This is a genomic window from Pseudomonas sp. CP4, assembly GCF_047758505.1.
In the GTDB taxonomy this organism is placed as follows: domain Bacteria; phylum Pseudomonadota; class Gammaproteobacteria; order Pseudomonadales; family Pseudomonadaceae; genus Aquipseudomonas; species Aquipseudomonas fluorescens_AO.
On record NZ_CP180489.1, the window covers coordinates 4,881,219 to 4,994,078 of the forward strand.

General features: G+C 60.5%; 104 protein-coding genes, 8 tRNA genes and 1 pseudogene (2 of these 113 running past the window's edge). 72 read left to right on the forward strand and 41 right to left on the reverse strand.

All coding sequences use genetic code 11. The annotated features are described in order from the left end of the window. From ACMYUN_RS21935 to ACMYUN_RS21955, 5 genes are all read left to right on the forward strand, one after another. Positions 1-305 carry the final stretch of an aspartate kinase gene (locus ACMYUN_RS21935; RefSeq protein ID WP_016773595.1) on the forward strand. The gene continues 937 nt to the left of window position 1, outside the view, so 305 of the gene's 1,242 nt are visible here — the last part of the coding sequence; its start codon lies off the left edge, out of view; it ends in the stop codon at positions 303-305. A 187-nt stretch (positions 306-492) separates the two neighbouring features. Beyond that, positions 493-681, forward strand: coding sequence for a carbon storage regulator CsrA (gene csrA / locus ACMYUN_RS21940; RefSeq protein ID WP_002554426.1), 189 nt, complete (start codon positions 493-495; stop codon positions 679-681). Positions 682-743: 62 nt separating this feature from the next. Next, positions 744-834 (forward strand) — tRNA-Ser (locus ACMYUN_RS21945). A 107-nt stretch (positions 835-941) separates the two neighbouring features. Further along, positions 942-1,018 (forward strand) — tRNA-Arg (locus ACMYUN_RS21950). Between the two features lie 72 nt (positions 1,019-1,090). After that, positions 1,091-1,167 (forward strand) — tRNA-Arg (locus ACMYUN_RS21955). 19 nt (positions 1,168-1,186) lie between these two features. Here ACMYUN_RS21955 and ACMYUN_RS21960 read toward each other — a convergent pair. Continuing rightward, positions 1,187-1,699, reverse strand: a complete 513-nt coding sequence (locus tag ACMYUN_RS21960) for a cell envelope protein SmpA (protein ID WP_415761762.1) — start codon at positions 1,697-1,699, stop codon at positions 1,187-1,189. Between the two features lie 321 nt (positions 1,700-2,020). On the opposite strand from ACMYUN_RS21960, the gene mgtE reads away from it, so the two are divergent. Next, positions 2,021-3,463: a magnesium transporter gene (gene mgtE, locus ACMYUN_RS21965; protein ID WP_016773597.1), complete on the forward strand. Its 1,443-nt coding sequence runs from the start codon at positions 2,021-2,023 to the stop codon at positions 3,461-3,463. Between the two features lie 117 nt (positions 3,464-3,580). Here the strand turns inward: mgtE and ACMYUN_RS21970 are convergent, their stop codons facing one another. Continuing rightward, on the reverse strand, positions 3,581-3,907 hold the full coding sequence (locus tag ACMYUN_RS21970) for an Arc family DNA-binding protein (RefSeq protein ID WP_003178899.1): 327 nt from the start codon (positions 3,905-3,907) through the stop codon (positions 3,581-3,583). A gap of 388 nt (positions 3,908-4,295) precedes the next feature. On the opposite strand from ACMYUN_RS21970, the gene phnN reads away from it, so the two are divergent. After that, positions 4,296-4,865, forward strand: coding sequence for a phosphonate metabolism protein/1,5-bisphosphokinase (PRPP-forming) PhnN (phnN, locus tag ACMYUN_RS21975; RefSeq protein WP_415761763.1), 570 nt, complete (start codon positions 4,296-4,298; stop codon positions 4,863-4,865). Here phnN and ACMYUN_RS21980 read toward each other — a convergent pair. Both ACMYUN_RS21980 and ACMYUN_RS21985 read right to left on the reverse strand, forming a co-directional pair. Beyond that, positions 4,840-5,019: a PA3371 family protein gene (locus ACMYUN_RS21980; RefSeq protein ID WP_016773599.1), complete on the reverse strand. Its 180-nt coding sequence runs from the start codon at positions 5,017-5,019 to the stop codon at positions 4,840-4,842. The genes phnN and ACMYUN_RS21980 overlap by 26 nt on opposite strands. 20 nt (positions 5,020-5,039) lie before the next feature. Further along, complete coding sequence (locus ACMYUN_RS21985) at positions 5,040-5,273, reverse strand: hypothetical protein (RefSeq protein ID WP_415761764.1); 234 nt, start codon at positions 5,271-5,273, stop codon at positions 5,040-5,042. Positions 5,274-5,579: 306 nt separating this feature from the next. Between ACMYUN_RS21985 and ACMYUN_RS21990 the strand changes: the two genes are divergently transcribed. Next, positions 5,580-5,656: transfer RNA gene (locus ACMYUN_RS21990), tRNA-Arg, on the forward strand. A 136-nt stretch (positions 5,657-5,792) separates the two neighbouring features. Next, entirely contained in the window at positions 5,793-6,332 is a 540-nt protein-coding gene (locus ACMYUN_RS21995) for a hypothetical protein (protein ID WP_415763993.1), read from the forward strand. A 6-nt stretch (positions 6,333-6,338) separates the two neighbouring features. Here ACMYUN_RS21995 and ACMYUN_RS22000 read toward each other — a convergent pair whose 3' ends face one another. Beyond that, positions 6,339-10,475 (reverse strand): CheR family methyltransferase, encoded by a 4,137-nt coding sequence (locus tag ACMYUN_RS22000; RefSeq protein WP_415761765.1) that lies wholly within the window; start codon positions 10,473-10,475, stop codon positions 6,339-6,341. Positions 10,476-10,660: 185 nt separating this feature from the next. After that, positions 10,661-12,016 (reverse strand): lysozyme inhibitor LprI family protein, encoded by a 1,356-nt coding sequence (locus tag ACMYUN_RS22005; protein ID WP_415761766.1) that lies wholly within the window; start codon positions 12,014-12,016, stop codon positions 10,661-10,663. A gap of 217 nt (positions 12,017-12,233) precedes the next feature. Between ACMYUN_RS22005 and ACMYUN_RS22010 the strand changes: the two genes are divergently transcribed. The 4 genes from ACMYUN_RS22010 to ACMYUN_RS22025 all read left to right on the forward strand — a co-directional run bounded on the left by ACMYUN_RS22010 (position 12,234) and on the right by ACMYUN_RS22025 (position 17,420). Continuing rightward, on the forward strand, positions 12,234-13,838 hold the full coding sequence (locus ACMYUN_RS22010) for a tetratricopeptide repeat-containing response regulator (protein ID WP_016773603.1): 1,605 nt from the start codon (positions 12,234-12,236) through the stop codon (positions 13,836-13,838). Next, positions 13,835-14,527, forward strand: a complete 693-nt coding sequence (locus tag ACMYUN_RS22015; protein WP_039757863.1) for a sensor histidine kinase — start codon at positions 13,835-13,837, stop codon at positions 14,525-14,527. The genes ACMYUN_RS22010 and ACMYUN_RS22015 overlap by 4 nt, the downstream gene beginning before the upstream one ends. A 199-nt stretch (positions 14,528-14,726) precedes the next feature. Beyond that, a complete protein-coding gene (locus ACMYUN_RS22020; RefSeq protein WP_415763994.1) occupies positions 14,727-15,968 on the forward strand; it encodes a glutamine synthetase family protein in 1,242 nt (413 codons plus the stop codon). A gap of 69 nt (positions 15,969-16,037) precedes the next feature. Further along, positions 16,038-17,420 (forward strand): MFS transporter, encoded by a 1,383-nt coding sequence (locus ACMYUN_RS22025; RefSeq protein WP_310405432.1) that lies wholly within the window; start codon positions 16,038-16,040, stop codon positions 17,418-17,420. 73 nt (positions 17,421-17,493) lie between these two features. Here the strand turns inward: ACMYUN_RS22025 and ACMYUN_RS22030 are convergent, their stop codons facing one another. From ACMYUN_RS22030 to flgA, 4 genes are all read right to left on the reverse strand, one after another. Beyond that, positions 17,494-18,240 (reverse strand): flagellar brake protein, encoded by a 747-nt coding sequence (locus ACMYUN_RS22030; RefSeq protein ID WP_039757860.1) that lies wholly within the window; start codon positions 18,238-18,240, stop codon positions 17,494-17,496. A 92-nt stretch (positions 18,241-18,332) separates the two neighbouring features. Next, positions 18,333-18,800, reverse strand: a complete 468-nt coding sequence (locus ACMYUN_RS22035; RefSeq protein WP_039757859.1) for a flagella synthesis protein FlgN — start codon at positions 18,798-18,800, stop codon at positions 18,333-18,335. Between the two features lie 48 nt (positions 18,801-18,848). Beyond that, positions 18,849-19,175 (reverse strand): flagellar biosynthesis anti-sigma factor FlgM, encoded by a 327-nt coding sequence (gene flgM, locus ACMYUN_RS22040; protein ID WP_039757858.1) that lies wholly within the window; start codon positions 19,173-19,175, stop codon positions 18,849-18,851. 162 nt (positions 19,176-19,337) lie between these two features. Beyond that, complete coding sequence (gene flgA / locus ACMYUN_RS22045; RefSeq protein WP_415763995.1) at positions 19,338-20,099, reverse strand: flagellar basal body P-ring formation chaperone FlgA; 762 nt, start codon at positions 20,097-20,099, stop codon at positions 19,338-19,340. An 82-nt stretch (positions 20,100-20,181) separates the two neighbouring features. On the opposite strand from flgA, the gene ACMYUN_RS22050 reads away from it, so the two are divergent. The 6 genes from ACMYUN_RS22050 (at position 20,182) to flgE (ending at position 25,314) form a co-directional block, all read left to right on the forward strand. Continuing rightward, entirely contained in the window at positions 20,182-21,114 is a 933-nt protein-coding gene (locus ACMYUN_RS22050; RefSeq protein WP_016773611.1) for a chemotaxis protein CheV, read from the forward strand. Between the two features lie 46 nt (positions 21,115-21,160). Further along, a complete protein-coding gene (cheR, locus tag ACMYUN_RS22055; protein ID WP_016773612.1) occupies positions 21,161-21,988 on the forward strand; it encodes a protein-glutamate O-methyltransferase CheR in 828 nt (275 codons plus the stop codon). 367 nt (positions 21,989-22,355) lie between these two features. Then, positions 22,356-22,766: a flagellar basal body rod protein FlgB gene (flgB, locus tag ACMYUN_RS22060; RefSeq protein WP_016773613.1), complete on the forward strand. Its 411-nt coding sequence runs from the start codon at positions 22,356-22,358 to the stop codon at positions 22,764-22,766. A 3-nt stretch (positions 22,767-22,769) separates the two neighbouring features. Continuing rightward, entirely contained in the window at positions 22,770-23,213 is a 444-nt protein-coding gene (gene flgC / locus ACMYUN_RS22065; protein WP_039757856.1) for a flagellar basal body rod protein FlgC, read from the forward strand. A gap of 15 nt (positions 23,214-23,228) precedes the next feature. Next, positions 23,229-23,954 carry a flagellar hook assembly protein FlgD gene (gene flgD / locus ACMYUN_RS22070; RefSeq protein WP_129997429.1) on the forward strand — a complete coding sequence of 242 codons (726 nt, stop codon included), beginning with the start codon at positions 23,229-23,231 and terminating at the stop codon, positions 23,952-23,954. 31 nt (positions 23,955-23,985) lie between these two features. Then, positions 23,986-25,314, forward strand: a complete 1,329-nt coding sequence (gene flgE / locus ACMYUN_RS22075) for a flagellar hook protein FlgE (RefSeq protein ID WP_016773616.1) — start codon at positions 23,986-23,988, stop codon at positions 25,312-25,314. A gap of 894 nt (positions 25,315-26,208) precedes the next feature. On the opposite strand, the gene ACMYUN_RS22080 is transcribed toward flgE, so the two are convergent. Further along, complete coding sequence (locus ACMYUN_RS22080; RefSeq protein WP_024013986.1) at positions 26,209-29,103, reverse strand: ribonucleoside-diphosphate reductase subunit alpha; 2,895 nt, start codon at positions 29,101-29,103, stop codon at positions 26,209-26,211. Positions 29,104-29,962: 859 nt separating this feature from the next. Between ACMYUN_RS22080 and ACMYUN_RS22085 the strand changes: the two genes are divergently transcribed. Then, positions 29,963-30,685 (forward strand): response regulator, encoded by a 723-nt coding sequence (locus ACMYUN_RS22085; RefSeq protein WP_415761767.1) that lies wholly within the window; start codon positions 29,963-29,965, stop codon positions 30,683-30,685. Then, on the forward strand, positions 30,682-32,292 hold the full coding sequence (locus tag ACMYUN_RS22090; RefSeq protein WP_415761768.1) for an ATP-binding protein: 1,611 nt from the start codon (positions 30,682-30,684) through the stop codon (positions 32,290-32,292). The genes ACMYUN_RS22085 and ACMYUN_RS22090 overlap by 4 nt, the downstream gene beginning before the upstream one ends. 107 nt (positions 32,293-32,399) lie before the next feature. Here the strand turns inward: ACMYUN_RS22090 and ACMYUN_RS22095 are convergent, their stop codons facing one another. Continuing rightward, positions 32,400-33,125: a 4'-phosphopantetheinyl transferase family protein gene (locus ACMYUN_RS22095; RefSeq protein WP_415761769.1), complete on the reverse strand. Its 726-nt coding sequence runs from the start codon at positions 33,123-33,125 to the stop codon at positions 32,400-32,402. A gap of 152 nt (positions 33,126-33,277) precedes the next feature. Continuing rightward, positions 33,278-34,069, reverse strand: a complete 792-nt coding sequence (locus ACMYUN_RS22100) for a dienelactone hydrolase family protein (RefSeq protein WP_415761770.1) — start codon at positions 34,067-34,069, stop codon at positions 33,278-33,280. 143 nt (positions 34,070-34,212) lie between these two features. Here ACMYUN_RS22100 and ACMYUN_RS22105 point away from each other — a divergent pair, with 143 nt between their 5' ends. From ACMYUN_RS22105 to ACMYUN_RS22115, 3 genes are all read left to right on the forward strand, one after another. After that, complete coding sequence (locus ACMYUN_RS22105; RefSeq protein ID WP_039757849.1) at positions 34,213-34,818, forward strand: membrane protein; 606 nt, start codon at positions 34,213-34,215, stop codon at positions 34,816-34,818. Positions 34,819-34,966: 148 nt separating this feature from the next. Beyond that, positions 34,967-35,644, forward strand: coding sequence for a response regulator transcription factor (locus ACMYUN_RS22110; RefSeq protein WP_016773623.1), 678 nt, complete (start codon positions 34,967-34,969; stop codon positions 35,642-35,644). Further along, positions 35,641-36,987, forward strand: coding sequence for an ATP-binding protein (locus ACMYUN_RS22115; protein WP_415761771.1), 1,347 nt, complete (start codon positions 35,641-35,643; stop codon positions 36,985-36,987). Before ACMYUN_RS22110 ends, ACMYUN_RS22115 begins: the two co-directional genes overlap by 4 nt. Before the next feature lie 95 nt (positions 36,988-37,082). Here ACMYUN_RS22115 and ACMYUN_RS22120 read toward each other — a convergent pair whose 3' ends face one another. Next, positions 37,083-38,081, reverse strand: a complete 999-nt coding sequence (locus tag ACMYUN_RS22120) for an AraC family transcriptional regulator (RefSeq protein ID WP_415761772.1) — start codon at positions 38,079-38,081, stop codon at positions 37,083-37,085. A 347-nt stretch (positions 38,082-38,428) separates the two neighbouring features. Between ACMYUN_RS22120 and ACMYUN_RS22125 the strand changes: the two genes are divergently transcribed. Both ACMYUN_RS22125 and ACMYUN_RS22130 read left to right on the forward strand, forming a co-directional pair. Further along, the gene (locus tag ACMYUN_RS22125) at positions 38,429-39,763 is read left to right on the forward strand and encodes a dicarboxylate/amino acid:cation symporter (protein WP_039757846.1); all 1,335 of its coding nucleotides are present in this window, start codon (positions 38,429-38,431) and stop codon (positions 39,761-39,763) included. 144 nt (positions 39,764-39,907) lie between these two features. Next, a complete protein-coding gene (locus tag ACMYUN_RS22130) occupies positions 39,908-41,089 on the forward strand; it encodes a CaiB/BaiF CoA transferase family protein (protein ID WP_415761773.1) in 1,182 nt (393 codons plus the stop codon). A gap of 107 nt (positions 41,090-41,196) precedes the next feature. Here ACMYUN_RS22130 and ACMYUN_RS22135 read toward each other — a convergent pair whose 3' ends face one another. After that, complete coding sequence (locus tag ACMYUN_RS22135) at positions 41,197-41,691, reverse strand: SprT family zinc-dependent metalloprotease (protein ID WP_024013976.1); 495 nt, start codon at positions 41,689-41,691, stop codon at positions 41,197-41,199. Positions 41,692-41,838: 147 nt separating this feature from the next. Then, the gene (locus ACMYUN_RS22140) at positions 41,839-42,441 is read right to left on the reverse strand and encodes a Yip1 family protein (RefSeq protein ID WP_016773629.1); all 603 of its coding nucleotides are present in this window, start codon (positions 42,439-42,441) and stop codon (positions 41,839-41,841) included. A 425-nt stretch (positions 42,442-42,866) separates the two neighbouring features. Between ACMYUN_RS22140 and ttcA the strand changes: the two genes are divergently transcribed. Both ttcA and ACMYUN_RS22150 read left to right on the forward strand, forming a co-directional pair. Further along, positions 42,867-43,691 (forward strand): tRNA 2-thiocytidine(32) synthetase TtcA, encoded by an 825-nt coding sequence (gene ttcA, locus ACMYUN_RS22145; protein WP_039757843.1) that lies wholly within the window; start codon positions 42,867-42,869, stop codon positions 43,689-43,691. Between the two features lie 81 nt (positions 43,692-43,772). Continuing rightward, positions 43,773-44,447, forward strand: a complete 675-nt coding sequence (locus ACMYUN_RS22150) for a DNA-3-methyladenine glycosylase I (protein ID WP_016773632.1) — start codon at positions 43,773-43,775, stop codon at positions 44,445-44,447. A gap of 146 nt (positions 44,448-44,593) precedes the next feature. Here the strand turns inward: ACMYUN_RS22150 and ACMYUN_RS22155 are convergent, their stop codons facing one another. From ACMYUN_RS22155 to arsC, 3 genes are read right to left on the reverse strand one after another with little or no spacing between them, the layout of a single operon-like run. Continuing rightward, a complete protein-coding gene (locus ACMYUN_RS22155) occupies positions 44,594-45,019 on the reverse strand; it encodes a DUF2069 domain-containing protein (RefSeq protein WP_129997422.1) in 426 nt (141 codons plus the stop codon). Next, complete coding sequence (wrbA, locus tag ACMYUN_RS22160; RefSeq protein ID WP_039757841.1) at positions 45,019-45,615, reverse strand: NAD(P)H:quinone oxidoreductase; 597 nt, start codon at positions 45,613-45,615, stop codon at positions 45,019-45,021. The genes ACMYUN_RS22155 and wrbA overlap by 1 nt, the downstream gene beginning before the upstream one ends. Continuing rightward, positions 45,612-45,965: an arsenate reductase (glutaredoxin) gene (gene arsC / locus ACMYUN_RS22165; RefSeq protein ID WP_415761774.1), complete on the reverse strand. Its 354-nt coding sequence runs from the start codon at positions 45,963-45,965 to the stop codon at positions 45,612-45,614. Before arsC ends, wrbA begins: the two co-directional genes overlap by 4 nt. A 113-nt stretch (positions 45,966-46,078) precedes the next feature. Here arsC and ACMYUN_RS22170 point away from each other — a divergent pair, with 113 nt between their 5' ends. Then, complete coding sequence (locus tag ACMYUN_RS22170) at positions 46,079-46,543, forward strand: TlpA disulfide reductase family protein (protein WP_415761775.1); 465 nt, start codon at positions 46,079-46,081, stop codon at positions 46,541-46,543. A 138-nt stretch (positions 46,544-46,681) separates the two neighbouring features. Here ACMYUN_RS22170 and ACMYUN_RS22175 read toward each other — a convergent pair whose 3' ends face one another. Further along, on the reverse strand, positions 46,682-47,086 hold the full coding sequence (locus ACMYUN_RS22175) for an META domain-containing protein (protein ID WP_310405470.1): 405 nt from the start codon (positions 47,084-47,086) through the stop codon (positions 46,682-46,684). Next, positions 47,086-47,520: a hypothetical protein gene (locus ACMYUN_RS22180; protein WP_039757838.1), complete on the reverse strand. Its 435-nt coding sequence runs from the start codon at positions 47,518-47,520 to the stop codon at positions 47,086-47,088. The genes ACMYUN_RS22175 and ACMYUN_RS22180 overlap by 1 nt, the downstream gene beginning before the upstream one ends. A gap of 134 nt (positions 47,521-47,654) precedes the next feature. On the opposite strand from ACMYUN_RS22180, the gene ACMYUN_RS22185 reads away from it, so the two are divergent. Continuing rightward, positions 47,655-48,113: a hypothetical protein gene (locus ACMYUN_RS22185; protein ID WP_129997418.1), complete on the forward strand. Its 459-nt coding sequence runs from the start codon at positions 47,655-47,657 to the stop codon at positions 48,111-48,113. Between the two features lie 5 nt (positions 48,114-48,118). Here the strand turns inward: ACMYUN_RS22185 and ACMYUN_RS22190 are convergent, their stop codons facing one another. Beyond that, positions 48,119-49,108, reverse strand: a complete 990-nt coding sequence (locus ACMYUN_RS22190) for a 2-hydroxyacid dehydrogenase (RefSeq protein ID WP_415761776.1) — start codon at positions 49,106-49,108, stop codon at positions 48,119-48,121. An 81-nt stretch (positions 49,109-49,189) separates the two neighbouring features. After that, on the reverse strand, positions 49,190-51,943 hold the full coding sequence (locus tag ACMYUN_RS22195) for a response regulator (RefSeq protein WP_415761777.1): 2,754 nt from the start codon (positions 51,941-51,943) through the stop codon (positions 49,190-49,192). A 207-nt stretch (positions 51,944-52,150) separates the two neighbouring features. Between ACMYUN_RS22195 and ACMYUN_RS22200 the strand changes: the two genes are divergently transcribed. From ACMYUN_RS22200 to ACMYUN_RS22230, 7 genes are all read left to right on the forward strand, one after another. After that, positions 52,151-52,873 carry a response regulator transcription factor gene (locus ACMYUN_RS22200; RefSeq protein ID WP_129997415.1) on the forward strand — a complete coding sequence of 241 codons (723 nt, stop codon included), beginning with the start codon at positions 52,151-52,153 and terminating at the stop codon, positions 52,871-52,873. Beyond that, positions 52,860-54,284 (forward strand): histidine kinase sensor domain-containing protein, encoded by a 1,425-nt coding sequence (locus ACMYUN_RS22205; RefSeq protein ID WP_415761778.1) that lies wholly within the window; start codon positions 52,860-52,862, stop codon positions 54,282-54,284. The genes ACMYUN_RS22200 and ACMYUN_RS22205 overlap by 14 nt, the downstream gene beginning before the upstream one ends. Positions 54,285-54,518: 234 nt before the next feature. Continuing rightward, on the forward strand, positions 54,519-55,421 hold the full coding sequence (gene cysM, locus ACMYUN_RS22210; protein WP_039757833.1) for a cysteine synthase CysM: 903 nt from the start codon (positions 54,519-54,521) through the stop codon (positions 55,419-55,421). Further along, positions 55,421-56,797 (forward strand): 23S rRNA (uracil(1939)-C(5))-methyltransferase RlmD, encoded by a 1,377-nt coding sequence (gene rlmD / locus ACMYUN_RS22215; protein ID WP_415761779.1) that lies wholly within the window; start codon positions 55,421-55,423, stop codon positions 56,795-56,797. The genes cysM and rlmD overlap by 1 nt, the downstream gene beginning before the upstream one ends. Positions 56,798-56,898: 101 nt before the next feature. Continuing rightward, positions 56,899-59,142, forward strand: coding sequence for a GTP diphosphokinase (gene relA / locus ACMYUN_RS22220; RefSeq protein ID WP_129997412.1), 2,244 nt, complete (start codon positions 56,899-56,901; stop codon positions 59,140-59,142). 135 nt (positions 59,143-59,277) lie between these two features. Further along, positions 59,278-60,111 (forward strand): nucleoside triphosphate pyrophosphohydrolase, encoded by an 834-nt coding sequence (gene mazG, locus ACMYUN_RS22225; protein WP_415761780.1) that lies wholly within the window; start codon positions 59,278-59,280, stop codon positions 60,109-60,111. Between the two features lie 26 nt (positions 60,112-60,137). Next, positions 60,138-60,680, forward strand: a complete 543-nt coding sequence (locus ACMYUN_RS22230; RefSeq protein ID WP_016773645.1) for a DUF2058 domain-containing protein — start codon at positions 60,138-60,140, stop codon at positions 60,678-60,680. A gap of 68 nt (positions 60,681-60,748) precedes the next feature. Here the strand turns inward: ACMYUN_RS22230 and ACMYUN_RS22235 are convergent, their stop codons facing one another. The 6 genes from ACMYUN_RS22235 to ACMYUN_RS22260 form a co-directional block, all read right to left on the reverse strand. Beyond that, entirely contained in the window at positions 60,749-60,937 is a 189-nt protein-coding gene (locus ACMYUN_RS22235; RefSeq protein ID WP_415761781.1) for a hypothetical protein, read from the reverse strand. A gap of 443 nt (positions 60,938-61,380) precedes the next feature. Beyond that, positions 61,381-62,601 (reverse strand): beta-ketoacyl-ACP synthase I, encoded by a 1,221-nt coding sequence (gene fabB / locus ACMYUN_RS22240; RefSeq protein WP_415761783.1) that lies wholly within the window; start codon positions 62,599-62,601, stop codon positions 61,381-61,383. Positions 62,602-62,612: 11 nt separating this feature from the next. Next, entirely contained in the window at positions 62,613-63,128 is a 516-nt protein-coding gene (gene fabA, locus ACMYUN_RS22245) for a 3-hydroxyacyl-[acyl-carrier-protein] dehydratase FabA (protein WP_024013962.1), read from the reverse strand. Positions 63,129-63,375: 247 nt separating this feature from the next. Then, complete coding sequence (locus ACMYUN_RS22250; protein WP_415761784.1) at positions 63,376-65,280, reverse strand: ATP-binding protein; 1,905 nt, start codon at positions 65,278-65,280, stop codon at positions 63,376-63,378. Continuing rightward, positions 65,277-66,209 carry an ABC transporter substrate-binding protein gene (locus ACMYUN_RS22255; protein WP_415761785.1) on the reverse strand — a complete coding sequence of 311 codons (933 nt, stop codon included), beginning with the start codon at positions 66,207-66,209 and terminating at the stop codon, positions 65,277-65,279. The genes ACMYUN_RS22250 and ACMYUN_RS22255 overlap by 4 nt, the downstream gene beginning before the upstream one ends. A gap of 1 nt (position 66,210) precedes the next feature. Next, on the reverse strand, positions 66,211-68,334 hold the full coding sequence (locus ACMYUN_RS22260) for a TonB-dependent receptor plug domain-containing protein (protein WP_039758468.1): 2,124 nt from the start codon (positions 68,332-68,334) through the stop codon (positions 66,211-66,213). Between the two features lie 197 nt (positions 68,335-68,531). On the opposite strand from ACMYUN_RS22260, the gene ACMYUN_RS22265 reads away from it, so the two are divergent. From ACMYUN_RS22265 to ACMYUN_RS22305, 9 genes are all read left to right on the forward strand, one after another. Beyond that, entirely contained in the window at positions 68,532-69,557 is a 1,026-nt protein-coding gene (locus tag ACMYUN_RS22265; RefSeq protein ID WP_415761786.1) for an NAD(P)H-dependent glycerol-3-phosphate dehydrogenase, read from the forward strand. A gap of 30 nt (positions 69,558-69,587) precedes the next feature. Next, entirely contained in the window at positions 69,588-69,935 is a 348-nt protein-coding gene (locus ACMYUN_RS22270; RefSeq protein ID WP_016773653.1) for a DUF4389 domain-containing protein, read from the forward strand. Beyond that, positions 69,932-70,384 (forward strand): phosphohistidine phosphatase SixA, encoded by a 453-nt coding sequence (sixA, locus tag ACMYUN_RS22275; RefSeq protein WP_415761787.1) that lies wholly within the window; start codon positions 69,932-69,934, stop codon positions 70,382-70,384. Before ACMYUN_RS22270 ends, sixA begins: the two co-directional genes overlap by 4 nt. 202 nt (positions 70,385-70,586) lie before the next feature. Then, positions 70,587-72,242 (forward strand): AMP-binding protein, encoded by a 1,656-nt coding sequence (locus tag ACMYUN_RS22280; protein WP_415761788.1) that lies wholly within the window; start codon positions 70,587-70,589, stop codon positions 72,240-72,242. Positions 72,243-72,273: 31 nt separating this feature from the next. Continuing rightward, positions 72,274-72,717: a hotdog fold thioesterase gene (locus ACMYUN_RS22285; RefSeq protein WP_016773655.1), complete on the forward strand. Its 444-nt coding sequence runs from the start codon at positions 72,274-72,276 to the stop codon at positions 72,715-72,717. 151 nt (positions 72,718-72,868) lie between these two features. Then, positions 72,869-73,675, forward strand: a complete 807-nt coding sequence (locus ACMYUN_RS22290; protein WP_415761789.1) for an alpha/beta fold hydrolase — start codon at positions 72,869-72,871, stop codon at positions 73,673-73,675. After that, positions 73,672-74,526: an alpha/beta hydrolase gene (locus tag ACMYUN_RS22295; protein WP_415761790.1), complete on the forward strand. Its 855-nt coding sequence runs from the start codon at positions 73,672-73,674 to the stop codon at positions 74,524-74,526. Before ACMYUN_RS22290 ends, ACMYUN_RS22295 begins: the two co-directional genes overlap by 4 nt. Positions 74,527-74,641: 115 nt before the next feature. Beyond that, positions 74,642-75,448, forward strand: a complete 807-nt coding sequence (locus ACMYUN_RS22300; RefSeq protein WP_039757820.1) for a DUF4892 domain-containing protein — start codon at positions 74,642-74,644, stop codon at positions 75,446-75,448. A 69-nt stretch (positions 75,449-75,517) separates the two neighbouring features. Beyond that, positions 75,518-76,558: an AI-2E family transporter gene (locus ACMYUN_RS22305; RefSeq protein WP_415761791.1), complete on the forward strand. Its 1,041-nt coding sequence runs from the start codon at positions 75,518-75,520 to the stop codon at positions 76,556-76,558. A 658-nt stretch (positions 76,559-77,216) separates the two neighbouring features. Here the strand turns inward: ACMYUN_RS22305 and ACMYUN_RS22310 are convergent. Together ACMYUN_RS22310 and ACMYUN_RS22315 are read right to left on the reverse strand one after the other, a co-directional pair. After that, positions 77,217-78,266 (reverse strand): sensor histidine kinase, encoded by a 1,050-nt coding sequence (locus ACMYUN_RS22310; protein ID WP_415761792.1) that lies wholly within the window; start codon positions 78,264-78,266, stop codon positions 77,217-77,219. Next, positions 78,266-79,015, reverse strand: a complete 750-nt coding sequence (locus ACMYUN_RS22315; RefSeq protein WP_129997404.1) for a response regulator — start codon at positions 79,013-79,015, stop codon at positions 78,266-78,268. The genes ACMYUN_RS22310 and ACMYUN_RS22315 overlap by 1 nt, the downstream gene beginning before the upstream one ends. 261 nt (positions 79,016-79,276) lie before the next feature. On the opposite strand from ACMYUN_RS22315, the gene pyrF reads away from it, so the two are divergent. Next, complete coding sequence (gene pyrF / locus ACMYUN_RS22320) at positions 79,277-79,975, forward strand: orotidine-5'-phosphate decarboxylase (protein ID WP_415761793.1); 699 nt, start codon at positions 79,277-79,279, stop codon at positions 79,973-79,975. Between the two features lie 125 nt (positions 79,976-80,100). Here pyrF and ACMYUN_RS22325 read toward each other — a convergent pair whose 3' ends face one another. Then, positions 80,101-81,105, reverse strand: coding sequence for an NADP-dependent oxidoreductase (locus tag ACMYUN_RS22325; protein WP_039764166.1), 1,005 nt, complete (start codon positions 81,103-81,105; stop codon positions 80,101-80,103). Between the two features lie 233 nt (positions 81,106-81,338). Here ACMYUN_RS22325 and ACMYUN_RS22330 point away from each other — a divergent pair, with 233 nt between their 5' ends. The 4 genes and pseudogenes from ACMYUN_RS22330 to ACMYUN_RS22345 all read left to right on the forward strand — a co-directional run bounded on the left by ACMYUN_RS22330 (position 81,339) and on the right by ACMYUN_RS22345 (position 85,767). Continuing rightward, complete coding sequence (locus ACMYUN_RS22330; RefSeq protein WP_039764164.1) at positions 81,339-82,100, forward strand: SDR family oxidoreductase; 762 nt, start codon at positions 81,339-81,341, stop codon at positions 82,098-82,100. Between the two features lie 190 nt (positions 82,101-82,290). Then, entirely contained in the window at positions 82,291-83,691 is a 1,401-nt protein-coding gene (locus tag ACMYUN_RS22335) for a PLP-dependent aminotransferase family protein (RefSeq protein ID WP_039764163.1), read from the forward strand. 990 nt (positions 83,692-84,681) lie between these two features. Beyond that, positions 84,682-84,858 (forward strand): annotated as a pseudogene (locus ACMYUN_RS22340) (HAMP domain-containing protein); the annotation flags it as partial. Positions 84,859-85,062: 204 nt separating this feature from the next. Then, a complete protein-coding gene (locus tag ACMYUN_RS22345) occupies positions 85,063-85,767 on the forward strand; it encodes a methyl-accepting chemotaxis protein (RefSeq protein ID WP_415763996.1) in 705 nt (234 codons plus the stop codon). A gap of 255 nt (positions 85,768-86,022) precedes the next feature. On the opposite strand, the gene ACMYUN_RS22350 is transcribed toward ACMYUN_RS22345, so the two are convergent. Continuing rightward, positions 86,023-86,781, reverse strand: coding sequence for a hypothetical protein (locus ACMYUN_RS22350; protein ID WP_039764159.1), 759 nt, complete (start codon positions 86,779-86,781; stop codon positions 86,023-86,025). Between the two features lie 383 nt (positions 86,782-87,164). On the opposite strand from ACMYUN_RS22350, the gene ACMYUN_RS22355 reads away from it, so the two are divergent. The 4 genes from ACMYUN_RS22355 (at position 87,165) to ACMYUN_RS22370 (ending at position 87,577) form a co-directional block, all read left to right on the forward strand. Then, positions 87,165-87,240: transfer RNA gene (locus ACMYUN_RS22355), tRNA-Glu, on the forward strand. 2 nt (positions 87,241-87,242) lie between these two features. After that, positions 87,243-87,318, forward strand: a tRNA-Gly gene (locus ACMYUN_RS22360). A gap of 104 nt (positions 87,319-87,422) precedes the next feature. After that, a tRNA-Glu gene (locus tag ACMYUN_RS22365) sits at positions 87,423-87,498 on the forward strand. A 3-nt stretch (positions 87,499-87,501) separates the two neighbouring features. Continuing rightward, a tRNA-Gly gene (locus ACMYUN_RS22370) sits at positions 87,502-87,577 on the forward strand. 136 nt (positions 87,578-87,713) lie between these two features. On the opposite strand, the gene ACMYUN_RS22375 is transcribed toward ACMYUN_RS22370, so the two are convergent. From ACMYUN_RS22375 to ACMYUN_RS22390, 4 genes are all read right to left on the reverse strand, one after another. Then, entirely contained in the window at positions 87,714-89,453 is a 1,740-nt protein-coding gene (locus ACMYUN_RS22375; protein ID WP_415761794.1) for a dipeptidase, read from the reverse strand. A 185-nt stretch (positions 89,454-89,638) separates the two neighbouring features. Continuing rightward, a complete protein-coding gene (locus ACMYUN_RS22380) occupies positions 89,639-90,277 on the reverse strand; it encodes a LysE family translocator (RefSeq protein WP_415761795.1) in 639 nt (212 codons plus the stop codon). A 1-nt stretch (position 90,278) separates the two neighbouring features. Next, entirely contained in the window at positions 90,279-91,049 is a 771-nt protein-coding gene (locus ACMYUN_RS22385; RefSeq protein WP_076563824.1) for a 2OG-Fe(II) oxygenase, read from the reverse strand. Positions 91,050-91,139: 90 nt separating this feature from the next. After that, positions 91,140-91,766 (reverse strand): serine-tRNA(Ala) deacylase AlaX, encoded by a 627-nt coding sequence (locus ACMYUN_RS22390; protein ID WP_039764153.1) that lies wholly within the window; start codon positions 91,764-91,766, stop codon positions 91,140-91,142. A gap of 89 nt (positions 91,767-91,855) precedes the next feature. On the opposite strand from ACMYUN_RS22390, the gene ACMYUN_RS22395 reads away from it, so the two are divergent. Then, complete coding sequence (locus ACMYUN_RS22395) at positions 91,856-92,854, forward strand: LysR family transcriptional regulator (protein WP_039764152.1); 999 nt, start codon at positions 91,856-91,858, stop codon at positions 92,852-92,854. A gap of 613 nt (positions 92,855-93,467) precedes the next feature. Here the strand turns inward: ACMYUN_RS22395 and ACMYUN_RS22400 are convergent. Both ACMYUN_RS22400 and ACMYUN_RS22405 read right to left on the reverse strand, forming a co-directional pair. Continuing rightward, positions 93,468-93,875, reverse strand: coding sequence for a PA2817 family protein (locus tag ACMYUN_RS22400; RefSeq protein ID WP_039760212.1), 408 nt, complete (start codon positions 93,873-93,875; stop codon positions 93,468-93,470). A gap of 73 nt (positions 93,876-93,948) precedes the next feature. Continuing rightward, positions 93,949-96,396, reverse strand: a complete 2,448-nt coding sequence (locus tag ACMYUN_RS22405; protein ID WP_415761797.1) for an acyl-CoA dehydrogenase — start codon at positions 96,394-96,396, stop codon at positions 93,949-93,951. A gap of 247 nt (positions 96,397-96,643) precedes the next feature. Here ACMYUN_RS22405 and ACMYUN_RS22410 point away from each other — a divergent pair, with 247 nt between their 5' ends. The 4 genes from ACMYUN_RS22410 (at position 96,644) to ACMYUN_RS22425 (ending at position 99,812) form a co-directional block, all read left to right on the forward strand. Further along, positions 96,644-97,303, forward strand: a complete 660-nt coding sequence (locus ACMYUN_RS22410; RefSeq protein WP_415761798.1) for a transglutaminase-like domain-containing protein — start codon at positions 96,644-96,646, stop codon at positions 97,301-97,303. Positions 97,304-97,346: 43 nt separating this feature from the next. Further along, on the forward strand, positions 97,347-97,970 hold the full coding sequence (locus ACMYUN_RS22415) for a glutathione S-transferase family protein (protein ID WP_123443610.1): 624 nt from the start codon (positions 97,347-97,349) through the stop codon (positions 97,968-97,970). Between the two features lie 133 nt (positions 97,971-98,103). After that, positions 98,104-99,036: an ABC transporter ATP-binding protein gene (locus tag ACMYUN_RS22420; RefSeq protein WP_095181611.1), complete on the forward strand. Its 933-nt coding sequence runs from the start codon at positions 98,104-98,106 to the stop codon at positions 99,034-99,036. Beyond that, positions 99,033-99,812 (forward strand): ABC transporter permease, encoded by a 780-nt coding sequence (locus ACMYUN_RS22425; RefSeq protein ID WP_039760202.1) that lies wholly within the window; start codon positions 99,033-99,035, stop codon positions 99,810-99,812. The genes ACMYUN_RS22420 and ACMYUN_RS22425 overlap by 4 nt, the downstream gene beginning before the upstream one ends. A 139-nt stretch (positions 99,813-99,951) precedes the next feature. On the opposite strand, the gene ACMYUN_RS22430 is transcribed toward ACMYUN_RS22425, so the two are convergent. Then, positions 99,952-100,470 (reverse strand): DUF2062 domain-containing protein, encoded by a 519-nt coding sequence (locus tag ACMYUN_RS22430; protein WP_039760200.1) that lies wholly within the window; start codon positions 100,468-100,470, stop codon positions 99,952-99,954. A gap of 136 nt (positions 100,471-100,606) precedes the next feature. Between ACMYUN_RS22430 and ACMYUN_RS22435 the strand changes: the two genes are divergently transcribed. From ACMYUN_RS22435 to ACMYUN_RS22490, 12 genes are all read left to right on the forward strand, one after another. Then, positions 100,607-102,841, forward strand: coding sequence for a DNA internalization-related competence protein ComEC/Rec2 (locus tag ACMYUN_RS22435; RefSeq protein ID WP_415761799.1), 2,235 nt, complete (start codon positions 100,607-100,609; stop codon positions 102,839-102,841). A 101-nt stretch (positions 102,842-102,942) separates the two neighbouring features. Beyond that, the gene (locus ACMYUN_RS22440) at positions 102,943-103,578 is read left to right on the forward strand and encodes a MotA/TolQ/ExbB proton channel family protein (protein WP_016771007.1); all 636 of its coding nucleotides are present in this window, start codon (positions 102,943-102,945) and stop codon (positions 103,576-103,578) included. Continuing rightward, positions 103,575-104,003: an ExbD/TolR family protein gene (locus ACMYUN_RS22445; RefSeq protein WP_039760196.1), complete on the forward strand. Its 429-nt coding sequence runs from the start codon at positions 103,575-103,577 to the stop codon at positions 104,001-104,003. Before ACMYUN_RS22440 ends, ACMYUN_RS22445 begins: the two co-directional genes overlap by 4 nt. Further along, complete coding sequence (gene lpxK, locus ACMYUN_RS22450; RefSeq protein ID WP_415761800.1) at positions 104,003-105,013, forward strand: tetraacyldisaccharide 4'-kinase; 1,011 nt, start codon at positions 104,003-104,005, stop codon at positions 105,011-105,013. Before ACMYUN_RS22445 ends, lpxK begins: the two co-directional genes overlap by 1 nt. Positions 105,014-105,036: 23 nt before the next feature. Continuing rightward, the gene (locus ACMYUN_RS22455; protein ID WP_003179363.1) at positions 105,037-105,222 is read left to right on the forward strand and encodes a Trm112 family protein; all 186 of its coding nucleotides are present in this window, start codon (positions 105,037-105,039) and stop codon (positions 105,220-105,222) included. Continuing rightward, a complete protein-coding gene (gene kdsB, locus ACMYUN_RS22460) occupies positions 105,219-105,983 on the forward strand; it encodes a 3-deoxy-manno-octulosonate cytidylyltransferase (protein WP_095181614.1) in 765 nt (254 codons plus the stop codon). The genes ACMYUN_RS22455 and kdsB overlap by 4 nt, the downstream gene beginning before the upstream one ends. After that, positions 105,983-106,447, forward strand: a complete 465-nt coding sequence (locus ACMYUN_RS22465) for a low molecular weight protein-tyrosine-phosphatase (protein ID WP_133339565.1) — start codon at positions 105,983-105,985, stop codon at positions 106,445-106,447. Before kdsB ends, ACMYUN_RS22465 begins: the two co-directional genes overlap by 1 nt. Next, a complete protein-coding gene (murB, locus tag ACMYUN_RS22470) occupies positions 106,444-107,463 on the forward strand; it encodes a UDP-N-acetylmuramate dehydrogenase (protein WP_415761801.1) in 1,020 nt (339 codons plus the stop codon). The genes ACMYUN_RS22465 and murB overlap by 4 nt, the downstream gene beginning before the upstream one ends. Before the next feature lie 299 nt (positions 107,464-107,762). After that, positions 107,763-108,233 carry a (2Fe-2S)-binding protein gene (locus ACMYUN_RS22475; protein ID WP_039760186.1) on the forward strand — a complete coding sequence of 157 codons (471 nt, stop codon included), beginning with the start codon at positions 107,763-107,765 and terminating at the stop codon, positions 108,231-108,233. Further along, on the forward strand, positions 108,230-110,548 hold the full coding sequence (locus ACMYUN_RS22480; RefSeq protein ID WP_415761803.1) for a molybdopterin cofactor-binding domain-containing protein: 2,319 nt from the start codon (positions 108,230-108,232) through the stop codon (positions 110,546-110,548). Before ACMYUN_RS22475 ends, ACMYUN_RS22480 begins: the two co-directional genes overlap by 4 nt. Continuing rightward, positions 110,548-111,528 (forward strand): XdhC family protein, encoded by a 981-nt coding sequence (locus ACMYUN_RS22485; RefSeq protein WP_415761804.1) that lies wholly within the window; start codon positions 110,548-110,550, stop codon positions 111,526-111,528. Before ACMYUN_RS22480 ends, ACMYUN_RS22485 begins: the two co-directional genes overlap by 1 nt. Then, entirely contained in the window at positions 111,525-112,121 is a 597-nt protein-coding gene (locus ACMYUN_RS22490; RefSeq protein ID WP_415761805.1) for a nucleotidyltransferase family protein, read from the forward strand. The genes ACMYUN_RS22485 and ACMYUN_RS22490 overlap by 4 nt, the downstream gene beginning before the upstream one ends. Before the next feature lie 191 nt (positions 112,122-112,312). Here ACMYUN_RS22490 and rne read toward each other — a convergent pair whose 3' ends face one another. Further along, positions 112,313-112,860 carry the end of a ribonuclease E gene (gene rne, locus ACMYUN_RS22495; RefSeq protein ID WP_415761806.1) on the reverse strand. It continues 2,728 nt past the right edge of the window, so only the last 548 of its 3,276 coding nucleotides appear in the window; its start codon lies off the right edge, out of view; it ends in the stop codon at positions 112,313-112,315.

The following is a 112,860-nucleotide window of genomic DNA, read 5'->3' on the forward strand; positions in this document are numbered from 1 at the left end:
ACCGCAACGACTACCAGGCCGCACAGACCGTGCTGGAAAACACCGCTCGCGAGATCGGTGCCCGTGAAGTTGTTGGCGACACCAAGATTGCCAAGGTCTCGATCGTCGGCGTCGGCATGCGTTCCCACGCAGGCGTGGCCAGCCGCATGTTCGAATCCCTGGCGAAAGAAAGCATCAACATCCAGATGATCTCGACTTCGGAAATCAAGGTTTCCGTAGTGATCGAAGAGAAATACCTGGAACTGGCCGTGCGCGCGCTGCACACGGCTTTCGAACTGGATGCTCCGGCCCGTCAGGGCGAGTAATCCGCTTCAGTGAAGGGCGCGGTCTGACCGCGCCCTTTATTTTTGAATGGCGCGAGCCCCGGAACTGTTCTTTTGCTCGCGCTGGTCAATACTCAGGCATGTAGGGCTACGATCGCTGCGGTTGTAGGTCGGGTGCCTTTTTTTTGCAGACTGTTGTCCCTGAAATGAATGGCGTAAGGAGAAAGGTATGCTGATTCTGACTCGTCGGTGCGCGGAAAGCCTGATTATCGGTGACGGCGAAATCACCGTGACCGTGCTCGGCGTCAAAGGAAACCAGGTGCGTATCGGCGTCAACGCTCCGAAAGAGGTTGCGGTGCACCGTGAGGAAATTTACCTGCGTATAAAGAAAGAGAAGGACGAAGAACCAAGCCATTAATTTTTATCGATTTTTATGTTTGCAAACGGGGAAGAAGCTGGTTAATATACGCCCCGTGTTGCGGAGAGCTGGCCGAGTGGCCGAAGGCGCTCCCCTGCTAAGGGAGTACACCTCAAAAGGGTGTCGGGGGTTCGAATCCCCCGTTCTCCGCCATTATTTGCTTAGTACGTCGTAATCTGGCTTTTCCTGTAAGTTGTTGAAATTACTAGAAAAAGTGTTTGACATAGAGATTAGACGGCCTATAATGCGCGGCAACAAATGCACTCGTAGCTCAGCTGGATAGAGTACTCGGCTACGAACCGAGCGGTCACAGGTTCGAATCCTGTCGAGTGCACCATTTAAGAGTTATTTGCTGTAAGGTGAGTAACTCGGTTACAGCCAGTTGTGGTCTGGTTTAAAAACACAAAATGCACTCGTAGCTCAGCTGGATAGAGTACTCGGCTACGAACCGAGCGGTCACAGGTTCGAATCCTGTCGAGTGCACCATATACCAAGAAGCCCGCGTTTAACGCGGGCTTTTTGCTATCCGGGATTTGGCTTTTCCCTTCACGCAGCCCCTTTCATCAAAATCAATTTGAGCACTGCGGCCTCGCTTGAGGTCGTAACGATAGCTCGTGGTCGATGTGCGCGTGTTGATCTTGTCCGGCTTGCCCAGTGCGCTTTCGACGTCCCGCTGGCTCATGCCGGCAATCACCCGCCGGTTGATGATTGCTTCGCGCCGCTGCCTGTTATCGATCTGGTTTCCACATTTGTGTTCGGCGCCGCCGACGATGCCCGGTTCGCGGCCGCGGTCGTTCATGCCTGTCACAGCTTCGTGATTGAACTCCGGCATGATTGCGACCCAGCCGGGAGAATAGGGATGAACCTCCTGAACCGAGAGTTGCTCACCCATTGCGCAGCTCATCGATGTGAAGGTGACGCTGCCGTCAGCGGCTTCGCAACGATGAAGCGTGGCGGCTTTGGATGAGATGACGGGGAGCAGGGCGGTCAATAGAAAAAGCGCGGGTTTTGATGGCATTCGATGTCCTCCGTGACGATCTACGCTGAAGGGTAGTCGCTGCTTTTTGCAATGCCGGTGTGTTTTCTTTTCAAGATGAGTCGTCGCATTTGCACGGATCACGCAAGCGCTCAGGTTTGTTTCGCAAGCGCTTGTTTCAGCCGTGATTTTTTCAACGTTTTAAACCGTCGGGCGTGTATCATTGCGCCCGTCAGCCCCGCCGGGGCTTATGGAATACCTCCATGGACTTACCCAGTAGTTGTTCAGTAAACCGTTTCACCAATCATGAATTGACTGATTGATCCTCCCGGCGTGCCCCGCTGCTGGGAGTGGAGTTCGCCTATGTCCGAAATCGAAGTAAAGAAAACACAGGAAAGCCTGCAGGACCGCCTGGCTCAGGTCGTCGAGTTGCTGCAGCGCCAGCGTGTCGTAGAAGACCTGACTCATCGCCAGGAAGGTCCGCACCACGACCGCGTGGAAAACCTGGTTCACCGGCAAAATCTCGTCGAGCTGCAACGCAAGCTCGATGACCTGCACTCCGCCGACGTCGCCTACATTCTCGAAGCCTTGCCGCTGGACGATCGTCTGACGCTCTGGCAACTGGTCAAGGCCGACCGCGACGGCGACATTCTTCTCGAAGTATCCGATTCCGTCCGTGAAACGCTGATCGCCGACATGGACGATCACGAGCTCCTGGCTGCGGCCAAGGACATGGACGCCGACGAACTCGCTGACCTGGCCTCCGAGCTGCCGCGAGACGTTGTCCATGAGCTGATGGAGAGTCTGGATAACCAGCAGCGCGAACGCGTGCGCTCGGCTCTTTCCTACGACGAGGATCAGGTCGGTGCGCTGATGGACTTCGAGATGGTGACGATCCGTGAGGACGTCAGCCTTGAAGTGGTTCTGCGTTATCTACGTCGCCTCAAAGAGCTTCCTGGTCACACCGACAAACTGTTCGTGGTCGATTACGACGGCGTGCTCAAGGGCGTGTTGCCGATCAAGCGTCTGCTGGTCAACGATCCGGAAAAACAGGTCGCCGAAGTAATGGCCAGCGATCCGGTGAGTTTCCACCCGGATGAAGACGCCTACGACGCTGCTCAGGCATTCGAGCGTTACGACTTGATCTCGGCGCCGGTGGTCGACAAGAACGGCAAACTGATCGGCCGTCTGACCATCGACGAAATGGTCGACCTGATTCGTGAGGAAAGCGAAAGCGAAGTCCTCAACATGGCCGGTCTGCGCGAAGAGGAAGACATCTTCGCCTCGGTGTGGAAATCCCTGCGCAACCGTTGGGCATGGCTGGCGGTGAACCTGATCACTGCATTTGTGGCATCGCGGGTGATCGGTCTGTTTGAGGGCTCGATCGAGAAACTGGTGGCGCTGGCGGCACTCATGCCGATCGTCGCCGGTATCGGCGGCAACTCCGGCAACCAGACCATCACCATGATCGTGCGCGCCATGGCGCTGGATCAGGTCAGCACCGGCAACACCTCGCGATTGATGCGCAAAGAGCTGGCGGTTGGTTTGATCAACGGTCTGGTCTGGGGCGGGGTAATCGGCGTGGTCGCGTACATGCTTTACGGCAGTTGGTCGCTTGGCGTAGTGATGACGGCAGCAATGACGCTCAATCTGTTACTGGCGGCATTGATGGGCGTGTTGATCCCGATGACGCTGGCCAAAATGGGCCGCGATCCGGCGATGGGCGCCAGCGTCATGATCACTGCAATGACCGACAGCGGGGGGTTCTTCATCTTCCTCGGGCTGGCGACAATCTTCCTGCTCTGATCTGTAGTGAATGAAAAGCCCGTCAAATTGACGGGCTTTTTTTGCGCCTGCGAAATCTCGAAAACCGAGGCAAAAAAAAGCCAGCAATCATGCTGGCTTCAATATGTTCGGTATAGCTCAGGACGCGTCTGCGGCCATCTCGGCGTCGTGGGCGATCAGCGACACAAGGGCGTTCTGCTGACGGTGCGACAGCTGACGGAAGCGTTGCAACAGCTCGCGCTCGTGCAGCGACAGCTCCGGGCTGTCCAGGCGCATGCTCAGCTCTTCGCCCAGTGCGCCTTCCTGAATAAGACTCTGCTCAAGGCGCGCAATGATCTCGGAGTTCATGCTGCGATGATGATTGCGAGCCACCTCGGCAATGCGTTCACGCATTCCGTCTGGCAGACGTACGACAAACTTGTCAGCCGTACGGCTGGAATAAATTGCCTGTTTCAATGGGCGCATATATTTAACCGGTTAGTTCAGGGGAGCGGTTCTCGGGATTGGCCGCAGGATGTGTGGTAGGACAAGCATCCGGACCAATTGGTTCAACCTGAATTGTTAAGAGGCCGGCATCATGCCTCAAAATTGCCAGATCATTGGCGTCAATTCTGTGACAAATATTGAGCCGGGTAAAGGCGTAATGCCAGCACCAGTTGTCAGAAATGCGGACTGGTTGGAAAACTTTCCATTCATCCGTATCGCTGCCCGCTTTCGAATGCACATCTGTTGATGTCCGAAGACCTCGGAACGTGCATGCTATGCGGCTCGCTATTCTGAATCCCTATGTGTACAGGATAGTGGCAATTTGCCGATTTACTAGAGGCAGGACCCGTTGGAGGGCGTTTACAGGATGGATGGCAAGCTTTTTTACCTGATGGGGCCGTCCGGTTCGGGCAAGGACAGCCTGATCGAGGCATCGCGTGAGCCATTGCGAGCGTTGAACTGTGAAGTAATGCGCCGGGTGATTACCCGATCAGCGGAGTCCGTTGGCGAAGATGCAATTGGCGTGACGCCTGAAGAGTTCGACCGGCGACAGCGCGCCGGGGCCTTTTCCTTGGCCTGGCAAGCCAACGGCCTGTCTTACGGTATTACCAAAGAAATGGATGAATGGTTGCGAGGCGGGCGGCATGTGCTGGTGAATGGTTCGAGAGCGAACCTGCGCCAGGCGACGGAGGTTTATCCGACCCTTGTGCCGATCCTGTTGACCGTCACAGACGAGGTTCTGCGTGAGCGCTTGCTCAAGCGTGGCCGGGAAACCCCTGAGCAGATCGATGCGAGGCTGGCTCGCAACGCGTTGTTCAAAGACCGAAGATCCAGCGACAGCCCCGTTCACCAGATCGATAATTCTGCCGACCTTGCCATCGCTGTCGCCGCGTTACTGGAATGGGTTCAACTCAACGCAGGACCGGATCGAACTTGATCTTGCGACCGGCGATCAGCGCCAACACAAACAGCACTGCAAATACGCCACAGCCAACCAGAGGCAAGGTGACTTCCGTCTCCTCGAACAGCGCCAGGTGGGTAACGCCACTCAGTAAAGCGAGGATGAGAAATCCTGTCGCCGATTTGGACATGTTCTACTCCTGAAGATATTTCAAAAAACCAGACGTTCGGTGGTCGGCGCCGAGGCTTGCTCAGGCTCGCTGACCATTTGCGTAGAAGCGTCGCTGCGTTCACTCAACACTGCCCACTGCGGCGCTTTCTGCACCTGCAGGTAATGCGGCATGCGCTGCGCTACTGGCTGCTCAATGTCAGCCTTGGGAAAAAAATGTGATCCGAGCAAGAAAGCCAGAGCCGCTGCGTTTGCAAGCAAGAGGGTGCTGTTCATGGCACGACGCTCCAAATTGTTCTTTTTGATAGAACAGGCATAGCAGTCGCCGTGCCAACAGTGTAACGGCTGATAAGTCCTTTAAAAACAAGGGTTTGGTAAGGTTTTTCGGGAAGCGCTGATTGCAATCTGCAATGACTGCATTTTCGCGCAGTGCAATTTGCCCGGTAAAAGTTCCCGCAATCTTTCAGGGCGCTTGCCTACACTTAAAAAGCCCTACGGACGACATGACAAAACAGGGGCTGGCCGTTAACATGCACGCCGTCTGTCGTGCCGCGTCCAGCGCGCGTCAATCAGTGTCTCAGTGTCTCAGTAGCTCAATTGGATAGAGCATCCCCCTCCTAAGGGGAAGGTTGCAGGTTCGAACCCCGCCTGGGACACCACCTCTTCAACACCGAAAAGCCCCGTCGCATCTATCCGTGCGACGGGGCTTTTTGCGTTGGTGTCAGCTGACGAGTTGTCCTGGCGATCCGCCGAATCTGTGCCTTAATTTCCGACTCGCGGGGGAGGAGAGCCATGGTGAGACGTCGGGGTGCCCAGTATTGGTTTTGGAGCAACAGCCGTTTAGCGCTGCACAGCCATGAAGAAGTCTTGAGCGACGGCTTGCAGATCGAAGTGCAGGCGCGGATCAACACAAGCGGCGTGACACAGGTGTTTGTCGGGGTTTACCTGGAGGACGGGCGGGCGCTCAGTGAGGAGTTTCACGATCGTGAAACCTCGCAATCCTGCGAGGTGGCCTTGAAGTGGGGGACCCGGCGCGTGCGGGAGATCTTGCTCGACTACCAGGGGTTCATTTCACCGCACCGCGTTCAGTGCGTCTTGAGTCCGGTGGTCACCGACCCATTGGCGCTGGCCCTGCGCCGGATGGACATGAGCGAAACCGAGCGGCTCAAGCTCAAGGCTGCCGACGCCTGGTCGGAATACCTGGAAGCCAAAGCCGTCGTGCTTGAGTTGATGCGCCGCACGCGCGTCGATCCTGGCCTCTGGGCCGAGAGCAAGGCGCGTTTGCAGCAGGCGATCGATCATCGGGTCTGCGTGCAACGCGCTTATTTGTGCTGAGCGCCGTTACAGCAACTCTGAGCGGCGCAACGCCTCGATGGTTTCAATCAGGTCGTCGTACGCCACCGGTTTGCCCAGATGCTGATCGAACCCGGCTTCACGGGACTTCTGCATGTCGCTCTGAGTGCCATAACCGGTGAGGGCGATCGCCGGGACGTTTTTCACCAGCGGCAGCTTGCGCAGTGCAGCCATCAGTTCGTACCCGCTCATGACCGGCATGCCAAGGTCGGAAATGATCAGATCGAAGCGCGTACCCTCGGCAGCTTTCAGCGCTGCCACGGGATGGTCGAACGCGGTCACTTCGGCATCTTCCATTTCGAGCAGCATTTTCAAGGTCTCCAGCACTTGCGGCGAGTCATCGACCAGCAGAATGCTCAAGCCCACCAGCTTGCCCGATTCCGGTTCTGCCGGCGGCTGCTCGGAGGTTTCCACGGTTTCGGTGGCTAGCGGCAGGCATACGGTGAACGTACATCCGGCGCCCAGCCCTGGTGAGGCAACCCGTACGGTGCCGTGTTGCGCCTCGGTCAGTTGCCGTACCAGCGACAAGCCAATGCCGAGCCCTTCGCGTTGATGATTGGTGTGCTGTTTTTCCGCTTGGCCAAACAGGTCGAACACGTGTTCGAGGTTTTCCGCTGCGATGCCGACGCCGTTGTCCTTGACGTTGAGTTGAGCCATTTGCCCACTCTTGCTGGCAATCAATTCGATGCGTCCGGTCGGTGGGGTGAATTTCAGCGCGTTGTTCACCAGGTTCCAGATGATCTGCTCGACGCGGGTTGGATCGGCATGGATGAACAGCGACTCTTCGGGCAGTTGCAGGTCGATGTGCGTTGCATGCTGTTCATTCAGCACGACCGTGTGGATGTCACGCAGCACAGCGCTCAGGTCGACGCGGGCCAGTTGCAGCTTGAGCTTGCCGGTGCGTACGCGAGCCACGTCGAGCAAGTCGTCGATGATCCGCGCCTGGCTGTTGACCGCATCGCAGATGGTATTGACCGCTTTGGTCGCCGGGCCGGCAGTACGGATCATCGGCAGGCGACGCAGCAGTTCGGCGTTGAGCTGAATCAGATTCAAGGGATGCTTGAGTTCGTGGGACATGACCGCAAAGAATTCGTCGCGCAACGACACCGTGTTGCGTGTCTGGGCCAGTTCCTGGCTTTGCTCGTCCTGCGCGCGTTTATGCCCGGTCAGATCGCGAGCGATTTTCACATAACCCTGCAGGTGATCGCCGCTGAGCAACGTGACTTCGCCGCTGCAGAAAAACCGGCTGCCATCCTTGCGTATGTGCCAGCGCTCGTCCTGAGCGCGTCCGTGCTGACGAGCCGTCGCCAGTTCGTTTTCGGCCATACCGGCGTTGCGGTCTTCACCGGTAAAAATGAAATCGTAAAACTGCCCCTCGGCCTCGCTCTTGGTGTGGCCGAAGATCAGCTCGGCACCCTTGTTCCAACTGGTGATCACGCCCATCTCGTCGAGAATGATGATTGCGTAATCGCGGGTGCTTTCGGCGACCAGGCGCATGCGTTCTTCGCCCAGGCGCAGCTCTTCCTCGGCTTCGCGGCGCTTGCTGATGTCGATGAAGGTCAGCACCGTGCCGTCGATATGGTCTTCGCTGGAGCGATAAGGCAATAGCCGGGCGATGTACCAGCGATTATCGGTGCTGTTAACCTCGCGTTCGATCATATTCAGCGATTCAAATACCTGCGCAGCGTCCTGGGCCATGTCCGGGTAATTCAAGCGATGGGTGATATCCAGCAGCGAACGGCCGGTGTCTACCGGCAGCATGCTGAAGATGTCGGTGGCGCGCGGCGTGAACCATTTGATGCGCATGCTGCGATCGACGAACACCGTAGCAATGTCAGTTGAAGCGATCAGGTTGGTCAGATAATCGTTGATCTTGTCGGTTTCCTCGACTTTGGTCTTCAGCTCGTAATTGACCGTCAACAGCTCTTCATTGATCGACTGCAACTCTTCCTTGCTGGTCTCGAGCTCTTCGGTGGCCGAGCGCAATTCTTCGTTGATCGCCTGCATCTCCTCGTTGGAAGCCTTGAGCTCTTCGCTGGAGATTTCCGACTGTTCGATGGTGTCCTGCAAATGCAATTTGGTGCGTTGCAGCTCACGTTCCAGGTTCGAGAGCACTTGGCTTTCAGTCTGCAGCACCGTGGTCAGCGCCTGCTCGTGCGCGTCGATCTCCGTTTCATCGAAGGTCACCAGCACGCACTCGCTGTCGAAGTCGTCGTCCTTGTACGGCTGCGCAATCAGCGTGATGCGGTACTGGCGCTCCTCGCGCTTGAGCAGCACTTCACGCGAGCACACAGTGAGGTTGCTTTGCTGCACCTGGAACAGTGTCGTGCGAATTTCCAGGCGCAGTTCCGGCAGGATCAGCGTCAGCAAGTTGCGTGACAGCTCGCCGCCGACATGCCGCAGGAAACGCCCGGCGGCTTCGCTCATGTGAAGAATATCGGCATTGGTGTCTACGATGATGCTCGGCGGGGCGAAGCGTTCTATGGCGCGGCGGTGGATATCGGCAAACGACAGCTTGACGGGCTCGATGGCTTTCGATGGCGGTCGGGAAACGCTGGTGCGCATGTAACCGCCACGTGGCATGGTCGGGGTGCGGCGGCTGTTCGGGGTACCGGTCTTGGCGCGGAAGATGCGGTTGCGCTTGTCCACTGGCGCGAACAATTCATGGCAGGCATCGGCGCTTTCAGAGGTGCCGAGAAACAGGAAACCGCCCGGTCGCAGGGCAAAGTGGAACATCTGCAGGATTTCCCGCTGCACCTCGCGATCCAGGTAAATCAGCAGATTGCGGCAAACGATCAGGTCGATCTGCGAGAACGGCGGGTCGGACAACAGGCTGTGCTTGGCGAACAGAACTTTCTCGCGGATTTCCTTGCGAATCCGGTAATGCTCATTGTCCTTGACGAAATAATGTCGCAAGCGGGTTGGCGGTACGTCGGTAACGATGGCTTGCGGGTAGGTGCCGGCGCGGCCGGTGGTGATCGCACGTTCGTCGATATCGGTGGCGAACACTTGCAGGTTGGCCTTGCTGCTTTGTACCTGCATCTGATCGTCGAGCAGGATCGCCAGGCTGTAGGCTTCCTCGCCGGTCGAGCAACCGGCAGACCAGATGCGCAGTTCTTCTTTTTCCGACGAGTCGGCAACCGATTGCACCAGTTGCGGCAGCACATCGCGCTCAATGGCTTCGAAGGCTTCGCGGTCACGGAAGAAGTTGGTCACGCCGATCAGCATGTCGCCGAGCAAGGCCTTGGCTTCTTCCGGGGTATTTTGCAGGTAGTTGTAGTAAGCGCTGAGGTCAGACTGGCTGGTGACCTGCATGCGCCGCTCGATGCGGCGCAGCACGGTGGCGCGCTTGTAGTGTTTGAAATCGTGACCGGTGCTGCTGCGCAGGTACAACAGGATTTCATGCAGGCGTTGTTCGGCGATCGACGCCTCGTGTTCGTTTGCAGGCTTCAAGGCTTTCAAGTCGGGATCATTGGCGCTGGGTAATTTGATGTTCTGGGAGTTGCGCCAGAGCTCCATCAGTTTCTGCGGCATCTCGACCACTGGCAGCACCAGATCGACCATGCGCGTCTCGATGGCGGCGCGCGGCATGCCGTCGAACTCGGCGTCTTCCGGCACTTGCACCAGCGTCACGCCGCCCTGTTCCTTGATTCGCGACAAACCCACCGCACCATCGGAACCGGTGCCTGACAACACCACGCAGAACGCCCGCTCACGGTGCACATCGGCCAGATCGCGAAAGAACAGGTCGATGGCCGTGTGGCGCGCCTGCGGCGAACCGGCCGTGCTGACCCGCAGATAACCGTCGTTCAGCGACAGCGAATGCGCTGGCGAGATCACGTACACACAGTTCTTTTCGATCGGCACCGGCTGCGTCACTTGCAGCACCGGCATGCGCGTCGATTCCTGAATGATCTGGTCGGCGATGCTTTGGTGATCGGGCGACAGATGCAGAATGATCACGAACGCCATGCCACTGTCCTTCGGCATATGCTCGAAAAACAGCTTGATCGCTTGCAGGCCGCCCGCCGAGGCGCCGATGCCCACCACCGGGAAATTCAGGTGGCTGGGGGTCACATCCTTGCGCTCGGGCGCAGAGGGCGAGGCAGGGGTTTTCGAGGTCATCACTTCGGCCTTTTTTTGTGGCGGTACAAGCGTATCGCGGACGTCCGGGGGCGCAGGTAATTGTGCAGAATAAACCTCATTTGCGGATCTGCCTGCATTTTTGAAGGACAAATGTGCTGTCTGTGTCTTTGACCTCCGGCGATTGGCAACCGTGCCGATTATTTTGCCGGTGTGATGATCGGTGGTCAGTCGTCGTTGATTTCGACTTTGCCAAGGCTCCCGCTGACCTCGGTAACATGCCGGCGGCCGTAGACTTCGTAGCTAGTCCCGCTGGCCTCGACGCCCGGCTTGCGCACGGCCAGTTGGGCGAATAACCCAGCCTTTTCGCTGTAGCTGCCGAACCAGTTGACCAGCGCCCCGATGTAGCATTCGCCGCCAATCATCACCGGCAGGTCGGTGATCTTTTCGATGGCATAGTACGTTGGGCCGTAGCTGTAGTAATCGTCGTCTCCGGTACCCGTGGGAGGAATTGGGCAAAGGGGCGAGTTATTGGTTGAGTCGGGGGCGGCTTTCATCGCTTGAGTGATGGCGTGGTCGAGTGCCGCGTGCAAATCCGCTTCGAGCTCATACGTGCTGGTGTCGTCTTCTTTATGTTGCGTGGTTGGCACTTGCAGGGAGTAAGCGTAACGCACGGACACCGTCGGTACCTGACGGTTGATCTTCAGCGGATTGAGCAGGTACAGATTATCGACACCATAGGCGCTGTTTCGATAGGCGGCATAAATTCTGTCGTGAAGCCTGATCCAGCTGACTGCCTGATTGGCGCCACGGTCGTTGGTGTAGAACAGCGAACTTTCCGGCTCGACCGATCTTTTGACAAACCGCTCGCCCGTTCGGTGCCAGGTTTCCACGTAGGTGAACAGGCCAGTGCCGCCTGCGTATGTGTCGACGATAAGGTCGCGTTGGCCATCATCGTCCAGATCCAGCAGTGCGTAGGAAGTCCGTCCGGTCTCGGCGGCGCCTTCAATGCGTGAGGCGTTCAATGCTTTCCATTCGTCCTCGCTCACGCCTTTGGGGCGCGACTTGGGGAAAGTGGTTTGCTCGCCGTAACTGTCGTCGACTGGATCGCCTGCGAACGATGTCTCGGATGCATCGAAAGCCCGCGCGGCCAAGGCATGTTCCAGCGCAAACTCCGGATGGCTTTTGTTCTCGGCACGAATGCTGTCCTGCAGATCGTTCATCGCCTGAAGGTCCACGGCGTCCGGCTGCCACATTGCGGCTTGCGTCCATTGTGCCTGCAACGCGTGCAGGCGCTGGCGGTAGCTGCCATCCAGGCAAGCGACATCGTCTGCGCAGGTGTTGCGGCTTTTCAGCCAGGCGCGCTGGGTGCGCTTGAGTTCAGGTTGCGCCGCTGCGGCAGCTGTCATCAGTTGGCGATAAAGCGTGCCCATCTGGGCGTCCAGCTCATACAGCGTTTTGTTCGCACAAATCGTGTTTTCCACGTCGTTCGCCGCTTTGGTGCAGTCCATTGCCGCCGCACTCATTGGCTGGATAAACAGCAGCAAAAAGGCCGACAGGATGTAGCGTCCCTTGATGTACACGATTCAGTCCTTATGGAAATCCTTGAGCAGGCGCGCAGAGTAATACTCGAAGCAACATTCTTGAAGCACCACCCTCAGGCCCCGGCACTTTTGGCCGATAACCCGAACGGTGAGTTCAGACTCCAGCGAAATCGCTTGATGGCGCATGGCCTCCAGCTATCATCTGCGCGCCTGAAATCGCCTCGGTTCGTTTTCTTCAATTGCCTGGAAATCCTCGATGTCGTCGTATCACCAAAAAAGCTTTCTGATCGTCGATGATTTTTCCGATTTCCGCAGTTCCGTGCGTTCGATGTTGCGTGAGCTCGGCGTCAAGGATGTCGATACTGCCGACACTGGCGAGCAGGCGCTGAAGATGTGCTCGCAGAAGTCCTACGATTTCATTCTTCAGGACTTCCACCTCGGCGACGGCAAGAAGAACGGCCAGCAGGTGCTCGAAGACCTGATGTCGGAAAAGCTCATCAGCCACGAAGCCGTTTTCGTCATGGTCACCGCCGAAACCAGTCAGGCGATGGTGCTCAGTGCGCTGGAGCATGAGCCGGATGCGTACCTGACCAAGCCGTTCAACCGTTCCGGACTGGCCCAGCGCCTTGAGCGTCTGGAACAACGCAAGACGTTGCTCAAACCGATTCTGCAAGCCCTTGATCGCGGTAAGCCGGTCGAGGTGCTCAATGCCTGTATTGCCCTGTGCAAACAGGACATCCGCTATTCGCCGCTGTGCCTGCGTTACCGCGCCGACGCCCTGCGCGACATGAACCAGAACGAAGCGCTGGAGCGACTCTACGACGGCATCATTGCCGACCGCCCATTGCCATGGGCCTTCGCTGGATTGGGCAAGTTGCTGTTCAAACGCGGGCAGGTCTCGCAGGCCAAAGAAGTTTATGAAAAAGCCCTGAAAGTCTTCCCGATGATGCCGGCGCTGTATGACGGCATGGCTGATGTGCTGGTGGCCGAAGGCGACAGCAAAGGCGCGCAGCGAGTGCTGGAAGAAGCGATTCGCCTGTCGCCGCTGGCGGTGCGTCGTCAGGCCTTGCTCGGCAAACTGGCGATGGCCAACGAAGATTTCGAAACCGCCTCGCGTGCTTATCGCCAGGCAGTGGCGCAGGGCGCGCAGTCGCGTTTCAAGGACCCGGAGAGCAACCTCGGCCTGGCGCACGCGCTGATCAGCAAGGGCAGCGATCGCGGTCTCGACACGCGCACGCGGCTGGAGATCAACACCACACTCAGCGCCGTAGCCAAAGAGAACCCGAGCGATCCAGGCCTGCAGATTCGCGCGCGGTTGATGAAAGCTACCAGCCTGTTGCTCAACGACGCCGAAACCGCCGATAAGCTCACCGAACAAGCACTGATGCGCCTCGATGGCATGGAACAATTCATGAGCCCCGAGGCGGCGCTGTTGGTGGCCAAGCAGTTGCAAATGCTCGGTCAGGCCGAGGCGGGCACTTCGATGCTCAAGAGCTGCGCGGAGATCTACGGTGATGATCCGGCGGTGATGAAAGACATTGCCAAGCTCACTGACGATCCGACCATTCTCAGCTCGAGCAACGCTGCGGCCGATCTCAACCGTCAGGGCGTGCGTGTGTACAAGACCGGCAATCTGGTCGAGGCCCGCGAGGTGTTCCGCAAGGCGCTCAAGCTGCAACCGAAAAACATCAGTATTGCGCTGAACCTGGCCCAGTCGCTGTTGCATGGCACCGACACCAGTGTGCCGTCGGCGGAGCTGGAAGAATGTCGGGCCTGCCTGAAACTGGTGGGCCTGATGCCCGACACCGACGCGCGGTTTGCGCGTTATCAGAAGCTGAAAAGCAAGGCGTTTGGCGAATGAACCCAATTGATCCGGCGCTGGATTTTTCCACGGTGATTGCCTCCACCGTTCACGACATGAAGAACTCCCTGGCCATGCTGATGCAGGCGCACAGCCAGTGGCTGGCGCGTTTGCCGAAAGAGCTGCGCGACGGCTCGGAGCAGGGCGTGATCGACTTCGAGTTCGCCCACCTCAACGGCATGCTGGTGCAGTTACTCGGGCTGTACAAACTCGGCGTCAATCAGTTGCCGCTGCAGCCGGCGTATCACGAACTCGACGATTTCATCGAGGCGCAACTGGCCGCGCATCAGGAAGTGTTTGCCAGTCGCGGCATCATCGCCACTTATGAAGTCGATCCGTTGAGCCCGCTGGGTTTCTTCGATCGCGAGCTGATCGCTTCGGTGCTCGGCAACTGCATCAACAATGCGATCCGTTACGCCCGCGAGTCGCTGCTGATCACCGTCAGCGACGAAGCCGGGCAACTGGTGCTGAGCATCAATGACGATGGCGACGGCTATCCGGCGCAGATGCTCGAGCGTCAGGCCGATTATGTCCAGGGCATCAATCACAGCAGCGGCAGCACTGGGCTGGGACTGTATTTCGCCAATCGCATCGCCGCGCTGCACCAGCGCAACGGTGTGGAAGGGCGCACCGAAATCAGCAACGGCGGGCCGTTGGGTGGTGGGGTGTTCAGCCTCTATCTGCCATGACAGGCTTTTTGTTTGACGCTGCTTGATATTCCGAACAGCCGCAGCCTATTTTGTCCGGGTCGCCGTTCGCGGCTCGCACAACAACAAGGATTGCGTCATGACAACCGATGGCCAGGGTTCACTCGCGCAGCGATTGACCGGCATTGATGAGATTGAATGTGTCACCCCGGATCTGAACGGGGTGCCACGGGGCAAGGTGATGACCGCCGAGGGTTTCCTTGAGGGGCGGCGTTTGCAGTTGGCGCGGGGTGTGCTGCTGCAATGCATCATGGGCGGCTATCCGCCGGCGCGGTTTTACGGCAGTGACGACGGCGATCTGGCGCTGGTCGCCGATCCTGCGCAGATTCATCGTTTGCCGTGGAGCGACGAGCCGCGCGCCATGGCGATTTGCGACGCCGACGAACTGAGCGGGGAGAGCTCCAGCCTCTCGACCCGTGGCCAGCTCAAAGCGGTCATCGCCCGTTATGCCGCGCACGGTCTGGCGCCGGTGGTGGCGACCGAACTGGAATTTTTTGTCTTCGCACCCAATACCGATCCGACTCAGCCGTTCCGTCCGCCGGTAGGCCTCGACGGTCGCCGCGAGGATGGCCAGTCAGCGTTCAGCGTCAGTTCCAACAACGGTCTGCGGCCGTTCTTCAGCGAAGTGTATAAATACATGGCCGCCCTTGGCCTGTCGCGTGACACCTTCATGCATGAAATGGGCGTCAGCCAGTTCGAGATCAATCTGCTGCACGGCGATCCGCTGCTGCTGGCCGATCAGACGTTTCTGTTCAAGCACCTGCTCAAGGAAGTCGCGCTCAAGCATGGCCTGAGCGTGGTGTGCATGGCCAAACCGCTGGCGCATACGCCGGGCAGCTCGATGCATATTCACCAGAGCATCGTTGAGATCGGCAGCGGCAAGAATGTCTTTACCGACTCGAACGGTGAGCCGACAGCGATGTTCCGCCACTTCATCGGCGGGCAGCAGGCAGGGTTGGCCGACTTCACCGCGCTGTTCGCGCCCAATGTGAATTCCTATCAGCGCCTGTGTCATCCGTACGCGTCGCCGAACAACGCCTGTTGGTCCCATGACAATCGCGCCGCCGGCTTGCGTATTCCCGCCAGCTCGCCGGTCGCCCGTCGGGTCGAAAACCGTTTGCCGGGCGCCGATGCCAATCCGTATCTGGCCATCGCCGCCAGTCTGGCCGCGGGTTTGCACGGCATCGAACAAGAGCTGGAACCGAGCGCGGCGATCCAGGGTGAATTCGCCGTGCCGGATAGTCTGGCCTTGCCGTGTACCTTGCACGCCGCGCTTGAGCGTCTGAAACGTAGCCAGTTGGCGAGGGAACTGTTCGGGTCGGAGTTCATCGAAGGCTACATCGCTTCGAAGACCATGGAGTTGACCAGCTTCTTTGATGAAATCACCCCCTGGGAGCGCCGTGTACTGGCCGCCCAGGCCTGACGTATCGCTGCTGCCGGGCAGTCGTTCTGACCGCCCGGTATTTACTGCAAGGAGCCGCTCGGAACGCCGATGCGCCAAATCTGGAAATCCTTTCGAGCACTGTATTTCGCCTCGCTGATGATGTTGATCGGCTCAGGCCTTCTTTCTACTTATCTGGCTTTGCGACTGGCCGCCGACAACGTCGACGGTCTGTGGGTCGGTGCGCTGATGGCGGCCAACTATTTCGGTCTGGTGCTGGGCGGCAAGATCGGCCATCGCCTGATTGCCCGGGTCGGGCATATCCGTGCCTACTCGGCGTGTGCCGGGATCGTCGGCGCGGCGGTGCTCGGCCATGGGCTGGTGGACTGGCTGCCGGCGTGGCTGGTGCTGCGGACAATCGTTGGTCTGGGCATGATGTGCCAGTACATGGTGATCGAGAGCTGGCTCAATGAGCAGGCCGACGCCAATCAGCGCGGGCTGGTATTCAGTGGCTACATGATCGCCTCGTATCTGGGCCTGGTACTGGGCCAGCTGATTCTGGTCATGCACCCCGGCCTCGGGCTGGAACTGCTGATGCTGGTGGCGCTGTGCTTTGCTCTGTGTCTGGTGCCGGTAACGCTGACCCGACGGATTCACCCGGCGCCCCTGCACCCGGCGCCGATGGAGCCGCGCTTCTTTATCAAGCGCGTGCCGCAATCGCTGAGCACGGTGCTCGGCGCCGGTCTGATCATCGGTTCGTTTTATGGTCTGGCGCCGCTGTATGCCTCGCAGCAGGGGCTGTCAACCGAGCAGGTCGGTCTGTTCATGGGTAGCTGCATTTTTGCCGGTTTGCTGGTGCAGTGGCCGTTGGGCTGGTTGTCCGACCGTTATGACCGTGCGCTGCTGATTCGCTGCTTTGCCGGGTTTCTGGCGGTGGCGGCGTTGCCATTGGCGATCATGCCGCAGGTACCGCTTGAGGTGCTGTTCGTCGTCGGCTTCTTCTGTTCGCTGGTGCAGTTCTGCCTGTATCCGCTGGCGGTGGCGTTCTCCAATGACCACGTCGAAGGCGATCGCCGGGTGTCGCTGACCGCCATGCTGCTGGTGACTTACGGCGTTGGCGCAAGCATCGGGCCGCTGTTGGCGGGCGTGCTGATGAAGTTTCTCGGCAGTCAGAGCCTGTATGCGTTCTTCAGCTTCTTCGCGCTGGTGCTGGTCTGGCGGATCCGTCCGAAAGCAGTGACCAACCTGCACCAGGTCGACGACGCACCGCTGCATCACGTGGCGATGCCGGACAGCATGTCGAGCTCGCCGCTGGTGGCAGCGCTTGACCCGCGTGTCGATGAGCAGGTGGTGCAGGAGCAGATGGTGCAGGACCCGGCGCCGGTCACTCCTGAGCCTGAGCCCGAAGCGCAGCCGGAAGCAGTCGTTGAAACCGTACCGGACAGCGGCAATGACGATAAGCCTGCGCCGGATATCAGCGGTGGCAGGCCCTGAACCGAAGATAAACATCCGCGCATAAAAAAGGGCAGACCCGCACAGGACTGCCCTTTTTATTGATCGCTACGACTCAGAGATCGTCTTTGTCGAAACGTCGTGCTTCACGCTGCAGCTGGTAAACAAACCGCTCGACGTTGCGCGCAGCCTGGCCACTGATGTTGTGAAAGCGCAGGCCGGCGAAGGTGATGTTGAGTTTTTCTTCGAAGTGCAGGTAGCGCAGTTCGACTGATGTTGGCTGATTGCCGAACAGCGGCGGGGCGATCAGGCGGTCATAGACCTGGCCCAGTTGCAGGCGATCAGTGATGTCGCCTTCGAAGCGGAATTTGCAGCCAGTGGCGGAGATATCCAGCAGCTTGCCGTGCAACGGCGTCTTGAGCTTTTCGCCGCCCAGTTCAACGCTGACCAGATCGGTGAGTTTCAACGCAGCGCGGAAGGCGTTGCGGCGCTGGTGATAGACCACTTCGCTCGGCAGCTCGCCGGTATAGAAGCGGTCGCCGTCGGATTCTTCGATGTTCAGCGTGCCGTTGCATTCCCAGGCGATGCGCACGCCGTCATGAAAGCCTTCGACCTTGAACGGTTCGCCCGCCTGCAGAAAGCGCTCGCCATCGCGTGGGATCATTTCGTCCAGCGCGATCGTTGCGGTTTCGCGGTCGACCTTGATCAGGTAACTCTGAAAGCGCTGGCTGCGTTCATGGAAAGTGATGATCAGCGGATCGTGGCTGTCTTGCAGCTGGCGCAGGTTGCTGGAGATTTCCAGTGGCGTGGTGAGCACCTTCGGAGGCTGCGGAGCATCATCCGCGCTTAGGGTGTTGGACACGGTTCTTCAATCTCCAGACAAAATAAGACTACGGCCGGCCAGTATTTTGCCAGCATCTTGCGCAGGTGGATAGGGCAGGGCCAGCGATTGGCTCATGCCTGGCTGAGCGTTCGCGGTTTGACCGGTTTGGCAAAAGTCCCGCTGGCGTCGTACAGCGCTGGCGGCTCACCGCCGGTGAGGATCTTCAGCTGGTTGGCCGTAGTCGCCTGCTGGATCTGGATCGACTGACCGTTCTTGACGTTGGCCGCCTGGCATTGGGCGATCAGCGCGGTCAGGGCGTCGCCCTGGGCCAGCAACTGGTCGCCAATGCTCGACTGGCTGGCCAGTTGCTCAAGACCTGTGCGATCGGTCGGCAGGTTGAGGCTGGCGAGGATTTCGCTGCGCTTGCGGCCATGCTGCTCGAGCAGAATGATCAACGCTTGCTTGGTCGCCAGAATTTCTTCCAGCAACGGCATGTCGCGACCATGCAAAGCGAGGGATTCGGTTTGCAATAACTCCAGCAATTGTTGCGCTGGAGCAAAGTCGTCGTTGATCAGTTGCAATAAGTTAGTGTCGTGCATGGCTGGCCTTGGGGTTTAAGCGTCCAAAAGCCTGGCGCCGGCAAAAGCCTAGCGCTGGGCTTCGAAGTTGAGCAGTTTGCTGGCTACACGGTTGCTGTCGACTTTATAGCTGCCATCGGCAATCGCGGCTTTCAACTCGGCCACACGGGCTTTGTCGACAGCAGGCTGATCGCGCAGCTTGTCAGTGACCTTCTGCAACTGTTGAGCCTCATTGCTGAGGTGTACCGATTCCCCGCTTTTGGCGGCACTGGCCGGTTCGGCCTGGGTATTCAGCGGCGCGGAGGGGCTGTTTTCAGCGCTTTCCCTGGCGTTGCTGGTACGTGTATTGCCGGTAAGTGACGAGGAACTGTTCAATCGGTTGAAATCGATAACCATGATAAAAAACCTCTGGGAATTTGGACGCTTGCCATGTTTTCGGCTATCCCCTGAAAAACTTTAGGCCCAATCAACCATAAGCTTGCATGCGCCGCTGCGAGACCTGCTGCGGCACAGTTTAGGGAAGCGACGGGATCGGCGCCAGTTTTCTCCGCGAGGCTTTTACATGGCCACTTCGACCTGTCCCGGCGCAATCACCTGCGCCTTGATAACTCTTTGAGAATTAAGGTTTTTTACGCGAATCTGTTCTTTCATCCCGCCATTGGAGAGTGCTTCCCCCGGCATGCGTACGGCGAGGGTGCCGCTGCGCGCTGTGATCACCACCTGGTCACCCTTGCGCACGACTTCGGCCTGCTCCAGATGCACCTGCGTGATGACCTGATCGGCTACCGTTGGTCGGGTCAATTTCTGCCCGATCGCTTCGTCGACGGAGGTGAGGAAACCCTGATTGATCGTGCTGACATCGCGCTCGCGCAACGTCACGTCCTGCGGCTCGATGATACCGGCGCGTTTCAGCGGACGAGTGGTAGTCACGATCTCGCGAAACAGGCGGACTTGAGCGGGCACGAACACTGTCCAGGGCGAAGTGCCTTCGCAGCGGACCTTCACCGTAACGCGCCCCAGCGGGCGCGCCGGGCTCTCCAGCGTGGCTGTCAATTCCTTGTCGCACATCGGCATGCGCATGCGCGGGTCGAGCTGGTTGACTTCGATTTCGTAGCGGCCTTCGGTTTGACTGGAAGCCAAATAGTCTTCTACGGTGAATTCAAGAAAGCCCTGAGTCACGCCGATAAGCATATCAGGCAAGGTAACCGCATCTGCATGGGCAGGACTGCCAGCAAGCAAGCAGCAAACGGCGGACACCGCGCAAAGCCCTTTGCGAAGGGTAGATGTCAGGCGTCGGGAAAATGTCGTTTGAGCGTTCATACGAGTTAAAAAGCAAGCGCCGTGCCGTTTAGCAATGAATGTGCGTCGCAACAACACTTGGCGTTGATGTAGGAGTCTGGGCATGGCTGGTGTAATGGATTCGGTGAACCAGCGCACGCAACTGGTAGGGCAGAATCGCCTCGAGCTGCTGTTGTTCCGTCTCGACGGGCCGCAGCTCTATGGGATCAACGTGTTCAAGGTACGGGAAGTGTTGCAATGCCCGTCCCTGACGTTGATGCCCAAATCCAGTCCTGTCGTGTGCGGGGTAGCGAATATACGGGGAGCGACCATTCCGATCCTGGATCTGGCAATGGCAACGGGCTCCGGTGCGTTGAAAGACAAGAACAGCCCGTTCGTGATCATCACGGAGTACAACACCAAGACCCAGGGTTTCCTGGTCCGCTCGGTGGAGCGCATCGTCAACATGAACTGGGAAGAGATCCATCCGCCGCCCAAGGGAACCGGCCGCGATCACTACCTGACCGCTGTGACTCGGGTCGACAACCAGCTGGTCGAAATCATCGATGTCGAGAAGGTGCTGGCCGAAGTGGCGCCGACGCCGGAAGCCATTTCGGTGGGCGTGGTCGATGTCGAGACGCAGACGAAGGCATTGTCGCTGCGGGTGCTGACGGTCGATGACTCGTCGGTGGCGCGCAAGCAGGTCACGCGTTGTCTGCAGACCATCGGTGTCGAAGTGGTGGCGCTGAACGACGGCAAGCAGGCGCTGGATTACCTGCGCAAGCTGGTCGACGAGGGCAAGAAGCCGGAAGAAGAGTTCCTGATGATGATTTCCGACATCGAGATGCCGGAGATGGACGGGTACACCCTGACGGCGGAAATCCGCGGCGACGCACGCATGCAAAAGCTCCATATCATCCTGCATACTTCGTTGTCGGGGGTATTCAATCAGGCGATGGTGAAGAAAGTCGGTGCTGATGACTTTCTGGCCAAATTCCGTCCTGATGACCTCGCATCCCGGGTAGTCGACCGGATCAAAGCAGCAGATATCAGCTAGGGGCGTTTTGCCCTTGGCGTTCAACACGATTTAAGAGGCGGCATCATTGTCTACGGGTAATTTGGATTTCGAACAGTTCCGGGTCTTCCTGGAAAAAGCCTGTGGCATTCTGCTCGGTGAAAACAAGCAGTATCTGGTCTCGAGCCGTCTCAACAAACTGATGGAGCAGCAAGGCATCAAGTCCCTGGGTGAGCTGGTACAGCGCATCCAGACCCAGCCGCGCAGCGGTTTGCGCGAGCAGGTGGTCGATGCCATGACGACCAACGAAACCCTGTGGTTTCGCGACACCTATCCGTTTGAAGTCTTGAAGAACAAGGTACTGCCGGAAGCGATCAAGGCCAGCCCCAACCAGCGTCTGCGGATCTGGTCGGCGGCCTGCTCGTCGGGGCAGGAACCGTACTCGCTGTCGATGTCGATCGACGAGTTCGAGCGCAGCAACCTGGGCCAGTTGAAGATGGGCGTGCAGATTGTTGCCACCGATCTGTCGGGCCTGATGCTCAACAACTGCAAGACCGGTGAGTACGACAGCCTGGCGATCGGTCGCGGTCTGTCGCCGGAACGCCTGCAACGCTACTTCGACCCGAAAGGGCCGGGGCGCTGGGTGGTCAAGGCGCCGATCAAGAGCCGAGTGGAATTCCGCTCCTTCAACCTGCTCGACAGCTACGCAGCGCTGGGCAAGTTCGACATCGTGTTCTGCCGCAACGTGCTGATCTACTTCTCTGCCGAAGTGAAGAAAGACATCCTTTTGCGCATTCACAGCACGTTGAAGCCGGGCGGGTATCTGTTCCTTGGCGCGTCCGAGGCGCTGAACGGATTGCCGGATCATTACCAGATGGTTCAGTGCAGCCCGGGGATTATCTACAAGGCGAAATAAGCGGTTTGCGCTCATACAAAAAACGGGAAGCCCGCAAAGGCCTCCCGTTTTTTTATGTCCGAAGAAATTCTCTTAACACCAACAATCCCTGTGGGAGCGAGCTTGCTCGCGAAGAGGCCGTCACATTCTGCATTTGCATTGGCTGGCACTCCGCCTTCGCGAGCAAGCTCGCTCCCACAGTTTTTCGCCGGCGATAGAGGCAGCCAAGCGGCAGAAAAGCGGCATCCGGCGGTAATCGATTGCCGCTTTTCTGGCATTGCCGCTTTGCCTGTTCGGCGCAAGGCCCCGGAATACGGGGCTTTGTTCATTTGGCACGGCGCTTGCTAAAGCTCAGATACGAAAAACCGGTCACCTGAAGGTTCCCGACATGAGCATCAGCTTCGACAAAGCGCTGGGCATTCACGAAAAGGCATTGGGCTTCCGCGCCCAGCGTGCCGAAGTACTGGCCAATAACATCGCCAACGCCGACACCCCGAACTACAAGGCGCGGGATCTGGATTTCTCCAAAGTGCTCGAAGCACAGACCGAGAAAACCAAGACCGGCGGCCACTTTGCCCTGAACATGACCAACAGCCGGCACATCGAGGCTGAAGGGCTGGGCAACGGCGACGAGTCGCTGATGTATCGCACGCCGATGCAGCCTTCGATCGACCAGAACACCGTCGACGCTCAACTGGAACAGTCCAACTACGCGGAAAACGCCGTCGGTTTCCAGGCCAGCTTCACCTTGCTCAACAGCAAATTCAAAGGGCTGGTGTCAGCCCTGCGCGGAGAATAATCCATGTCCCTGTCCAGCGTTTTCAACATTGCCGGCAGCGGCATGAGCGCGCAGACCACACGTCTGAACACCGTGGCCTCGAACATCGCCAACGCCGAAACCGTCTCCTCGAGCATCGACCAGACCTACCGCGCCCGTCACCCGGTGTTCGCCACCATGTTCCAGGGCGGCCAGGCCGGCGGCAGCAGTTCGTTGTTCCAGAACCAGGACGCGGCCGGGCAGGGTGTGCAGGTGCTCGGCGTTGTCGAAGACCAGAGCAACCTCGAGGCGCGCTACGAGCCGAACCACCCGGCCGCTGACGCCAAGGGTTACGTCTACTACCCGAACGTCAACGTGGTGGAAGAAATGGCTGACATGATTTCCGCCAGCCGCTCGTTCCAGACCAACGCGGAAATGATGAACACCGCCAAGACCATGATGCAGAAGGTACTGACCCTCGGTCAGTAATAAGGGACGAATGCCATGAGCGTTACGGACACCACCAGCACCCTGAGCATGAAAGACATCCTGGCCAACTCGTCCAAGACGAGTAGCACCACGTCGGGCGGCATCGCCTCGGCGACCAACAGTGCCACCGGCGGCCAGGCGCTGGGCAAGGATGCGTTCCTGCAATTGCTGGTCACCCAGCTGAAAAACCAGAACCCGCTCGACCCGCAGGACAACAGCGCTTTCGTGGCGCAACTGGCGCAGTTCAGCAGCCTTGAAGGCATCACCACGCTGAACTCCACAGTCAGTGGCCTTGCCGGCAACTACAACTCGTCGCAGGCGCTGCAAGCCTCGTCGCTGGTCGGTCGCAACGTGATCGTGCAGACCAACACCGCGCAGCTCGATGACCCGAGCAAAGGCCTGACCGGTTCGGTCTCCGTGCCTTCGTCGATTGCCGGCGGCACCGTGACCATCACCGACAAGGACGGCAAAGCCGTGCGCACCATCGACCTGGGCAGCCGCGCTGCGGGTGCTGCCAGTTTCACGTGGGACGGCAAGGACACCGCCGGCACCGTGGTTCCGGTCGGTACTTACACGTTCAAGGCCAGCGCACCGATCAACGGCGCGGCGACCGACCTGGCGACCTACCTGCCAGCAACCGTCAACAGCGTGACGATCAGCCAGACCGGTGGCGAGCTGATGCTCAACCTGGCCGGCAAGGGCACCGTTGCCCTGTCCAAAGTACAAACCATTGGTATATAGAGCCGACTAACCCGGCACGAAGGAGTGGAACATGTCTTTTAACATCGGCCTTAGCGGTCTCTATGCCGCCAACAAACAACTCGACGTAACCGGCAACAACATCGCCAACGTCGCCACCGCCGGGTTCAAATCCTCGCGCGCAGAATTCGAAGACGTCTATTCGGCGACTCGTCTGGGCAGCGGCAGCAAAGTGATCGGTAACGGCGTACGCCTGGCCAACGTGTCCCAGCAGTTCACCCAGGGTGACATCAACAACACTGGCAACGTGCTGGATATGGGCATTAACGGCTCTGGCTTTTTCACCATGAACAACAACGGCTCGGTGTCTTACACCCGTGCCGGTACGTTCAAGGTCGATAACGCCGGCTACATCACCAACACCGACTACACCTCGCGTTTGCAGGGTTACGGTGTGGATGCCAACGGCAAGATTATTAACGGCGTCTTGACCGACCTCAAGATCGATACCTCGAACCTGGCCCCGAAGTCGACTTCGGCGGTGGCTTCGACCATCAATCTGAACTCGACCGCTGCGGTGATCGACGATACGGTCGCGGCAGGCAAATTCGACCCTACCAACACTGCGACCTACACCAAGTCGTTCAGCACCCCGATCTATGACAGCCAGGGCAACCAGCACACCATGGATCAATACATGGTGAAAACCGGCGCCAACACCTGGAAGGTCTACACCCTGGTGGACGGTCGTAACCCGGATGCGACCGGCAGCGATCCGAAGACCACCGCGCCTGTAGCCTCGACGCTGTCCTTTGACGCGACCGGCAAGCTGACCCAGGTCAGCACGCCAGATCCGCTGGGTGGCCCGGCCATCATCAGCAGCGACCTGACACTCAAGGGCTGGGTGCCAGGCACTGTGACCGATGGTGTCTGGAAGGCTAACGGCGCGGCGGCAAACCCGGCGGGTGTGACCATCTCGATGGCCAAGACCACTCAGTACAACGCCGACACCTCGCGCACGATTCCTACTCAGGATGGTTACGCGACTGGCCAGATCACCAACCTGACCATCGACGGTACCGGTACCTTGTTCGCCAACTTCAGCAACAACCAGAGCAAGGCCATCGGACAGGTTGCACTGGCGAGCTTCACCAACGAACAGGGCCTGCAGGCGATCGGTGGCACCAGCTGGAAAGAGACGTTTGCTTCGGGTATTCCGGGCTACGATGCGCCTGAGACCGGTACGCTGGGTTCGGTGGTGTCCAACTCGCTGGAAGAATCGAACGTTAACCTGACCAATGAGCTGGTTGATCTGATCAAAGGCCAGAGCAACTATCAGGCGAACGCCAAGACCATTTCGACGCAGAGCACGATTATGCAGACCATTATTCAGATGACCTGATTCGGGTTTCTGAGCTGGTTTTTTGGGCCCCTCGTTTTGAGGGGCTTTTTTTTGGTCTTGGCGGCCTCTGGGCCGACCAGGTTCTTGGGGTTTTGGGGGTATATCCGTTTTTGCGGGTGTTGCGGCTGGCGGTTCCGCTCTTACAGCGGGTCACTTTTGCAGACGCCCAAAAGTAACCAAAACGCTTTGCTCCTGCGTTCGGCCCTCGCAGGCTCGGGTCCCTTCGCTGCGGGATCGATCCGGGCGCAGCGGCTACGGTTTGCTTCGCTGCACCTCCTTCCGCTGTGTCTGGCTGCGCCAGACGGTCGCTGCGCTCCCACGCCCGGATCAATCCCTCCACTCAGCCTTCCGACGTCGCCGGTGGATCAAGATCAAAAGCGGTACTCGAGCTTGCGCTCATCGTTTTGAGTGGTGAAAATCGTGGGGTCTGCTTTGGATCTGTGTTGGATTCGCCCCTCATCGGAACGCCGCCCGCCCAGCCCTCTCCCGAGGGAGAGGGGGCCGATTTGTGTGGTGTTTAAAACCTGCATTCGACTCGGTATCTCAGGTCGGCGTACTTCGATTAAACACCTCGGTCAGTTCCCTCTCCCTCCGGGAGAGGGCTAGGGTGAGGGGCTCTTGATGTTTTGCCTCAGCGAGCGCCGTACGCCGGGGCAAAGCCTTTTGATTCCTTTTTGCTGGGTCGGCACTCCGGCGTCTGAATAAGGTGACTCGCTGTAAGAGCGAAACCGCCAGCGGCAACACCCGCAGCAACGGATATACACCCAAAACCTCAAGAGCCCGGTCGGCCCAAAGGCCGCCAAAAAACAAAACCCCCAACAAACCAGAAGTCTGTCGGGGGTTTTGTTTGCCACGAGATTCCAGGCGTCTCGCAACGCCTGAAATCAGCTCAGCTTATTGGCAAGCTTCGCAATCCGGCTCGTCAATCGCGCAGGCCTTTGGCACGGGTGCCGGACCTGCCGGAGCGGCCAGGACCGAATCGTCGCCGTGGTTGCCGCCGCTGGAAACAGCGTTCAGCTTGCCGGTGTTGATGGTCGACTTCTCGGTGCTGGTCGCGGCCAGGGCACGGAGGTAGTAAGTGGTTTTCAGGCCACGGTACCAGGCCATGCGGTAGGTCACGTCGAGCTTCTTGCCCGATGCGCCGGCGATGTACAGGTTCAGCGACTGGGCCTGGTCGATCCACTTCTGACGACGGCTGGCGGCGTCAACGATCCACTTGGTGTCCACTTCGAACGCGGTCGCGTAGAGCTCTTTGAGCTCTTGCGGGATGCGCTCGATCTGCTGCACCGAACCGTCGTAGTACTTCAGGTCGTTGATCATCACCGAGTCCCACAGACCGCGAGCTTTCAGATCGCGAACCAGGTAAGGGTTGATCACGGTGAATTCGCCCGACAGGTTCGATTTCACGTACAGGTTCTGATAGGTCGGTTCGATCGACTGCGAGACGCCAGTGATGTTGGCGATGGTCGCGGTCGGTGCGATGGCCATGATGTTCGAGTTACGGATGCCTTTCTGTACACGGGCGCGAACCGGTGCCCAGTCGAGGGTTTCCTTCAGGTCGACGTCGATGTACTTCTCGCCACGCTGTTCGATCAGGATCTGTTGCGAATCCAGCGGCAGGATGCCTTTGGACCACAGCGAGCCGTTGAACGTCTCGTAGGCGCCGCGCTCGTCGGCCAGGTCGCAGGAAGCCTGGATCGCGTAGTAGCTGACCGCTTCCATCGACTTGTCGGCGAACTCGACGGCAGCGTCGGAGCCGTAGGCAATGTGCTGCAGGTACAGAGCGTCCTGGAAGCCCATGATGCCCAGACCGACCGGACGGTGGCGGAAGTTGGAGTTTTTCGCTTGCGGCACCGAGTAGTAGTTGATGTCGATCACGTTATCGAGCATGCGCACAGCGGTGTTCACGGTGCGTTGCAGCTTGGCGGTATCGAGCTTGCCGTCGACGATATGGTTCGGCAGGTTGATCGAGCCCAGGTTGCAAACGGCGATTTCGTCCTTGTTGGTGTTCAAGGTGATCTCGGTGCACAGGTTCGAGCTGTGCACCACGCCGACGTGCTGCTGCGGGCTGCGCAGGTTGCACGGGTCTTTGAAAGTCAGCCATGGGTGGCCGGTTTCGAAGAGCATGGACAGCATTTTGCGCCACAGGTCTTTGGCCTGGATGGTCTTGAACAGCTTGACCTTGCCCGGGTACTCGGTCAGCGCTTCGTAGTACTCGTAGCGCTCTTCGAAGGCTTTACCGGTCAGGTCGTGCAGGTCCGGTACTTCGGACGGCGAGAACAGGGTCCACTTGCCGTCATCGAAGACACGCTTCATGAACAGGTCAGGGATCCAGTTGGCGGTGTTCATGTCGTGGGTACGACGACGATCGTCACCGGTGTTCTTGCGCAGCTCGATGAACTCTTCGATGTCCATGTGCCAGGTTTCCAGGTAGGCACACACCGCGCCTTTGCGCTTGCCACCCTGGTTCACGGCCACAGCGGTGTCGTTCACCACTTTGAGGAACGGCACCACGCCTTGCGACTTGCCGTTGGTGCCCTTGATGTACGAACCCAGCGCACGAACAGGCGTCCAGTCGTTGCCCAGGCCGCCGGCAAATTTCGACAGCATGGCGTTGTCGTGGATCGCGTGATAGATGCCCGACAGGTCATCCGGCACAGTGGTCAGGTAGCAGCTCGACAGCTGTGGACGCAGGGTACCGGCGTTGAACAGGGTCGGGGTCGAAGCCATGTAGTCGAACGAGGACAGCAGGTTGTAGAACTCGATCGCACGGTCTTCTTTCTGCTTCTCTTCGATCGCAAGACCCATGGCCACGCGCATGAAGAAGATCTGCGGCAGTTCGAAACGCACGCCATCCTTGTGGATGAAGTAGCGGTCGTACAGGGTCTGCAGGCCCAGGTAGGTGAATTGCTGATCGCGCTCGTGGTTGATCGCCTTGCCCAGTTTTTCCAGGTCGAAGGTGGCCAGCACAGGGTTCAGCAGTTCGAACTCGATACCCTTGGCGATGTAGGCCGGCAGGGCCTTGGCGTACAGGTCGGCCATTTCGTGATGGGTGGCGCTTTCGGCGACTTCGAGGAAGTTCAGGCCTTCGGCACGCAGGGTGTCCATCAGCAGGCGGGCGGTGACGAACGAGTAGTTCGGCTCACGCTCGACCAGGGTGCGGGCGGTCATCACCAGTGCGGTGTTGACGTCGGTCAGGGCGACGCCGTCGTACAGGTTCTTCAGGGTTTCGCGCTGGATCAGGTCGCCGTCGACTTCTTCCAGGCCTTCGCAGGCCTCGGTGACGATGGTGTTCAGACGGCCCATGTCCAGCGGCGCCAGGCTACCGTCGGCGCGGGTGATGCGGATCGACGGGTGCGCGTTGACGGCTGCTTCGGCCGGGGCGTGGGCAGCGCGTTCTTTCGAACGGCCGTCACGGTAGATCACGTAGTCGCGAGCGACTTTCTGCTCGCCGGCACGCATCAGGGCCAGTTCGACCTGGTCCTGGATTTCTTCGATGTGGATGGTGCCGCCCGATGGCATGCGACGCTTGAAGGTCGCGGTGACCTGTTCGGTCAGGCGCGCAACGGTGTCGTGGATTCGCGACGAGGCGGCAGCGGTGCCGCCTTCAACTGCGAGGAACGCTTTGGTGATAGCGACGGTGATCTTGTCATCGGTGTAAGGAACGACAGTGCCATTACGCTTGATCACGCGCAGCTGGCCAGGCGCGGTGGCTGCCAGATCCGAAGTCGAATCGGCGGCCTGCGGCAAGGTGCCCTGCGGGTTCTCGCGAGTTGTGTCGGTTTGCATGGGGGGTGGTCTCCACATTCTCTATGTTTGTTTGGCACCGTCATGGTGCTCACCGTTCTGTACCGAAGCACTGCAACCGACGGGCGTCGGCATTACAAACTTCGGAACAGTAGGAAAAAGGCTGCAACGCCGCATCCTTGCCGAAGTTTTGGTAGCCAGCCGAAGCTCGCCACCGGATTCCTTCGCGGGTGACAGTCATGACTGCAACACCCATACCGTTTTGTCCGTTTCGGACCAAATAAAACGGTGCCATCCGCCAGTGCGGTTTGGGCTTGAAAAAACTCGTTCGTTCAACCGGAAACTCGCCATAAAGCGCTTGAGTTTCAGGTCTGAAATGTGGTTGGGCGATTTAGACGAAAACCCTATATGTAGGGTCTGCGTTTTCGCGGTGCTACAAGATAATGCGTTTCAGGGGGGGATTGCAACGTACTACCTGTGGATAAGCCTGTGCGTAATTTGTGTAAGAAACAGGGAAAACGCGTGTAGGCCGCGAACCTGCTGAGCCAGACCGTTTGTCACTGTTTTTTTGCCTGGAAAAACGTTACAGCGGTTTTTTAAGGGCGCGAACCCTATCACAGAATTCCGCCTTGTCCGAACGCATTTACCGACTTGTTTTCCGGGTGGCCGGCGTTTATACAATCGCTGGCTGCATGGGCATTTTTATCCTCCTGAAACATGACAGATGATCGGGAGGTACACGCAGGATTGTGGGAGCGAGCCTGCTCGCGAATCGGTTGACCACTGAGCATTCAGGTTGGAGCAACTGACGCTTTCGCGAGCAGGCTCGCTCCCACAGGTTTTGTCCGTGTCAGGCGATTGTCTTTCTTCTTTTAATAAAAACAGCAAACAGAGGTCACCGGTGGAGCAACAAACCTGGCAGGTATTGATTGTCGAGGATGACCAGCGACTGGCCGAGCTCACCCGTGACTACCTGCAAGCCAATGGCCTGCGCGTGGAGATCGAAGGCAACGGTGCGCTGGCGGCGGCGCGGATCATCAGGGAGCAGCCGGATCTGGTGATCCTCGATCTGATGCTGCCCGGCGAGGATGGCCTGAGCATCTGCCGCAAGGTGCGCAGCCAGTACGACGGGCCGATCCTGATGCTCACCGCGCGCACCGATGACGCTGATCAGATCCACGGCCTCGACCTTGGTGCCGACGACTATGTCTGCAAACCGGTGCGCCCGCGTTTGTTGCTGGCGCGGATCCAGGCGTTGCTGCGACGCAGTGACACACCGGAACCGGCCGCGGAAAAATCCCGTCGCCTGCAATTCGGCCCGCTGGTGGTCGACAACGCGTTGCGTGAAGCCTGGCTGAGCGACAACGGCATCGAGCTGACCAGCGCCGAGTTCGACCTGCTCTGGCTGCTGGTCTCCAACGCCGGGCGGATTCTTTCGCGCGAAGAAATCTTCACCGCATTGCGCGGCATCGGCTATGACGGCCAGGACCGCTCGATCGACGTGCGCATCTCACGCATCCGTCCGAAAATCGGCGACGACCCCGACCATCCGCGCCTGATCAAGACCATCCGCAGCAAAGGCTATCTGTTCGTCCCGGAAGCCTGCGCAGACCTGGCGCTGTGAATTCGATCTTCCTGCGCATCTACGGCGGCATGTGCGCCGCGCTGATTCTGGTGGCGGTGCTCGGCGTGCTGGCACTGAACCTGCTCAATCAGGTGCGCAGCGAGCAATATCGCGAACGCCTGGCGCACGGCACTTTCTCGCTGATGGCCGACAACCTGCAACCGATGAACCAGACCGAACGCCATCGCGCGTTGCTGGTGTGGGAGCGGCTGCTCGGCATCCCGCTGACGCTGAAGAAATTCTCTGAAAGCGACCTCGATCTGGCCCAGCGCACCCGTGTGCTGCGCGGTCAAGCGCTGGTCGAGCAGACCGGACCCCACGCGGCCAAGGTCTATCGACTGGTCAGCGAAAAAGAGCAGCTTGTACTGGTAGGAGAGGTACAGCAGATCAGCGAGCAACTGGCCCGGGCGACCATTTATTTGCTCGCCGATGAACTGGTGCGAGTACCGGTCGGCGAACAGCCCAAACGTCTGGCGCAGATAAAGCAGGAAAAGGGCTTCGGCTTCGATCTGCGTCTGGTCACGGTAAATGACGCCGACATGGACGAAGACCAGAGCCGCCGCGTGGCCGAGGGCGATACGGTGATGGCGCTGGGCAAGGGCGGCGATTCGATTCGCGTCTTCGCCGGCATGGTCGGTACGCCGTGGGTGCTGGAAATCGGCCCGCTGTATCAGATGAATCCGTACCCGCCGGAATGGCTGGTATTGATTGCCGCGCTGGGCCTGACCCTCATCGGTCTCATCGTTTATCTGCTGGTGCGTCAGCTTGAGCGGCGTTTGCGCGGCCTCGAAGCAGCGGCCACGCGCATCGCCAAGGGCAGCCTGGAAACCCGCGTACCTGCACGCGGTGCCGACTCGGTCGGGCGTCTGGCGGCGGCGTTCAATGGCATGGCCGAGCACTTGCAGCAACTGCTGGCGATCCAGCGTGAACTGGTACGCGCGGTGTCCCATGAATTGCGCACGCCGGTGGCGCGGCTGCGTTTCGGTCTGGAAATGATCGGTACGGCGACCACCCCGCAGGCGCTGGAGAAATACCGCGAAGGCATGGATCACGACATCGAGGACCTCGATAAGCTGGTCGACGAAATGCTCACCTACGCGCGGCTGGAACAGGGCTCGCCGGCGCTGACCTTCCAGCGCATCGACCTGGATGCGCTGGTCAATGAGGTGATCGAAGAATTGGCGCCACTGCGCGCCGAGGTCACGGTGCAGCGCGGTTTGTGTTTGTCATCGGCCGACAATGACGGCGCCTGGGTCGAGGCTGAACCGCGTTATTTGCATCGGGCGCTGCAGAATCTGGTGGGCAACGCGATGCGCCATGCGCACTCGCAGGTGACGGTGAGTTATCAGGTCGGCCAGTTGCGTTGCCGGATCGACGTCGAGGATGACGGGCCGGGAGTGCCGGAGGTGGCATGGGAGCGGATCTTCACGCCGTTTCTGCGCCTCGACGATAGCCGCACGCGGGCGTCGGGCGGGCATGGGCTGGGGCTGTCGATTGTGCGGCGGATAATTCACTGGCACGACGGCCGCGCGATCATTGGCAAGAGCAAGAGTCTGGGTGGGGCGTGTTTCAGTCTGAGTTGGCCGAGGAATCAGGAGCGCCGCTGAGATACGGGATACCGCCTTCGCGAGCAGGCTCGCTCCCACATTTGAAATGCAATCCCCTGTGGGAGTGAGCCTGCTCGCGATAGCGCCATTGCCGACAATGCAAATCCTCAGGCAGGAATGCTGACCAGACTCAACAACTGCCCATCCTGCACTGCAAACTGCGCCTCCAGCTCCGATCCGTTGCGCCATTCGCCGGACAAATCAGTCAACAAGCGCAGCCTGACCTGACCCGCCTCAGTCCACTCCAACACTTCTGCATGCTCGAAATAAAAACGCTGCTGCACGATCGGGTACAGCGCTTTGAACAGACTTTCTTTGACCGAAAACGTCAGGGTCACCAGTAACGCCAACTGATCCTCAGATCCCGCTGCCATGCGCTGCAGTTCCGCTGGGGTGAGAATCTCCCCGGCCAGGCGTTCGGCGCGCTCGTGGCTCAACAGGTTTTCCAGATCCATGCCCAGGCCGCGCCAGTGCTGCTTGTTGGCGACAATCGCTGCGGCGCGGCCGGTGCTGTGGGTGATCGAACCGCAAATGTGCGCTGGCCACACCGGGGCGCGGTCTTCGCCGATCGGCGGAACGATATTCAGGCCTTCGAGTTGGTGCAGCGCGGCACGGGCGCAGATGCGCCCGGCGAGAAACTCGGCCTGACGCTTGGCCACCGAGCGCTGGATGCTTGGCGGCGCGAGTACAGCGCTGCGATGGAAGTCATCGCCGAGCAACTGTGCCGGATCGAAGTGGGTACTGAGCAGCACGGTATCGGCAAGCACCGTTGGCAACGGCCAATGGCTGTCGAGGGCAGTGCAGCAGGCGGGCAGGGCGAGGGTGATATGCATGGCGGGCATTTTGCCGGTTAGTCGGGGCGAGGTCGAGATCGGCGGTGAAGCCTTCGCGAGCAGGCTCGCTCCCACAGGGGATCTTCTGTGCGACAGATATCCGGTGTGGGAGCGAACCTGCTCGCGAAAGCCACGCCTCGGTCGTTACTGACTCAACCGAAAATCTTCTTGAAGAACGCCTGCATATCCGCCCACGACTTCTCGTCCGCCGCCTTGTTGTAACCAATGTCCGGCCCGCCATGCTCGCCATGGCTCAGGCGATCGGCATCCGGGTTGCTGAAACCATGCTTGGCGCCATCCAGACTGACGAACTGGTAGTCCGCCCCGGCCTTGTCCATCTCCGACTTGAACGCGGTGACGTTGTCCTGAGTGACCATGCTGTCCAGCGCACCGTGCTCGACGAGGATTTTCGCCTTGACGCTGCCCGGAGTCGCCGGGGTCTTGGTTGCCAGCGCGCCATGGAAACTCACCACACCGGCCAGCGGCACACCCTGACGCGCCGCATTCAGCACCACGCCGCCACCGAAGCAATAGCCGATGGCGGCGATTTTGTTCGGGTCGGTCTGCGGTTGCTTCTTCAGCAGATCGAGCCCGGCGGCGAAGCGTTTACCGGCAGCATCGGCGTCCTTGGTCGCTGCCTGCATGAAGGCCATGGCGTCTTTCGGGTGCTCGGTGTTCTTGCCTTCGCCGTACATGTCGATGGCCAGCGCGCTGTAGCCGAGTTCGGCGAGATCCCGCGCGCGGCGCTTGGCGTAATCGTTCAACCCCCACCATTCGTGGACCACGACAACGCCGGGGCGGGGGCCTTTGATCGCGTCGTCATAGGCGTAGTAACCGATCAGTTGGCTGCCGTCGGCGCTTTGATAGGGGATTTCTGCAGTCTTGATCGCAGCCTGGGTGAGGCTGCTGACCGCCAGCAAAGTCAGGGCGAGGAACAGGCGCATGGTCGGGTCTCCTTATTGAAAGTGGTCAGAACAGCCTAGTCGATCTGGTTCAGGTCTGGTTCAGAGACGGTTCAGGGGCCGTACAGGGGCGGCTGAGTAACCTTGCGCCATACCCAAACAGCACTGTGAAAGAGGAAATACCCATGACTCGTATCAACAAACTGCTGCTGGCTTTTACCCTGTTAGGCTCCAGCATCGCGGCCAATGCCGACGACACCAGCAACTTCGCCGGCCTGACGTTCGGCCAGACCAGCGACAAGATCGACAAGTCCCACGCGCTGAACAATAACCTTGGCCACCCCAACGCCACCGGGGCCATCGACGGCAACAACACCTACGGCATGCGCCTCGGTCAGCAAAACAGCCAGGGCCGCTACTACGCCACCTACGACAACGTTTCCGGCTCGCACAATGGCGTTAAACTGCGCCAGGAAAATCTGCTCGGCAGCTATGACCTGTTCTACCCGGTGGGCGGCAGCACCAAACTGTTCGGTGGCGCCACCGCCGGTCTGACCAAGCTGACGCAGGATTCGCCAGGCTTCAGCCGTGACAGCGACATCGGTTACGCCATCGGTGGTCAGGTCGGTGTGTTGCAGCAGGTTTCGCAGAACACGTCGGTGGAACTCGGTTACCGTTACCTGCGCAGCAACGCCAGCACCGAAATGAAAGAGAGCGGCGGCAGCAAACAGGGCTCGCTGGACTTGACCAGCAGCGCGCAGACCTACCTGTCGGCCAACTACTATTTCTAAGCGGTTGCCGCCGATTGAAGTGTGGGAGCGAGCCTGCTCGCGAAAGCGATGTTTCATTCAACATCATCGTTGACTGAATGACCGCATTCGCGAGCAGGCTCGATCCCACAGGTTTTGACTGGAGTGTTCAGGTGATGGGGAGAAGGACATGAAACTGTTGGTCGTCGAAGATGAGGCGCTGTTGCGTCATCACCTGCAAACCCGCCTGACGGAGAGCGGTCATGTGGTCGAGTCCGTGGCCAATGCCGAGGAGGCGCTGTACCAGACCGGACAGTACAACTTCGATCTGGCAGTGATCGATCTCGGCCTGCCGGGCATGGGCGGCCTGGACCTGATCCGCCAGTTGCGCTCGGGCGGCAAGACCTTTCCGATCCTGATCCTCACCGCGCGCGGCAATTGGCAGGACAAGGTCGAAGGGCTCGCCGCCGGTGCCGACGATTACGTGGTCAAGCCGTTCCAGTTCGAAGAGCTCGATGCACGCCTGAACGCATTGCTGCGCCGTTCCAGCGGCTTCACCCAGTCGACCATCGTTGCCGGGCCGTTGCTGCTCGACCTCAATCGCAAACAGGCGAGCCTTGATGAGCAGCCGCTGGCGCTGACCGCCTACGAGTACCGCATCCTCGAATACCTCATGCGCCATCATCAGCAAGTGGTGCCCAAGGATCGCTTGATGGAGCAGCTCTATCCGGACGATGACGAGCGCGATCCGAATGTCATCGAAGTGCTGGTCGGCCGTCTGCGGCGCAAACTCGAAGGCCCGGCCGGGTTCAAGCCGATCGACACCGTGCGCGGCCTCGGCTACCTGTTCAATGAGCGCTGCACTTGATCCGTTCCCTTCGCGTTCGCTTGATGCTCGCCGCCACCACGTTGGCGGTGTTGTTCATGCTTGCCTTGTTGCCGGCGATGCAGGGCGCCTTCAGCCTTGCCTTGCAGGACTCGATCGAGCAACGTCTGGCCTCCGACGTCACCACATTGATCTCCGCCGCACGGGTGGAAAACGGCCATTTGGTGATGCCCTCGCAATTGCCGGATGAGCGCTTCAACCTTACCGATTTCCGCTTGCTCGGCTATATCTACGACCGCGACGGCAAGCTGGTGTGGCGTTCGAAAGCCACCCAGGAAGAACAGATCAACTACAAACCGCGTTACGACGGCCTCGGCAACGAGTTCGCGCGGATCCGGGAAGCCAGCGGTCAGGAGTTCTTCGTCTACGACGTCGAAGTCAAATTGCTCGGCGGCAAAAGCGCAGCGTTCAGCATCGTCGCCCTGCAACCGGTGCGCGAATACGAAACCACTCTCGAAGGCCTGCGCGAAAACCTCTATCTGGGCTTCGGCGCGGCATTGCTGGTTTTGCTGGCGCTGCTATGGATCGGCCTGACCTGGGGCCTCAAGGCCTTGCGCCGCTTGAGCCAGGAACTCGACGAAATCGAAGGCGGCACTCGCGAAAGCCTCACGGAAAAACACCCGCGTGAACTGCTGCGCCTGACCGGCTCGCTCAACCGCCTGCTGCTCAGCGAACGCCAGCAGCGCAGCCGCTACCGCGACTCCCTCGACGACCTCGCCCACAGCCTGAAAACCCCCTTGGCGGTGCTGCAAGGTGTCAGCGAAGACATGGCGCAGCGCCCGGAAGACCGCGACCAGGCTTGGGTCCTGCAAAGCCAGATCGAACGCATGAGCCAGCAGATCAGCTACCAACTGCAACGGGCCAGCCTGCGCAAAAGCGGCCTGGTGCGCCATCAGGTGCGCCTGCAACCGGTGCTCAAAAGCCTCTGCGATACGCTGGACAAGGTCTACCGCGACAAACACGTGCGCGTAACCTTTGATCTGCCGGAACATTGCTACGTGCCGATCGAACAGGGCGCTTTGCTGGAAATGCTCGGCAACCTGTTGGAAAACGCCTACCGCCTGTGCCTTGGTGAAGTGCGGGTCAGCGTGCGCGAGTCACTGGCCGGGATCGAATTGTGCGTAGAAGATGACGGGCCGGGTGTACCGCTCGATCAGCGTGCGCGGATTCTCGAACGCGGCGAGCGTCTGGACGCCCAGCATCCGGGGCAGGGGATCGGGCTAGCGGTGGTCAAGGACATCATCGAAAGCTACAACGCCCGTTTGGCTTTGGGCGATTCGCCGATGGGCGGGGCGGCGTTCAGGATTCATTTTCCGGCGATGTGAAGGTTGGCCGTGCCGGCCTCTTCGCGAGCAGGCTCGCTCCCACCTTGAAACGCATTCCCCTGTGGCAGCGAGCCTGCTCGCGAAGGCGTCTGACTTCACAACTCCTGCGCCCGATAAGCCCCCGGTGTCAGCCCCGTCCATTTCTTGAATGCCCGGTGAAACGCCGAAGGCTCAGAGAACCCGAGCTGCTCGGCAATCTGTTGCAACGACAGCTCCGCGCGGCCCAGATGATAGATGGCGATATCCCGCCGCAGCTGATCCTTGAGCTCCTGAAAACTCGTGCCTTCCTCACGCAAATGCCGCCGCAAGGTTTGCGGGCTGATATGCAGATGCGCGGCGACGGCTTCCAGATCCGGCCAATGTGCCGCGTCGCGGCTGAGCAAGCGGCGCAGGCGACTGCTCAGGCTGTCGCCGTCGTCCGGGCGTGAGAGCAGGTCGGCGGGGGAGCGTTCGAGGAAATGTTTGAGCGTGCGTTCGTCCTGCAACAGCGGCATGGCCAGGTAGCGACTGTGAAACAGCAGGCTGCTCTGCTCGGCATCAAAGGTCAGCGGGCAGGGGAACAGCAAGTCGTATTCGCCGCCGTGCTCGGGGCGCGGATAGCTGAAAGTCGCCTGCTCGAGGCGAATGCGCTGGCCGATCAGCCAACTGCCGAGGCGATGCCAGATCACCAACAAACTCTCGCTGAGAAAATGATCCGGGTCCCACCACTGCGCATCGTCGAGGCTCAAACGCACCCATTCGTCTTCGCGGCGCAGGGCCAGGCGCGGGGCGTCGGGGAACAGGCTGTAAAACAACAAGCCACGTTGCAGAGCCTTCTCCAGGTTGCGGCAGTGAATCGAGGCGTGGCACATCATGGCGAAGCTGCCGGGCTTGCTCGGGGCGTTACCGAAACCCAGGTATTCGTCGTCCAGCGCCAGCCACAACCCTTGAATCAGCCGGGTGAACTGCTCAGGGGCAATCCGCGCGCGGGGCTCGTCGAGCAACTCCGGGCTGATCCCCATTTGCTGTAACAGGCCTGAATAATCCAGGCCGCGCCGGCGTGCGCCGCCAAGAGCGGCACGGGCGAAATGGCTGGCGATGGTGCGTTCGCGCATAAGCGGCAATCCTTGTTCAGGCACCGATCGTAATGGCGGGCCGGCAACGTCACAAGGCGGATTTCCGCCAAATTGCAGGACGCTGGACGCTCAGTTGGCGGAAATCCGCCATGCCTCAAGTCACTGATTGGTGACAGGAAAATCCCGCAGGCCCTGATATCAAAAGGCTTGCTGCCATTCGCACCAATCTGGCACGACGTTTGCGATACAAGCGACAGAAGCGTGCACTTCTTCCGCCCGGGAGGATGCCGTTCCAACAACAAATCCCTCCAGTGCAGGAGGGTTCGCAATTAAGGTTCGGCGCTCGACAGATGGATGTTGCCGCTGGACGCTTGAGGAAACCTGCAATGACGACTCGTCAGCCACTGTACAAATCCCTGTATTTCCAGGTGATCGTTGCCATCGCCATCGGCATCCTGCTCGGTCACTTCTATCCGCAGACCGGTGTGGCCCTCAAGCCACTGGGTGACGGCTTCATCAAGCTGATCAAAATGGTCATCGCCCCGATCATCTTCTGTACTGTTGTCAGCGGCATCGCCGGCATGCAGAACATGAAATCGGTAGGCAAGACCGGCGGCTACGCGCTGCTGTATTTCGAAATCGTTTCCACCATTGCCCTGCTGATCGGTCTGGTCGTGGTCAACGTTGTGCAACCGGGCGCCGGCATGCACATCGACGTCACCACCCTCGACGCCTCGAAAATCGCCACCTACGTGACGGCCAGTAAAGACCAGAGCATTGTCGGCTTCCTCCTCAACGTGATCCCGAACACCATCGTCGGCGCGTTCGCCACCGGTGACATCCTGCAAGTGCTGATGTTCTCGGTGATCTTCGGCTACGCCCTGCATCGCCTGGGTTCGTACGGTCGCCCGCTGCTGGACATGATCGATCGCTTCGCCCACGTGATGTTCAACATCATCAACATGATCATGAAACTGGCGCCGCTGGGTGCGTTCGGTGCCATGGCGTTCACCATCGGTGCCTACGGTGTCGGCTCGCTGGTGCAACTGGGCCAGTTGATGATCTGCTTCTACATCACCTGCGTTCTGTTCGTCGTGCTGGTGCTGGGTGCGATCTGCCGGGCTCACGGTTTCAGCGTGTTCAAGCTGGTGCGTTACATCCGTGAAGAACTGTTGATCGTACTGGGTACGTCCTCGTCGGAATCGGCACTGCCACGCATGCTGATCAAGATGGAGCGTCTGGGCGCGAAGAAATCGGTAGTTGGTCTGGTGATCCCGACCGGTTACTCGTTCAACCTCGACGGTACTTCGATCTACCTGACCATGGCCGCCGTGTTCATCGCCCAGGCGACCGATACGCACATGGACATCACCCACCAGATCACTCTGCTGCTGGTACTGCTGCTGTCCTCCAAAGGCGCGGCGGGTGTGACCGGTTCGGGCTTCATCGTGCTGGCCGCGACACTGTCGGCGGTAGGTCACCTGCCGGTGGCCGGTCTGGCGCTGATCCTCGGTATCGACCGCTTCATGTCTGAAGCCCGCGCACTGACCAACCTGGTCGGTAACGCTGTTGCGACCATCGTCGTGGCCAAGTGGGTCAAGGAGCTGGACACCGATCAACTGCAAGCCGAGCTGGCTTCCGGCGGTCGCGGCATCTCCGACGAGCGTGAAGAAGACGACCTGGGTGTGGCTGAAGGCCCAACCCCGAGCAATGTGAAGTAAGCATCGCTTGTAGAGAAAACCCGCTTCGGCGGGTTTTTTCTTGCCCGGGATTTGAGCGCAACGGTCACACCTGCTGACATTTGCGGTGATTGCCGCATCGACAATGGCTGCCTAGGCTGAGTGCATCGCCCAAGGAGTTTGCCCATGTCCGCACCGCTGGCCTCACTGAAGATTCTCGATTTCTCGACCTTGCTGCCGGGGCCGTTCGCCTCGTTGCTGCTGGCAGACATGGGCGCCGAGGTGCTGCGCATCGAATCGCCAACCCGCATGGATCTGCTGCGGGTGTTGCCACCGCATGATGGCGGGGTATCAGCCAGCCACGCTTATCTGAACCGCAACAAGCGCAGTCTGGCGCTGGATCTGAAACAGCCCGAAGCGCTGCAGATCATCAAGCAACTGCTGGGCGAATACGACATCGTCCTCGAGCAGTTTCGCCCCGGGGTGATGGAGCGTCTGGGCCTGGGTTATGAGGCATTGAAGGCGATCAACCCAAAGCTGATTTATGTGTCGATCAGCGGTTACGGCCAGACCGGGCCGTACAAGGAGCGCGCCGGGCATGACATCAACTATCTGGCCCTGGCGGGACTCGCCAGCTACACCGGACGCGCCGACAGCGGGCCGTTGCCGCTGGGCATGCAGGTGGCGGACGTGGCGGGCGGCTCACTACACGGCGTGATCGGCCTGCTGGCAGCGGTGATTGCCCGTCAGCAAACCGGGCAGGGCACCCATCTGGATGTGAGCATGACCGATTGCGCGTTCAGCCTGAACGCCATGGCCGGCGCGGGATATCTGGGCTGTGGCGCGGAACCGGGTTGGGAAGACCAGATGCTCAATGGCGGCAGCTTCTACGATTATTACCGCACCCGGGATGGGCGCTGGATGTCGGTGGGCAGTCTGGAACCGGCGTTCATGCGGCAACTGTGCACGGCGCTGGGCCGGCCGGAACTGGCGGCGCAAGGATTGTCGCCCAGGCCTGAGCAGCGACAGGCACTGAAGGAGGCGTTGCGGATCGAATTCGAGCGACATGATTTTGCTGAGTTGTGTGAGTTGTTTGCCGGCGTCGATGCGTGTGTGGAGCCGGTATTGAGTCTAGGTGAGGCGGTGCGCCATCCGCAGCTACAGGCGCGGGAGTTGATGACACAAGTGCCGCGCGGCGATGGCACGACGCAGGCGCAGATGGCTTGTCCGTTGAAATTTTCTGAGGCGTTGCCGGAGCCAAGGCATGTTGGCGCGGGGTTGGGGCAGCATACGGACGAGGTGTTGGGGGAGTTAGGGTTGAGTGCTGAGCGGATCGCCGAGTTGCGTTCGGCCAGGGTGATTCTGTAGCGCTCATGCCGCCGCCTTCGCGAGCAGGCTCGCTCCCACATTGAAATGCATTCCCCTGTGGGAGCGAGCCTGCTCGCGAAGGGGCCCGCCGATACTCTACAAAACTGTCATTCCACCCGCATTTCACCACTGAACACCAGCGTACTGCGGCAGCGCCGGCACAGATACCGCCGCCCTTGCCGCACCAGGCCATGACGCTGGGCGGTAAACGGGAAATCACTGTCGGGACACGGGCATTTGTAGATATAGCGGGTCACGCTGCGCCGCTTGATTTCATAGGTGTGGCAGCGGTCCGGCGGCAATTCGTAGACGCCGCGCATGATCAGTTGCCACTCCTCGCCATGGGGCTGGATGCGGTCGCCGAACAGTTGATGCGCGATCAGGTGCGCAACTTCGTGGGCCACGGTCTGCTTGAGGAAGTGCTCGGTGTTTTCCCGGTACAGCTGTGGGTTGAAGCGCAGCAGGTTCTCGTGCAGATGCGCGACACCGGCTTTCTGCCCGCGCAGCTTGAGACTGACCACGGGGCGTTTGAAGGAGCGTTTGAAAAAGGATTCAGCGAGTTGGTAACAATCTTCGACGCGGGTATTGAGTTGCTCGGGCATGCTTGATGGATCTCCAGAGACGCCGAGTATGCCGCAACCCCGGCGACTTGCGAATCGCCGACCTGCCGAATGGTCGTCGCCCAACGAGAAGGCCGCCTTGCGGCGGCCTGTATTGGCAGATGTTGTTTTTCTCAGGGAGGAAACAGGTCAGTTGGTATAGACCGGGCCGACACCCAGGCCCCAGACAATCACGGTGAATGCCATGATCGCCACCAGCACCACCAGGCCGACGGCAAGCACTGAGCTGGAAAACAGGAAACCTTCATCTGAAGGAATGTTCATGAACGTCGGCAGGCCGACATACAACAGATACACCGTGTAGCAGATGGCCGCCGTGCCGACGATCATCCCCAGCCACATGTGCGGGTACAAAGCGGCCAGTCCACCCACGAATAACGGTGTTGCGGTGTAAGTGGCAAACGCCACGCAACGGGCCAGGCTCGGGTTGGCGTCGTAGGTGCGCGCCATCCAGTGCACGAAGGCGCCCATCACCGCGACCCCGCCGAGCATGGCCAGGTACGACATGATGGTCATCCACAAGGCGCTTTCGAACGTGAGCATCACCGGCGCGCGATTGCCGATCACCCAGCCCACCTGGGTCGTGCCGATGAACGCCGAGACCGCAGGGATCGCCGCCAGGATCAGCGTGTGCGTCAAGTACATGTGGCTGATGCTTTCCTCTTGGTCGCCACGGATCTCTTTCCATTCCTGATCGGGGTGGGTAAACAGTCCCACTACGTGATGGATCATGCCATTCACTCCTCTTGTCATTGCCATCGCCCCCCAACGGAGCGCCTACGGGCCAAGGTGGCCGAGCAAATACAGGTCTAAAGACGTGTGCGACCTTATGTCGCAGTATAGGAAGGACTCCAGCGCACCGGTATGCCGGGCTTAGAGCAAATCGCGCTGTAAACATTGCAGGTAATCGCCTCGGGGTCTTGCGGGGAAGGCATTTTTGAGGTCGAAACACTTTTGTGGCGAGGGGATTCATCCCCGTTCGGCTGCGCAGCAGTCGCCACGCCATTCACCGAGCAGTGTCAGGCGATACGAGTTCCCGGGTTTCAGGGCTGCTTCGCAACCCAGCGGGGATAAATCCCCTCGCCACAGATGCTTCGCGCTACTGGGGTTTTTGCGTAAAATGCCGGCCTTTCGTCACACCTCACGGATTTCGCGTCATGGGCACTCTTACGGTCAACCAGAACAAACTGCAAAAGCGCCTGCGCCGCCTGGCCGGCGAAGCGGTCGCCGATTTCAACATGATCGAAGACGGCGACAAGGTCATGGTCTGCCTGTCCGGGGGCAAGGACAGCTACACCATGCTCGACGTGCTGATGCACCTGCAGAAGGTTGCACCGATCAAGTTCGACATCGTTGCGGTGAACATGGACCAGAAACAGCCGGGCTTTCCCGAGCACGTGCTGCCGGCCTACCTGAAAGAACTGGGCATTGAGTATCACATCGTCGAGAAGGACACTTACTCGGTAGTCAAGGAACTGGTGCCGGAAGGCAAGACCACCTGCTCGCTGTGCTCGCGCCTGCGTCGCGGCACGCTGTACACCTTCGCTGACGAAATCGGCGCGACGAAAATGGCCCTCGGTCACCACCGCGACGACATCGTCGAAACGTTCTTCCTCAACATGTTCTTCAACGGCACCCTGAAAGCGATGCCGCCGAAACTGCGCGCCGACGATGGCCGCAACGTGGTGATTCGTCCGCTGGCGTACTGCAACGAGAAGGACATTCAGGCCTACTCGGACTTCAAGCAATTCCCGATCATCCCGTGCAACCTCTGCGGCTCGCAGGAAAACCTGCAGCGCCAGGTGGTCAAGGAAATGCTCCAGGACTGGGACCGCAAGACCCCGGGCCGTACCGAATCGATTTTCCGCAGCCTGCAGAACGTGGTGCCGTCGCAACTGGCCGACCGCAACCTGTTCGACTTCACCAGCCTGAAGATCGACGAAACCGCGGCTTCGCGTTTCGTCAATGTCGTCAATCTGTAAACACATCCTGTAGAAGCAGGCCCTGTGGTTGAGGGGACAGCTTCTGCATGTGTTATTCATTTCCAAACCTCAGGAGAGGGCATGCGCGATTACAAGTGGCTGCACGAATACTGTCTGAACCGTTTTGGTTCGGCGGCTGAACTGGAAGCCCATCTGCCCGTTCCCAAGACCCCCGCTCAACTGCGCAAGATCCGCGACGACCGCTACCTCTCGACCATGGCCCTGCGGGTTTTTCGCGCCGGGCTCAAGCACAGCCTGGTCGACGCCAAGTGGCCGGCGTTCGAAGAAGTGTTCTTCAAGTTCGATCCGGAAAAAGTCGTGCTGATGAGCGCCGAGCACCTTGAGCGCCTGATGCAGGACGCGCGGATCATTCGCCACCTCGGCAAGCTGAAAAGCGTGCCGCGCAATGCGCAGTTCATTCTTGATGTGGAAAAGGACAAGGGCAGCTTTGGCGCGCTGATCGCCGACTGGCCGGTGACCGATATCGTCGGCCTGTGGACATACCTGAAGAAACACGGCCACCAACTCGGCGGGCTGTCGGCGCCACGCTTTTTGCGCATGGTCGGCAAGGACACGTTCGTGCCCAGCTACGACGTGGTCGCGGCGCTGAATGCGCAGAAGATCGTCGACAAAGTGCCGACCAGCCAGCGTGATCTGGCAACGGTGCAGAACGCCTTCAACCAGTGGCACGAACAGAGCGGCGGCCGGCCGATGAGCCAGATTTCGATGATGCTCGCCTATACCGTCAACCATTGAGTCAATCCGATCGTTCCCATGCTCCGCGTGGGAATGCCGCCATGGACGCTCCGCGTCCACTGTGACGCAGAGCGTCACGGGATGCATTCCCACGCGGAGCGTGGGAACGATCATGTGGGAGCGAGCCTGCTCGCGAAAGCGCTTGGTCAGGCGACGCTGATCTCGCCTTCGCCCGCCAATTTGCGATTCAACTGATAGCGCCAGCGTACATACAGCAGCGCCGAGCAGAACAACGCCAGGCTCGCGGCCATTTCCAGCAGGCCGAACAGCTGCCGGTTGGGATCGTACGCCGCCAGTGCGCCTTTGATGAAATACAGGTTCACCACAAAACACATCCACGAATGACCACGGGCGCTGCCCATGATCATCGCCGGGGCGAGGACCAGCCACGGGATCAGCTCGACCAGCAGAATCACCCACGGTCGCGCGCCATGCAGGTCGGCGAACAGCAGGTAATAAGCCGCCAGCAAACCGGCGAGGGCGAAAAAGCTCAGCAGGCTGAGCACGCGCATCGCCTTGACCCGTGGCTCAAGCCACGCCACCGAGGGCAGGACTTTGGGCTTCTTCGCCATCAGCTCACCAGTTTCTGCGCGGTTTTCGCCAGACGCAGACCGAGCGCTCGACACAGCGCCACTTCGTGTTGATCCAGGCCACTCTTGCCATCGGCACCGGCGTGATGGCTGGCGCCGTAAGGCGTGCCGCCACCTTCGGTTTCGAGCAGGGCCGATTCGCTGTAGGGCAGGCCGGTGATCAACATGCCGTGATGCAACAGCGGCAGCATCATCGACAACAGCGTGGTTTCCTGACCGCCGTGCAGGCTGGCGGTGGAGGTGAACACACCGGCCGGTTTGCCGACCAGCGCGCCAGTCAGCCAGAGGTTGCTGGTGCCGTCGAGGAAGTACTTGAGCGGCGCGGCCATGTTGCCGAAACGCGTCGGACTGCCCAAGGCGAGGCCGGCGCAGTTTTTCAGATCATCGAGGCTGGCGTAGAGCGCGCCCTCATCGGGAATCTCCGCGGCCACCGCTTCGCATTCGGTGGAAATCGCCGGCACTGTGCGCAAACGCGCTTCCATTCCGGCCTGCTCGATGCCACGGGCGATCTGCCGGGCCATCTCGTTGGTCGAACCGTTGCGGCTGTAATAGAGAACCAGAATGTACGGCGTGCTCATGGCAACAACTCCAGCACGTTTTCCGGCGGGCGACCGATGACGGCCTTGTCACCGACTTCGAGAATCGGCCGCTCCATGAGTTTCGGGTGCGCAGCGATGGCGTCGATCAGGTGCTGTTCGCTGAGGCTGGCGTCCGCCAGGTTCAGGGTCTTGTATTCATCTTCACCGCTGCGCAACAACTGCCGCGCACTGATCCCGAGTTTGCCGAGCAAGGCCTTGATCTGCGCGGCGCTGAGCGGCGTTTCCAGGTAGCGCACGACAGTCGGAGTCAAGCCGCGGGCTTCGAGCAGTTCCAGCGCGCCGCGGGATTTCGAACAGCGCGGATTGTGATAAAGCGTCAGATCGGTCATGGCGGGTCGCTTCTGGCGTAAAGTGGCGGCTATTCTAACTGTGCGGCGCGCAATCCAGAACCGTCAGAGGCGATGGGTCGCAGGCGCTTTCGAATTTTCACAAGGAACACGACATGACACGGCGATTGGCAGCGGCATTGACGATTCTCGGGGCGTTGATTCTGGGGGGCTGCGGCAATGATTACGGCATCGACCAGAACGGCCAGAAGGTTGCGTCCGAACGTCTGGACAAACAATGGGTGGTGCTCAATTACTGGGCCGAGTGGTGTGGCCCGTGCCGCACGGAAATTCCTGAGCTGAATCATTTGGCTGATGAACTCAAGAGCAAGAATGTCGGGGTGTTCGGGGTCAACTTCGACAACGTGCAGGGCGCGGAATTGAAAGAGGCGAGTGAAAAACTCGGCATCAAGTTCACCGTGCTGGCGCAGGATCCGGCCGAGCTGTTCGACCTGCCGCGCAGTGAAGCGCTGCCGGTGACGTTCATCATCGATGACAAGGGCAAGGTGCGTGAACAATTGCTGGGCGAGCAGACGGCGGCAGGGGTCATGGCGAAGCTGGAGGCGTTGCGGAACAAGTAACCTGTGGCGGATTCATCCCCGTTGGGTCGCGAAGCTTCCCCATGCGCAGTTCCAGGCGAACTGCAAACTCAGGGCTGCTACGCAGCCCAACGGGGATGAATCCCCTCGCCACAGGTCCCCTGCGGGCACAGAAGGGGCTCAGCCCTCTTCCAGCCACCAGCGCAATGGCTTGCCTTCAGCCGGCCAGAAGCGCACCTGCTCGATCGGCGAAATGTCCCAGCGCTCGATTTTTTCCAGCGCCTGCAAGAACCGTTGTTCCTGCTCCATCAGCGCCGGGGCGCAGAGTTTGCGGGTCTTGCCGATCTTGCCAAAGGTCAGCTTGTCGCCGTCCTGCGTATAAGGCGCGAACCAATGGTTGCAGCCACCGTTGCCATAAGCGCGGCCGTCATCGCCGAGGGTCACAGTCAGATGGCTGTAATCCATCAGTGGCCGCTCGCCGATCCATTCCAGGATGTAGCTGCGGTTGTGCTGCAGTTGCACCGGCTCTGCGGCACAACCAACCAGGCCGACACCGATCAGTGCGGTCAGGGCAAGCCGTTTCATCACGCAGGCTCCTGGCATTTCGGGCACAGGTGCTTGTCGCCCACGGCTTTCCAGCCGAGCTCGGCGATGCGCGCGGTGGCGGCGGGTTTCTCGGCGGTCTTGCCCAGCTTGGCATCCACGGCAAATTCAAAGCTCAGCTCTTTCGCGCAGCTGTCGCAGTTGACCTGCCAGGTGTGAATCGCCAGTTCGCCAAACACCGGGCCAGTGGTCATTGCGGTCCATTGGCCTGGCGGGTTGATCAGGTGGCGGACGGTGTCGACGGTCAGGCGCATGGACAAATCCTTGCTGCCTTTGAGCGTGACCAGCAGGGCATCGCCAATACGGATCGAGCCACCGTTGCCGGTCACCTGATAGCGGCCCGGAACGAGGGCGCGGCATTCGGTGAGGGTGTGTTGCGGGTTCATCAGGGTGTAGCGGAAATCGTGTTCGACCATGGGTCCTCCAAATATGCGCGACATGCTAGCACGGGCTCGATTGCAGAATGATGCGCGCGTGCGACCTTCGATCCGGTTCAAATGAGAGCACAGTCATGGCAAACTGCCGGCCCCCGAATCTGAAGGAACGGAACATGGCGCTGATCGAATGTTATGAATGCAAGCGGAGCATCAGTTCCGAAGCGCTGGTGTGCATTCACTGCGGCGCGCCGATGGCCGAACACGCCGCCATGCAGGCGCAATCCACTGCGGCAGCGGCGCAGACCTCGACGATTTCCTTCGGCAGCTTGCCTCGCAACAAGGCTGTGCCCGAGGCGGTTGCGCCACCAGTGGCCGAGCCGCTGCCCAAAGTGATGCCGGCGGCAGCAGGGCGTCGCCGTCGTCAGCAGGCTGCGGAACAGGCACGCCAGGCACCACAACCGCTCAACGCCGATGGCAGCCGTCCGGTGGAAGGCTGGCTGAAAATCATGGTGTTTCTGTTACCAGCGTTTTTTGTCTGGTTCCTGCTGCGCAGCGGCCACTCCAGCAAGCAGCGTCTGCTCGGTTTCGGCTGGCTGGGCTTGCTGATCCTGGCGTCTTCGTTGCCCAAGTAGACGATTCAACCCTCGACCAGGTTCTGCGGCGCCCCCGCCGCCCAGGTCGCGATGTTGTGCAGGGTGGTTGCGGCGATCGCGCCCAGCGCCTCGCGCGTCAGGAACGCCTGATGCGCGGTGATGATCACGTTGGGAAACGTCAGCAGCCGCGCCAGCACATCGTCCTGCAACGGCAGGTCGGAGCGGTCCTCGAAAAACAGCTGGGCTTCTTCCTCATAAACATCCAGCCCCAGATACCCGAGTTGGCCGTCCTTCAGCGCGTCGATCAGTGCCGGCGTGTCCACCAGACCACCGCGCCCGGTATTGATCAGCATCGCCCCCGGTTGCATGCGCGCCAATGACTGGCGATTGATCAGGTGTTTGCTTTGCTCGTTGAGCGGGCAATGCAGGCTGATGATCCGCGACTCTGCGAGCAACTCCGGCAGGCTCAGGTAACGTGCGCCCAACGCCAGCACGTCGGGATTGGGATACGGATCGTAAGCCAGCAAATCACAGCCGAAGCCATGCATGATTTTTGCGAACGTTGCGCCGATCTGCCCGGTGCCGACGATGCCGACGGTCTTGCCAACCAGATCGAAACCGGTCAGGCCATGCAGGCTGAAATCGCCTTCGCGGGTGCGGTTGTAGGCACGGTGCAAGCGACGATTGAGGGCGAGGATCAGCGCCACCGCATGTTCGGCCACGGCGTGCGGGGAGTAGGCCGGCACGCGCACCACGGCCAGGCCGAGGCGTTTCGCCGCCGGCAGGTCGACATGGTTGTAACCCGCCGAACGCAAGGCAATCAGCCGCGTGCCACCAGCAGCAAGGCGTTCCAGCACCGGGGCGCTGAGGTCGTCATTGATGAACGCGCAGACCACTTCGTGCTGTTCGGCCAACGCCGCCGTATCGAGGCTCAGTCGCGCCGCTTGAAAGTGCAGTTCAAGCCCGGCCGGGCAGTCGGCGGCGAGGAAGCTGTCGCGGTCGTAGGTCTGGCTGCTGAAAATGATCGTGCGCATGAATCCTCCTGGAACATCGACGCGGGCCGCAATGGCCCGCGACAACTGTAGCGCTTTGCGCGCGCCGTGCCTTGCCGTGGATCAGACGCTGATGCGCGCCTGCGCCGCAAGTCGATTGATCGAACGCTCCAGTTCATCCAGTGCGGCGGCGGCTTTCGGATCGTCCTGCTTGAGCAGGGTTTCGCTGCGCTGGCAGGCGGCGCGCAGTTGTGGCACGCCGCAATAACGGGTTGCGCCGTGCAACCTGTGCACGCGTTCGAGCAGAGCATTCTGGTCGTGACTGTCACGCGCGGCGCGAATCGCTTCGCGGTCGGCTTCCAGCGACGCCAGCAGCATGGCCAGCATGTCCGCCGCCAGATCGGCCTTGCCCGCCGCCAGGCGCAAGCCTTCCTCGTGATCAAGCACTGGCAGTTCCTGCTGACTCGCCGCGCTGTCGCCGCTGCGCTCCGGCGCCTGATTGCGCAGGGCCAGTCCGGTCCACTTCAACACCACTTGTGCCAGTTGCCGCTCGCTGATCGGTTTGGTCAGGTAGTCGTCCATGCCGCTTTGCAGCAGCGCGCGTTTTTCGTTGGCCATGGCGTGGGCAGTGAGCGCAACAATCGGCAGCGGCGTGCAATGCCGCTCGCTTTCCCACTGGCGAATGGTTTCGGTGGTCTGGCGACCGTCCATGCCCGGCATCTGCACGTCCATCAACACCAGATCGAAAGATTCGCTCTGCACCGCTTTGACTGCCGCGTAACCGCTTTCCACTGCGAGTACGCGGGCGCCCATGTCTTCGAGCAGGGTTTGCACCAGCAACAGATTGGCCGGGTTGTCGTCGACACACAGCACGCGCGGCGCACGGCTCGACAGCGGTTCGCCCGGTTCGTTGCGGGTCTGGCGCGGATTGACCAGATCGGCCAAGGCCCGGCGCAATTTGCGCGTACACGCCGGTTTGGCCTGAAGCTGGCTGTGCGGGTTGGGCACCGACAAATGGAACAGCGTCTGCTCGGTGGTCGGGCACAGCACCAGCACTTTGCAGCCGAGGTGTTCGAGGTCCCAGATGTGCTGGTTCAAGCGTTCCGGGAGCATGTCGTTGCTGGTGATGCCGATCACCGCCAGATCAATCGCCTGATCGGTCTGATGCGCGCCGGTAACGCCATTGCTCAGGCTTTCCAGGGTGTTGAACGGAGTGACGTCGAGGCCGCAGTCTTCCAGTTGATGCTGCAAGGCCTGACGCGCCAGTTCGTGATTTTCCAGCACCGCCACGCGGCGCCCGAGCAGTGGCGCCGCGGGCAGGTCCTCGGCATCGTCGCGAGTCTTCGGCAGACTGAGGCTGATCCAGAATTCCGAACCTTCGCCCGGCGTACTGTCGACGCCGATCTCGCCGCCCATCTGTTCTATCAGTCGTTTGGATATCACCAGCCCCAGACCGGTGCCGCCGGGCTGACGTGACAGTGAATTGTCGGCCTGACTGAAGGCCTGGAACAGCGCGCGAACATCCTGACTCGACAGGCCGATGCCCGTGTCCTGAATGCTGATGCGCAACTGCACGCTGTCTTCATGTTCTTCTTCGAGCATCGCCCGGGCGACGATAGTGCCTTCGCGGGTGAACTTGATCGCGTTGCTGACCAGATTGGTGAGGATCTGCTTCAGGCGCAGCGGATCGCCGACCAGCGACAGCGGCGTATCGCGATAGACCAGACTGACCAGTTCGAGCTGCTTGGCGTGCGCCGCCGGGGCGAGAATGGTCAGGGTGTCTTGCAACAGATCACGCAGGTTGAACGGAATGTGATCGAGCACCAGTTTGCCGGCCTCGATTTTCGAGAAGTCGAGAATCTCGTTGATGATTCCCAACAGGCTGTCGGCGGACTTTTCGATGGTGCCCAGATAGTCGAGCTGGCGCGGGGTCAATTCGCTTTTCTGCAACAGGTGGGTGAAGCCGAGAATGCCATTAAGCGGCGTGCGGATCTCGTGGCTCATGTTGGCGAGGAATTCGGATTTGATCCGGCTGGCTTCCAGCGCCTCTTTGCGCGCCAGGTCCAGTTCGATGTTCTGGATCTCGATGGTTTCCAGATTCTGCCGCACGTCTTCGGTGGCCTGATCGACGCTGTGTTGCAATTCTTCGCGAGCGTTCTGCAGGGTGCCGGCCATGCGGTTGATGCCCGAGGCCAGTTCGTCCAGTTCCTGGCTGCCGAGGGGCGGCAAGCGGGTTTCCAGATGACCGTCCTTGAGCTGGGCGACCGCTTGTTTGATCTGGCTCAGCGGACGATTGATGGTGCGGCCCATGCGCAACGCGAGTAGGGCGGCACCGGCCAGTCCGGCGGCGATCAGCAGCAGGCTGGCGAACAGGCTGCGATAGCCGCGCAGCAACATGCCGTTGTGCGACAGCTCCAGCTCGACCCAGCCGAGCAGCCGTTCGGATTCTTCGGGAATGATTTCACCGGCGAGGTTGCGGTGCTTGCCGAACACTGGCATCAGGTAGCGCGTCGCGTCATTGCCGCTGCGTCGTTGCAGCAGCGCGCTGTCGCCGCTCGGTGCCTCATTGAGCATGGTCGGGCCGGCGTGGGCCAGAGGCGAGCGGTCCGCCGCGAGGAAGGTCACGGCGCGCACGTCGGGTTGTTCAAGGGACTGGGTGGCGATGCGTTCAAGCAGGTCGGCGTCACCGTGGCCCATCGCCGGTGCGACCAGCGGGGCCAGTTGCTCGGCGATCATTTCGCCGCGCTGCATCAATTGGCTCTGCAGGTCGGTCTGCTGCGTCCAGGTGAAATAGCCACCCAGCACCAGCGCCATCAGGCTGGTCGGCAACAAGGTCAGCAACAGCACGCGACCTTTGATTCCCAGTTTCTTGAGCACGCCTATCTCCCGCATCCCGCTGATCTGTTGACACATGCGTGCATCCGGCACGCGACATGGGCGCAGTGTAGCGATTTGCAGGCGGGCAATCTTGCGGAAAATGCAGGCGCCGCCCAGGCACTCGTTCGTCCGACAGGCCAAGCTTGTGTTGCCCGCTGTCGGACAATCTTGAATAATCCGCCAACTGAGAATTACTTGCAGATACTCATGACTCCTGTTTCCGTTGGCCAGCCACGCATCCTTTCCATTGAAGACGATCCGGTCCTCGGCGCGTATGTGCACGAGCATCTGGGCCGCAGCGGTTTTCAGGTGACCTGGTGCCAGAACGGCCAGGAAGGTCTGAACATCGCCCAGCGCCAGCCTTTCGACGTGGTGCTGATGGATATTCTGCTGCCGGGGCTCGATGGTCTGCAGTTGTTGACGCAATTGCGGCAGAGCCATTCGACGCCGGTGTTGCTGATGTCGGCGCTGGGTGCCGAGGCTGATCGCATCAGCGGTTTCCGCCTCGGCGCCGATGACTATCTGCCCAAGCCGTTCAGCATGGCCGAGCTGCATGTGCGCATCGAAGCGATCCTGCGCCGGGTTGCGCTGGATCGGCGCCCGCCCGCTGTCGCCCCTGCGGTCGTCAGCGGCACCCTGCGTTTCGACGATGATAACTGCGACGTGTTCTTCCGCCAGCAAGCCGCCGGGCTGACCCGCAGCGAATTCCGTCTGCTGGAAACCCTGCACCGCAACAACGAAGAAGTGCTGAGCAAAGCCTTCCTTTATCAGCACGTATTGCAACGCGGCTATGCCGCGCACGACCGCAGCCTCGATATGCACATCAGCCAGATCCGCCGCAAACTCAAAGCCATCGGTTACACCGAGCGCGAAGTGCGTACGGTGTGGGGCAAGGGCTACGTTTTGAGTGCCGCCGATGAAACTGTCTGAACTGCCGGGGCGGCATTCGCTGTTCTGGAAACTGGCGTGCCTGTTGGTGGCGTTCTGTCTGCTGATGATCTGGTTGAGCTGGTCGTGGGGTCGCTACATGGAGGAGCGCAACCAGTTCCTCTCCAGTGACGCGCGCAGCACCCTCAGCCGTTATGCCGCGCAAGCCGAACAGGCGTGGCAGCGCGGCGGGCGCAATGGCGTCGATGACTGGTTGCAGAGCATGGAATTGCGCGAGGCCAGTTGGGTCGGGGTGATCGGCGCTGATTTGCAGTCGCTGAGCAGCCAGCCCTTGAACGCGGCGGAGGTGCAGCACCTGACCTTTTTGCGCGGCCTCGACTGGCCGATCCACAAGAAGGGCCGACCCTGGCTGCGGGTACCGTTCCCCCAGGATCCGGCGGCGGGCATTCTGGTCATCGAATTGCCCGAGCGTTTTGTGCCAGGCAAATACCGGGTGTTCTGGCGAGTGATCACCAACGGCGTAATTCCCGGGTTGTTCACTCTGTTGCTCTGCGTCGGTCTGTATCGCCTGTTGGTGGTGCCGCTGAACAACCTGCGCGAACAGGCCAATGCCTGGCGTGCCGATCAATTGAATGTGCGCCTGTCGAGCGGTATCACCCAGCGCCCGGATGAACTCGGTGAGCTGGCGCGGGCCTTCGACTCTATGTCCGAGCGCCTGCAAACCACAGTCGCCTTGCAGCAGCAGTTATTGCGTGACTTGTCCCACGAACTGCGCACGCCGCTGAGCCGCCTGCGCGTGGCCAGCGAAAGCGAACAGAGCCTGGCGCCATTGCGCGAGCGCATCGGCCACGAAGTCGATGGCATGCAACGGCTGGTTGAAGACACCCTGCAACTGGCCTGGCTCGACACCGACCGCTCGCCGTTGCCGGATGAAGCGATCCAGATTCAGGCGCTGTGGGAAATGCTCACCGACAACGCCTGTTATGAAAGCGGCTGGCCGAGTCTGCAACTGCAATGCTCGGTCGAAGCATCGTGCTGGGTGCGCGGCAACCTCAATGCCCTGGCGCAAGCGCTGGAAAACATCCTGCGCAACGCCATTCGTCACTCGCCCGAGGGCGGGATTGTGCGGCTCGATGCACGGCGCGATGGCGAGTATTGGCATTTGTGGCTGGAGGATCAGGGCGGCGGCGTGGCTGACGAAGATCTGCAGCGGATCTTTTCGCCGTTCATTCGATTGGATGGATCGAGGCCGGGGGATGGCGGGTTTGGCCTGGGCTTGAGCATTGCCCGCAACGCTGTGCAGCGCCAGGGCGGGATGCTCTGGGCGGAAAATGCCGGGGCGGGGCTGCGACTGAATTTGCGCTTGCGGGCGGATGATGGTGTCGCCCATGCGGACGCCTTCGCGAGCAGGCTCGCTCCCACAATGGAGCTCGGTCCGCCGCAGGCTGTGTGATCTACCGTTAATAGTGTCATCACTGCTGACACTAAATCCTGTCGGAGCGAGCCTGCTCGCGAATTCCAAGCATCACCACGAGAACTGAGTGTTGCGCAAATAAAAGTCGCACCACTGGCGCGACTTTTATTTGCTTATTCCCATAAACCATAAGCACCGCACTTTGCGTGATATGGCCTGCGCGGGTTTGCCGGTATGATAGGCGCCCCCGCACGTCTGGATTGCGAATACGCCATGACCTTGCAGTACCCAACCATCGCCGATTGCGTCGGCAACACGCCGCTGGTGCGTTTGCAGCGCCTGCCCGGCGCCACCAGCAACACCCTTTTGCTCAAGCTCGAAGGGAACAACCCGGCGGGTTCGGTCAAGGACCGCCCGGCGTTGTCGATGATCACTCGCGCCGAGTTGCGCGGGCAGATCAATCCCGGCGATACGCTGATCGAGGCGACCTCCGGCAATACCGGTATCGCGCTGGCGATGGCCGCTGCGATCAAGGGTTACAAGATGATCCTGATCATGCCGGACAACTCCAGCGCCGAGCGCAAAGCGGCGATGACCGCGTATGGCGCCGAGCTGATCCTGGTGACTCAGGAAGAGGGCATGGAAGGCGCCCGCGATCTGGCCCAGCGTATGGAAGCCGAAGGCCGTGGCAAGGTGCTCGACCAGTTCGCCAATGGCGACAACCCCGAAGCGCACTACACCACCACCGGCCCGGAAATCTGGCGTCAGACCCAGGGCAGCATCACCCATTTCGTCAGTTCGATGGGCACCACCGGCACCATCATGGGCGTGTCGCGCTACCTCAAAGAGCAGAGCGACAGCGTGCAGATCGTCGGCCTGCAACCGATGGAAGGCTCGGCCATTCCCGGCATCCGCCGCTGGCCGCAGGAATACCTGCCGAAGATCTATCAGGCTGACCGCGTCGATCGCATCGTCGACATGGCGCAGAGCGAGGCCGAGGACGTCACCCGGCGCCTGGCCCGCGAAGAAGGCATCTTCTGCGGCGTGTCCTCCGGCGGTGCGGTGGCGGCGATGCTGCGCTTGTCCAAAGAAGTTGAAAACGCGGTGATCGTCGCGATCATCTGCGACCGTGGCGACCGTTACCTGTCGACCGGCATTTTCGACGCGCCCAACTGATGGCCAAACACGAAAGAGGCCTGCGCTTCCAGCCCACCGGCGGCAGCAAGGCGCCACAGATCCCGACCGGCAAAAAGCAGCGCTTGAGTATCGAGCGCCTGGCCAATGACGGTCGCGGTATCGCGTTTTTCGAAGGCAAAACCTGGTTCGTCCTCGGCGCCCTCGCCGGTGAAGAGGTCGAAGCGCGGGTGCTCGGCGCCCACGGCAAAGTGGTCGAAGCACGCACCGAGCGCGTCTTCACTGCCAGCGAATTGCGTCGCCCGGCAGCATGCCCACACTTCGGCCGCTGTGGCGGTTGCAGCGTTCAGCACTTGCCCCACGCTGAACAACTCGCCCTGAAGCAGCGCATGCTCGCCGAGCAATTGTCGCGGGTGGCCGGTGTCGAACCTGAAGAGTGGGCAGCGCCGCTGACCGGCCCGGAATTCGGTTACCGTCGGCGCGCGCGGATCGCCGTGCGCTGGGACATGAAAGCGAAGAAGCTCGAAGTGGGTTTTCGCGCTGCCGGCAGTCAGGACATCGTCGCGATCAGCGAATGCCCGGTGCTGGTACAACCCTTGCAACCGGTCATGACCCGTTTGCCGGAGATGCTGCGGCGCCTGAGCAAACCGCAGGCGCTGGGCCATGTCGAGTTGTTCAGTGGTTCGTCGCTGGCGGTATTGCTGCGGCACATGTCGCCGTTGTCCGAAGCGGATCTGACGATTCTCAAGGATTTCTGCCAGTTTCATGAGGCGCAATTGTGGCTGCATGGCGAAGGTGAACCGCAACCGGTCGAGGCCGGTCAGAGCCTCGGTTATCGCCTGGAAGAGTGGAATCTCGAGCTGGCTTATCGGCCAGGTGACTTCGTTCAGGTCAACGCCGGGGTCAACGAAGCGATGATCGCCCAGGCGCTGGACTGGCTGAAGCCAACGGCTGACGAACGTGTGCTTGACCTGTTTTGCGGGCTGGGCAACTTCGCGCTACCGCTGGCCAAAAGCGTCCGTGAAGTGGTGGCGGTGGAGGGCGTGCAGACCATGGTCGAGCGGGCCGCTGCCAACGCCGTCAGTAACAATTTGCATAACACAAAGTTTTTTCAAGCCGATTTATCCCAGCCTTTGACCGATGCCCAGTGGATCGGAAACGGCTTTTCTGCGGTACTCTTGGACCCACCGCGTGACGGTGCTTTCGAGGTGGTGCGCAAGCTCGCGACCCTGGGTGCCAGGCGGTTGGTATATGTGTCGTGCAACCCGGCCACGCTGGCGCGCGACACGCAGGAATTGATCAAGCAGGGCTACCGGTTAAAACGTGCCGGGATTCTCGATATGTTTCCTCAGACGGCACATGTCGAGGCCATGGCGTTATTTGAAGCGAGCCAGGACGGCTCGTCTGAATCCGCCTGATCTGTCCGCGCAGCGCTCGCCTGAGCCCCGCGAGCGCGAACGGACACTGAGGATCAGCGATTTGACGCATTGAATCTGCGTCGTAGGGAAGGTAAAGCAGCATGGTACAGGTGAGAGCACACCAGCCGATCAACACCGACGGCAGTATCAATCTCGAGGCCTGGCTCGATCACGCGGTCAGTGTCGATCTGGCACTGGATCGCGAGGCCTTGAAAGAGGCCTGCGAGTTCGCCCGCGAGGCCGAACAGCAGTCCAATGCGAAGAAGAACCTGTGGGCCGAAGGCTCCGGCAGTTTCAGCACGGGCCTGGAGATCGCCGAGATCCTCGCCGACCTCAAGCTCGATCAGGATTCGCTGGTCGCCGCCGTGTTGTATCGCGGCGTGCGTGAGGGCCAGATTGAACTGGCAGCAGTCGGCCAGCGCTTCGGTCCGGTAGTGGCCAAGCTGATCGACGGCGTGCAGCGCATGGCGGCCATCAGCGCCAGCCTCAGCCCACGGCAGTCGATGGTCATGGGCACGCAAGGGCAGGTCGAGAACCTGCGCAAGATGCTTGTGGCCATGGTCGATGACGTGCGCGTTGCGCTGATCAAACTGGCCGAACGCACCTGCGCCATCCGTGCCGTGAAAACCGCCGACGATGAAAAGCGCAACCGCGTTGCTCGCGAAGTCTTCGACATCTACGCACCGCTGGCCCATCGCCTCGGCATCGGTCACATCAAATGGGAGCTGGAGGACTTGTCCTTCCGCTATCTCGAACCCGATCAATACAAGCAGATCGCCAAGTTGCTGCATGAGCGGCGGCTGGATCGCGAGCGTTTCATCAGCGACGTGATGACCCAGCTCAAGGACGAACTGCAGGCCACCGGCGTCGACGCCGACATCAGCGGCCGGGCCAAACACATCTACTCGATCTGGCGCAAAATGCAGCGCAAGGGTCTGGAGTTCAGCCAGATCTACGACGTTCGCGCGGTGCGCGTGCTGGTGCCGGAAATGCGCGACTGCTACACCGCGCTGGGTATCGTCCACACTCTATGGCGGCACATCCCGAAAGAATTCGACGACTACATCGCCAACCCGAAAGAGAACGGCTACCGCTCGCTGCACACGGCGGTGATCGGCCCGGAAGGCAAGGTCCTCGAGGTGCAGATCCGTACCCATTCGATGCACGAAGAAGCCGAACTCGGCGTCTGCGCGCATTGGCGCTACAAGGGCACCGACGTCAAATCCGGCTCGAACCATTACGAAGAGAAAATTTCCTGGCTGCGTCAGGTCCTCGAATGGCACGAAGAACTCGGTGATATCGGCGGTCTGGCCGAACAACTGCGCGTCGACATCGAGCCCGACCGGGTCTACATCTTCACTCCCGACGGTCACGCCATCGACTTGCCGAAAGGCGCGACGCCGCTGGATTTTGCCTATCGCGTGCACACCGAGATCGGCCACAACTGCCGGGGCGCGAAGATCAACGGCCGCATCGTCCCGCTGAACTACAGCCTGCAGACCGGCGAGCAGGTCGAGATCATCACCAGCAAGCACGGCACGCCGAGCCGCGACTGGCTGAACCCGAACCTCGGTTACGTGACCACCTCGCGGGCGCGGGCGAAGATCGTTCACTGGTTCAAGTTGCAGGCTCGTGATCAGAACGTTGCGGCCGGTAAAACCCTGATCGAGCGCGAACTCACTCGCCTCGGGCTGCCCGCGGTGGATTTCGACAAGCTGGCCGAAAAGGCCAACATGAAAACCGCCGAAGACATGTTCGCTGCCCTCGGCGCCGGCGACCTGCGTCAGGCGCATCTAGTCAACCTTGCGCAGCAACTGGTCGAACCGGAGCGCGGCAACGAGCAACTGGAACTGATCCCGCGCAAGGCCACCGGTTACAAACCGGGCAAGCGCGGCGATATTCAGATCCAGGGCGTCGGCAACCTGATGACGCAGATGGCCGGCTGCTGCCAGCCGCTGCCGGGCGATGCGATCGTCGGTTACATCACCCAGGGCCGTGGCGTGAGCATTCACCGTCAGGACTGCGCCTCGGTACTGCAGCTGGGCGGGCGCGAGCCGGAGCGGATCATTCAGGTCAGCTGGGGGCCAGTGCCGGTGCTCACCTATCCGGTGGACATCATCATCCGCGCCTACGATCGTTCCGGGCTGCTGCGTGACGTCTCGCAGGTCCTGCTCAACGAGCGCATCAACGTTCTGGCGGTCAACACCCGCTCGAACAAGGAAGACAACACTGCGCTGATGTCGCTGACCATCGAGATCCCCGGTCTGGATGCGCTCGGGCGGCTGCTGGGGCGGATTTCGCAATTGCCGAACATCATCGAAACGCGGCGTAACCGTACCCCGTGAAGATGACTCTGATGATCGTTCCCACGCTCTGCGTGGGAATGCCTCAAGGGACGCTCTGCGTCCAGTGACGCGGAGCGTCACGGGCTGCATTCCCACGCAGAGCGTGGGAACGATCAATGTGGGGAGAGTTGAAAATTGTATCTGCTTGAAGATCTTCTTCATCTGATGTCCCGTCTGCGTGATCCGCAGTTCGGCTGTCCTTGGGACATCAAGCAAACCTATGCGACCATCGTCCCGCACACTCTCGAAGAAGCCTATGAAGTGGCGGATGCCATCGAGCGTGGCGATCTCGACCATTTGCAGGGCGAGTTAGGCGATCTGCTGTTTCAGGTGGTGTATTACAGCCAGTTGGCCAAGGAAGAAGGGCGGTTCGAATTCGCCGGGGTGATCGACAGCATCACGCGCAAACTGATCCGCCGTCATGCCCACGTATTCCCCACTGGCGATCTCTACGCGCCGCTCGACGTGCCGCGCTTGAGCGAAGAGCAGGTCAAGCAGCGCTGGGAAGAAATCAAGGCCGAAGAGCGCGCCGAGAAAGCATCGGCGCCCGAGCAGTTGTCCCTGCTCGACGATGTGCCGGCCACCTTGCCGGCACTGTCGCGCTCGGCCAAGTTGCAGAAGCGCGCCGGGCAGGTCGGTTTCGACTGGCCGGACGCTTTGCCAGTGCTCGACAAGGTGCGCGAAGAGCTCGATGAAGTGCTCGAGGCGATGTCGGAAAATGACCCGGTAGCCGTGGCCGACGAGATCGGCGACCTGCTGTTTTCCGTGGTCAATCTGGCCCGGCATCTGAAGGTCGATCCGGAAACCGCCTTGCGCGGCGCCAATGGCAAGTTTGAAAGACGTTTCCGTTTTATCGAACAGGCATTGCGCGACACCCACCGTCCCATGGAAGATTGCACCCTCGAAGAGTTGGACGCCCTTTGGGGTGAAGCCAAACGCCAGGAAAAGAATGAGCCCAGCTGCGGCTGAGCCGTTGCCCAAGTGAGTAAGCATTGATGAGCCTTTCCCTTCGCGACCAGTTGCTCAAAGCAGGCCTGGTCAACCAAAAGCAGGCCAAACAGGTCAGCAAAGACAAGCAGAAGCAACAGCGCCTGGCCCACAAAGGCCAGGCCGAGCTGGACGATTCGCAGCAGCGCGCTGCCCAGGAAGCCATGGCCGAGAAGGTCAAGCGCGACCAGGAGCTGAATCGTCAGCAGCAGGAGAAGGCCGAGGCCAAGGCCCGCGCCGCGCAGGTCAAGCAGTTGATTGAAGTCTCGCGTCTGCCCAAGCTGACCACCGAGGACTACTACAACTTTGTCGACGACAAGAAGGTCAAGCGCATCTCGGTCAACACGCTGATGCGCAACAAGCTCAGCAGCGGTTCGCTGGCGATCGTGCACCACAACGGCGGCTATGAAGTGATTCCCCGTGAAGCGGCGCTGAAGATCCAGGAGCGCGACCCGCAGCGCATCGTCCAGCTCAACGTGCAGACCGAAGAGGTCAACGCTGAGGACGATCCGTACGCGGCGTACCAGATCCCTGACGATCTGATGTGGTAAATCTACGGCTGTAGCAACGACGAACCCCGCTCATGGCGGGGTTTGTCGTTTTCAATGCTGTGGTTGCCTCAGGCGGACTTCAGTTCTCGTTGCTGTTCCTGCACTTCCAGTTCGGCCTTGTAGTTGTGGGCATCGATCTCGTTGTGGAACATACCGACCAGCAAATCTTGTTGATGCACATCCCAGATACGGATGCCGGCGGCCAGGCCTTCGTGGGACATTTGTGAATCGTCGCGTTCAGTTACTTTTACAGTCATCTGCTAGCTCCAATTTTTTCAGGTTTCTGCAGCAAGGCATGTGCAGGACTCTGTTATAGGATTTGTTAGTCAGCTAAGTAAACCGCCAATTGGCGCAAGGTGTTGTTGCGCATTTCGCAACAGTGCTGCAGGCCACGTAAACCGCGACATTCGGTCGCAGGGTAGTAAGTTTCATGACAGAAGTTTCATCTCCAGAACGCTCTGGATCCCTGTCTTTGATCGTTCCCACGCTCCGCGTGGGAATGCCTCTGGGGACGCTCCGCGTCCAGTGACGCGGAGCGTCACGGGCTGCATTCCCACGCAGAGCGTGGGAACGATCAATATCGCATTCGCGAGCAGGCTCGCTCCCACAGGTTTTGCGGTGTACCTGCTATTTTCTGCAGACGAAAAAAAACGCCCCGAACCAGTCGGGGCGTTTTCATGTGTGGCTCAGCAGCGGGGAATTACTTGCCTTCCCAGCGCTTCAGCACCAGCGTGGCGTTGGTGCCGCCGAAGCCGAAGCTGTTGCTCATCACGGTGTTGATGGTGGCGTTTTCGCGGGTCTTGGTCAGCACCGGCAGATCGGCCACTTCCGGGTCGAGCTCGTCGATGTTGGCGGAGCCGGCGATGAAGTTGCCTTCCATCATCAGCATGCAGTAGATCGCTTCGTGCACGCCGGCGGCGCCCAAGGAGTGACCGGACAGGCTCTTGGTCGAGCTGATTGCCGGAGCCTTGTCGCCGAACACTTCACGCACACCTTTCATTTCCGCGACGTCGCCGACCGGAGTCGAAGTGCCGTGGGTGTTCAGGTAATCGATCGGGGTGTCGACGGTGGCCAGCGCCTGCTGCATGCAGCGGATCGCGCCTTCGCCGCTCGGGGCAACCATGTCGTAGCCGTCGGACGTTGCGCCGTAGCCAACGATCTCGGCGTAGATCTTCGCGCCACGGGCCAGAGCGTGTTCCAGCTCTTCGACGACAACCATGCCGCCGCCGCCAGCGATGACGAAACCATCGCGATCCTTGTCGTAGGCGCGGGAAGCTTGTTCCGGGGTGTCGTTGCGCTTGCTGGACAGGGCGCCCATCGCGTCAAACAGGAACGACTGGCTCCAGTGCTCTTCTTCACCACCACCGGCGAAGACGATGTCCTGCTTGCCCATCTGGATCTGCTCCATGGCGGTACCGATGCAGTGAGCACTGGTGGCGCAGGCAGATGCGATGGAATAGTTCAGGCCCTTGATCTTGAACGGTGTGGCCAGGCAAGCGGAAACGGTGCTGCTCATGGTCCGCGTTACACGGTACGGGCCAACGCGCTTCACGCCTTTCTCGCGGAGGATGTCCAGCGCTTCCATCTGGTTCAGCGTGGAAGCACCGCCGGAGCCGGCGATCAGACCGGTGCGCGGGTTGGACACCTGCTCTTCGGTCAGACCGGAGTCAGTGATCGCGTCTTTCATGGCCAGGTAGGCGTAAGCCGCTGCATGGCCGACGAAGCGATAGATCTTGCGATCGATCAGCTCTTCAAGGTTGAGGTCGATGGAGCCGGAAACCTGGCTACGCAGACCCATTTCAGCATATTCCGGGTTGAACCGGATGCCAGGGCGGCTTGCACGCAGGTTAGCGGAGACGGTCTCTTTGTCATTGCCCAGGCACGAAACGATGCCCAGACCAGTGATAACGACGCGGCGCATGCGAATAACCCTTAGAAGTTGTCAGTGGAGGTGAACACGCCGACGCGCAGGCCTTCGGCGGTGTAGATTTCGCGTCCGTCGACACTGACCGAACCATCGGCGATGGCCATGTTCAGCTTGCCCTTGAGGACGCGTTTGATATGAATGTTGTAAGTGACTTTCTTGGCGGTCGGCAGCACCTGACCGAAGAATTTCACCTCGCCCGAACCCAGCGCACGGCCGCGGCCCGGCAGGCCTTGCCAGCCCAGGAAGAAACCGACCAGTTGCCACATGGCATCCAGACCCAGGCAGCCCGGCATCACCGGATCGCCTTCGAAATGGCAGGCGAAGAACCACAGATCAGGGTTGATATCCAGCTCGGCGACCAATTCACCTTTGCCGTACTTGCCGCCTTCTTCGCTGATATGGGTGATGCGATCCACCATCAGCATGTTCGGGGCGGGCAGTTGCGCGTTACCTGGGCCGAACAGCTCACCGCGACTGCAGCGCAGCAGGTCTTCCCGAGTAAAGGCGTTTTGTTTGGTCATGCGAGCTCCTCAATAATCCCATGCGGCAGGTGGGGCAGATCTTCCCGACCGTTCAAGGCGTTCATGCCTCGAACCGGCAGCCTACTCATAGACTATTGCGTTGTGGTGAAAGTCACAGCACCAAGGACATGAATGTACACTTGTGCACTGAAATTTTTAATCAAGCCCCTTTTGGGGCTCGTTCGGGTGCCTAAGACTGCCGCACTTTCGCTTTTCACGCCAGTCGCAGATGGTCGAAAGGCCCACACTACGACACCCAGCGCTGCAAAATCTGCTGCAGGTCATTGCGTTTGAACGGCTTGGCCAGGTAATCGTTCATCCCCGCCGCGAGACAGGTTTCGCGATCGCCCTGCAAGGCGTTGGCGGTCAGTGCGATGATCGGCACATCGCGGCGGCCGGGCAGGTCGCGGATCTGCCGCGTGGCCTCGTAGCCGTCGATGATCGGCAGCCGGCAGTCCATCAGAATCACTTCGAATTCGCCGCCCTCGGCACTGCGCACTGCCTGCGCGCCATCGGTCGCCACGCTGACGGCAAAGCCGAGGCTGCGCAGCATCGCTTCGATCACGGTCTGGTTGACCGGATTGTCTTCGACCAGCAACACATGGCGTCCTTCGCCCTGACCGCTGCCGTTCAACGCACGTGGCGCGGCCAGTGCGGGCATTGCCTGCTTATAGAGCGCCAACGGGATTTCCAGGGTGAAAACCGAGCCACGACCTTCTTCGCTCTGCGCGCGCAAGGTACCGCCCATGCGTTCGGCCAGGGTCCGCGCGATCGGCAGACCGAGACCGGTGCCGCCGTAACGACGGGAAATCGAACTGTCGGCCTGCTGGAAGGCATTGAACATCAGCTCCAGGCTCTGCGATGAAATGCCGATGCCGCTGTCGCGCACCGAGCAGGTGAACCACAGCAGTTCATGATCCAGCGACTGCCATTGCGCCTCGATGCTGACCCGGCCCTGCTCGGTAAATTTCAAGGCATTGCCGACCAGATTGACCAGAATCTGCCGGATCCGCGTCGGATCACCCTGAACCTGCAAGCCACGCATGTCATCGGGGATGCGCAGATTCAGCGCCAGGCCTCGCTGCACCGCGCTGTGCTGGAACGACTGCGCGCAGGCGCCGATCAACTCGGCGAGGTTGAACGGAATGTGCTCAAGCTCCAGCTCCGAACGCTCGATTCGCGAGAAGTCGAGAATGTCGTTGATGACCTTGAGCAAATGCTCGGTCGACTCCGACGCGAGCGCCGCGTATTCCGCCTGCTCGTCGGTCATCTCGGTGGTTTCAAGCAACTGCAACATGCCCAGCACACCGTTCATGGGCGTGCGCAGTTCGTGGCTCATCATCGCCAGAAAATCCGACTTGGCGTTGTTGGCCTTTTCCGCTTCTTCGCGGGTCTGGATCAATTGCGCCATCGCCTGCTGCTGTTCGCGGCTGGCCTGCTCCAGCGCTTGGGCGAGGTTATTGATGTGCTGCGACAGCGCACCCAATTCAGTGTCATCGACAATCGGCAACGGGGTTTTGTAGTCGCCTTCCTGGATCGCTTTGACAGCGTTGCCAATGTCACGGATCGGTTGCGACAGGCTGCCGGCCAGGCGCCGCGCCACGACAAAAGTGAAGAGCAGGGCGAACAGCGCGAGAATCCCGGCCTTGAACAGGATCTCCTGCTGGCGCTGACTGAAAGCATCGTTGGACAGGCCGACGATCACTCGCCCGAGATAATCCTCGCCGGCGGCGCTGTTGCTGACCTTGCCGTCCTGGAAAAAATCATTGTGCAAGGCGATCCGCTGCAAACGCACCGGCGCCTGGAATACTTCGACCTGATGCGGGCGGCTGTGGCTGTCGGCCGGTTGTTCGACGTACACCACAATCCGGTTGGCGCTGTCCTGCACTTCGAGAAAGCGCACATTGGGCGTGGCCAGTGTCGCCTTGAGCAGGCTTTCCAGGACTTCGTTGTTGCCGGAGATCACCCCGTATTCGGTGGCCGGGGCCAGTTGGTTGGCGATCAACTGGCCGGTGTGGTTCAGCTCCTGGCGCAAATCCTGAATGCGCACGAAGGTGAAGAAGCTGATCAACAGCAACGTCAGCAACAGCGCCGGCCCGAGGCTGATCAGCTGCGTGCGGGTGTTGATGTCCCAACGGCGACGAAAACTCATGGGCGGCGCTCTCCTTCGGCCAAGGCACTGGCGACAGATGCTTCATTCAGCGGTTCGATGCCTAAGGAACGAGCCACCTGCGCATTACTTGAGACTTTGAAACGAGCGGGATAAAGCGTTCGTGGCCAGGCACTGGTCGGCTGGTCGAGCAAATGATCGAGAATCGCCAGCCAGTCACTCTGGTCGCTGTACGTGCTGGCGAGGCTGCCCGCGCGAACGAAGGCAATGTTGGGGCCGATCAGCGCAACCTGCCGCGAGTAGCTGCTGAGCAAAAGGTTTTTCGCCGTTTGCGAGTTGTACAGGTCGGGATCGTCGAGGCCGAGCAATACGTCGCTGTTTTTCAGCACCGCTTGCAGCGGACGGCTGTCGTGGGTGTTGTCCCAGCGCTGGCTGACGATGTCCAGATTCAACGGCCGCGCAGCCGCACGCAATTCGTCGAGAAGGAACTCGCCATGCTCATCGAACAACACGCCGACGCGTCGGGCCTGCGGCAGAATCCGTCGGATCAGTTGCAATTGTCGGCTTAGCGGCGGATCGCTCCACAACAGGCTCAGGCGCGCCGGATGCGAGTCAGCGAAACGCTGGCGTGCCTGCAAGCGACTGATGCGCAACACCAGCGTCGACGGGCCTTGCGAGTCCTGCAGGCGCCAGTCGAGGCTGGGCAGATCGAGCAGGATCAAGCGCAGGCTGGCCGGCAGTTTGCCCGGAGCCGGCAAACTGGCCAGCGGCTGAAACCGCACGTTGTCAGTCGGGCGCAGTTCACTCAGTGCCTGAACAAAAGCTTGCACGCCGGGGCTTTCCTCGGCGCCGGTCAACAGAATATCCGCCGCCTGCACCGCGACACCGTGCAGCCACGCGGTCAAGAATAGGCAGAGCCCGGCCAGCCAGTGGCCAAGGGTTGGCGTCTTCCGTGACGGGCCGTTGCGCATCCTAGAACTCCAGCTCGGCGCTGAAATACATCACCCGGCGTTCATCGTAATTATTGTCGACGAATGTGTTCGGCTGATGATCGAGGCGCTGTTGCAGCACCCCGGCCAATTGCAGCTGAGCTTTGCCAATGGCGATACGTTTGGCGATGCGCGTGTCGACGCGTTCGAAGCGATAGCCGTTGAGCGCGTTGTCGCCGTAATAGAAGAGGGCGCTGTTCCAGCCATGCCCCCAGTTGCGCAGCCAACCGGCGGAACCGCTGTGGCGTGAGGTGTACTGCTGGTCCAGCGGATTGCTCGCCTCGGCGTCGACGAAGGCGTAGGTCAAACGCAAGCGGTCGGCGCTGCCGAGGCGCCAGTCGAGTTGCGTTTCGGTGCCGCGAAAGCGCGAGCTGTTGGCGTTGCTGGCGATGTATTGGTTGTTGCGCAGCGGCTCGCTGATCATCCCGGTGATTTCGTCGTAGAACAGCTTCACGTCCACCGCCAGACCGAGTTCGCCGAAATAACCGTTGTAGCCCAATTCACGCGAGCGCATGTGCTCCTGATCGAGATCGCCGGGGCCACGGGTCTTGACGAAATAACGCGCCGACGACTGGCCGTACGCCGAGGGCCGCAGGTTGCTGACCTGATAGCTCCAGTTGACGTTATTCTCGAACATGTCCGGCGAACGGATCGCCTCCGAGTACACCGCACGCAGACCGTGACGCGGGTTGATCAGGTAGTTGACCGCGAAGCGCGGGGTCAGCGAACTGCCGATCAGTTGCGTGTCTTCGAACATCGCACCGCCCTGCAGCAGCCAGTGCTCGGTGGCGCGCCATTCCAGTTGACCGAAGGCGCGCCAGGTGGTGTCGTCGAGGGTGCCGTTGAAATAGGTCTCGGAGTCGGCGCGGTCGTAGCGGTAGTTGAGGCCGCTGACCAGACGCAGGCTGTCGGACAGACTGAGGGTGTCCTGCAGTTCGAGGTCGTAGCGCGATTCGCGGGCGCTCTGGTCGATGTCGCCGCATAGGGTCTGGCTGGCGCCGTTGCGCCATTGCTCAAGCACTTGATTGGCCAGCGCCATTTCCTGCGGCGTGCCGGGCGCCGCGCCGGGGCCGGTGAACTGGTTGATGTTGCGCGCCAGCCGCTCGGTGTAATTCGGGTTGAGCTGCCACAGCTGCGCCAGCTCGGGGCTGAACGACACCTCGGCATCGCAAGCGCGCCAGACTTGCTGGCGATCCCAGTGCTGCGCCGAACCTTGTACATAAAGGCTGTGTTCGGGGTTGATATCGAGGTTCCAGCGCACCGAACCGGCGTAATCCTTGGCCACCACGTCGGAATTGTTCCCGGCGTCGGTAATCCCCGAGAACACCGGGCGGTAGGTATAAGGTCGCTGATTGCTGCCGTCCTTGGCGTTGAGCTGCCAGTCGAGGCTTTGCCCTTCATTGAGGTCGTGGCTGACCGCCAGGCTCAGACGATTCAAGCGTCGACTGTCGCGATAATCGGCGCCGTTGCGGTCGCTGTCGAAACCGTCGTCTTCTTGGCCGGACAGCGACAGGCGCAGATCACCGCCATCCCACCCGGTGCCCTGGCTGGCATAAAAGTCGTTGATGCCACGCTGACCGCGGGTGATTTTCAGGCGCGTGCCGTGGCTGTCGGCCGGGTGGCGGGTGATGATGTTGATCACCGCCATCAGCGCGTTGGCGCCGTAGCTGACCGTGTTCGGGCCGCGAAACACCTCGATCCGGTCAATGTCTTCCATCGCTACCGGAATATCGCTCCAGTCCACCGTCGCCAGGCCGGCGCGATACACCGAGCGGCCATCGATCAACACCTGCATGCGCCGCGCTTCGCTGGCATTCGTGCCGTGGTAATTCACCGCCGGCTGATTGCCATTGATGCTGCCGACCATCATTCCGGGCACCAGCCGCAGCAGTTCGCTGATATCGCGGGCACCGCTGGCGTTGATCAATTCGTTGTCGAGCACGGTCATGCTCCCGGGCACTTCCGCCGGCGTCTGCTTCAGCCGCGTGGCCGTCAGCACCGGCGGCAGCGTCTGGCTGTCGACGAACAGGTCGTCCGCCAGTACCAGCGGGCTGAACAGCAGCGCCAGTAGCAGGGGCGAGCGCGGGGGAGGAGGGCCAGAAAACACGACACAGCCTGCAGAGAAAGGAATTGGCGCGCATGTTAACCGAGGGCCGCGACTTTTCCAGTGACGTTACAGGCATTTTCCTAGGTTTTATTGGTCTTCTTCCTACAAATGTCGGTAATTGTTGCTGGGGCTGGCCGCCACCGGGGCGCCCCGTATAATGCCCGGCATCGCCACTGGTATGGATTAACGGATTGCATATGACTGAACAGCGCCCGATTGCGGTCCTGGGAGGCGGAAGTTTTGGTACCGCCGTGGCCAATCTGCTGGCCGAGAACGGCCATCAAGTCCTTCAGTGGATGCGTGACCCCGAGCAGGCCGAGGCCATCCGGGTCAATCGCGAAAACCCGCGTTACCTCAAAGGCATCAAGATTATGCCGGGCGTGACCGCCGTCACCGACCTGCAAGCCACCCTCGACGCCTGCGATCTGTGCTTTGTCGCGCTGCCGTCCAGCGCCTTGCGCACGGTACTCGCCGCCCACGCCGAGCGTTTGAGCGGCAAGATGCTGGTCAGCCTGACCAAAGGCATCGAAGCGCAGACCTTCAAGCTGATGAGCCAGATCCTCGAAGAGATCGCCCCGCAGGCACGCATCGGCGTGTTGTCCGGGCCGAACCTGGCGCGGGAAATCGCCGAACACGCATTGACCGCCACGGTGGTCGCCAGTGAAGACGAGGAACTGTGCAAAGCGGTGCAAGCCGCGCTGCACGGGCGCACCTTCCGCGTTTACGCCAGCGCCGACCGTTTCGGTGTCGAGCTGGGCGGTGCGTTGAAAAACGTTTACGCAATCATCGCCGGCATGGCGGTGGCGCTGGAAATGGGCGAGAACACCAAGAGCATGCTGATCACTCGCGCCTTGGCCGAGATGACCCGCTTCGCCGTGAATCAGGGCGCCAACCCGATGACCTTCCTTGGTCTGGCCGGGGTTGGCGATCTGATCGTCACCTGCTCTTCACCGAAAAGCCGCAACTATCAGGTCGGTTTCGCCCTCGGTCAGGGCTTGAGCCTCGACGAAGCGGTATCGCGTCTCGGTGAGGTCGCTGAAGGGGTCAACACCCTCAAGGTGCTCAAGGCCAAGTCCCAGGAAGTCGGCGTGTACATGCCGCTGGTCGCCGGGCTGCACGCGATCCTGTTCGAAGGACGCACGCTGGAGCAGGTGATCGGTCTATTGATGCGTGCCGAGCCGAAAACCGACGTCGACTTTATTTCCACCAGCGGTTTCAACTGATTCAGCTGTTACACGGACAGGAAGCAAGCCATGAACGATCCGAAAAGCGAAACCCAGTACGAATCCATTCTCCTGCGGGTGTTGTGGATGATCGTTTATCTGCTGGTCTGGCAAGTCGCGCAATTCATCCTCGGCGCGGTGGTCCTGGTGCAACTGATCTACCGCCTGATCTACGGCGCACCGAGCGCCAGCCTGATGAATTTTGGCGACAGCCTCAGCCAGTTCCTCGCGCAGATCGGCCGCTTCGGCACGTTTCACAGTGACCAGAAGCCCTGGCCGTTCGCCGACTGGCCGGCGCCGCGCACCCCGGAAGGGGAAGCGCCGCACACCGTCGCCCCGGCCGCGCATCCGGTGCGCGATGAGGAGCCCAAACTATGAAACTCTGGGTATTGCGTCATGGTGAGGCGGTGCCTCACGGCTCGAAAATCGATTCCGAACGCGAGTTGACCGAGCACGGCCGTAAGGAAGTCCTCAGCAGCGCGGCGCATCTGATCGGGCAGCCGCTGACGGCGATTTATGCCAGCCCTTATGTACGCGCTCAGCAAACCGCGCAGATTGTCCGCGAGGCGCTGGGGTTCGAGCCGGAGATTCGCACGGTCGAATGGCTGACGCCGGAGAGCGATCCGGACAAGGTTGCCGAGCAACTGGTATCGGTGAGCAATGTGTTGCTGGTCAGCCACAACCCGTTGGTGGGCAACCTGCTCAGCTATTTGCAGCACGGCGCCGGGCATCCGCCGGAGCGGGTCAGTACGGCGGGGCTGGCGGAGCTTGAGCACAGTGAACTGCTGATTGGCTCGATGAAGCTCAATAGCCTCAAGCACCCTTAACGCCATATCCCTGTGGGAGCGAGCCTGCTCGCGAAGGCGGCGTGTCATTACCCTTTTTGGGGCCGACACACTGCATTCGCGAGCAGGCTCGCTCCCACATTTGTTTCTGTCACCCCAAGAAATTATTTGTTTGAAAATTCCAACCAAGCACTTGCTTGGTTGACTACGCTTGCTCCAGACCAAAAAAACAGGAGCGAGTCGCATGTCTGCCGCCTTCCGTTTGCCGCTGGACGTGTTCTACGAACGGGAAGCCCGGCACCCGCGCCAGCGCTTTCTGGTGCAGCCCATCGGCGGTGGTCAGGTCGAGACGCTGACGTGGGCCGATGTCGGCCATCAGGCCCGCTGCGCTGCACACTGGTTGCGCGCGCGCGAGTTGCCGCCCGGCAGCCACATCGCCTTGATCTCGAAAAACTGCGCGCACTGGATCATCGCCGATCTGGCGATCTGGATGGCCGGGCATGTGTCCGTGCCGCTGTACCCCAATCTCACCGCCGAGTCCGTGGCGCAGGTGCTGATTCACTCGGAAAGCGCACTGGCGTTCATCGGCAAGCTCGATGACTGGTCAGGCATGGCGCAAGGCGTGCCGACGGGTTTGCCGACCATCAGCCTGCCGCTACATCCGCCGGGGGAGTTCGATTACAGCTGGGCGGACCTGCAAAGCTGTTCGCCAATCCAGGACGATCCACGCCCCGCCGCCGAGCAACTGGCGACGATCATCTATACCTCTGGTACCACCGGTCTGCCCAAAGGCGTGATGCACAGTTTCGCCAATCTCGGTTTCGCCACCAGTCGCGGCACGCAGCTGTTCGGGCTCAACGAGAACGATCGGCTGCTGTCGTATCTGCCGCTGTGCCACGTTGCGGAACGCATGTTTGTCGAATTGGCGTCGATCTATACCGGGCAGACAGTGTTCTTTGCCGAAAGCCTCGAGACGTTCATCACCGATCTGCAGCGCGCGCGGCCGACGGCGATGTTTGGCGTGCCGCGTATCTGGACCAAATTCCAGATGGGCGTGTATGGCAAGATTCCGGCAAAGCGTCTGGATTTTCTCCTCGGGCTGCCCTTCATCGGTAAACGGGTCGGGCGCAAAGTGCTCGCCGGGCTTGGGCTGGACGCCTTGCGCGTGGCATTGTCCGGCGCCGCGCCGGTACCGCAGACCTTGCTCGCCTGGTATCAGAAACTCGGCCTCGATGTGCTGGAGGTCTATGGCATGACCGAGGGCTGCGGTTATTCGCATATCTGCTTGCCGGGGCAGTACAAGCAGGGCTGGATCGGCCAGCCATGCCCGGAAGTCGAGGTGCGCATCGATGAGTCCGGCGAAGTGCAGGTGCGCAGCCAGGCCAACATGCTCGGCTATTTCAAGGAACCGCAGAAAACCGCCGAGACGCTTACCGCAGACGGCTTTCTGCGCACGGGCGACAAGGGCGAGCAGGACAGCGAAGGGCGCCTGCGCCTGACCGGGCGACTCAAGGAAATCTTCAAGACCAGTAAAGGCAAATATGTCGCCCCGGCGCCGATCGAAAACCGTCTTGCTGTGCATTCGCGCATCGAGCAAGTGTGCGTGGTCGGCGATGGCCTAAGGGCGCCGCTGGGCTTGTGCGTGCTGTCGACGGTCAATCAGCAAGAGCCTCGTGCCAGCCTGCACGCGAGCCTGGAAAAGCTGCTGGGGGAGGTCAACGCCGCCCTCGACAAGCACGAACGCCTGCACCGGCTGGTCGTAGTCAAGGACAGTTGGGCGGTGGACAACGGCTTCCTCACACCGACCCTGAAAATCAAACGCAACGTCATCGAGGATCGCTACGGGCCGCGCTTCGAAGAATGGAGCGCGCGCAGCGAGGCGGTGCTGTGGCAGGATTAGGCATCGATTACAACAACAAAGGAAGTCTGCGATGAGCTTGTGGCGTACTACTCCCGACATCGAACAGTTGAACGCGATCCAGAAGAACACCATCGGCGAAGTGCTGGATATTCGCTTCGAAGCCTTCGATGAACAGTCGCTGACGGCGAGCATGGTCATCGACCACCGCACCCACCAGCCTTACGGCCTGCTGCATGGCGGCGCGTCGGTGGTGCTGGCGGAAACCGTCGGCTCGATGGCCAGTTATCTGTGCATCGATGCCAGCAAGTTCTATTGCGTCGGCCTGGAGATCAACGCCAACCACCTGCGCGGTTTGCGTAGCGGGCGGGTGACAGCGGTGGCCACGCCGATCCATATCGGCCGCACCACGCACGTATGGGACATCCGCCTGACCAGCGACGAAGGCAAGGCCAGTTGCGTATCGCGCCTGACCATGGCGGTGGTGCCGCTGGGAGAGCAGCCGCCGCTGCGTTGACAGGTTGAAGATCAAAAGATCGCAGCCTTCGGTGTTGTGGTCTTTTGCTTGCGAAGCGTCTCCACCACCATTTCTGGCAGTTATGGTCATTGCTGCGGCGCCGGGTCTTGCGGACAATCAACGCACGTTTCCCGCTCATGGATTTGCCCGCATGTCGCAACCGATCTTTTTCGCCCACGCCAATGGCTTCCCTTCGGGGACCTACGGCAAGTTGTTCGCGGCGCTGGCGCCGGAGTACCGGGTCGCGCATCTGGAGCAGCACGCCCATGACCCGCGTTTTCCGGCGGACGACAATTGGTACAACCTCGTCGATGAACTGATCCATCATCTCGAGCAGCAGGAACAGCCGGTATGGGGCGTTGGCCATTCCTTTGGTGGTCTGCTGCATTTGCACGCGGCGTTGCGTAGTCCAGAGTTGTATCGCGGTGTGGTGATGCTCGACTCGCCAGTCTTGACCCGCACTGATCAGTGGGTGATTCGTGCGGCCAAACGCTTTGGTTTCATCGATAAGCTGACTCCGGCCGGGCGCACCCTTGGGCGCCGTGAAGAATTCGCCGATCTCGACAGCGCCCGCAGTTATTTTTCCGGCAAAACCCTGTTTCGCGGCTTCGATCCGGAATGCTTCGATGCCTACCTGCAACACGGTTTGCATCAGGTCGACGACAAGCTGCGTCTGCGTTTTGACCCGGCCACCGAAATCAGTATTTATCGCGGCGTGCCGCACACCAGTCCGGGGCGCACCCGCCAGTTGCAGGTGCCGCTGGCCATGGTGCGCGGGCACAAGAGCCGCGTGGTGATGCGTCATCACACGCGTTTCGTCTCGCGACTGCCGCAAGGTGAGGCACTGAGCATGCCCGGCGGGCACATGTTTCCGCTGGAGCGCCCGCAAGATACGGCGCGACTGCTCAAGAGCCTGTTCATGCGCTGGGAACAGCGGCAGAACAAGGATTGCGCATGAGCGCGACCTGCGAAGAAGTGCGCCTGAATCTGCCGCACATCGAGTTGGCCGCGCACCTGTTCGGCCCCGAGGACGGCTTGCCGGTGATCGCATTGCACGGCTGGCTCGACAACGCCAACAGCTTCGCGCGGCTGGCGCCAAGGCTCAACGGCTTGCGCATCGTTGCCCTGGACATGGCTGGCCACGGCCATTCCGGGCATCGGCCGAGCGGTGCCGGTTATGCCCTTTGGGACTACGCACATGATGTTTTGCAAGTGGCTGAGCAATTGGGCTGGAAGCGTTTCGGTTTGCTCGGGCATTCGATGGGCGCGATTGTCTCGATGGTGCTGGCCGGTTCGCTGCCGGAGCGCATCAGCCATCTGGCGCTCATCGATGGAGTGATTCCTCCGACAGACAAAGGTGAGAACGCCGCCGAGCGCATGGGCATGGCCCTGCAGGCGCAACTCGATTTGCGCGAAAAGCGCAAACCGGTCTATACCACCCTCGATCGAGCCATTGAGGCGCGGATGAAAGGCCTGGTGGCGGTCAGTCGCGAAGCTGCTGAGCTGTTGGCCCAGCGCGGCTTGATGCCGGTGCCCGGCGGTTACACCTGGCGTACCGACAATCGCCTGACCCTGCCATCGCCGCTGCGCCTGACGGAAGAACAGGCAATGGCGTTTGCCTCGCGCGTCAGTTGCCCGGCGCATCTGGTAGTCGCGGCGGATGGCATGCTGGCCAGGCATCCTGAGTTGCTGCAGCGTCTACCCTTCAGTCACAAACAGTTGCCGGGCGGGCATCATCTGCACCTGAATGACGAGGCTGGCGCAGGTCTTGTAGCAGACTGTTTCAATCGCTTCTTCGCCATGCCTTGACTTGCTGCGGGCAACTGCCGAGGCTGGGCGGGTTGAAATGGGAGACAAACTCGATGGATTTCTATACTGCTGCGACCCCGACCCGCCCAGCCATGACCGTCCGGTGAGCCTGACTATGCGGTCACTCAGTCTTTTCGCGCTGTGCTGCTTCAGCTCCTTGTCCTTCGCTGCCGATGTGCCGGGCAGCCAGGATCTGCAAATCGTGCCGCGTCTGGCCGACGCACAGATCGTCGACTATCGCCCGGCGGCCGAGCTGGAGCGCATCTACCCGCTGGGCTCGATTCGCAAGATCAGCGGCCAGTTGCGCTTCGACGGCCAGATCACCGCTCGCGGCCAGACCACCTCGGTGACCTACGAGTTGCCGCCGGAACATTCCGCCACCGAAGCCTTTACCGCCGCCCGCGAAGCCCTGCAACAGCAGGATGCCGAGTTGCTGTTCTGGTGTCAGGCACGTGACTGCGGCGAAAGCAGCCTGTGGGCCAACGAAGTGTTCGGCAACGCCAAACTGTATGGCGCTGACGAGCAACAGGCCTATCTGTTGCTCAGGCTGGCGGCGCCAAAGGACAACACGCTGGTGGCGCTCTACAGCATCACTCGCGGCAATCGCAAAGCCTATCTGCATGTCGAGCAATTCGAGGCGGTTGCGCCGTTGGGCGAGTTGCTGCCGACCTCGGCGACCTTGCTGCGTCAATTGAAGAGCACTGGCGAGCTGGATTTCCCGAAACTGGTCGATGAGCCGGATGCCACCTGGCTGCGCCTGATTTCCCGTGGCCTGAATCTCGACACGACCTTGCGGGTCACGGTTTCCGGGGCCAAGGCCGAAGCGTGGCGCCAGGCGCTGATCACTCAGGGTGTGCGCGCGGCGCGGATGGAAACCGGCAATCTCGACGGCTCTGGCCTGCGCATCGACCTGTTGCGATAAGCTGTGCCGGGCGAGCACGCACGCAGTGTTCGCCTACTCTTTCGCTGACTGACTTTGCCGGGATTTTCCATGCTCAATAACGATCGCCTGCTGGTGCAGATTCTGCTGCTGGTGTTGTTTGGTGCCAGCCTGTGGGTGATGGCGCCGTTCTGGTCGGCGCTGTTCTGGGGCGCGGTGCTGGCGTTCGCCAGTTGGCCGCTGATGCGTCTGTTGACCCGCGCGCTCAATGGCCGCGAATCGCTGGCTGCGTTGATCCTGACGCTGGGCTGGATGTTGCTGGTGGCGGCGCCGCTGGTGTGGCTGGGTTTCAATCTTGCCGATCATGTGCGCGATGCCACGGCATTCATCAAGGACGTGCAGGTCGACGGTTTGCCGGAAGCGCCGACCTGGCTTGGCAGCGTGCCTCTGGTCGGTGAGCGGCTAGTGGCGATGTGGGACAGCATCGATCAGCAGGGCGCGGCGCTGATGGTCTCGATCAAGCCGTATCTGGGCCAGGTCGGCAACTGGCTGCTGGCGCGCAGTGCGCAGATCGGCGGCGGGATTCTCGAGCTGACGCTGAGTCTGGTGTTCGTGTTCTTTTTCTACCGTGACGGGCCGCGACTGGCGGCGTTTGTGCACAGTCTGCTGCAGCGCCTGATTGGCGATCGTGCCGGTTATTACATCGAGCTGGTGGCGGGTACTGTGCAGCGGGTGGTCAACGGTGTGATTGGTACGGCGGCAGCCCAGGCAGTGCTGGCGTTGATCGGGTTCCTGATCGCCGGGGTGCCGGGGGCGCTGGTGCTGGGGATCGTCACCTTTCTGCTCAGTCTGATTCCGATGGGGCCGCCGCTGGTGTGGGTGCCGGCCACGGCCTGGCTGGCGTGGAAGGGCGAATACGGAATGGCGGTTTTTCTCGGGATCTGGGGGACGTTCATCATCAGTGGCGTAGATAACGTGCTCAAGCCTTACCTGATAAGTCGTGGCGGGAATTTGCCGTTGGTGATTGTGTTGCTCGGGGTGTTTGGCGGGTTGATTGCCTTTGGCTTTATTGGGTTGTTTATTGGGCCTACGTTGTTGGCGGTGGCTTATAGTTTGTTGACGGATTGGAGTAAGAGTCAGGCTCGGGTCTAGGGGGGGCTTGGCGGCCTTTGGGCCGACCATGCTTGGGTTTGTCTGGTGTGAATATCCGAATGTTTCGCTGCGGCGGCTGGCGGTTTCGCCTGACGGCGACTTACTTTTTTACAAGCGCCTAAAAAAGTAAGCAAAAAACGCTAGCTCCTGCGTTCGGCCCTCGCAGGCTCGGGTTCCCTCGCTCCGGGACTGATCCGGGCGCAGCGGCTACGGTTTGCTTCGCTGCACCTCCTTCCGCTGTGTCTGGCTGCGCCAGACGGTCGCTGCGCTCCCACCCCCGGATCAATCCCTCCACTCAGCCTTCCGACGTCGCCGGTGGATCAAGATCAAGAGCACTCGAGCTTGCGCTCATTGTTGAGCGGGGCGGCTTCGCCGCGGGCAGCTGCGCTGCTTTGCTTTTGCTTTTGCTTTTGTGGGAGCGAGCCTGCTCGCGAAGGCGGCCTGGCAGCCAGCCCATCTCTCTCTGAAACCACTCGATCCCTGTGGGAGCTGGCTTGCCAGCGATAGCGCCTCCACATCCAACCAATATCTGCCGAATACACTCAGTTTCATTGTGGGAGCGAGCCTGCTCGCGAAGAGGCCGATACATTCAACCAAGGCATTGAATCATCAGACGCTTTCGCGAGCAGGCTCGCTCACACTTCAAGTCGGCTGAGCCTCAGCCCCGTGGCAACCGAACAATGGCAGTCAGCCCGCCACCCGGCGTTTCTTCCAGATCCAACCGCCCACCCAACCGTTGCGCCGCTTCCCGGGCAATGGTCATGCCCAACCCCACGCCGCCGGAGTTGCGATTACGCGAGCCTTCCAGTCGGTAGAACGGTTCAAACACGGCTTCCCGTTGGTCTTCAGCAATGCCCGGCCCGTGATCAATTACCCGAATCAGCAGTTCTTCGCGCTGTTCCAGCAGTTCAATCCTTGCCTGTCCGGCGTAACGCAGGGCGTTGTCCAGCAGGTTGTTGATGCACGAACGCAGTGCCATCGGTTGCACCGGCAAGGGCGTGCAGCCGCCGCTGACCTGTACATCGGCGCCCTGGTCCTGGGCGTTCTCGCAGAGCGATTCGACCAGCGCTTGCACGTCGAGCAGTTGCAAGGCTTCGCTGGTGCGTTGTTCGTGCAGATAGGTGAGGGTGGCGTCGAGCATGCTGATCATGTCGTCCAGATCTTGGCGCATCTGGTTTTGCAGCTTGTCGTCGCTGATGTTTTCCAGGCGCAGTTTCAGCCGTGACAGTGGCGTGCGCAGGTCGTGGGAGACGGCGCCGAGCATGCGCGCGCGTTGCTGGACCTGTTCGCGGATGCGCCGTTGCATGAGGTTGAAGGTGTGCGCCGCTTGACGGGCTTCGCGCGGGCCGGATTCGTCGAGGGGGGCGCTGTCGAGGTCTTCGCTCAGGCGTTCGGCGGCGTCGCTCAGGCGCTGGATTGGCCGGCTGAGCAGTTTCGCACCGTACCAGGCAGCAATCATCAGCGTGATGAATTGAAAGGTCAGCGGCACCACCGGGCCACCGAACCAGGGCCGTGCTTGCCTCGGAGGGTAAGCAGGATCGTGCATGGGCGGTTGGCCGTCGATATTCGTTGAGAGTTCTGGCGGCGGTGGGGGCGGAGGAGGGCCGTAGAGTCTGAACCAGGCGAAGGCCAGCAAGTGCGCCAGGACAATCGCCACGAACAGCACGCCAAACAGACGCCCGAACAGCGTGTCGAAGCGCGCCTTCATCAGCCGATGTCCCGCGCGTCGAACAGGTAACCCTCGCCGCGTACGGTCTTGATCAGTTGCGGGGCTTTCGGATCGTCGCCGAGTTTTTGCCGCAAGCGCGAGACCAGCAGGTCGATGCTGCGGTCGAAGGCTTCGATCGAGCGACCGCGAGCGGCGTCGAGCAATTGTTCGCGGCTGAGCACGCGGCGCGGGCGTTCGAGAAAGACCCAGAGCAGGCGGAATTCGGCGTTGGACAAGGGCACTACCAGGCCGTTGTCGGCGACCACTTGGCGCAGGACGCTGTTGAGGCGCCAGTTGTCGAAGCGAAGGTTCGCGCGCTGGTCAGTGCGGTCGTCGCGCACGCGGCGCAGGATAGTCTGGATGCGGGCGACCAGTTCGCGTGGTTCGAACGGTTTGGCCATGTAATCGTCGGCGCCCAGTTCCAGGCCGATGATGCGGTCGGTGGGTTCGCAGCGGGCGGTGAGCATCAGGATCGGGATGTCCGATTCGGCGCGCAGCCAGCGACACAGCGACAGACCGTCTTCGCCGGGCAGCATCAGGTCGAGGACGATGACGTCGAAATGTTCGCCCTGCAGCGCCTGGCGCATCGCCGCGCCGTCGGTGACGCCGCTGGCGTGAATGTTGAAACGGGCGAGGTAATCGATCATCAGCTCGCGGATCGGCACGTCGTCGTCGACGATCAGCGCGCGGATGCTCCAGCGCTTGTCGTCTTTGCTTTCATCCGTCACGGTTGTCGGGGCGTTTGGCATGGGGCTGTTCACTACCAGAGGTGGTTTCAGCATAGGCGTCCAGCCGGGAGGCGGGAAGTGCTGTTGTAAGGACGTGTTGCGCCGGCGAGGCTAACCTCGGTGCGTGTTGCGGGCGTGTCGGCTGTGTATCGGAGTCGACACATTGGCCGCGCCGGCTAAGCTGATCACGGTCGGCGCGACGATTTACCGATCATCGGGTGCCGCGCCGCCGCCGGTTCCGCTACAATGCGCGCCGTTTTCGACCAGCCTGAGAGCCCATCCATGTCCGCCTGCCAGACTCCTATCATCGTCGCCCTGGATTTCCCCACCCGTGACGCCGCACTGAAGCTGGCCGACCAGTTGGACCCGAAACTGTGCCGGGTCAAAGTGGGCAAGGAACTGTTCACCAGCTGCGCGGCGGAAATCGTCGGCACCCTGCGTGACAAGGGTTTTGAAGTGTTTCTGGACCTGAAATTCCACGACATTCCCAACACCACCGCAATGGCCGTGAAAGCCGCTGCCGAGATGGGCGTGTGGATGGTCAACGTACACTGCTCCGGTGGCCTGCGCATGATGGCGGCCTGCCGTGAAGTGCTGGACAAGCGCAGTGGTCCGCAACCGTTGTTGATTGGTGTGACCGTGCTGACCAGCATGGAGCGCGAGGATCTGGCCGGTATCGGCCTGGATATCGAGCCGCAGGAACAAGTGCTGCGTCTGGCGGCGCTGGCCGAGAAGGCCGGGATGGACGGTCTGGTGTGTTCGGCGCTGGAAGCGTCGGCGCTGAAAACCGCGCACCCGTCGCTGCAACTGGTGACCCCGGGGATTCGCCCGGCGGGCAGCGCGCATGATGATCAACGGCGCATTCTGACCCCACGTCAGGCGCTGGATGCCGGTTCCGATTACCTGGTGATCGGCCGTCCGATCAGCCAGGCGGCAGATCCGGCGCAGGCGTTGGCGGCGGTGGTAGCCGAAATCGCCTGAAACTATTGAAGATCCGACTGTGGGAGCGAGCCTGCTCGCGAAGAGGGAGTGTCAGTCGGCATCATTACCGACTGATCCACCGCTTTCGCGAGCAGGCTCGCTCCCACATTGGTTTCAGGCTTGCCTTAAACCTTCAACACTAATTTGCCAAAGTTTTCGCCGTTGAACAGTTTCATCAGCGTCTCCGGGAACGTCTCCAGTCCTTCAACCACATCTTCCTTGCTCTTGAGCTGCCCGTTGGCCATCCAGCCGGCCATCTCCTGGGCGGCGCTGGCGAACTGCGCGGCGTAGTCCATCACCACAAAACCTTCCATGCGCGCGCGATTGACCAGCAGTGACAGGTAATTGGCCGGGCCTTTGACCGCTTCTTTATTGTTGTACTGGCTGATCGCGCCGCAGATCACCACGCGCGCCTTCATGTTCAAGCGGCTCAGCACCGCGTCGAGAATGTCGCCACCGACGTTATCGAAGTACACGTCCACGCCTTTCGGGCATTCGCGCTTCAGACCGGCCACGACGTCTTCGGCCTTGTAATCGATGGCGCCGTCAAAACCCAATTCGTCGATGAGGAATTTGCACTTGTCGGCCCCGCCGGCGATGCCGACGACGCGGCAGCCTTTGATTTTGGCGATCTGCCCGGCCACGCTGCCCACCGCACCGGCCGCGCCGGACAGCACCACGGTGTCACCGGCTTTCGGTGCGCCGACATCGAGCAGGGCGAAGTAGGCGGTCATGCCGGTCATGCCCAGTGCAGACAGATAGCGTGGCAATGGCGCGAGTTTCGGGTCGACCTTATAGAAACCGCGCGGCTCGCCGAGGAAATAATCCTGCACACCGAGGGCGCCGTTAACGTAATCGCCGACGGCGAAGCCAGGATGGTTCGAAGCGATGACTTTTCCCACGCCCAGTGCGCGCATGACCTCACCGAGACCGACCGGCGGGATGTAGGACTTGCCTTCGTTCATCCAACCGCGCATGGCGGGGTCGAGGGACAGGTATTCGTTTTTCACCAGAATCTGTCCCGCCTGTGGCTCGCCGACCGGTACTTCCTGATAAGTGAAAGTTTCGCGAGTCGCGGCGCCCACCGGGCGTTTGGCGAGCAGGAACTGGCGATTGGTCTGGTTGGTCATGACAGGCACTCGAATGGAAGGAAGCCTTGTTGATAGCTCTTCAACGGCGATGTCGCAAGGTTGGCTGATACGGCGAATGCGAGACGATCCAGTGCAGTGATGGTTACGCGGCGGGTTTCATCACTGCAGCGCATGCGCCGGTAAACAGCGATTGCATAGTGCTGACGCGCTTTCGCCGCCCTTGGCTATGCTGCGACGCAACATCTCCAGTTTTTGCATTCGAGGACATCTCCATGAGCATGACATTTTCCGGTCAGGTGGTTGTAATCACGGGAGCCGCCTACGGCATCGGTCGCGCGACAGCCCTGGCGTTTGCCGCCGAAGGCCTGAAAGTGGTGGTGGCTGACCTTGACGCGGCTGGAGGCGAAGGCACGGTGGCGCTGATTCGTACCGCCGGTGGCGAAGCGTCCTTCGTGCGCTGCGATGTGACGCTGGAAAGCGATGTAAAAAATCTGATGGATGAGGTGATCACTACCTACGGGCGTCTCGACTACGCCTTCAACAACGCCGGGATCGAAATCGAGAAAGGCAAACTCGCCGACGGTTCTTTGGACGAGTTCGACGCGATCATGGGCGTCAACGTCAAAGGCGTCTGGCTGTGCATGAAGTATCAGTTGCCGCTGCTGCTGGCCCAAGGCGGTGGTGCGATCGTCAACACGGCGTCGGTGGCCGGGCTGGGTGCAGCGCCGAAGATGAGCATCTACGCGGCGTCGAAACATGCGGTGATCGGCCTGACCAAGTCGGCAGCGATCGAATACGCGAAGAAGAAAATCCGCGTCAACGCTGTGTGCCCGGCGGTAATCGATACAGACATGTTCCGCCGCGCCTACGAAGCCGACCCGAAGAAGGGCGAATTCGCCAACGCCATGCACCCGGTCGGACGCATCGGCAAGGTCGAAGAAATCGCCAGTGCTGTGCTGTATCTGTGCAGCGATGGCGCGGCATTCACAACCGGGCACTCTCTGGCGGTGGACGGCGGTGTGACCGCGTTTTGACATTCGCCCTCATCCAACGAACCCGCCTTCGCGCGGGTTTTTTTGTGCCTCGCGCTCTGCGGCGTGAATGCCGTTAAACAATGTGTATCAAAGAGTTAGAACAGCTGCATTTGACGCGTTTGTCGCACAGCTTCGACGGCGCGGCTGTGATTTACTGCTGTCAGCAAAACGGACAGGAGTTTGCGAGCTCATGGAACTGAGAATTGACCGACAGGCAATGGTGCCGGTCGTGCAGCAGGTTGTCGACGGTCTGACGGACTGGATTGTGCAAAGCGGCGTCCCGCCTGCAACGCGGTTGCCCTCTGTGCGGCAAATCGCCCGCGGTAATCTGCTCAGCCAGTCGTGCGTGGTCGAGGCCTGCGAGCGCCTGGTGTCGCAGGGTGTCCTGACCACGCGTCAGGGCTCCGGCTTTATCGTTGCGGCGCCGCCGACGCTGCGCGATGCAGATCCGGAACTCGCCGGGTTCGAGGGGCGCCATGCCTGGTGCAGTGAGATCAGTGCTGCGAGCGGTCGCTTGAAACTGGGGCAGGGCAGCTTGCCGTCGAGCTGGCGCGAGCCCGACGACCTCAGCTACGCGTTGCGTGAGGTCGCGCGCACCGATATGGACAGCCTGTTCAATTACAGCTCGCCGCTGGGCCTGCCAGCGCTGCGCGAGCAAATTGTCAGGCGCCTCAAAGTGCTGAATATTGCTGCCTGCAGCAGCCGGCTGATGAGTACCAGCGGTGCCAGTCATGCGCTGGACCTGATTGTCCGCACCCTGTTCAAGGCCGGCGATTGTGTGGTGGTGGAAACGCCCGGTCATGCACCGTTGTTTGACCTCTTGCGCATGCACGGCATACGGATGCTCGAAGTGCGCCGTACATCGAACGGGCCAGATGTCGAAATGCTTGAATCGGTACTTCGTCAGTTTCGTCCCGGCGCCCTGTTCATCGGCAGTCATCATCACAATCCCACCGGCAGTTGCCTGACGCCCGCCGTGGCCCAGCGCATTGTGCAGTTGAGCAAGCGCTACGATTTGCAGGTGATTGAGGATGATGTCTACGCTGACCTGCACACCGGCAACGGTACGCGGCTGGCGGCGCTGGATCATGAGGGCCGGGTCATTTACGTGGGCAGCTTTTCCAAGACACTGAGCAGTTCGTTGCGCGTCGGCTTTGTTCTGGCAGACAGCCACCTGCTGACGCGCCTGGCCGAGGTCAAGATGATCAGCGGCATGGGCTGTTCGAGACTGGCTGAGGCGGTGCTGGCGAGGCTGATGGCGACCGGCGCCTATCGCAAACTGGTACAACGTCAGCGCCAGCGCTTGAATGCCGATCGCGCAGCGGCCTTGCAGGCCCTGGAAGATGCCGAGTGGGAAGTGTTCGGCAAGCCGGTTGGCGGACTGTTCATCTGGGCGCGGGCACGATTGAAGGATCAAGCATTGGTGCGCAGCCAGGCTCAGCATTGCGGGCTGGAGTTATCGGCAGCAGATGCCTTCAGTCCCAGCGGCGAGGCGGGCGATTGGCATCGCATCAATGTGGCTTGTGCCTGTGACCCACGGGCCCGGCAGTTTCTTCGCAATACCTGCGCGGATCGACCTCCAGCATTCTGAAAACGACGCGGGCGTAGCTTTTTGCCATTATTCCGACGCCCGAGACTTGTGCTGGTTCGGGCCCGTTGCGAATCTTCGGCAACAGACTTTGGCAGGGGACTACGCGCAATGATTTCGGCCGTGCAAGGACGTTTTGCCAACCTCGGTATGGCGAAAAAACTGGGTATCGGATTTGTGCTGGTTTTGCTGTTGACTGCACTGGTCGCGGCGATTGGCGTCTGGTCCCTGCAAACGATCAGTCTGCGTTTCGACGGATTGAAGCAGATGTCCGCGCTCAACAGCGGGTTGCTGAATGTGCGCCTGCTCGAGCAGGAGTACGCGCTGCGTGGCAATCCGAAAACTGCCGATGCCTTGCGTGAAGGCGTCGATGGGTTGGTTGTCCTCGCCGGTGAGCTCAGGGCGCAAACGCCGGCCAATGTGCCGGTGATGAACGATGTCGAGCAAGCGCTGGGCGCGTATCGCAAGGCATTCGATGAGTTTGTCTCGCTGAGTCAGGCCAAGGCTCTTGCGTTGGAAATGGCCAGTTGGTCGGTGTCCAGCGTGGCCAATAACCTCGATGTGTTGCAGGCCGGGCTCGCCGATGATGGCGCCTACACATTGAAAGACACCGAGGGCAAGGACGGCGCCCAGTTCATCGAACAGGCCAATCAGGTCAGTCAGGTCTCGCGACTGATGTTGCAGGCGATGAACGAAGCGCGCGTGCGTCTGGATCAGAGCCGCAAGGGCGATGCCGACAATGCCGGTCAAGGCAACATCGAGCAGGCGGCGCAAGCACAGGAGCAGGCCGAGGCGCTGAAAACCACGGTCAAGGACGAGGGCTATCTGACCGTGCTCAATGAAGTCTCGGGACATATCGCTGGATTCAACGAAAAACTCGCCGAATACACCGGTTTGCTGGCGCAAGAAAAAACGGTTCATGACCAACTGCATCAGCGCGCGGCGCAAGTGGTGGACCGGGTCAATCAGGCCTATGTCGCCGAAGATGCTGCGATGCAGGCGGAGCTGAAAAAGAACACGGTGTTGATCATTGGCTCTTCCGCCCTGGCCTTGTTGGTCGGATTGCTCGCTGCGTGGGTGATCACGCGTCTGATCGTTGCGCCGCTGCGCAGTGTGATTCGCGTGGCGCAGCAGATTGCTGCGGGTGACCTGACGGCGAAGGTCGAGGTGACGCGCCGCGATGAAATGGGGCAGCTGATGTTGGCGATGCAGCAGATGGCTGCTGGCCTGGGCACGATTGTCAGTGGCTTGCAGGCCGGTATCGAGCGACTGGCCGGCTCCGCACAATCGCTGTCGGCGGTGACCGAGCAGACCAATCTGGAGGTCAACAGCCAGAAGGAGGAAACCGAGCAGGTCGCCACGGCCATGAACCAGATGACCGCCACGGTACATGACGTCGCGCGCAATGCCGAAGAAGCGGCGCTGGCGGCGCAGACGGCGGATGACAAAGTCGAGAGCGGCCAGCAGGTGGTGCGCCAGAGCATGGCGCGGATCGAGCAGTTGGCGGACTCGGCGACCTCGGCCAGTTCCAGCATCGAAAGCCTCAGTGCCGAGATTCAGAATATCGGCACGGTGCTGGAGGTGATCAAGAGCGTGGCCGAGCAGACCAATCTGCTGGCCCTGAACGCGGCGATCGAAGCGGCGCGGGCTGGCGAGCAGGGCAGGGGATTTGCGGTGGTGGCTGATGAAGTGCGTGCACTGGCACGGCGTACGCAGCAATCGACCGAGGAGATCGAGCGCCTGGTCAGTGCCCTGCGCGCGGCGGCGCAGTCGTCGGTGCAGCAGATTCGCAGCAGTGGCGAGCTGGTGAAGCTGGCGGTCAGCGATGCGTTGCAGACCGAGAGTGCGTTGGGGAGTATTGCGGCGGCGGTGTCGTTGATTCAGCAGATGAATCAGCAGATTGCCGCGGCGGCGGAGGAGCAGAGTTCGGTGGCGGAGGAGATCAATCGCAGTGTTACGCAGATTCGTGCGAGTGCGGATCACTCTTCCGTGGCCATGCGCGGGAATGCGGCTTCGAGTGTTGAGCTGGCGCAGTTGGGTGGGGAGTTGCGCTCGATGGTCGGGCATTTTCGGCTTTGAGCCCTTGGCGGCCTTTGGGCCGACCAGGTTCTCGGCTTCGCCGCGTGGGTATGGCCCGGTTTTGCTTTTGCTGTCCTGTGGGAGCTGGCTTGCCACCGAAGGCGGCCTGCCAGCCGACCGATTTTTACCTGAGAACACTGCTTCCCAATGTGGGAGCGAGCCTGCTCGCGAAAGCGGTCTTCAATTCACGTTCTCTTTCAAGTCACCCACAAAAAAGCCACCCATGAAGGTGGCTTCTTTACCAGCATCCCCGACTCAGTCGTAAATCACTTTCTTCTTCCAGTCCGCATCCGCTTCGACATCCTTCAAACCGGCGGTCAGTTGGTTTTCTTCACCTTCCACCGGGGCAATCTTGTCCATGACCTGGGCGTTGGCTCGGGCGAGGAGTTTTTCCAGGTATTGCAGTTGCTCGGCATACATCTGCGGGTCCTGCTGCTTGCGCAGATATTGCACGCCGCGTTCGAAGGCGAGGCGGGCCTGGCCGGGTTGGTTTTGTTGCAGGGACTGTTGGCCGAGGTTGTTGAAGAATTCGATGTGCAGCAGCACGAGGATGTGGCGCACTTCGCGAATCCATTGCTTGGCTTCGTTCGGTGGCAGGAAGCCGTCGTGTGCGGCGCGGGTGATCTGGCCGTGCAAGGCTTCGAGAAGGAAGCGCACGTCTTTGGCTTTGGCCTCGGTCAGGATCGGCGCGGGCGGGTTGTTCACCGGGATCGATTCGCCCTGGGCTACAAGTGCGCTGAGTTCGGTGATGCGGGCCTTGGTGGTTGCGCTGGTCTTTTCCAGATTGAGCAGGCGCTGGCAGACGTTGAGTTCCAGGCGGGTCAGCAGCAGCTTGAGCGCTGGGGTCATGAACTGGCCAGGGAAGGTTTCGGTCAGTTCGCCGCAGCGGCGCAGGCGGTCGTTGAGTTCGACTTTGGTGCGGGCCTTCTCCAGTTTGTTGTTTTCCACCACATGGTTCATGTAGCCAATGGCGATCAGAATTGCGATCCCGGCTACGACTAGCAGGGTGATCATGAGTGGTGTCACCGGTAAGACCTCTTTATAGGGTTCGCATGCGAGTGTAGTGGCTGGGCATTTAGGCGCCTAGCGCCGCTCGACGGGTTTGATCGGCTGCTGCAATCTGTATCGGCCGCCGGCTGTATAGATGAATGCTGGCGCTGGATGTGCAGATTGCCATCACTGTGCGGTGACTATAACGTCTTGGCGAGTGGCGGAATATAGGCGTCAGGTTTCGGACGACGGAAAAGCCCTACGCGGCCCGTAATCCAGGTCGAAGTCATTGATTTAAATAAATTTATATCAGGGGGTTGACGACCCCTCAATCCATCCATAGAATGCGCGCCACTTGCAGCGTAAAGCACACAGCGAAACGCGGCAGGGAGTGAATGTTGTAGTGTGTCCCCTTCGTCTAGTGGCCTAGGACACCGCCCTTTCACGGCGGTAACAGGGGTTCGAGTCCCCTAGGGGACGCCAATGCGGGAATAGCTCAGTTGGTAGAGCACGACCTTGCCAAGGTCGGGGTCGCGAGTTCGAGTCTCGTTTCCCGCTCCAATTTTAAACAGCAGCGCTTTCGGGCGGTGCTGAGTGAAACCAGAACCAAGTCTTCGGATGCGGATCTGGACACCGAAACACACACCATGTGTTCCGGGTAGCGTGTCCCCTTCGTCTAGTGGCCTAGGACACCGCCCTTTCACGGCGGTAACAGGGGTTCGAGTCCCCTAGGGGACGCCATTTGCGGGAATAGCTCAGTTGGTAGAGCACGACCTTGCCAAGGTCGGGGTCGCGAGTTCGAGTCTCGTTTCCCGCTCCAATTTCACAAAAACGCCGATCAGTGATGATCGGCGTTTTTGTTTGTGCGCATTTTGTGGCGGCCATAAAAAAGGACCTTTTCACAGGTCCTTTTTTATTTTGAGCCCGGTTATCAATGATCGGGCTCAGGCAGAGCTTTACAGCTTCGGCAATTGCCCGACACGGCCCATCATTTCCGTGACGATCTGCAGATCCAGCAGGAACTGGTCGACGGTCTTGAACTCGCCATCGGTGTGGCCGGTGTATTTGGCTTCAGGTCGCGCCAGGCCGAATTGCACGCCGTTCGGCAACTCGTGAACCGACGTCGCGCCAGCGGAAGTACCGAATTCCGACTTCATGCCTAGGTTTTCGCTGGCCACGGCAAGCAGCGCCTTGACCCACTCACCCTCGGGGTTGCGATACATCGGTTCAGCCACGGAGTAATCGAACGCCACGGCAACATGAGTCTTCTTGCTCCAGGCATCCAGCTTCTCAGCGATCTCAGCCTTGAGCTTTTCCGGGGACTTGCCCTTCGGTACGCGCAGGTTTACCGCCAGCTTGAAGGCTTTGTCATCTTCGCCGACGTAGGTCAGCGAGGTGGTCAGCGGACCCATGAACGAGTCGGAGAAGCCCACGCCAAGTTTTTTGCCCAGATAATCCAGGCCCCAGTTTTCATCGGCATAACGTGCGGCGTCGGTGAACTGGTTGTGCTTGAGCGCGACTTTGCCGTCCAGGCTGTTGATGAAGCTCAGCATCCGCGCGACCGGGTTGACGCCGGACTCTGGTTCGGAGGAGTGCGCAGAAACTCCCGTCACGGTCAGTTTGACGTCTTCGCCATCAACCTTTGCCGCGACTTCAAAATCGCCGCCGTTGGCCTTGGCATAAGCGTCGCCGGCTTTTTGCAGACTGGTGGCGAGCTCGGCTGGCTTGTCGGTTACCAGCGTGACCACCGAAGCTGATGGGATCTGGTTGGTCGCTTTGCCGCCAGTCATCGAAACGATTTCCGCACCGTTGCCTTCACCTTTGCGTTTGGCAAAGCTGGCCATGACAGTGCCGTAACCTTTTTCGGCGATTACCACGGGATAACCGCCGTCCAGCGCCATGTTGTAGGTTGGCGTCGGGTTGCGCTCGAAGTAATAAGGAATAGCGTCGCCGCTGGTTTCTTCGGTGGTGTCGACCAGCAGTTTGAAGTTGCGCGCCAGAGGCAGCTTCTCGTCCTTGATCACTTTCATGGCGTACAGCGCGACGACGATAGCGTTCTTGTCATCCTCGGTGCCGCGACCGTACATGCGATCGCCAATCAGCGTGACTTTGAACGGGTCGAGTTTGGTGCCATCTTTCAACACCCAGTTTTCCGGCGTCACCGGCACCACATCGGCGTGGGCATGAATGCCAACGACTTCGTCGCCTTTGCCGTCCAGAGAGATTTCGTAGACGCGGTTATCGATATTGCGGAATTTCAAACCGAAGGATTCGGCGAGTTTCTGGATCTCGCCGGCAATCTTGATGAATTCCGGGTTGTCGTGTTGCTCCACGCCATCCTTGCGGAAGGTTGGAATTTCAACGAGTTGGCGCAGGGTTTCCAGCGCGGCCTTGCCGTATTTCACTCGGGTGTAAATGCCGAGCAGGCGGTGAATTTCGTTCTGCTGCTCGTCGTTCAAGGTCTTGTTGTCGAGGAAGGCGCTGATGGACGGGTTGAGTTTATCCGTCTTGGCCAGATCGCTTTTCGCCAGGCTGCCAAGGAAGCTGCGGAAATCCGTCAAGCTCTTGCCGTCGAAGGATTTCAGGATCGCTGCGCTTTGCTCGGCAGTGATGTTTGCTTGTGCGGCGCTGGTAAACGCGGTGAGGCTGGCCATGACGAGCGTGGCAGCGGCCAGTTTTTTCAGGGAAAAGACCATGGAACAGGCATTCCTTTGCAAAGGATTGGGAAGTTATTTCTGACGCTTGCGACGGAAACATTTTGTAAACCTAACACTGCGAGCGCTGGGAGAGGGAGTCTCAAACTTGATCTGTCGCACAGAAATGCAAAAGAGACGCACAAATGAAACTGTCCCGGCAGCTGCGCCGGGACTTTTTATGGGGCCTACATCGACAGCATCAGGCGTCCGGCAAACAGAATCAGGATGACGCCCATGCTGCGCTCGAACCAGTGTCCGAGGCGCATGAACAGCAGGCGCACTTTGTTGCTGGAGAAAAACAGCGCGACGATGACGAACCACAACGCGTTGACGAAGCACATCCACAGTCCATAGAGCGCCTGAATCTGCAGCGGCGTGCTGGCGCTGATGATCGTGGTGAAAATTGCCAGGAAAAACAGCGTGGCCTTGGGATTGGTCGCATTGGTGAGAAAACCGGTGCTGAATGCCTTGAACAGTGACTGTTCAACCAGCGGCTCATCGGCGGTTTTTTCGCCTTCGACGCTGCTCTTCGGTTTGCTGCGAATCAGGCTGACGCCCAGATAGAGGATGTACGCCCCGCCGACCACTTTGGCGACGGTGAGCAGCCACGGCGTGGTGTGCATCAGGGCGCCGACGCCGAGCAGGGTATACAGCACGTGCACGGAAATCCCCGCGCCGATGCCCAGCGCAGTGCAGATACCGACGAGCCGGCCGAAGCTCACGCTTTGGCGGATGGTCACGGCGAAGTCCGGGCCGGGTGCTACCACGGCGAGAAAGTGGATGGTGGCCAATGCGAGAAACTCGCCCAGGTAATTGGAAAGCATGTCAGCTCCAGAAAGTCAGAGGGGAAGCGTTGCCGCGATAGCCGACAAAGAACGACAGGCTCAAACGCGGGTCGGCCACGCCCGGGGTTACCGAGTGCATGCGCCGCGAATTGAACATGATGAAATCGCCGGGCTGCGGTCGTACTTCGAGGGCGGGCGGCCCCAGCAGGGACGGCTCGATGCCATAACTGTCGCCGCGCATTTCGTCGAATTGATCCGGGGTGATGTGGTCATTCCACATCTGCAAGGCGCCACCCTCGGTGGGCATGTTCAGGTAGACGTTGCAGGCAAATTGCGCCTCGAGGCTGCGCGCCTGAAAACTGTCCGGGGCGTCTTTGGCGAAGATGTCGTGATGAGCAAGAAAGCACACGCCGGGTTTGACCACTCGCGACAAGCCGACATACATCTTGCGCCCGTAGAGGTTTTCCAGATGTGCGCCGGCGGGCCAGGATTCGTCGAGCATGCAGCGCAGGGTGTCGATCGGCGAGGAGTAGGGCGCGCAGCGCTGGCGCAGTTCGGCGATGTTGCGGGTGGCGCGTTCGAAGTAATCCTCGATCAGCAGCGGCTGGTTTTCCGCCTCGTAGAAGGCCATGCCGATGCGGCCGATGCTCGGTGCGTTGATGTAGCCCTCAAAGCCCGGGGCGAGGATCTTGTCGCCAATTTCGATCGCCAGCGGCTCGGGGAGAAAGCGTTTGACGCGGATGGCGAGGACTTCTTCGTTGGCCAGTTTTTTTATGCACGTCTCATCGAGACGCTCGACGTCTAGCATCATTTGTTTTAGGTCCATCTATCGATAGTCAACGGAACCGGCGAGTGCGGTTCCCCGGCGTCGGACGCTGCGCGATGGCAACGTCCGAAATGCTCAATCCACGCTGTAGTGGACGGACAGCGTGCCTTTCTTCTGCGAAAGCGACGCGATCGTGACTGTGCCCAGATCCTTCAGGCTGCGTACGTGGGTGCCACCGCAGCCATAGGCTGGCAGTTCACCAAAACTGATTTCCCGCGCGCCCTCGCGCAGCGAGGTCAGGCGCGGCAGATCGTGCTCGATCCACTGCTCGATGCCGGTTTGCACGATGGGTGCATCGACTTCTTCTGCGCCATCGCCCGGTTTGAATTGCACCCGGCCTTCGTCCGGCCAGTGGTGTGCCTTGATCGGCATCCAGCCCATGGCCTGAATGAAATGACCGATCAGGTGCCCGGCCGAGTGCATGCGTGTGTTGAAGCGGCGGCGCTCTTCATCGATGCGGATAGCGGTCATGCCCAGCGGCAGCGGGCGGTCGACGAAATGCACAATGCGCTCCGCTTCCTGCACGACTCGCGACACCCGGCTTTCACCAATCCAGCCGGTGTCGCAAGGCTGACCGCCGCCCTGGGGGTGAAACAGGGTCGCGCGCAGCACTATGGCGAATTCGTTCTCGTGGGGTGTGCAGTCGAGGACTTCGACATTCGCCTTGAGGTCATCACTGTGAAAAAACAGGCGAAGCGTCATATTCCATGCCCTGATCGAAGTTCTGTTTTTATTATATGAATCGTGCAATAACGTGATAATCCGTTCGAACATCAAAGGACTTGTGCGTCGTGAGCATCAATCTTCCGCTGCCGCTGCTGGGTGAAATGGCGATTTTCGTCAAGGTTGTCGAGACCGGCAGCTTCTCTGAAGCGGCGCGGCAGATGGGTTCCTCACCCTCGGCGGTCAGTCGCAGTATTTCCCGCTTGGAAAAGGCGTTGGCCACGCGCTTGCTGCAACGCACCACGCGCAAACTGCGCTTGAGCGATGGCGGTGAGGAGGTGTTCAAGCGTTGCCAGGAAATGGTCAGCGCGGCCAGATCGGTGATGGAAATCAGCGGCCAGTTCACCCACGAAGCCGAAGGTCTGGTACGGGTCAGCGTGCCGAAAGCGGTGGGGCGCTTTGTGATTCATCCGCACATGCCGGAGTTTCTGCGCCGCTATCCCAAGGTCGACGTCGAGTTGTTGCTGGAAGATCGGCAGGTCGACTTGATCGATGATCATGTCGATCTGGCGATTCGCATCACTGATCGTCCACCGGCCGGTCTGGTCGGGCGGCAGTTGCTGACCATCGATCATTTGCTTTGCGCCACGCCGCAATACCTGGCCGAACACGGCACGCCGACGCATCCTCACGATTTGCTCAATCACAGTTGTATTTATCTGGGCGAAACGCCGAGCGATGCGCGCTGGAAATTCAAGAAGGGCAGCAAGGCGGTCACGGTCGGTGTGCGTGGGCGCTATGCCGCCAATCACACGGGGGTGCGGTTGGGGGCGGTGTTGCAGCACATCGGGATTGGCAGTCTGCCGTATTTCACGGCGCGTTACGCGTTGGAGCAGAAGTTGATTGTGCAGGTGCTGCCGGACTGGACGTTTCTGGCTTCCTATCATGGTGGGTTGTGGTTGCTGCATTCGCCGACGCGGTATTTGCCGCCGAAGTTGCGGGTGTTTATTGATTATCTGGTGGAGTGTTTGCAGAAGGAGCCGACGTTGGGTAGGCCCGGGAAGTCGGTGGGCGGGGGCAATTTGGCTGTGGCGTATGAGCTGCCGGAGAGTGAGGGGTTGCTTTGAGGTTTTTTGGGGGGGCTTGGCGGCCTTTGGGCCGACCAGGCTCTGGTGGTTTGGGTGAATATCCGTTGCTTCGGTTGTTGCTTCTGGCGGTTTCGCCCTTACGGCGAGTCACTTTTTCAGACGCCAAAAAGTAACCAAAACGCTAGCTCCTGCGTTCGGCCCTCGCAGGCTCGGGTTCCTTCGCTGCGGGACTGATCCGGGCGCAGCGGCTACGGTTTGCTTCGCTGCACCTCCTTCCGCTGTGTACGACTGCGTCGTACGGTCGCTGCGCTCCCACGCCCGGATCAATCCCTCCACTCAGCCTTCCGACGTCGCCGGTGGATCAAGATCAAAAGCGGTACTCGAGCTTGCGCTCATTGTTTTGAGTGGTTAGGAGCGGGAGGTGTCTGGCTTTGGTTTTGTAGTGGATTTTTCCCTCACCCCAGCCCTTTTCCCAAGGAGAGGGAGCCGATTTTTTGGCTTTTCGAAATCTCATTCGACTCGGTAATTCAGGTCGACGTACCTCGTACAAACACCTCACCCTAGCCCTCTCCCTCCGGGAGAGGGGCTTTTGATCTTGAAAAAAAGGCCCGCATGGAATCTCCATGCGGGCCTTTTCAGTAGTGTTCGAATATCAGTGCTTGCTGTCCTGTGCGGACATGGCCAGCAGTTGTTTTTCCTGGTTCCAGTCGAACGGTTCGTCGTTCTGTTCGGCTTCGTAGCGGCGTTCTTCGAGGGCCTGGTAGAGGTCGATTTCTTCGTCGGAGAGGTAATGCAGGCAGTCGCCGGCGAAGAACCACAGCAGGTCGCGTGGGATCAGGTGGGCGATTTGCGGGTAGCGGCTGATGACTTGGGTGAGGATGTCCTGGCCCAGGTATTGGCTTTCGATAGGGTCGATTGGCAGGGAGGCCAGCAGTTCGTCGAAGCGCTCGAGGAACAGGGCATGGCTTTCTTCGGGCACTTGTTCGGCCTCACCTACGGCGACCAGGATACTGCGCAGGTGGTCGAGCAACACGAGATGATCGGCAACGACGTTGGACACGAGATAAGTCCTCAAGAGCAAAACGGGCGCGGGAGTATAAAGCCCTCGCGCCGTTTTTTCACATAAACCGGGATCAGCGGACTTTGCCCGCTGCCTGGGTCAGTTCCTCTTTGTCGAAATCATCGACGTCGATGACCTTGCGGCGGGCCGCTTCGGCGTCGCGCAGGTTTTGCGCTTCGACGGCTTGCAGTACGCCGGCTTCCAGCGCGGCATCGATGGCGTGTTCGCCGGCGGCCGGTTTCACCTGGCCGCTTTTCAACGCGGTGTGCAGTTTCTTGTGCAGCGGTTGCGCGGCGTTGAGCAGGTCACTGGCGTGTTGCAGGGCGCCTACGGCATCGTCCGCCGATTGCGGGCGGTAGCAGCCGGCGAGCAATTCTTCCAGTGCCGGATCGCCTTTGGCGCGACCGATGACCGCAGCGACTTCAGCGCCGAGTTTGTCCGATGGACCTTTGTGACGGCGCCCGAACGGGAAGACGATGACCCGCAGCAGGCAGCCGAATACCTTGTTCGGGAAGTTGCTCAGCAGTTCATCCAGCGCACGCTCCGACTGGCCGAGGCTTTCTTCCATGGCCCAGCGGAACAGCGGCTCCATGTACGCCGGCGAATCCAGGTCGTGATACCGCTTGAGCGCGGCAGAGGCCAGATACAGGTTGCTCAGCACATCGCCGAGGCGTGCCGACAGGCGTTCGCGGCGCTTCAGTTCGCCGCCCAGGAGCATCATGCTGAAGTCGGCGAGCATGGCGAATGCGGCGGCCTGACGGTTCAGCGCGCGGAAGTAGCCCTGACTGATCCTGTCACCCGGCGCATGTTCGAAATGACCCAGGCCAAGGTTCAGCACCAGTGTGCTGGCCGCGTTGCTGACGGCGAAGCCGATGTGTTTGAGCAGCAGACCGTCGAATTCCTTGAGCGCCTGATCCTTGTCCTCGCGACCCGCCAGAGCCATTTCCTTGAGTACGAACGGATGGCAGCGGATCGCGCCCTGACCGAAGATCATCAGGTTGCGCGACAGGATGTTCGCGCCTTCGACGGTGATGAAGATCGGCGCGCCGTTCCAGCTGCGGCCGAGGTAGTTGTTCGGCCCCATGATGATGGCTTTGCCGCCGTGCACATCCATGGCGTGGCTGATGCATTCGCGGCCGCGTTCGGTGAGGTGATATTTGAGGATCGCCGAGAGCACCGATGGTTTTTCGCCGAGATCCACCGCATTGGCGGTGAGCATCCGTGCGGCGTCCATCATCCACGCGTTGCCGCCAATACGCGCCATGGCTTCCTGAATGCCTTCGAAAGCGGAGAGCGGTACGTTGAATTGTTCACGAATTTGCGCGTACTGGCCTGTGACCAGACTGGTGAACTTGGCCGCGCCAGTGCCCACTGCTGGCAGCGAGATCGAACGCCCGACCGACAGGCAGTTCATCAGCATCATCCAGCCTTTGCCGAGCATTTCCTGACCACCGATGAGGTAGTCCAGTGGAATGAACACGTCCTTGCCGGAGTTCGGCCCGTTCATGAACGCGGCGCCCAGCGGCAGGTGACGACGACCGATTTCCACACCTGCGGTATCGGTGGGGATCAGCGCCAGACTGATGCCGAGGTCCTCTTCCTCACCAAGCAGATGATCCGGGTCATAAGCCTTGAATGCCAGGCCAAGCAGAGTCGCGACCGGGCCGAGGGTGATGTAGCGCTTTTCCCAGTTCAGGCGCAGGCCGATAACTTCCTGTCCTTCCCACTGGCCTTTGCAGATGATCCCGGTGTCGGGCATCGCGCCGGCGTCGGAACCGGCCAGCGGGCCGGTGAGGGCGAAGCATGGAATATCGTCGCCACGGGCCAGGCGCGGCAGGTAGTGATTGCGTTGTTCGTCGGTGCCGTAATGCAGCAGCAGCTCAGCCGGGCCGAGGGAATTGGGCACCATCACGGTCGAGGCGAGGTCGCCGCTACGTGTCGCCAGTTTCATTGCCACTTGGGAGTGAGCGTACGCGGAGAAGCCTTTGCCGCCGTATTCCTTGGGAATGATCAGGGCGAAAAAGCCGTGTTCCTTGATGTGCGTCCAAGCCTCGGGCGGCAGGTCCATTGACTGGCCGATCTGCCAGTCGCTGACCATTGCGCAGAGTTCTTCGGTCGGGCCGTCGATGAAGGCCTGTTCCTCTTCGCTCAGTTGCACTTTTGGATAGGACAGCAATTTGTCCCAGTCCGGACGGCCGCTGAACAGCTCGCCGTCCCACCACACGGTGCCGGCGTCGATCGCATCGCGCTCGGTCTGCGACATTGGTGGCAGGGTTTTCTGGAACCAGTTGAACAGCGGCGCGGTGAAGTGCTTGCGGCGCAGGTCAGGCAGCAACAACGGCGCGGCGACCACAGCCAGCAATACCCAAAAGACAAAGAGCAGCCAGCCCGGCGCGTGACTGAAAATCCCCATGGCAACCAGATAGGCCGCAACGATGCCCAACGCGGGCAGCGGGGCGATGCGTCGATGGGCGAGATACGCCACGCCGACGATCAAAACCAGTATCCACAACAACAGCATATTCAGTCCTCCGTGAACCAAGGCAAATCGACCCTCCAGAGCTTAGACGGCATCTGCAAATAAGGGCGGTCAGAGCATGGTGATTGAAATCGTGGGAAACCCCGGATGGTTTTCGTAGGTTCGGTGGGCAACACGTGTGGGAAATCGTTCGTTGCTGCGCAGCTTTGCTTTCAGGTTTGGCCGAAACGTCGTTATCTCTGTGCTCAGGCTGTCGCTAGACTCGTGGCTTACCCAGGAGATTGCCGTCATGCACGAGTATCTGAGCCCCGGCCGCTTCATCGATAGTGACCACCCGGCGGTGGTGGAGTTCGCCGAGCGGCATCGCAGTGCCAGTAATGATCCGCGCGAGCAGGCGATCAGTCTTTATTACGCTGTGCGCGAGGCGGTGCGCTACAACCCGTACACCTTCAGCCGTGATCCGCAAACCCTGTGCGGCAGTTACGCACTGGCAGCGGGGGAGAGCTATTGCGTGCCGAAAGCCACCCTGCTCGCCGGTTGCGCGCGGCATTGCGGGATCCCGGCGCGCATCGGTCTGGCCGACGTACGCAATCATCTGTCGACGCCGCGTCTGCTTGAGTTGCTGAAAAGCGATGTGTTCGCCATGCATGGCTACACCGAGTTGTTTCTCGACGGCCGCTGGGTCAAGGCGACGCCAGCGTTCAACCAGCAACTGTGCGAGTTGTTCAACGTCGCAGCGCTGGAGTTCGACGGGGTCAACGATAGCGTTTTCCATCCGTTCAACCGTGACGGCGCGCAGTTGATGGAGTATCTGCTCGATCACGGCCAGTTCACCGATGTGCCGGAAGCCTTCTTCTTCGAGCACCTGCAAAAGTGCTATCCGCATCTGTTCAGTGAGCAGTTGCCGGTGCTGCTGGGCGACATGCAGAGCGATTTGAGTCGCACCTGATCCGGCGTATGCTGGCCGTCCACTCACTTGCAAAGAGGCGGTCATGCTGAAGATCTGGGGACGGAAAAATTCATCGAACGTCAGAAAGCCCTTGTGGGCTGCCGAAGAGCTGGGCCTGGCGTACGAGGCCATCGATGCCGGCGGCGCGTTCGGTGTGGTCGACACGCCCGAGTACCGCGCGATGAACCCGAATGGCCGGGTGCCGGTGATCGAGGATGACGGTTTCGTGCTGTGGGAGTCCAACGCCATCGTTCGCTATCTGCTGGCCAAACACGCCCCGGACAGCGCCTGGTATCCGGCGGATGCGCAAGCCCGCGCCGCAGCGGACAAGTGGATGGACTGGACCACTTCCAGTTTCGCCGGGCCGTTTCGCACGGTGTTCTGGGGTGTGCTGCGCACGCCTGCCGAGAAGCAGGACTGGAAGGCGATCAACGCCGCGATCAAGGAATGTGATGAATTGCTGAACATGGCCGATCATGCCTTGATCAGCCAGCCTTATCTCTCCGGCAATGATATCGGCATGGGCGACATCCCGCTGGGCAGCTTCATTTATGCCTGGTTCGAAATGCCCATCGAGCGCGCTCCGCAACCGCATCTGCAAGCCTGGTATGAACGTTTGAAGCAGCGTGCGGCCTATCAGAAGGCGGTCATGACCGCGTTGACTTGATAATTACTATCGACACACTTGACTGTACTTGTGCGGCGGCGGCAAGCACCATTGCGAACGTGCGCCGCGGTTGTTTCCCTCGCCGTCCGCCCTTATCTATTCCTTTCCTTCCTTCTTGGTGCGTAAATCCGATATGAGTTCCGCTCTGTCCATCCGGCAGCTAACCAAAACCTACGGCAACGGGTTCCAGGCCTTGAGTGGTATCGATCTGGACGTCGCCGAAGGTGACTTTTTCGCCTTGCTCGGCCCTAACGGTGCCGGCAAATCCACCACCATTGGCATCCTCTCGACCCTGGTCAACAAGACCAGCGGTACCGTGAATATTTTCGGCAATGACCTGGACAAGAACCCGGCGGCGCTCAAGCGCTCGATCGGCGTGGTGCCGCAGGAATTCAACTTCAACCAGTTCGAAAAGACCTTCGACATCGTCGTGACCCAGGCCGGTTACTACGGCATTCCGGCGAAAGTCGCCAAGGAACGCGCCGAGCAGTACCTGACCCAGCTGGGCCTGTGGGACAAGCGCGATGTGCCGTCGCGTTCGCTGTCCGGCGGCATGAAACGTCGTTTGATGATCGCTCGTGCACTGGTGCACGAACCGCGTCTGCTTATTCTTGATGAACCGACTGCGGGCGTCGACATCGAGCTGCGCCGTTCGATGTGGACCTTCCTCACCGAGCTGAACCAGAAAGGCATCACCATAATCCTGACCACGCATTACCTGGAAGAGGCCGAGCAGCTGTGCCGCAACATCGGCATCATCGACCACGGCACCATCGTCGAAAACACCAGCATGAAACAGTTGCTGGGCCAGTTGCACGTGGAAACCTTTTTGCTCGACCTGAAACACGACTTGCACGTTGCGCCGCAATTGCTCGGCTACCCGGCCCGCTTGCTCGACGGCCACACCCTGGAAGTGCAGGTCGACAAATCCATGGGCATCACGGCGCTGTTCACCCAGTTGGCGCAGCAGAACATCGAAGTGCTGAGCCTGCGCAACAAAACCAATCGCCTTGAGGAGTTGTTCGTGTCCCTGGTGGAGAAAAATCTGTCGAAGGTGGCGGTATGAGTTCCGAGTTCGGTCCCAACCTCGTCGCCCTGCAAACCATCGTCTACCGCGAGGTCAAACGCTTCATGCGGATCTGGCCGCAGACGTTGCTGCCGCCGGCGATCACCATGGTTCTGTACTTCGTGATCTTCGGCAACCTGATCGGCCGACAGATCGGCGACATGGGTGGCTTCACCTACATGGAGTACATTGTGCCGGGCCTGATCATGATGTCAGTGATCACCAACTCCTATGGCAACGTGGTCTCGAGCTTTTTCGGCAGCAAGTTCCAGCGCTCGATCGAAGAGCTGATGGTGTCGCCGGTGTCACCGCACACGATCCTGATCGGCTTCACCATTGGTGGGGTATTGCGCGGTCTGGCGGTGGGTCTGATCGTGACGATCCTGTCGCTGTTCTTCACCGATTTGCAGGTGCATCACCTCGGCGTGACCATCCTGGTGGTGGTGCTGACCGCGACAATCTTCTCGCTGCTGGGCTTCATCAACGCGGTGTTTGCGCGCAACTTCGATGATATTTCGATCATTCCGACCTTTGTGCTGACCCCGCTGACTTACCTGGGTGGCGTGTTCTATTCGATCACATTGCTGCCACCGTTCTGGCAGACCGTGTCGCTGGCCAACCCGGTGCTGCACATGGTCAACGCCTTCCGCTACGGCATCCTGGGTGTCTCGGATATCCGCATCGGCATCGCCATTACCTTCATGCTGGTGGCGACTGTGGTGCTGTATCTCGGCTGTGCGCGGTTGCTGGTAAGCGGGCGCGGGATGCGTACCTGATCCCGACCGCGTCGCTTTCTTCGCGAGCAGGCTCGCTCCCACATTGGAATGATGTTCTCTGTGGAAGCGAGCCTGCTCGCGAAGGGGCCAGCCCAGTCACAACAAAAAACGGCCTCCCATCGCGGAGGCCGTTTTGCATTCATTTCTGCCGACTTTGCTTGCGCCGCCGCCATTGCCGCGCCACCCACCAGCGCCAGTACAGCATCACCAGAAAGTAGGCGAGGACGCCCAGCACCAGACCGACGACCACCGAGCCGAGCAAAAACGGCTGCCACAATGTCGACAATTCGCCGCTGATCCATTCCCAGGTCAGCTCGTCCGGCAGATGCCGCGCCGGCACATCCATCAGGAACGCCCCGGCCTGGTAGGTGCAGAAAAACACCGCCGGCATGGTGATCGGATTGGTCAGCCAGACCAGACTCACCGCGATCGGCATATTGCCGCGCACCATCACCGCCAATGCCGCCGCCACCAGCATCTGTGCCGGGATCGGCAGGAATGCCGCAAACAAACCGACCGCCATCGCCCGGGCGACCGAGTGGCGATTGAGGTGCCAGAGGTTCGGGTCATGCAGCAACGTGCCGAGAAAGCGTAAGGATTTGTGTTCCCTGATGCTCGTCGGGTCGGGCATGTAGCGTTTGAATAAGCGCCGGGGCATAAGGCTTCTCGGTCGGTTAAGGCGGCAAGTATGTCTGGATTCTACGAACCGCCCATTCAGACTTTGTGACAATTGTTGACGACGGTGGTGCCGCAGACCCGCTATGCCTAAGGAGGGAACTCTCAAGGACGGGCATATGCGCACAGGGATGATGGCGCTGGCAGTCGGTCTGCTGGCCCCGGTTTTTTTGCCGGCCTTGCCGCCGGTCGGCTTGCTGGTAGTGCTGCCAGTGGTGGCGCTGATGCTGCTGCCGTTTCGCAGCTATCCATTGGCATGTTTGCTGTTTGGCTTTACCTGGGCCTGCGTTAGCGCGCAGTGGGCGCTGAATGACCGCTTGCCACCGAGTCTGGACGGCGAAACCCGTTGGCTCGAAGGGCGTGTGGTCGGCTTGCCGCAGCACGGCGACGGTGTGGTGCGTTTCGAGCTGGCCGATGCGCACTCACGGCACGAGAAACTTCCATCGCTGCTGCGCCTGGCCTGGTATGCCGGGCCGCCGGTCAATAGTGGTGAGCGTTGGCGCCTGGCCGTGAAGTTGAAGCGCCCGGGTGGCTTGCTCAATCCGGACGCCTTCGATTACGACGCGTGGCTGCTGGCACAGCGCATCGGTGCAACCGGGACGATCAAGGATGGCCAGCGTCTGGCTGAGGCCCGGCATGCCTGGCGCGACGGTGTTCGGCAGCGCCTGCTGGCCGTGGATGCGCAAGGGCGAGAGGGGGCGCTGGCGGCGCTGGTGCTTGGCGACGGTTCAGGCCTCAGTCGCGAGGATTGGCAGGTGCTGCAAGATACCGGCACCGTGCATTTGCTGGTGATCTCCGGCCAGCACATCGGTTTGCTGGCGGCGGTGATGTATATGCTGGTCGCCGGGCTGGCGCGGTTCGGAGTCTGGCCGTTGCGCTGGCCATGGTTGCCGTGGGCCTGTGGTCTGGCATTCGCGGCGGCGCTGGGTTACGGCTTGCTCGCCGGTTTCGATGTGCCGGTGCAGCGCGCCTGCGTGATGGTGGCGCTGGTGCTGCTGTGGCGCCTGCGTTTTCGCCATCTCGGCGCATGGTGGCCGTTGCTGCTGGCATTCAATGGCGTGCTGCTGCTTGATCCGCTGGCCAGCTTGCGTCCCGGCTTCTGGCTGTCCTTCGCGGCGGTGGCAGTGTTGATCTTCACTTTCGGCGGGCGGCTGGGCGCTTGGCGGTGGTGGCAGACCTGGACCCGCGCGCAGTGGCTGATCGCGATCGGCTTGTGTCCGGTGTTGCTGGCGCTGAGCTTGCCGATCAGCGTCAGCGGGCCTGTAGCCAATCTGCTGGCGGTACCGTGGGTCAGCCTCGTGGTGTTGCCGCCGGCGTTGCTCGGCACGCTATTGCTGCCCGTGCCTTATGTTGGCGAAGGGCTGCTGTGGCTGGCCGGTGGTTTGATCGACTGGCTGTTTATCGGGCTGGCGCTGATTGCCGGGCAATGGCCGGCGTGGATACCCGCCGCCATTCCATGGTGGGCGTTGGTCCTGGGCAGCCTTGGCGCGTTGTTATTGCTGTTGCCCCGTGGCGTGCCGTTGCGCCCGTTTGGCTGGCCGCTGCTGTTGCTTCTGGTGTTGCCGCCCCGAGAGCGGATGGAGGAAGGCCGAGCCGATGTCTGGCAACTCGATGTTGGCCAGGGCCTGGCCATCCTTGTTCGCACCCGCCATCACACGTTGCTCTACGACGCCGGGCCGCGTTTCGGCGATTTTGATCTCGGCGAGCGGGTGGTGCTGCCAGCGTTACGCAAACTCAATGTGCAAGCGCTCGACCTGATGCTGCTCAGCCATGCCGACGCCGATCACGCTGGCGGCGCCAGGGCGGTTATGCGTGGATTGAATGTGCACCGTGTCGTCAGTGGCGATGCGCCAAACCTGCCGCCGGAGCTGAACGCCGAAGCCTGCGCCAGTGGCGAACAATGGCACTGGGATGGCGTGCAGTTTCAGCTCTGGCAGTGGTCGGCGGCCGATGACAGCAACCAGCGCTCCTGTGTCTTGCAGATCGAGGCCAACGGCGAACGCCTGCTGCTCACCGGCGATATCGACATTCGCGCCGAGCGCGTTCTGCTCGACAGCCCGCTGGCCGTGCCGACGCAGTGGCTGCAATCGCCCCATCACGGCAGCCGCAGTTCATCATCGATGGCCCTGCTCAAAGCCTTGCAGCCCGAAGCGGTGCTGATCTCCCGTGGCCACGGCAACTCCTTCGGTCATCCGCATCCAACCGTGCTGGCGCGATACCGCAAGCAAGGTCTGCGCATCTACGACAGCGCCGAGCACGGTGCCATTCATCTGCTACTGGGCAGCTTCAAGCCGCCGTGGACGATGCGTCAACAGCGGCGTTTCTGGCGCGATCCACCGGTGGCTGGCCGTTGATCCGTGCCAGCATGGGTGCCACCTCACGGTCGTCGGGGCGGCGACTCTTAATCGCGAATCGGTATGGTAAAGTGGCGCACTTTTTCGAGGGGACTGTCACTGTGTGGGAATTGGTCAAATCCGGCGGCTGGATGATGTTGCCGATCATTCTGAGTTCCATCGCGGCCATGGCGATCGTCGCCGAGCGCCTGTGGACACTGCGCGCCAGTCGCGTCACCCCCGAGCATCTGCTGGGTCAGGTCTGGGTCTGGATTAAGGACAAGCAGCTCAACAAGGAAAAACTCAAGGAACTGCGCGCCAACTCTCCGCTGGGGGAAATCCTCGCCGCAGGCCTGGCCAATTCCAAGCATGGTCGCGAGATCATGAAAGAGTGCATCGAAGAGGCCGCCGCGCGGGTCATTCATGAACTCGAACGCTACATCAACGCCCTCGGCACCATCGCCGCCATGGCGCCGCTGCTCGGCCTGCTCGGCACAGTGCTGGGCATGATCGACATTTTCAGTGCCTTCACCGGGTCCGGCATGACTACCAATGCTTCGGTACTGGCCGGCGGTATTTCCAAAGCGCTGATCACTACCGCAGCGGGCCTGATGGTCGGGATTCCAGCGGTGTTCTTCCACCGCTTCCTGCAACGCCGCATCGACGAGCTGGTGGTCGGCATGGAGCAGGAAGCAATCAAACTGGTGGAAGTGGTGCAGGGCGACCGTGATGTCGATCTGGCCGAGGGCAAAGCGTGAAATTCCGTCGCAAGCCCCGGGAAACCGTAGACATCAACCTCGCGTCGCTGATCGACGTGGTGTTTATCCTGCTGCTGTTTTTCGTGGTCACTACCACCTTCACCCGCGAAACCCAGTTGCGCGTGGATCTGCCGGAAGCGGTGAGCGGTTCGCCTGCCGAAGATCAGCAGGTCAAACAGCTGGACGTCGCGATCAGTGCCGAAGGCGTGTTCTCGGTGAACAACAAGATTCTGCCGAAGAATGACCTGCCGACGCTGATGGAAGCCATGCAGAAAGAATCCAATGGCGACACCAGCATGCCGTTGTCGATCAGTGCCGACGGCAAGGCCCAGCATCAATCGGTGATCACCGCCATGGACGCGGCCGGCAAGCTCGGTTTCAGCCATCTGCGCATGACCACGGTCGAGGCGGCGCCGAAATCCTGATGAGCCTGTCTGATCGCCTGCTCGCCGCGTGGTATCAGGGGCATCCGGCCCTGACGCTGCTGCGGCCGCTGGAAATGCTGTATCGCCGCGTGGTGATCAACAAGCGTCAGCGCTTTCTCGACGGCGAAGGTGAAATCTACCAATCGCCGGTGCCGTTGATCGTCGTCGGCAATATCACCGTTGGCGGTACCGGCAAGACGCCGATGATTCTCTGGCTGATCGAACATTGCCGACGCCGTGGACTGCGCGTTGGAGTTGTCAGTCGCGGTTACGGCGCCAAGCCGCCGCAATTGCCATGGCGGGTTGAGGCCGAGCACAGCGCCGAGATTGCCGGTGACGAGCCGTTGCTGATCGTCCAGCGCACCGGCGTGCCGCTGATGATCGATCCCGATCGAAGCGCCGCCGTCAAAGCCTTGATTGCCAGTGAGCCACTGGACCTGATTCTGTCTGACGACGGCATGCAGCATTATCGTCTGGCGCGGGATCTGGAACTGGTGCTGATCGACGCGGCCCGGGGGCTGGGCAACCAGCGCTGTCTACCGGCCGGGCCGTTGCGGGAGCCGGTCGAGCGCTTGCAAAGCGTCGATGGCGTGCTGTTCAACGGCGCCCTTGTTGATCGCGACGATGGTTTCGCCTTTCGCCTGCAACCTACGGCGCTGGTCAATTTGCGCAGCGGCGAACGTCAGTCGCTCGAGCATTTTCCGCCCGGGCAAGCGCTGCATGCGGTGGCCGGCATCGGCAATCCGCAACGTTTCTTCAATACCCTTGAAGCGCTAGACTGGCGCCCGGTTCCGCATGCTTTTGCCGACCACGCCGAGTACAGCCTGCAGGCGTTGAATTTCACCCCGTCATTGCCGTTGGTGATGACCGAAAAGGACGCGGTGAAGTGCCGTGCCTTTGCCGCTGCCGATTGGTGGTATCTGGCGGTCGATGCCGTGCCGTCGCCAGCCTTTTTGGCCTGGTTCGATACTCAGCTGATGCGCCTGTTGCCGGATCGTCTGCTGCCTTAACTCTTTTATTTCTGGGAATGTTCATGGACACCAAACTGCTCGACATCCTCGCTTGCCCCGTGTGCAAAGGCCCGCTGAAGCTCAGCGCCGACAAGACCGAACTGATCAGCAAGGGCGCCGGCCTGGCGTACCCGATCCGCGACGGCATCCCGGTGATGCTGGAAAGCGAAGCGCGCACCCTGACCACCGACGAGCGTCTGGATAAATGACCACAGCCTTCACCGTTGTCATTCCGTCGCGATTCGCCTCGACCCGTCTGCCGGGCAAGCCGTTGCTGGATATCGCCGGCAAGCCAATGATCCAGCATGTCTGGGAACAGGCGAGCAAAAGCAGCGCGACCCGCGTCGTGGTGGCTACCGATGACGCGCGCATCGTCGAGGCGTGCAAAAGCTTTGGCGCCGAAGTGGTGCTGACCCGGGAAGATCACAATTCCGGTACTGACCGTCTGGCCGAAGTCGCAGCGAAACTCGGTCTTGCGCCTGATGCGATCGTGGTCAACGTTCAGGGCGATGAGCCGCTGATTCCGCCAAGCGTGATCGATCAGGTCGCCGCCAACCTGGCTGCCCATACTGAAGCGCGCATGGCCACGCTGGCCGAGCCGATCGAAGACGTGGAAACCCTGTTCAACCCCAACGTGGTCAAGGTCGCCAGCGACATCAACGGCCTCGCGCTGACCTTCAGCCGCGCGACCTTGCCGTGGGCTCGCGATGCGTTTGCCAAGAGCCGTGAGCAACTGCCGCAAGGCGTGCCCTATCGCCGTCACATCGGCATCTATGCCTATCGCGCCGGGTTCCTTCAGGATTTCGTCAACTGGGGCCCATGCTGGCTGGAAAACACCGAATCCCTCGAACAACTGCGTGCCTTGTGGCATGGCGTGCGCATCCATGTTGCCGACGCGCTGATCGCGCCGCCGACCGGTGTCGACACCGTTGAAGACCTTGAGCGGGTTCGTCGCCTGCTGGGGGCCTGATGCGCGTTCTGTTTGTGTGTCTGGGCAACATCTGCCGTTCGCCCACCGCTGAAGGCGTGTTGCGCCACAAGTTGCGTGAAGCCGGGCTGGCCGATGTGGTCGAAGTGGCCTCCGCGGGCACCGGTGACTGGCACGTTGGCAACCCGCCGGACAAGCGCAGCCAGGCGGCGGCGAAACTGCGCGGTTATGACCTGTCGACGCAACGCGCGCAACAGGTCAGCCGAGCCGATTTCGCCAGCTACGACCTGATTCTCGCCATGGATAACAGCAATCTGCGCAACCTCAAGGCCCTGCAGCCGTCCACCGGCAGAGCCGAGTTGGATCTGTTTTTGCGTCGTTATGCCGGGCTGCTCGATGAAGTGCCGGACCCGTATTACGACGGCGATCAGGGTTTCGAGCAGGTGCTCGATCTGATCGAAACGGCCTGCGACCAGTTGCTGATCGAAGTGAAGGGCCGTTTATGAGTTTGCAGTTGCAACCGCAAGTATCTTTGCAGGCCTTCAATACGTTTGGCGTCGATGTGCGCGCGCAGCTGTTTGCCGAAGCCCACAGTGATGACGATGTCCGCGAAGCGCTGGACTATGCCGCTTCCCATGACGTGCCGTTGCTGGTGATCGGCGGCGGCAGCAATTTGCTGCTGACGGCGGATATTCAGGCGTTGGTGTTGCGCATGGCTACGCGCGGCATCCGCGTGCTTAGCGACGATGGCAGTCGCGTGGTGGTCGAGGCGGAAGCGGGCGAACCGTGGCACCCGTTCGTGCAGCAAACGCTGGCCCAGGGTTTTGCCGGGCTGGAAAATCTCAGCCTGATTCCCGGCACCGTCGGCGCCGCGCCGATGCAGAACATCGGTGCCTATGGTGTCGAGATCAAGGACGTGTTTGCCGGCCTGACCGCGCTGGATCGCGAGAGCGGCGAGTTGCGGGATTTCAGCCTGGAGCAATGCAACTTCGGCTACCGCGACAGCCTGTTCAAGCAACAGCCGGGACGTTGGCTGATCCTGCGGGTGCGCTTCACGCTTGATCGCGCAGCGCACCTGCATCTGGAATACGGCCCGGTGCGTCAACGCCTGAGCGAGCTGGGCATCGAACAGCCGACGCCCAGCGACGTCAGCCGCGCCATCTGCAGCATCCGCAGCGAAAAACTGCCGGACCCGGCGGTGCTCGGCAATGCCGGCAGCTTTTTCAAGAATCCGCTGGTGTCCGCCGCTGTGGTCACGCAGATCAAAGCGCAGCACCCGGATCTGGTGGCTTACCCGCAAGCGGACGGACAGATGAAACTGGCCGCTGGCTGGCTGATCGAACGCGCAGGCTGGAAAGGTTTTCGCGACGGCGATGCCGGCGTGCACAAGTTGCAGGCATTGGTGCTGGTCAACTACGGCACGGCGACCGGCCTGCAACTGCTCGACCTGGCGCAGCGTATCCAGAAAGACATCGCCGAACGGTTTCATGTCGAACTGGAAATGGAGCCCAATCGGTATTGAGGCAGCTGCAAGCTTCAAGCTTCAAGCGGCAAGCTACACTGCGTCATGAGCGCCAAGCCGCTTCTACTTGCAGCTTGTAGCTAGAAGCTTGCCGCTAAAAAGCCCTGTTTAAGCAGGGCTTTTTTGTTAATGCTGGGTTAACTTAGCCAGCTAACGATACCAATCATTTGCTCCACCCAAGACGCGGTTGCGAGCTGCAAGCTGCAAGCGAATCAGACACGCCTTCACTTGTAGCTTGCAGCTCGAAGCTTGCCGCTAAGATGTTACCCATAACCACTAAAAAATATGCGGGCGTGCCCATGATTACCCTGAAACTCAACGGTCAAGACCACTCTCTCGATGTCACTGAAGACATGCCGCTGTTGTGGGCGATTCGTGACGTCGCCGGATACAACGGCACCAAATTCGGTTGCGGCATGGGCCTGTGCGGCGCCTGCACCATCCATATCGACGGCTTGCCGGCACGCAGTTGCATCACGCCGATCGGCTCGGTGATCGGCCAGAACGTCACCACCATCGACAATCTCCATGCCGACCCGGTCGGCAAGGTCGTGCAGCAAGCCTGGCTCGACAGCGCTGTGGCTCAATGCGGTTATTGCCAGGGCGGGCAGATCATGTCGGCCACCGCTCTGCTGAAAACCAACCCCAACCCGAGCGACGAGCAGATCGAAGAAGCCATGGTCGGCAACATCTGCCGCTGCGGCACCTACAACCGGATCAAGACCGCGATCCGCCAGGCCTCCACCCAACTGAAGGGGGTGAAGGCATGAGCCGCGTCCCGAATGATTTCGCCCTGAGCAACCTCAGCCGCCGTGGGTTTCTCAAAGGCGTCGGCGCCACCAGCGCGCTGGTCCTCGCCGCGAGCTGGGGCTGGCAGGATGCGCTGGCCGATGACGCGAAGAAGTTTGGCGCCGATGGCATGCCCAATGGCTGGATCGACGATCCCAAGGTCTACGTGAGCATTGCTGCCGATGGCAGCGTCACCGTGGTGTGTAACCGTTCGGAAATGGGTCAGGGCGTGCGCACCAGCCTGAGCATGGTCGTTGCCGATGAGCTTGAGGCCGATTGGGCGCAGGTCAAAGTGCAGCAGGCGCCGGGTGACGAAGTGCGCTTCGGCAACCAGGACACCGATGGTTCGCGCAGCATGCGTCACTGGTACGAGCCGATGCGTCGTTGCGGCGCCGCCGCGCGGACCATGCTTGAACAGGCCGCCGCTGCGCAGTGGAAAGTGCCGGTTGGCGAATGCCATGCGCAACTGCACAAGGTCATCCACAAACCGTCCGGCCGCGAACTGGGCTACGGCGAACTCGCCGCTGCCGCCAGTGCGCTGGCAGTACCGGCGCGTGACAGCCTGCGTCTCAAGCAGCCGTCGGAATTTCGCTACATCGGCAAGGAAGGCAGCAAGGCCATCGACGGTGCCGATATCGTCAATGGCCGCGCAGTGTACGGCGCCGACGTGCATTTCGACGGCATGCTCTACGCCACCATCGCTCGTCCGGCAGTGTATGGCGGCAAGGTGAAAAGCCTCGATGACAGCGCCGCGCTGAAAGTCCCCGGCGTGCTAAAAGTCATGCAGATTGAAGGTCGGCCGTTGCCGTCGGAGTTCCAGCCACTGGGCGGCGTCGCGGTTGTGGCCAGCAACACTTGGGCGGCGATCAAGGGCCGCGAGGCGCTGAAGATCGAGTGGGACGATGGCCCGAACGCCAGTTATGACTCGATTGCCTATCGCAAAGAGCTTGAAGCCGCGTCGCTGAAGGCCGGCAAAGTGGTGCGCAACACCGGTGACATCGACAAGGCCTTGAGCGGCGCCGCCAGCACTCTCGAAGCCTCGTATTACCTGCCGCACCTGGCGCAGGCACCGATGGAACCGATGGTTGCTATCGCCCGTTACAAGGACGGCGTCTGCGAGGCTTGGGCGCCGAGCCAGGCACCGCAGGTCACCCGTGAGCGCATCGCCGAGCGTCTTGGCGTGCCGTTCGAGAAAGTCACCTTCAATGTGACATTGCTGGGCGGTGGTTTCGGGCGCAAGTCGAAACCGGACTTCGTCGTTGAAGCGGCAATTCTCGCCAAGGAGTTCCCGGGCAAGGCTGTACGGGTGCAGTGGACCCGCGAAGACGACATCCACAATTCGTATTTCCACACGGTGTCGGCGGAATATCTGAAGGCCGGCATCGACAAGAACGGCCTACCGTCCGGGTGGCTGCATCGCACCGTGGCGCCGAGCATCACTGCGTTGTTTGCGCCGGACATGAACCACGAGGCCGCGTTCGAGTTGGGCATGGGCTTTACCAACATGGCCTACGCAATTCCCAACGTGCGCCTGGAAAACCCCGAAGCCAAGGTGCACACGCGGGTCGGCTGGTATCGCTCAGTGTCGAACATTCCCCACGGCTTCGCGATTCAGAGCTTCGTCGACGAACTGGCGCACAAGGCCGGTGAAGATCCGCTCAAGTACCAGATCAAATTGCTCGGCCCGGATCGGCAGATCGATCCACGCACCTTGAGCGAGGAGTGGAACTACGGGGAATCGCCCGAGCGTTATCCGATCGACACCGGGCGCATGCGCACGGTGCTGGAAACTGCCGCCAAGGCCGCCGGTTGGGGGCGCAAGCTGCCAAAGGGCCGTGGGCTCGGTCTGGCGGTGCATTACAGCTTCGTCACCTATGTGGCGGCAGTGATCGAAGTCGAGGTCAAGGACGACGGTTCGCTGATCGTGCACAAGGCCGACATCGCCGTCGACTGCGGGCCGCAGATCAACCCTGAGCGCATCCGTTCGCAGTTCGAAGGCGCGTGCGTCATGGGCCTGGGCAACGCTGTACTCGGCGAAATCAGCTTCAAGGACGGCAAGGTCCAGCAGGACAACTTCCATATGTACGAGGTCGCGCGCATGTCGCTGGCGCCCAAGGAAGTTGCGGTGCATCTGGTCACGCCTCCAGGTGACGTGCCGTTGGGTGGCGTCGGTGAGCCGGGTGTGCCGCCGATTGCCCCGGCGCTGTGCAATGCGATCTTCGCCGCCACCGGCAAGCGCATCCGCAATCTGCCGGTGCGGTATCAGTTGCAAGGCTGGCAGAAGGCGCAAGCGTAATGGACAGCGTCGATCTCAACGTCCTGCGCAGCGTCCTCGAGTGGCGCCGTGCCGGGCAGCGGGTGGTGCTGTTCAGCGTGGTGCAGACCTGGGGCACCGCGCCGCGCTCGCCCGGCGCCATGCTCGCCTTGCGCGAGGATGGTGTGGTGATCGGTTCGGTGTCAGGCGGCTGTGTCGAAGATGACTTGATCGCGCGACTGCATGACGGTCGCATCGCCACTGACGGCCCGCCGGTGCAGATGATTACTTACGGCGTGACCCGCGAGGAGGCTGCGCGTTTCGGTCTGCCTTGCGGCGGCACCCTGCGCCTGACCGAAGAGCGCGTCGGTGACCCGGCGTGGGTCGCCGAGCTGCTTCAGCGTTGCGAAAACCATGAAATCGTCGCCCGAGAACTGAACATCGAAACCGGCGAGGTGCGGCTGGCTGCGGCGAGCAAGTCCGATTCGCTGGTGTTCGACGGCAAGACTCTGCGGGCGATTTACGGCCCGCGCTGGCGCTTGTTGCTGATCGGTGCCGGGCAGTTGTCGCGCTACGTTGCCGACATGGCGCGGCTGCTGGATTTTGAAGTGCTGATCTGCGATCCGCGCACCGAATTCGTTTACGGCTGGGAAGAGCAGCATGGCCGTTTCGTTCCCGGTATGCCGGACGAGGCGGTGTTGAACATCCAGACCGACGAACGCACGGCGATTGTCGCCCTGACTCACGACCCGCGCCTGGATGACATGGCTTTGCTCACTGCGCTCGACTCGCCGGCGTTCTACGTCGGCGCGCTCGGTTCGCGGGTCAACAGCCTGAAGCGCAGGGAAAACCTCGCTCAGCTAGGCTTGTCGCAAGTGTCGATTGATCGCTTGCATGGGCCGATCGGCTTGCACATCGGCAGTCATTCGCCGGCAGAGATCGCCTTGTCCTTGCTGGCGGAAATTGTCGCGATCAAGAACGGTGTGGAGCTTAAACAGAAAAAACCGCTGGAGGGTGCATGAGCCAATCCATCGCAGTGATTGTGCTGGCGGCGGGCGAGGGCAATCGCTTTCGCCAGATTGCCGGCCCCGACAAAGACAAATTGCTCGCTGACTGTACCGGGCGTGACGGCGCCGTGCGCTCGGTCATCGAGCAGGTGCTGGTGAACCTGCCGGCCAGTCTCGACAAGCGCGTGCTGGTCACCACCGAGGCTCGACCGCAGGCGATGCGCATGGCCCAGGCTTATGGCTGCGACGTGGTGTCGATCGAATCGACCGGCATGGGCGACAGCATTGCCGCCGGTGTTGCTGCTTGCCCGGACGCTGATGGCTGGTTGATTGTGCTCGGCGATATGCCGTTTATCTTGCCTTCGAGTATCGAGCGAGTGCTCGCGGCGATGGCTGATGACGCGGTGAGCGTGCCGGTGCTGGATGGCGAATTTGGCCATCCGGTGGGGTTTGGTCGTTCGTTTGGCGCGCAATTGCAGGCGCTGACCGGCGATCGTGGCGCACGGCCGTTGTTTGCGCAGGGACGGGTGGTGGAAGTGGCGGTGGATGATCCTGGCGTGTTGTGGGATATCGATGTGCCTGAATCTCTGGTATTTCCTCATTCCTGAGCCATGCACAAATCCCCTGTAGGAGTGAGCCTGCTCGCGATAGCGGTCGTTCAGCTAAATGTGTGCTGACTCACACACCGCTATCGCGAGCAGGCTCACTCCTACAATGAACATCGGTGCGGCCTGGATTGCAGGCAGTAAAAAGCCCCGCCAGGCTTTCACCAGGCGGGGCTTTTTAACGGCTTCAGGAATTACACGAGTGGTTTAGGCTCGTGCTCTTTTTCCTGAGCTTCTTCACGCTGCTCTACCGCGTCCTGAACGGAGCGTGGCGCTTCAGCGATCACCGCTTCAACCGATGCTTCTTCAGCGATCGGGGCAGGAGCTGCCTCGATCACTTCAGCTGCAGGGGCTGGTTCGGCAGCAACCGGAGCCGCAGCGGCAGCCAGTTCGGCTTCCTTCTGCAGACGCTCGGCTTCACGCTTGCGACGGCGCACTTCACGCGGGTCGTTTGGTGCGCGGCCGTTTGGCGTCAGGGCGCTGACCGGAGCCGGCGCTTCAACCACTGGCGCTGGCGCTTCGACTGCGGCGGGTGCTTCTTCAACCTGAGCTTCGGCAACCGGAGTTTCAACCGCTGGTGTCGGCGCTGGCTCTGCTGCTGCAACTACTGGCTCGGAAACCATGGCTTGCGGCACTTCGGCTTCAGCGACTGGCGCTGGAACTTCGGTCACAGCTGGCTCGGCAACCCAGTTGAACGCAGTCTGCTCTTCGCGGACTTCACGCACGGTTTTGGTCACGTTTT

Bases quoted from the DNA above. Each gene is read 5' to 3' on its own strand.
- ACMYUN_RS22010 (WP_016773603.1), top strand. From the start codon at position 12,234: ATGTCGTCGTATCACCAAAAAAGCTTTCTGATCGTCGATGATTTTTCC.
- ACMYUN_RS22020 (WP_415763994.1), top strand. From the start codon at position 14,727: ATGACCGCCGAGGGTTTCCTTGAGGGGCGGCGTTTGCAGTTGGCGCGG.
- cysM (WP_039757833.1), top strand. From the start codon at position 54,519: ATGACCTTGCAGTACCCAACCATCGCCGATTGCGTCGGCAACACGCCG.
- ACMYUN_RS22105 (WP_039757849.1), top strand. From the start codon at position 34,213: ATGACTCGTATCAACAAACTGCTGCTGGCTTTTACCCTGTTAGGCTCC.
- ACMYUN_RS22310 (WP_415761792.1), bottom strand. From the start codon at position 78,266: ATGAAGGCGCGCTTCGACACGCTGTTCGGGCGTCTGTTTGGCGTGCTG.
- ACMYUN_RS22295 (WP_415761790.1), top strand. From the start codon at position 73,672: ATGAGCGCGACCTGCGAAGAAGTGCGCCTGAATCTGCCGCACATCGAG.
- lpxK (WP_415761800.1), top strand. From the start codon at position 104,003: ATGAGCCTGTCTGATCGCCTGCTCGCCGCGTGGTATCAGGGGCATCCG.
- ACMYUN_RS22050 (WP_016773611.1), top strand. From the start codon at position 20,182: ATGGCTGGTGTAATGGATTCGGTGAACCAGCGCACGCAACTGGTAGGG.
- ACMYUN_RS22135 (WP_024013976.1), bottom strand. From the start codon at position 41,691: ATGCCCGAGCAACTCAATACCCGCGTCGAAGATTGTTACCAACTCGCT.
- ACMYUN_RS22455 (WP_003179363.1), top strand. From the start codon at position 105,037: ATGGACACCAAACTGCTCGACATCCTCGCTTGCCCCGTGTGCAAAGGC.
- mgtE (WP_016773597.1), top strand. From the start codon at position 2,021: ATGTCCGAAATCGAAGTAAAGAAAACACAGGAAAGCCTGCAGGACCGC.
- ACMYUN_RS22175 (WP_310405470.1), bottom strand. From the start codon at position 47,086: ATGAAACGGCTTGCCCTGACCGCACTGATCGGTGTCGGCCTGGTTGGT.
- ACMYUN_RS22150 (WP_016773632.1), top strand. From the start codon at position 43,773: ATGCGCGATTACAAGTGGCTGCACGAATACTGTCTGAACCGTTTTGGT.
- ACMYUN_RS22180 (WP_039757838.1), bottom strand. From the start codon at position 47,520: ATGGTCGAACACGATTTCCGCTACACCCTGATGAACCCGCAACACACC.
- ACMYUN_RS22125 (WP_039757846.1), top strand. From the start codon at position 38,429: ATGACGACTCGTCAGCCACTGTACAAATCCCTGTATTTCCAGGTGATC.
- ACMYUN_RS21960 (WP_415761762.1), bottom strand. From the start codon at position 1,699: ATGCCATCAAAACCCGCGCTTTTTCTATTGACCGCCCTGCTCCCCGTC.
- sixA (WP_415761787.1), top strand. From the start codon at position 69,932: ATGAAACTCTGGGTATTGCGTCATGGTGAGGCGGTGCCTCACGGCTCG.
- fabB (WP_415761783.1), bottom strand. From the start codon at position 62,601: ATGCGCCGCGTCGTTATCACTGGTCTGGGCATCGTTTCGTGCCTGGGC.
- ACMYUN_RS22140 (WP_016773629.1), bottom strand. From the start codon at position 42,441: ATGATCCATCACGTAGTGGGACTGTTTACCCACCCCGATCAGGAATGG.
- ACMYUN_RS22170 (WP_415761775.1), top strand. From the start codon at position 46,079: ATGACACGGCGATTGGCAGCGGCATTGACGATTCTCGGGGCGTTGATT.
- wrbA (WP_039757841.1), bottom strand. From the start codon at position 45,615: ATGAGCACGCCGTACATTCTGGTTCTCTATTACAGCCGCAACGGTTCG.
- ACMYUN_RS22120 (WP_415761772.1), bottom strand. From the start codon at position 38,081: ATGCGCGAACGCACCATCGCCAGCCATTTCGCCCGTGCCGCTCTTGGC.
- ACMYUN_RS22155 (WP_129997422.1), bottom strand. From the start codon at position 45,019: ATGGCGAAGAAGCCCAAAGTCCTGCCCTCGGTGGCGTGGCTTGAGCCA.
- ACMYUN_RS22270 (WP_016773653.1), top strand. From the start codon at position 69,588: ATGAACGATCCGAAAAGCGAAACCCAGTACGAATCCATTCTCCTGCGG.
- ACMYUN_RS22015 (WP_039757863.1), top strand. From the start codon at position 13,835: ATGAACCCAATTGATCCGGCGCTGGATTTTTCCACGGTGATTGCCTCC.
- ACMYUN_RS22300 (WP_039757820.1), top strand. From the start codon at position 74,642: ATGCGGTCACTCAGTCTTTTCGCGCTGTGCTGCTTCAGCTCCTTGTCC.
- ACMYUN_RS22035 (WP_039757859.1), bottom strand. From the start codon at position 18,800: ATGCACGACACTAACTTATTGCAACTGATCAACGACGACTTTGCTCCA.
- ACMYUN_RS22375 (WP_415761794.1), bottom strand. From the start codon at position 89,453: ATGGTCTTTTCCCTGAAAAAACTGGCCGCTGCCACGCTCGTCATGGCC.
- ACMYUN_RS22025 (WP_310405432.1), top strand. From the start codon at position 16,038: ATGCGCCAAATCTGGAAATCCTTTCGAGCACTGTATTTCGCCTCGCTG.
- ACMYUN_RS22280 (WP_415761788.1), top strand. From the start codon at position 70,587: ATGTCTGCCGCCTTCCGTTTGCCGCTGGACGTGTTCTACGAACGGGAA.
- ACMYUN_RS22110 (WP_016773623.1), top strand. From the start codon at position 34,967: ATGAAACTGTTGGTCGTCGAAGATGAGGCGCTGTTGCGTCATCACCTG.
- flgC (WP_039757856.1), top strand. From the start codon at position 22,770: ATGTCCCTGTCCAGCGTTTTCAACATTGCCGGCAGCGGCATGAGCGCG.
- ACMYUN_RS22100 (WP_415761770.1), bottom strand. From the start codon at position 34,069: ATGCGCCTGTTCCTCGCCCTGACTTTGCTGGCGGTCAGCAGCCTCACC.
- flgB (WP_016773613.1), top strand. From the start codon at position 22,356: ATGAGCATCAGCTTCGACAAAGCGCTGGGCATTCACGAAAAGGCATTG.
- ACMYUN_RS22200 (WP_129997415.1), top strand. From the start codon at position 52,151: ATGACTCCTGTTTCCGTTGGCCAGCCACGCATCCTTTCCATTGAAGAC.
- flgD (WP_129997429.1), top strand. From the start codon at position 23,229: ATGAGCGTTACGGACACCACCAGCACCCTGAGCATGAAAGACATCCTG.
- ACMYUN_RS22205 (WP_415761778.1), top strand. From the start codon at position 52,860: ATGAAACTGTCTGAACTGCCGGGGCGGCATTCGCTGTTCTGGAAACTG.
- ACMYUN_RS21970 (WP_003178899.1), bottom strand. From the start codon at position 3,907: ATGCGCCCATTGAAACAGGCAATTTATTCCAGCCGTACGGCTGACAAG.
- ACMYUN_RS22095 (WP_415761769.1), bottom strand. From the start codon at position 33,125: ATGCATATCACCCTCGCCCTGCCCGCCTGCTGCACTGCCCTCGACAGC.
- flgE (WP_016773616.1), top strand. From the start codon at position 23,986: ATGTCTTTTAACATCGGCCTTAGCGGTCTCTATGCCGCCAACAAACAA.
- ACMYUN_RS22235 (WP_415761781.1), bottom strand. From the start codon at position 60,937: ATGACTGTAAAAGTAACTGAACGCGACGATTCACAAATGTCCCACGAA.
- relA (WP_129997412.1), top strand. From the start codon at position 56,899: ATGGTACAGGTGAGAGCACACCAGCCGATCAACACCGACGGCAGTATC.
- ACMYUN_RS22490 (WP_415761805.1), top strand. From the start codon at position 111,525: ATGAGCCAATCCATCGCAGTGATTGTGCTGGCGGCGGGCGAGGGCAAT.
- ACMYUN_RS22410 (WP_415761798.1), top strand. From the start codon at position 96,644: ATGCACGAGTATCTGAGCCCCGGCCGCTTCATCGATAGTGACCACCCG.
- ACMYUN_RS22435 (WP_415761799.1), top strand. From the start codon at position 100,607: ATGCGCACAGGGATGATGGCGCTGGCAGTCGGTCTGCTGGCCCCGGTT.
- ACMYUN_RS22185 (WP_129997418.1), top strand. From the start codon at position 47,655: ATGGCGCTGATCGAATGTTATGAATGCAAGCGGAGCATCAGTTCCGAA.
- ACMYUN_RS22485 (WP_415761804.1), top strand. From the start codon at position 110,548: ATGGACAGCGTCGATCTCAACGTCCTGCGCAGCGTCCTCGAGTGGCGC.
- flgM (WP_039757858.1), bottom strand. From the start codon at position 19,175: ATGGTTATCGATTTCAACCGATTGAACAGTTCCTCGTCACTTACCGGC.
- ACMYUN_RS22430 (WP_039760200.1), bottom strand. From the start codon at position 100,470: ATGCCCCGGCGCTTATTCAAACGCTACATGCCCGACCCGACGAGCATC.
- ACMYUN_RS22480 (WP_415761803.1), top strand. From the start codon at position 108,230: ATGAGCCGCGTCCCGAATGATTTCGCCCTGAGCAACCTCAGCCGCCGT.
- ACMYUN_RS22335 (WP_039764163.1), top strand. From the start codon at position 82,291: ATGGAACTGAGAATTGACCGACAGGCAATGGTGCCGGTCGTGCAGCAG.
- flgA (WP_415763995.1), bottom strand. From the start codon at position 20,099: ATGAACGCTCAAACGACATTTTCCCGACGCCTGACATCTACCCTTCGC.
- ACMYUN_RS22330 (WP_039764164.1), top strand. From the start codon at position 81,339: ATGAGCATGACATTTTCCGGTCAGGTGGTTGTAATCACGGGAGCCGCC.
- ACMYUN_RS22130 (WP_415761773.1), top strand. From the start codon at position 39,908: ATGTCCGCACCGCTGGCCTCACTGAAGATTCTCGATTTCTCGACCTTG.
- ttcA (WP_039757843.1), top strand. From the start codon at position 42,867: ATGGGCACTCTTACGGTCAACCAGAACAAACTGCAAAAGCGCCTGCGC.
- ACMYUN_RS22285 (WP_016773655.1), top strand. From the start codon at position 72,274: ATGAGCTTGTGGCGTACTACTCCCGACATCGAACAGTTGAACGCGATC.
- ACMYUN_RS22380 (WP_415761795.1), bottom strand. From the start codon at position 90,277: ATGCTTTCCAATTACCTGGGCGAGTTTCTCGCATTGGCCACCATCCAC.
- ACMYUN_RS22350 (WP_039764159.1), bottom strand. From the start codon at position 86,781: ATGATCACCCTGCTAGTCGTAGCCGGGATCGCAATTCTGATCGCCATT.
- rlmD (WP_415761779.1), top strand. From the start codon at position 55,421: ATGGCCAAACACGAAAGAGGCCTGCGCTTCCAGCCCACCGGCGGCAGC.
- arsC (WP_415761774.1), bottom strand. From the start codon at position 45,965: ATGACCGATCTGACGCTTTATCACAATCCGCGCTGTTCGAAATCCCGC.
- ACMYUN_RS22465 (WP_133339565.1), top strand. From the start codon at position 105,983: ATGCGCGTTCTGTTTGTGTGTCTGGGCAACATCTGCCGTTCGCCCACC.
- ACMYUN_RS22230 (WP_016773645.1), top strand. From the start codon at position 60,138: ATGAGCCTTTCCCTTCGCGACCAGTTGCTCAAAGCAGGCCTGGTCAAC.
- ACMYUN_RS22345 (WP_415763996.1), top strand. From the start codon at position 85,063: ATGACCGCCACGGTACATGACGTCGCGCGCAATGCCGAAGAAGCGGCG.
- ACMYUN_RS22385 (WP_076563824.1), bottom strand. From the start codon at position 91,049: ATGATGCTAGACGTCGAGCGTCTCGATGAGACGTGCATAAAAAAACTG.
- ACMYUN_RS22390 (WP_039764153.1), bottom strand. From the start codon at position 91,766: ATGACGCTTCGCCTGTTTTTTCACAGTGATGACCTCAAGGCGAATGTC.
- ACMYUN_RS22315 (WP_129997404.1), bottom strand. From the start codon at position 79,015: ATGCCAAACGCCCCGACAACCGTGACGGATGAAAGCAAAGACGACAAG.
- ACMYUN_RS22475 (WP_039760186.1), top strand. From the start codon at position 107,763: ATGATTACCCTGAAACTCAACGGTCAAGACCACTCTCTCGATGTCACT.
- fabA (WP_024013962.1), bottom strand. From the start codon at position 63,128: ATGACCAAACAAAACGCCTTTACTCGGGAAGACCTGCTGCGCTGCAGT.
- csrA (WP_002554426.1), top strand. From the start codon at position 493: ATGCTGATTCTGACTCGTCGGTGCGCGGAAAGCCTGATTATCGGTGAC.
- phnN (WP_415761763.1), top strand. From the start codon at position 4,296: ATGGATGGCAAGCTTTTTTACCTGATGGGGCCGTCCGGTTCGGGCAAG.
- ACMYUN_RS22080 (WP_024013986.1), bottom strand. From the start codon at position 29,103: ATGCAAACCGACACAACTCGCGAGAACCCGCAGGGCACCTTGCCGCAG.
- pyrF (WP_415761793.1), top strand. From the start codon at position 79,277: ATGTCCGCCTGCCAGACTCCTATCATCGTCGCCCTGGATTTCCCCACC.
- kdsB (WP_095181614.1), top strand. From the start codon at position 105,219: ATGACCACAGCCTTCACCGTTGTCATTCCGTCGCGATTCGCCTCGACC.
- ACMYUN_RS21980 (WP_016773599.1), bottom strand. From the start codon at position 5,019: ATGTCCAAATCGGCGACAGGATTTCTCATCCTCGCTTTACTGAGTGGC.
- ACMYUN_RS22290 (WP_415761789.1), top strand. From the start codon at position 72,869: ATGTCGCAACCGATCTTTTTCGCCCACGCCAATGGCTTCCCTTCGGGG.
- ACMYUN_RS21985 (WP_415761764.1), bottom strand. From the start codon at position 5,273: ATGAACAGCACCCTCTTGCTTGCAAACGCAGCGGCTCTGGCTTTCTTG.
- ACMYUN_RS22325 (WP_039764166.1), bottom strand. From the start codon at position 81,105: ATGACCAACCAGACCAATCGCCAGTTCCTGCTCGCCAAACGCCCGGTG.
- ACMYUN_RS22255 (WP_415761785.1), bottom strand. From the start codon at position 66,209: ATGCGCAACGGCCCGTCACGGAAGACGCCAACCCTTGGCCACTGGCTG.
- ACMYUN_RS22190 (WP_415761776.1), bottom strand. From the start codon at position 49,108: ATGCGCACGATCATTTTCAGCAGCCAGACCTACGACCGCGACAGCTTC.
- ACMYUN_RS22425 (WP_039760202.1), top strand. From the start codon at position 99,033: ATGAGTTCCGAGTTCGGTCCCAACCTCGTCGCCCTGCAAACCATCGTC.
- ACMYUN_RS22265 (WP_415761786.1), top strand. From the start codon at position 68,532: ATGACTGAACAGCGCCCGATTGCGGTCCTGGGAGGCGGAAGTTTTGGT.
- ACMYUN_RS22415 (WP_123443610.1), top strand. From the start codon at position 97,347: ATGCTGAAGATCTGGGGACGGAAAAATTCATCGAACGTCAGAAAGCCC.
- ACMYUN_RS22250 (WP_415761784.1), bottom strand. From the start codon at position 65,280: ATGAGTTTTCGTCGCCGTTGGGACATCAACACCCGCACGCAGCTGATC.
- ACMYUN_RS22305 (WP_415761791.1), top strand. From the start codon at position 75,518: ATGCTCAATAACGATCGCCTGCTGGTGCAGATTCTGCTGCTGGTGTTG.
- ACMYUN_RS22000 (WP_415761765.1), bottom strand. From the start codon at position 10,475: ATGACCTCGAAAACCCCTGCCTCGCCCTCTGCGCCCGAGCGCAAGGAT.
- ACMYUN_RS22405 (WP_415761797.1), bottom strand. From the start codon at position 96,396: ATGCTGTTGTTGTGGATACTGGTTTTGATCGTCGGCGTGGCGTATCTC.
- ACMYUN_RS22420 (WP_095181611.1), top strand. From the start codon at position 98,104: ATGAGTTCCGCTCTGTCCATCCGGCAGCTAACCAAAACCTACGGCAAC.
- murB (WP_415761801.1), top strand. From the start codon at position 106,444: ATGAGTTTGCAGTTGCAACCGCAAGTATCTTTGCAGGCCTTCAATACG.